This is a genomic window from Streptomyces xylophagus, assembly GCF_000716435.1.
GTDB lineage: Bacteria > Actinomycetota > Actinomycetes > Streptomycetales > Streptomycetaceae > Streptomyces > Streptomyces xylophagus.
The window spans coordinates 1-112923 of record NZ_JNWO01000024.1 but is presented as its reverse complement, the minus strand read 5'-3'; the positions used below and the strand labels follow the sequence as shown (position 1 = coordinate 112923).

At 69.3% G+C, this 112923-nt stretch carries 94 protein-coding genes and 2 pseudogenes; 59 read left to right on the top strand and 37 right to left on the bottom strand.

Going from position 1 to position 112923, the window contains the following annotated elements; genetic code table 11:
- The first annotated feature begins 78 nt into the window (after positions 1-78).
- From nrtL to OO70_RS39840, 25 genes are all read left to right on the top strand, one after another.
- On the top strand, positions 79-1293 hold the full coding sequence (nrtL, locus tag OO70_RS39960; protein ID WP_043683146.1) for an ArgS-related anticodon-binding protein NrtL: 1215 nt from the start codon (positions 79-81) through the stop codon (positions 1291-1293).
- A 102-nt stretch (positions 1294-1395) separates the two neighbouring features.
- A complete protein-coding gene (gene lysA, locus OO70_RS39955; protein WP_043683143.1) occupies positions 1396-2787 on the top strand; it encodes a diaminopimelate decarboxylase in 1392 nt (463 codons plus the stop codon).
- 153 nt (positions 2788-2940) lie between these two features.
- Positions 2941-4233, top strand: coding sequence for a homoserine dehydrogenase (locus OO70_RS39950; protein ID WP_043683140.1), 1293 nt, complete (start codon positions 2941-2943; stop codon positions 4231-4233).
- A gap of 6 nt (positions 4234-4239) precedes the next feature.
- Positions 4240-5298 carry a threonine synthase gene (thrC, locus tag OO70_RS39945; RefSeq protein WP_043683137.1) on the top strand — a complete coding sequence of 353 codons (1059 nt, stop codon included), beginning with the start codon at positions 4240-4242 and terminating at the stop codon, positions 5296-5298.
- A gap of 246 nt (positions 5299-5544) precedes the next feature.
- Positions 5545-6474: a homoserine kinase gene (gene thrB, locus OO70_RS39940; protein WP_043683134.1), complete on the top strand. Its 930-nt coding sequence runs from the start codon at positions 5545-5547 to the stop codon at positions 6472-6474.
- A gap of 411 nt (positions 6475-6885) precedes the next feature.
- Positions 6886-8913: a transcription termination factor Rho gene (gene rho / locus OO70_RS39935; RefSeq protein WP_043683132.1), complete on the top strand. Its 2028-nt coding sequence runs from the start codon at positions 6886-6888 to the stop codon at positions 8911-8913.
- Between the two features lie 150 nt (positions 8914-9063).
- Positions 9064-10920, top strand: coding sequence for a trypsin-like serine protease (locus OO70_RS39930; RefSeq protein ID WP_043683129.1), 1857 nt, complete (start codon positions 9064-9066; stop codon positions 10918-10920).
- A gap of 217 nt (positions 10921-11137) precedes the next feature.
- Complete coding sequence (locus tag OO70_RS39925) at positions 11138-12274, top strand: LCP family protein (RefSeq protein WP_043683126.1); 1137 nt, start codon at positions 11138-11140, stop codon at positions 12272-12274.
- 184 nt (positions 12275-12458) lie between these two features.
- Positions 12459-12680 (top strand): 50S ribosomal protein L31, encoded by a 222-nt coding sequence (rpmE, locus tag OO70_RS39920; protein ID WP_043683123.1) that lies wholly within the window; start codon positions 12459-12461, stop codon positions 12678-12680.
- Between the two features lie 107 nt (positions 12681-12787).
- Positions 12788-13864 carry a peptide chain release factor 1 gene (prfA, locus tag OO70_RS39915; RefSeq protein ID WP_019073184.1) on the top strand — a complete coding sequence of 359 codons (1077 nt, stop codon included), beginning with the start codon at positions 12788-12790 and terminating at the stop codon, positions 13862-13864.
- Positions 13865-13919: 55 nt separating this feature from the next.
- Positions 13920-14765, top strand: a complete 846-nt coding sequence (prmC, locus tag OO70_RS39910) for a peptide chain release factor N(5)-glutamine methyltransferase (protein ID WP_043683121.1) — start codon at positions 13920-13922, stop codon at positions 14763-14765.
- Between the two features lie 59 nt (positions 14766-14824).
- Positions 14825-15472: an L-threonylcarbamoyladenylate synthase gene (locus tag OO70_RS39905; RefSeq protein ID WP_019060715.1), complete on the top strand. Its 648-nt coding sequence runs from the start codon at positions 14825-14827 to the stop codon at positions 15470-15472.
- Positions 15469-16137: an arsenate reductase/protein-tyrosine-phosphatase family protein gene (locus OO70_RS39900; protein ID WP_043683118.1), complete on the top strand. Its 669-nt coding sequence runs from the start codon at positions 15469-15471 to the stop codon at positions 16135-16137. Before OO70_RS39905 ends, OO70_RS39900 begins: the two co-directional genes overlap by 4 nt.
- 165 nt (positions 16138-16302) lie before the next feature.
- Positions 16303-17541 carry a serine hydroxymethyltransferase gene (locus OO70_RS39895; protein WP_043683116.1) on the top strand — a complete coding sequence of 413 codons (1239 nt, stop codon included), beginning with the start codon at positions 16303-16305 and terminating at the stop codon, positions 17539-17541.
- Positions 17542-17670: 129 nt separating this feature from the next.
- Entirely contained in the window at positions 17671-18984 is a 1314-nt protein-coding gene (locus OO70_RS39890) for an MraY family glycosyltransferase (protein WP_043683114.1), read from the top strand.
- Positions 18985-19278: 294 nt separating this feature from the next.
- Positions 19279-19692, top strand: coding sequence for a hypothetical protein (locus OO70_RS39885; protein WP_043683112.1), 414 nt, complete (start codon positions 19279-19281; stop codon positions 19690-19692).
- Between the two features lie 210 nt (positions 19693-19902).
- On the top strand, positions 19903-20739 hold the full coding sequence (gene atpB / locus OO70_RS39880) for a F0F1 ATP synthase subunit A (protein WP_078651739.1): 837 nt from the start codon (positions 19903-19905) through the stop codon (positions 20737-20739).
- Between the two features lie 75 nt (positions 20740-20814).
- On the top strand, positions 20815-21051 hold the full coding sequence (locus OO70_RS39875) for an ATP synthase subunit c family protein (RefSeq protein ID WP_043683105.1): 237 nt from the start codon (positions 20815-20817) through the stop codon (positions 21049-21051).
- Positions 21052-21094: 43 nt separating this feature from the next.
- On the top strand, positions 21095-21637 hold the full coding sequence (locus OO70_RS39870; RefSeq protein ID WP_043683102.1) for a F0F1 ATP synthase subunit B: 543 nt from the start codon (positions 21095-21097) through the stop codon (positions 21635-21637).
- Positions 21634-22449 carry a F0F1 ATP synthase subunit delta gene (locus tag OO70_RS39865; RefSeq protein WP_043683098.1) on the top strand — a complete coding sequence of 272 codons (816 nt, stop codon included), beginning with the start codon at positions 21634-21636 and terminating at the stop codon, positions 22447-22449. Before OO70_RS39870 ends, OO70_RS39865 begins: the two co-directional genes overlap by 4 nt.
- Positions 22450-22579: 130 nt before the next feature.
- Positions 22580-24169 (top strand): F0F1 ATP synthase subunit alpha, encoded by a 1590-nt coding sequence (gene atpA / locus OO70_RS39860; protein WP_043683095.1) that lies wholly within the window; start codon positions 22580-22582, stop codon positions 24167-24169.
- 21 nt (positions 24170-24190) lie between these two features.
- Entirely contained in the window at positions 24191-25105 is a 915-nt protein-coding gene (locus tag OO70_RS39855; RefSeq protein WP_043683092.1) for a F0F1 ATP synthase subunit gamma, read from the top strand.
- Positions 25105-26541, top strand: coding sequence for a F0F1 ATP synthase subunit beta (gene atpD / locus OO70_RS39850; RefSeq protein ID WP_043683089.1), 1437 nt, complete (start codon positions 25105-25107; stop codon positions 26539-26541). Before OO70_RS39855 ends, atpD begins: the two co-directional genes overlap by 1 nt.
- Before the next feature lie 112 nt (positions 26542-26653).
- Entirely contained in the window at positions 26654-27028 is a 375-nt protein-coding gene (locus tag OO70_RS39845; protein WP_019060727.1) for a F0F1 ATP synthase subunit epsilon, read from the top strand.
- 138 nt (positions 27029-27166) lie between these two features.
- Entirely contained in the window at positions 27167-27613 is a 447-nt protein-coding gene (locus tag OO70_RS39840) for a DUF2550 domain-containing protein (protein ID WP_043683087.1), read from the top strand.
- A gap of 21 nt (positions 27614-27634) precedes the next feature.
- Here the strand turns inward: OO70_RS39840 and OO70_RS39835 are convergent, their stop codons facing one another.
- Positions 27635-29461 carry a glycoside hydrolase family 18 chitinase gene (locus OO70_RS39835; protein WP_043683085.1) on the bottom strand — a complete coding sequence of 609 codons (1827 nt, stop codon included), beginning with the start codon at positions 29459-29461 and terminating at the stop codon, positions 27635-27637.
- Positions 29462-29806: 345 nt separating this feature from the next.
- Between OO70_RS39835 and OO70_RS39830 the strand changes: the two genes are divergently transcribed.
- On the top strand, positions 29807-31297 hold the full coding sequence (locus OO70_RS39830) for a M4 family metallopeptidase (RefSeq protein ID WP_234337044.1): 1491 nt from the start codon (positions 29807-29809) through the stop codon (positions 31295-31297).
- Here OO70_RS39830 and OO70_RS39825 read toward each other — a convergent pair.
- A complete protein-coding gene (locus OO70_RS39825; RefSeq protein WP_043683083.1) occupies positions 31294-31866 on the bottom strand; it encodes a cob(I)yrinic acid a,c-diamide adenosyltransferase in 573 nt (190 codons plus the stop codon). The two genes, OO70_RS39830 and OO70_RS39825, sit on opposite strands and share 4 nt — an antisense overlap.
- A 194-nt stretch (positions 31867-32060) precedes the next feature.
- Between OO70_RS39825 and OO70_RS39820 the strand changes: the two genes are divergently transcribed.
- The 3 genes from OO70_RS39820 (at position 32061) to OO70_RS39810 (ending at position 36130) form a co-directional block, all read left to right on the top strand.
- Positions 32061-32909, top strand: a complete 849-nt coding sequence (locus OO70_RS39820) for a 3-hydroxyacyl-CoA dehydrogenase family protein (protein ID WP_043683080.1) — start codon at positions 32061-32063, stop codon at positions 32907-32909.
- Positions 32910-33065: 156 nt separating this feature from the next.
- A complete protein-coding gene (locus OO70_RS39815) occupies positions 33066-33389 on the top strand; it encodes an STAS domain-containing protein (RefSeq protein WP_043683078.1) in 324 nt (107 codons plus the stop codon).
- A gap of 218 nt (positions 33390-33607) precedes the next feature.
- Positions 33608-36130, top strand: coding sequence for an ATP-binding protein (locus OO70_RS39810; RefSeq protein WP_043683075.1), 2523 nt, complete (start codon positions 33608-33610; stop codon positions 36128-36130).
- Positions 36131-36228: 98 nt separating this feature from the next.
- Here the strand turns inward: OO70_RS39810 and nucS are convergent, their stop codons facing one another.
- Positions 36229-36900, bottom strand: coding sequence for an endonuclease NucS (nucS, locus tag OO70_RS39805; RefSeq protein ID WP_043683072.1), 672 nt, complete (start codon positions 36898-36900; stop codon positions 36229-36231).
- A gap of 253 nt (positions 36901-37153) precedes the next feature.
- On the opposite strand from nucS, the gene OO70_RS39800 reads away from it, so the two are divergent.
- Positions 37154-37546, top strand: coding sequence for an SCO5389 family protein (locus OO70_RS39800; RefSeq protein ID WP_043683069.1), 393 nt, complete (start codon positions 37154-37156; stop codon positions 37544-37546).
- A gap of 95 nt (positions 37547-37641) precedes the next feature.
- Here OO70_RS39800 and OO70_RS39795 read toward each other — a convergent pair whose 3' ends face one another.
- Positions 37642-38670: an LLM class flavin-dependent oxidoreductase gene (locus OO70_RS39795; RefSeq protein WP_043683066.1), complete on the bottom strand. Its 1029-nt coding sequence runs from the start codon at positions 38668-38670 to the stop codon at positions 37642-37644.
- A 221-nt stretch (positions 38671-38891) separates the two neighbouring features.
- On the opposite strand from OO70_RS39795, the gene OO70_RS39790 reads away from it, so the two are divergent.
- On the top strand, positions 38892-39224 hold the full coding sequence (locus OO70_RS39790; RefSeq protein WP_043683063.1) for a hypothetical protein: 333 nt from the start codon (positions 38892-38894) through the stop codon (positions 39222-39224).
- Between the two features lie 13 nt (positions 39225-39237).
- Here the strand turns inward: OO70_RS39790 and OO70_RS39785 are convergent, their stop codons facing one another.
- The 5 genes from OO70_RS39785 to OO70_RS39765 form a co-directional block, all read right to left on the bottom strand.
- Positions 39238-40110 (bottom strand): ABC-2 transporter permease, encoded by an 873-nt coding sequence (locus OO70_RS39785; RefSeq protein ID WP_043683061.1) that lies wholly within the window; start codon positions 40108-40110, stop codon positions 39238-39240.
- The gene (locus OO70_RS39780) at positions 40107-41414 is read right to left on the bottom strand and encodes an ABC transporter ATP-binding protein (RefSeq protein WP_043683059.1); all 1308 of its coding nucleotides are present in this window, start codon (positions 41412-41414) and stop codon (positions 40107-40109) included. The genes OO70_RS39785 and OO70_RS39780 overlap by 4 nt, the downstream gene beginning before the upstream one ends.
- 517 nt (positions 41415-41931) lie before the next feature.
- On the bottom strand, positions 41932-42702 hold the full coding sequence (locus OO70_RS39775) for an ABC transporter permease (RefSeq protein ID WP_043683057.1): 771 nt from the start codon (positions 42700-42702) through the stop codon (positions 41932-41934).
- A 1-nt stretch (position 42703) separates the two neighbouring features.
- The gene (locus OO70_RS39770) at positions 42704-43675 is read right to left on the bottom strand and encodes an ABC transporter ATP-binding protein (RefSeq protein ID WP_043683054.1); all 972 of its coding nucleotides are present in this window, start codon (positions 43673-43675) and stop codon (positions 42704-42706) included.
- Positions 43676-43684: 9 nt separating this feature from the next.
- On the bottom strand, positions 43685-45034 hold the full coding sequence (locus OO70_RS39765) for an MDR family MFS transporter (protein WP_043683051.1): 1350 nt from the start codon (positions 45032-45034) through the stop codon (positions 43685-43687).
- Between the two features lie 95 nt (positions 45035-45129).
- Between OO70_RS39765 and OO70_RS39760 the strand changes: the two genes are divergently transcribed.
- Complete coding sequence (locus OO70_RS39760) at positions 45130-45696, top strand: TetR/AcrR family transcriptional regulator (protein ID WP_043683048.1); 567 nt, start codon at positions 45130-45132, stop codon at positions 45694-45696.
- Positions 45697-45748: 52 nt separating this feature from the next.
- Here OO70_RS39760 and OO70_RS39755 read toward each other — a convergent pair whose 3' ends face one another.
- From OO70_RS39755 to mce, 3 genes are all read right to left on the bottom strand, one after another.
- Positions 45749-46684 (bottom strand): coiled-coil domain-containing protein, encoded by a 936-nt coding sequence (locus OO70_RS39755; RefSeq protein WP_043683045.1) that lies wholly within the window; start codon positions 46682-46684, stop codon positions 45749-45751.
- A gap of 227 nt (positions 46685-46911) precedes the next feature.
- Positions 46912-50760: a polarized growth protein Scy gene (gene scy, locus OO70_RS39750; protein ID WP_043683043.1), complete on the bottom strand. Its 3849-nt coding sequence runs from the start codon at positions 50758-50760 to the stop codon at positions 46912-46914.
- Positions 50761-50968: 208 nt separating this feature from the next.
- Positions 50969-51409, bottom strand: coding sequence for a methylmalonyl-CoA epimerase (gene mce, locus OO70_RS39745; protein ID WP_043683040.1), 441 nt, complete (start codon positions 51407-51409; stop codon positions 50969-50971).
- Positions 51410-51558: 149 nt separating this feature from the next.
- Here mce and OO70_RS39740 point away from each other — a divergent pair, with 149 nt between their 5' ends.
- The 3 genes from OO70_RS39740 to OO70_RS39730 all read left to right on the top strand — a co-directional run bounded on the left by OO70_RS39740 (position 51559) and on the right by OO70_RS39730 (position 55113).
- Positions 51559-52761 carry an acetyl-CoA C-acetyltransferase gene (locus OO70_RS39740; RefSeq protein ID WP_043683037.1) on the top strand — a complete coding sequence of 401 codons (1203 nt, stop codon included), beginning with the start codon at positions 51559-51561 and terminating at the stop codon, positions 52759-52761.
- 43 nt (positions 52762-52804) lie between these two features.
- Positions 52805-53761 carry a methylmalonyl Co-A mutase-associated GTPase MeaB gene (meaB, locus tag OO70_RS39735; RefSeq protein WP_043683035.1) on the top strand — a complete coding sequence of 319 codons (957 nt, stop codon included), beginning with the start codon at positions 52805-52807 and terminating at the stop codon, positions 53759-53761.
- A 119-nt stretch (positions 53762-53880) separates the two neighbouring features.
- Entirely contained in the window at positions 53881-55113 is a 1233-nt protein-coding gene (locus OO70_RS39730; protein ID WP_043683032.1) for an MFS transporter, read from the top strand.
- A 201-nt stretch (positions 55114-55314) separates the two neighbouring features.
- Here the strand turns inward: OO70_RS39730 and OO70_RS39725 are convergent, their stop codons facing one another.
- From OO70_RS39725 to OO70_RS39705, 5 genes are all read right to left on the bottom strand, one after another.
- Positions 55315-55791, bottom strand: a complete 477-nt coding sequence (locus OO70_RS39725) for a MarR family winged helix-turn-helix transcriptional regulator (RefSeq protein ID WP_043683028.1) — start codon at positions 55789-55791, stop codon at positions 55315-55317.
- Between the two features lie 92 nt (positions 55792-55883).
- Positions 55884-56684, bottom strand: coding sequence for an AIM24 family protein (locus OO70_RS39720; RefSeq protein WP_043683025.1), 801 nt, complete (start codon positions 56682-56684; stop codon positions 55884-55886).
- Positions 56681-57331: an AIM24 family protein gene (locus tag OO70_RS39715; protein ID WP_043683022.1), complete on the bottom strand. Its 651-nt coding sequence runs from the start codon at positions 57329-57331 to the stop codon at positions 56681-56683. The genes OO70_RS39720 and OO70_RS39715 overlap by 4 nt, the downstream gene beginning before the upstream one ends.
- A gap of 1 nt (position 57332) precedes the next feature.
- Entirely contained in the window at positions 57333-57965 is a 633-nt protein-coding gene (locus tag OO70_RS39710; RefSeq protein ID WP_043683019.1) for an AIM24 family protein, read from the bottom strand.
- 88 nt (positions 57966-58053) lie between these two features.
- Positions 58054-58401, bottom strand: a complete 348-nt coding sequence (locus OO70_RS39705) for a DUF6191 domain-containing protein (protein ID WP_043683015.1) — start codon at positions 58399-58401, stop codon at positions 58054-58056.
- Positions 58402-58525: 124 nt separating this feature from the next.
- Here OO70_RS39705 and OO70_RS39700 point away from each other — a divergent pair, with 124 nt between their 5' ends.
- Entirely contained in the window at positions 58526-58870 is a 345-nt protein-coding gene (locus tag OO70_RS39700) for a DUF3817 domain-containing protein (RefSeq protein ID WP_043683012.1), read from the top strand.
- A complete protein-coding gene (locus OO70_RS39695; protein ID WP_043683010.1) occupies positions 58867-59160 on the top strand; it encodes an MTH1187 family thiamine-binding protein in 294 nt (97 codons plus the stop codon). The genes OO70_RS39700 and OO70_RS39695 overlap by 4 nt, the downstream gene beginning before the upstream one ends.
- A gap of 147 nt (positions 59161-59307) precedes the next feature.
- On the opposite strand, the gene OO70_RS39690 is transcribed toward OO70_RS39695, so the two are convergent.
- The gene (locus OO70_RS39690) at positions 59308-60288 is read right to left on the bottom strand and encodes a phosphotransferase enzyme family protein (RefSeq protein ID WP_043683171.1); all 981 of its coding nucleotides are present in this window, start codon (positions 60286-60288) and stop codon (positions 59308-59310) included.
- A gap of 228 nt (positions 60289-60516) precedes the next feature.
- On the opposite strand from OO70_RS39690, the gene OO70_RS39685 reads away from it, so the two are divergent.
- Positions 60517-62310: a glycosyltransferase family 2 protein gene (locus OO70_RS39685; RefSeq protein ID WP_043683006.1), complete on the top strand. Its 1794-nt coding sequence runs from the start codon at positions 60517-60519 to the stop codon at positions 62308-62310.
- A gap of 3 nt (positions 62311-62313) precedes the next feature.
- On the top strand, positions 62314-64269 hold the full coding sequence (gene glxA, locus OO70_RS39680) for a radical copper oxidase GlxA (RefSeq protein ID WP_043683002.1): 1956 nt from the start codon (positions 62314-62316) through the stop codon (positions 64267-64269).
- 18 nt (positions 64270-64287) lie between these two features.
- On the opposite strand, the gene OO70_RS39675 is transcribed toward glxA, so the two are convergent.
- Complete coding sequence (locus OO70_RS39675; protein ID WP_043682997.1) at positions 64288-65280, bottom strand: glycoside hydrolase family 6 protein; 993 nt, start codon at positions 65278-65280, stop codon at positions 64288-64290.
- Positions 65281-65446: 166 nt separating this feature from the next.
- On the opposite strand from OO70_RS39675, the gene OO70_RS39670 reads away from it, so the two are divergent.
- The 3 genes from OO70_RS39670 (at position 65447) to OO70_RS39660 (ending at position 68123) form a co-directional block, all read left to right on the top strand.
- On the top strand, positions 65447-65956 hold the full coding sequence (locus OO70_RS39670; RefSeq protein ID WP_019073137.1) for a MarR family winged helix-turn-helix transcriptional regulator: 510 nt from the start codon (positions 65447-65449) through the stop codon (positions 65954-65956).
- Between the two features lie 43 nt (positions 65957-65999).
- The gene (locus OO70_RS39665; protein WP_043682992.1) at positions 66000-66338 is read left to right on the top strand and encodes a DUF3817 domain-containing protein; all 339 of its coding nucleotides are present in this window, start codon (positions 66000-66002) and stop codon (positions 66336-66338) included.
- A gap of 84 nt (positions 66339-66422) precedes the next feature.
- Positions 66423-68123, top strand: a complete 1701-nt coding sequence (locus OO70_RS39660; RefSeq protein ID WP_043682989.1) for an acyl-CoA mutase large subunit family protein — start codon at positions 66423-66425, stop codon at positions 68121-68123.
- On the opposite strand, the gene OO70_RS39655 is transcribed toward OO70_RS39660, so the two are convergent.
- Positions 68120-68761: a TetR/AcrR family transcriptional regulator gene (locus OO70_RS39655; protein WP_043682986.1), complete on the bottom strand. Its 642-nt coding sequence runs from the start codon at positions 68759-68761 to the stop codon at positions 68120-68122. The genes OO70_RS39660 and OO70_RS39655 overlap by 4 nt on opposite strands.
- Before the next feature lie 202 nt (positions 68762-68963).
- Between OO70_RS39655 and OO70_RS39650 the strand changes: the two genes are divergently transcribed.
- From OO70_RS39650 to OO70_RS39635, 4 genes are all read left to right on the top strand, one after another.
- Positions 68964-69941 carry a tetratricopeptide repeat protein gene (locus OO70_RS39650; protein ID WP_043682982.1) on the top strand — a complete coding sequence of 326 codons (978 nt, stop codon included), beginning with the start codon at positions 68964-68966 and terminating at the stop codon, positions 69939-69941.
- A 644-nt stretch (positions 69942-70585) separates the two neighbouring features.
- Positions 70586-71221, top strand: a complete 636-nt coding sequence (locus OO70_RS39645) for a DUF6230 family protein (RefSeq protein ID WP_043682978.1) — start codon at positions 70586-70588, stop codon at positions 71219-71221.
- Positions 71222-71338: 117 nt separating this feature from the next.
- A complete protein-coding gene (locus tag OO70_RS39640; RefSeq protein ID WP_043682974.1) occupies positions 71339-71956 on the top strand; it encodes a DUF6114 domain-containing protein in 618 nt (205 codons plus the stop codon).
- Positions 71946-73277: a hypothetical protein gene (locus OO70_RS39635; RefSeq protein ID WP_043682971.1), complete on the top strand. Its 1332-nt coding sequence runs from the start codon at positions 71946-71948 to the stop codon at positions 73275-73277. The genes OO70_RS39640 and OO70_RS39635 overlap by 11 nt, the downstream gene beginning before the upstream one ends.
- A gap of 98 nt (positions 73278-73375) precedes the next feature.
- On the opposite strand, the gene pyk is transcribed toward OO70_RS39635, so the two are convergent.
- From pyk to pta, 3 genes are all read right to left on the bottom strand, one after another.
- A complete protein-coding gene (pyk, locus tag OO70_RS39630) occupies positions 73376-74806 on the bottom strand; it encodes a pyruvate kinase (protein ID WP_043682969.1) in 1431 nt (476 codons plus the stop codon).
- Positions 74807-74879: 73 nt separating this feature from the next.
- On the bottom strand, positions 74880-76091 hold the full coding sequence (locus OO70_RS39625; protein WP_043682966.1) for an acetate kinase: 1212 nt from the start codon (positions 76089-76091) through the stop codon (positions 74880-74882).
- Complete coding sequence (gene pta, locus OO70_RS39620) at positions 76088-78199, bottom strand: phosphate acetyltransferase (protein ID WP_043682964.1); 2112 nt, start codon at positions 78197-78199, stop codon at positions 76088-76090. The genes OO70_RS39625 and pta overlap by 4 nt, the downstream gene beginning before the upstream one ends.
- Positions 78200-78386: 187 nt before the next feature.
- Between pta and OO70_RS39615 the strand changes: the two genes are divergently transcribed.
- On the top strand, positions 78387-79412 hold the full coding sequence (locus tag OO70_RS39615) for an ATP-dependent 6-phosphofructokinase (RefSeq protein ID WP_043682961.1): 1026 nt from the start codon (positions 78387-78389) through the stop codon (positions 79410-79412).
- Positions 79413-79447: 35 nt separating this feature from the next.
- Here OO70_RS39615 and OO70_RS39610 read toward each other — a convergent pair whose 3' ends face one another.
- Complete coding sequence (locus tag OO70_RS39610; RefSeq protein WP_043682958.1) at positions 79448-80077, bottom strand: hypothetical protein; 630 nt, start codon at positions 80075-80077, stop codon at positions 79448-79450.
- Positions 80078-80584: 507 nt separating this feature from the next.
- Complete coding sequence (locus OO70_RS39605) at positions 80585-81076, bottom strand: CGNR zinc finger domain-containing protein (protein WP_199827500.1); 492 nt, start codon at positions 81074-81076, stop codon at positions 80585-80587.
- 64 nt (positions 81077-81140) lie between these two features.
- Between OO70_RS39605 and OO70_RS39600 the strand changes: the two genes are divergently transcribed.
- Together OO70_RS39600 and OO70_RS39595 are read left to right on the top strand one after the other, a co-directional pair.
- Positions 81141-81833 carry a hypothetical protein gene (locus OO70_RS39600; RefSeq protein WP_043682953.1) on the top strand — a complete coding sequence of 231 codons (693 nt, stop codon included), beginning with the start codon at positions 81141-81143 and terminating at the stop codon, positions 81831-81833.
- Between the two features lie 169 nt (positions 81834-82002).
- Complete coding sequence (locus OO70_RS39595; RefSeq protein ID WP_043682949.1) at positions 82003-84150, top strand: tetratricopeptide repeat protein; 2148 nt, start codon at positions 82003-82005, stop codon at positions 84148-84150.
- Here the strand turns inward: OO70_RS39595 and OO70_RS54095 are convergent.
- Positions 84140-84238: pseudogene (locus OO70_RS54095) on the bottom strand (carbohydrate ABC transporter permease); the annotation flags it as partial. The gene OO70_RS39595 and the pseudogene OO70_RS54095 sit on opposite strands and share 11 nt — an antisense overlap.
- Before the next feature lie 197 nt (positions 84239-84435).
- Between OO70_RS54095 and OO70_RS39590 the strand changes: the two are divergent.
- Positions 84436-86562 carry a tetratricopeptide repeat protein gene (locus OO70_RS39590; protein ID WP_043682946.1) on the top strand — a complete coding sequence of 709 codons (2127 nt, stop codon included), beginning with the start codon at positions 84436-84438 and terminating at the stop codon, positions 86560-86562.
- Here the strand turns inward: OO70_RS39590 and OO70_RS39585 are convergent.
- From OO70_RS39585 to OO70_RS39565, 5 genes are all read right to left on the bottom strand, one after another.
- Positions 86552-87391: a carbohydrate ABC transporter permease gene (locus OO70_RS39585; protein ID WP_043682942.1), complete on the bottom strand. Its 840-nt coding sequence runs from the start codon at positions 87389-87391 to the stop codon at positions 86552-86554. The two genes, OO70_RS39590 and OO70_RS39585, sit on opposite strands and share 11 nt — an antisense overlap.
- A 3-nt stretch (positions 87392-87394) precedes the next feature.
- Positions 87395-88348 carry a carbohydrate ABC transporter permease gene (locus tag OO70_RS39580; protein WP_043682939.1) on the bottom strand — a complete coding sequence of 318 codons (954 nt, stop codon included), beginning with the start codon at positions 88346-88348 and terminating at the stop codon, positions 87395-87397.
- Positions 88349-88364: 16 nt separating this feature from the next.
- Entirely contained in the window at positions 88365-89741 is a 1377-nt protein-coding gene (locus OO70_RS39575; RefSeq protein WP_407702870.1) for an extracellular solute-binding protein, read from the bottom strand.
- Positions 89742-89812: 71 nt separating this feature from the next.
- Entirely contained in the window at positions 89813-91723 is a 1911-nt protein-coding gene (locus tag OO70_RS39570; RefSeq protein WP_043683165.1) for a tetratricopeptide repeat protein, read from the bottom strand.
- Positions 91724-91886: 163 nt separating this feature from the next.
- Positions 91887-92756, bottom strand: coding sequence for a 5'-methylthioadenosine/S-adenosylhomocysteine nucleosidase family protein (locus tag OO70_RS39565; RefSeq protein ID WP_407702869.1), 870 nt, complete (start codon positions 92754-92756; stop codon positions 91887-91889).
- Between the two features lie 32 nt (positions 92757-92788).
- On the opposite strand from OO70_RS39565, the gene OO70_RS39560 reads away from it, so the two are divergent.
- Positions 92789-93325, top strand: a complete 537-nt coding sequence (locus tag OO70_RS39560) for a hypothetical protein (RefSeq protein WP_043682933.1) — start codon at positions 92789-92791, stop codon at positions 93323-93325.
- A 77-nt stretch (positions 93326-93402) separates the two neighbouring features.
- Positions 93403-95796, top strand: coding sequence for a tetratricopeptide repeat protein (locus OO70_RS39555; protein WP_043682929.1), 2394 nt, complete (start codon positions 93403-93405; stop codon positions 95794-95796).
- On the opposite strand, the gene OO70_RS39550 is transcribed toward OO70_RS39555, so the two are convergent.
- The gene (locus OO70_RS39550; protein ID WP_043682926.1) at positions 95786-96466 is read right to left on the bottom strand and encodes a response regulator; all 681 of its coding nucleotides are present in this window, start codon (positions 96464-96466) and stop codon (positions 95786-95788) included. The genes OO70_RS39555 and OO70_RS39550 overlap by 11 nt on opposite strands.
- Positions 96463-98139 carry a sensor histidine kinase gene (locus tag OO70_RS39545; protein ID WP_043682923.1) on the bottom strand — a complete coding sequence of 559 codons (1677 nt, stop codon included), beginning with the start codon at positions 98137-98139 and terminating at the stop codon, positions 96463-96465. The genes OO70_RS39550 and OO70_RS39545 overlap by 4 nt, the downstream gene beginning before the upstream one ends.
- Positions 98140-98310: 171 nt before the next feature.
- On the opposite strand from OO70_RS39545, the gene OO70_RS39540 reads away from it, so the two are divergent.
- The 3 genes from OO70_RS39540 to OO70_RS39530 all read left to right on the top strand — a co-directional run bounded on the left by OO70_RS39540 (position 98311) and on the right by OO70_RS39530 (position 102259).
- Positions 98311-99732 carry a cation:dicarboxylate symporter family transporter gene (locus OO70_RS39540; protein WP_051742045.1) on the top strand — a complete coding sequence of 474 codons (1422 nt, stop codon included), beginning with the start codon at positions 98311-98313 and terminating at the stop codon, positions 99730-99732.
- A gap of 234 nt (positions 99733-99966) precedes the next feature.
- Positions 99967-100731, top strand: coding sequence for a DUF2127 domain-containing protein (locus OO70_RS39535; RefSeq protein ID WP_043683162.1), 765 nt, complete (start codon positions 99967-99969; stop codon positions 100729-100731).
- Between the two features lie 37 nt (positions 100732-100768).
- Positions 100769-102259, top strand: coding sequence for an AAA family ATPase (locus tag OO70_RS39530; protein WP_043682916.1), 1491 nt, complete (start codon positions 100769-100771; stop codon positions 102257-102259).
- Here the strand turns inward: OO70_RS39530 and OO70_RS39525 are convergent.
- The gene (locus OO70_RS39525; RefSeq protein WP_234337043.1) at positions 102193-103233 is read right to left on the bottom strand and encodes an NAD-dependent epimerase/dehydratase family protein; all 1041 of its coding nucleotides are present in this window, start codon (positions 103231-103233) and stop codon (positions 102193-102195) included. The two genes, OO70_RS39530 and OO70_RS39525, sit on opposite strands and share 67 nt — an antisense overlap.
- 111 nt (positions 103234-103344) lie before the next feature.
- Here OO70_RS39525 and OO70_RS39520 point away from each other — a divergent pair, with 111 nt between their 5' ends.
- The 4 genes from OO70_RS39520 to OO70_RS39505 all read left to right on the top strand — a co-directional run bounded on the left by OO70_RS39520 (position 103345) and on the right by OO70_RS39505 (position 106925).
- Positions 103345-103788 (top strand): Lrp/AsnC family transcriptional regulator, encoded by a 444-nt coding sequence (locus OO70_RS39520; protein WP_043682913.1) that lies wholly within the window; start codon positions 103345-103347, stop codon positions 103786-103788.
- 29 nt (positions 103789-103817) lie between these two features.
- Positions 103818-104204, top strand: a complete 387-nt coding sequence (locus tag OO70_RS39515; RefSeq protein ID WP_043682910.1) for a MerR family transcriptional regulator — start codon at positions 103818-103820, stop codon at positions 104202-104204.
- Positions 104205-104218: 14 nt separating this feature from the next.
- The gene (gene trxA, locus OO70_RS39510) at positions 104219-104533 is read left to right on the top strand and encodes a thioredoxin (protein WP_043683157.1); all 315 of its coding nucleotides are present in this window, start codon (positions 104219-104221) and stop codon (positions 104531-104533) included.
- A gap of 157 nt (positions 104534-104690) precedes the next feature.
- Entirely contained in the window at positions 104691-106925 is a 2235-nt protein-coding gene (locus tag OO70_RS39505) for a HelD family protein (RefSeq protein WP_106971843.1), read from the top strand.
- Between the two features lie 127 nt (positions 106926-107052).
- On the opposite strand, the gene glgB is transcribed toward OO70_RS39505, so the two are convergent.
- The 3 genes and pseudogenes from glgB to OO70_RS39480 all read right to left on the bottom strand — a co-directional run.
- On the bottom strand, positions 107053-109851 hold the full coding sequence (gene glgB, locus OO70_RS39500) for a 1,4-alpha-glucan branching enzyme (protein ID WP_407702871.1): 2799 nt from the start codon (positions 109849-109851) through the stop codon (positions 107053-107055).
- A 379-nt stretch (positions 109852-110230) separates the two neighbouring features.
- On the bottom strand, positions 110231-111607 hold the full coding sequence (locus tag OO70_RS39485; RefSeq protein ID WP_199827499.1) for a maltokinase N-terminal cap-like domain-containing protein: 1377 nt from the start codon (positions 111605-111607) through the stop codon (positions 110231-110233).
- 103 nt (positions 111608-111710) lie between these two features.
- Positions 111711-112923: pseudogene (locus OO70_RS39480) on the bottom strand (alpha-amylase family glycosyl hydrolase); the annotation flags it as partial.

Below are 112923 nucleotides of genomic sequence, written 5' to 3'. Positions count from 1 at the left end.
CACCCCCGCCGTCCACATCCCGGACCCCTGGCCAAACCGGCTGGCCTACCCACCCCCCTCCTCCCATACGCTTGTCCCGTGACCCCCGTCGAGCTCTCCCGTACCGTGCTGCGCGCGGTGCGCCGTGCTGTCGAGGGCGGGGAGCTGAGCGTGGTTGTGCCCGAGAAGGCGTTGGTGACCGTGCCGGGGGCCGGCGGGTGGGGGGACTACGCCACCAACATCGCCCTTCAGCTCGCCCGGCCCGCCGGGGAGACCCCCCGTCGCGTCGCCGAGCTGCTGCGGCCGCATCTCGTCGAGGCTCAGGGCGTCAGTGGTGTCGAGATCACCGGGCCCGGTTTCCTCAACATCAGCCTGGTGAGGGGGAGTGCGGCGTCCGTCCCTCTCGTCGAGGAGATCCTGCGGCGCGGACCGCGGTACGGGTTCACCGACGAGGTCGTCGGCGAGACCATCGACGAGGCCGCCGTTATCAGCCCCGGCACGCCTGGCACGCCTGGCACGCCTGGCACCCGCGACGCCCCCGACAGGGTCCCCGTACACCTCCACGCCCCCCACGACCCCCGCGCCCTCGTCGTCATGGACGTCGTCGCCCGTCTCCTGCGTTCGCAGGGCGCCCTCGTCAGCACCAGCTGCGAGGCCCGGCCCGAGCCGGAATGGGTCGCCGTTCTCGGCGTCGAGGCCGACACCTACGGCACCCCCGAGGCGCCCTCACCGGCACCGGCCCCGCTCGACGCCAACGGCCACGCCAACGCCCACGGCCACGCCAACGTCATCATCAACGTACGGCCCGTCCCCGCCCCCGACCTCGACCCCTCAGCCCTCCTTCTCCTGGGCCGTGACGCCGCCCGCTGGGCCCTCCTTCACCCCGCCGCCCATGACCGGCCCCGCCTCACCGCCGACCACCTCGTGCAGCGGGAGAGCAACCCTCTCTTCCGGGTCCGTTACGCCTACGCCCGCACCCGGGCCGTCAGCCGCAACGCCGCCGACCTCGGTTTCACCGCCGAACCCGGCGACGTAGAAGACGTGCGAGCGGACACCACCCCCCTCGGCACCCCCCTCACCGCCCACCCCCGCCTCCTCGCCCGCGCAGCAGCCCACCGCACCCCCGACCTGCTCGCCCGGCACCTGGTCGCCGTAGCCGATGCCGCCCTTCCCGTCCTCGTCACGGTGCTTCCGCTCGGGGACGAGAAACCCTCGGCCGCCCACCGTGCCCGGCTCGCGCTTGCCGAAGCTGCCGGGGCGGTGCTGGCCGGTGGCCTTTCCCTGCTCGGCATCGACGCACCCGAACACCTCTGAGCGCCAGGACCGACAAAGTCACCGCACGATCCGATCGCCACGACCGACGAAGACACCACCCACACGATCTGCGCGCCAGGAAGAGACAGAAGAGAACACGACATGAGCCGTTCCGCACACCCCGCCGGTCCCCGGCACGCCGACGTCCTGCCCGAGGGGCACTACTCCGCCCCGGCCGCCGACCTCAACGAACTCGACCCCAAGGTGTGGGCCCAGACCGTCGGCCGGGACGCGGACGGTGTCGTCACCGTCGGCGGTGTCGACGTGAAGACCCTCGCCGAACAGCACGGCACGCCCGCCTACGTCCTCGACGAGGACGACTTCCGGGAGCGGGCCCGTGCCTGGCGTACCGCCTTCGGGCACGACGCTGACGTCTTCTACGCCGGCAAGGCGTTCCTGTCCCGTGCCGTCGTGCGGTGGTTGCATGAGGAGGGGCTGAATCTTGACGTCTGCTCCGGGGGCGAGCTCGCCACCGCCCTCTCCGCCGGCATGCCCGCCGACCGCATCGCCTTCCACGGCAACAACAAGTCCGTCAGTGAGATCACCAGGGCCATCGACGCCGGCGTAGGACGTATCGTCCTCGACTCCTTCCAGGAGATCGTCCGCGTCGCCCACATCGCGCAGTCCCTCGGCAAGCGGCAGCGCGTGCAGATCCGGATCACCGTGGGCGTGGAGGCGCACACCCACGAGTTCATCGCCACCGCCCATGAGGACCAGAAGTTCGGGATTCCGCTGGCCGGGGGGCAGGCCGCCGAAGCCGTACGGCGTGCTCTTCAGCTCGACGGGCTCGAAGTCATCGGGATCCACTCGCACATCGGGTCGCAGATCTTCGACATGTCCGGCTTCGAGGTCGCCGCCCATCGCGTGGTCGGGCTGCTGAAGGACATTCGGGACGAGCATGGAGTCGAGCTGCCCGAGATTGATCTCGGGGGCGGCCTCGGTATCGCTTACACCAGCGACGACGACCCTCGCGAGCCCCACGAGATCGCCAAGGCGCTCACCGAGATCGTCACTCGCGAGTGCGACTCCGCGAAGTTGCGGACCCCGCGGATCTCCGTCGAACCCGGGCGCGCGATCGTCGGGCCCACCGCCTTCACCCTCTACGAGGTCGGCACCATCAAGCCTCTCGACGGGCTGCGGACGTATGTGTCGGTCGACGGGGGCATGTCCGACAACATCCGGACCGCGCTCTACGACGCCGAGTACAGCGTCGCTCTCGTGTCCCGGACCTCCGACGCCGAGCCCATGCTCGCGCGGGTCGTCGGCAAGCACTGCGAGAGCGGGGACATCGTGGTCAAGGACGCTTTTCTGCCGGGGGACCTGGCACCCGGTGACCTCATCGCCGTACCGGCGACGGGTGCGTACTGCCGTTCCATGGCGAGCAATTACAACCATGTGCTCCGGCCGCCGGTCGTCGCCGTGAAGGATGGCGAGTCGCGGGTCATCGTCCGCCGGGAGACGGAGGAGGACCTGCTCCGACTCGACGTCGGCTGAGTGCACGGTGGGAGGGTGGGAGGGTGGAAGATCTACGGTCTTCCACCCCCGTAGAAATGAAATCGATGTCTCACGATCCGGACCATGGATAGAAACTCCCGTCCGGTGAGTGAGACTGGTCCAACCGATGACGGTATGAGGAAACGAGGTCGGATGATGCGTACGCGTCCGCTGAAGGTGGCGCTGCTGGGCTGTGGAGTGGTCGGCTCAGAGGTGGCGCGCATCATGACGACGCACGCCGACGACCTCGCCGCCCGCATCGGCGCGCCGGTCGAGCTCGCGGGCGTGGCGGTACGGCGGCCGTCCAAGGTCCGCGAAGGCATCGACCCCGCCCTCATCACCACCGACGCCACCGCCCTCGTCAAGCGCGGGGACATCGACGTCGTCGTCGAGGTCATCGGGGGGATCGAGCCCGCCCGCTCCCTCATCACCGCCGCCTTCGAGCACGGCGCGTCCGTCGTCTCCGCGAACAAGGCGCTGCTCGCCCAGGACGGTGCCGCGCTGCACGCCGCCGCCGAGCAGCAGGGCAAGGACCTGTATTACGAGGCCGCCGTCGCCGGGGCGATTCCGCTGATCCGGCCGCTGCGCGAGTCCCTCGCCGGCGACAAGGTCAACCGGGTGCTCGGCATCGTCAACGGGACCACCAACTTCATCCTCGACAAGATGGACTCCACGGGCGCCGGGTACCAGGAAGCCCTTGATGAGGCCACCGCGCTCGGGTACGCCGAAGCCGACCCCACCGCCGACGTCGAGGGCTTCGACGCCGCCGCCAAGGCCGCCATCCTCGCCGGAATCGCCTTCCACACGCGCGTGCGTCTCGACGACGTCTACCGCGAGGGCATGACCGAGGTCACCGCCTCCGACTTCGCCTCCGCGAAGAACATGGGCTGCACCATCAAGTTGCTGGCGATCTGCGAGCGGGCCGAGGACGGCGGGTCCGTCACCGCGCGTGTGCATCCCGCCATGATTCCGCTCAGCCACCCGCTCGCCTCCGTCCGCGGCGCCTACAACGCCGTGTTCGTCGAGTCCGACGCCTCCGGGCAGCTGATGTTCTACGGCCCCGGCGCGGGCGGCGCTCCGACCGCCTCCGCCGTGATGGGCGACCTCGTCGCCGTGTGCCGCAACCGGCTCAACTCGACCACCGGGCCCGGCGAGTCGGCGTATGCCGCGCTCCCCGTGTCGGGCATGGGCGAGGTTGTCACGCGGTACCACATCAGCCTCGACGTCGCCGACAAACCGGGTGTTCTCGCACAGGTCGCCACCGTGTTCGCCGAGCACGGTGTCTCGATCGATACGGTTCGGCAGCAGGGGAAGGACGGCGAGGCCTCTCTCGTCGTCGTCACGCACCGCGCGTCCGACGCCGCCCTCACCGGGACCGTCGAGGCGTTGCGCAAGCTCGACACCGTGCGGGGTGTCGCCAGCATCATGCGGGTTGAAGGAGAGTAACCAGCAATGACCCACCAGTGGCGCGGAATCATCGAGGAGTACCGGGACCGGCTCCCGGTGTCCGACAGCACGCCGGTCGTCTCCCTCCGCGAGGGCGGCACGCCCCTCGTGCCCGCGCAGGTGCTCTCCGAGCGCACCGGCTGCGAGGTCCACCTCAAGGTGGAGGGCGCCAACCCCACCGGGTCCTTCAAGGACCGCGGTATGACCATGGCCATCACGCGGGCCAAGGAGGAGGGCGCGCAGGCCGTCATCTGCGCCTCCACCGGCAACACGTCGGCCTCCGCCGCCGCCTACGCCGTACGCGCCGGGATGGTCTGCGCCGTCCTCGTGCCGCAGGGCAAGATCGCGCTCGGCAAGATGGGCCAGGCCCTCATCCACGGCGCGAAGATCCTCCAGGTCGACGGAAACTTCGACGACTGCCTCACCCTCGCCCGCGAGCTGAGCGACAACTACCCTGTGGCGCTGGTGAATTCGGTCAACCCGGTGCGCATCGAGGGCCAGAAGACGGCCGCCTTCGAGATCGTCGACATGCTCGGCGACGCGCCCGACATCCACGTCCTGCCGGTGGGCAACGCGGGCAACATCACCGCGTACTGGAAGGGCTACAAGGAGTACGCCGCCGATGGCATCGCCGCGCAGACTCCGCGCATGTGGGGGTTCCAGGCGTCCGGGTCCGCGCCCATCGTGCGCGGAGAGATCGTCAAGGACCCCTCGACGATCGCCACCGCGATCCGCATCGGCAACCCCGCCTCCTGGCAGTACGCGCTCGCCGCGCGGGACGAGTCCGGCGGGTTCATCGACGAGGTGACGGACCGTGAGATCCTGCGCGCCTACCGGCTGTTGGCCGCGCAGGAGGGCGTTTTCGTCGAGCCCGCCTCTGCTGCTTCTGTCGCCGGTCTCCTTAAGGCGGCCGAGCAGGGCAAGGTCGACCCGGGCCAGACCATCGTCTGCACGGTGACCGGAAACGGCCTCAAGGACCCCGACTGGGCCGTCGCGGGCGCACCGCAGCCCGTCACCGTCCCGGTCGACGCGGCCACGGCGGCCGAGCGCCTCGGTCTGGCGTAAAGCCGCCTGGCGGGTATTCGCCACGGGGGGTGCACAGGGGGCTTACGACACGCATCGTGCGCCTCCTGTGCGCCCTATGTCGCCACAGAACCTTCCTTCGATAGGCTGTACCGAACCCGCCCGCCGCATATGCCTGCGCGCATGGCTCGGCACCGCGCCGTCTCCACGGCCCGAGGGTCTTCACGTACCTATCGATCTCATCGAATGTCTTCGACAATCACGCAGCTCAAGGAGAGTCATCGAGCGATGGCCGGTCCAGCCTTCCGCGCCGCCGCCGTCCGGGTGCGCGTCCCCGCCACCAGCGCCAACCTCGGCCCGGGCTTCGACGCCTTCGGCCTCTCGCTGGGGCTCTACGACGACGTCGTCGTCCGTGTCGCCGACTCCGGGCTGCTCATCGACATCGCGGGCGAGGGCAGCGAGACCCTCCCGCGCGACGAGAACCATCTCCTCGTACGGTCCCTGCGCACCGCGTTCGACCTGCTCGGCGGACAGCCGCGCGGCCTCGAGATCGTGTGCGCCAACCGCATTCCGCACGGCCGCGGTCTGGGCTCCTCCTCCGCCGCCATCTGCGCCGGCATCGTCGCCGCGCGCGCCGTGACCATAGGCGGGGACTCCCGGCTCGACGACACGGCCCTGCTGGAGCTCGCCACCGAGATCGAGGGCCACCCCGACAACGTGGCCGCCTGTCTGCTCGGCGGCTTCACGCTCTCCTGGATGGACGGCGGCGCCGCGCGGGCGATCAGGATGGACCCCGCCGATTCCATCGTTCCGGTGGTTTTCGTACCCGGGAGGCCGGTGCTCACCGAGACCGCGCGCGGCCTGCTCCCGCGCAGCGTCCCGCACGTCGACGCCGCCGCCAACGCGGGCCGCGCCGCACTGCTCGTCGAGGCCCTCACCCGGCGCCCCGAGCTGCTGCTGCCCGCCACCGAGGACCGCCTGCACCAGGAGTACCGCGCGCCAGCCATGCCGGAGAGTGCCGCACTCGTGGACCGCTTGAGGGCGGACGGAGTTCCGGCCGTCATCTCCGGCGCCGGGCCCACCGTGCTGGCACTGGTCGACGCCGACAACGCCGACAAGGTGTCCCATCTCGCCGGCGAGGGCTGGGCCGCCAACCGGCTGGATCTCGACGCACAGGGCGCGTGCGTCCTTCCGCTCGCCGCCCCGAGCGCCAATTGACTACGTACCGTCGCCGGATTTCGAGAGGGGGAATGTTTGTTGGATCCGGTAGTGTTAATCTCAAGTCTGCACCCGACCCCACCATGGCGAGGTGCTTGTTGTCCCCGTCCGGGACAGACATTCTTCCGGGAGCCTCCCAAGCCGCACTGTGTTTCGTACGACGTACGCGGGCAGTACCTCGTACGCGGGCACTGAGCGGTTCGCCGGGCACGCTCCGGAATTGGTGCGACCAAGCCACGTGACACAGACACTCGGTGCCACTGCTTTGGGAAGCGCCGTCACCAGAACACTCTTCCGCCGCTTAGGCGGACCACCGCCCCGGCACGGTTCACACAGCAAGAACCGAAGCCGGACAGCACAACCGGTCGCCGAGCCAGACAGGCCGACGTCCGCTCCAGGGAAGGACCCTTCGTGAGCGACACCACCGATCTGATGGGCGCACGTGTCGAGGAGACCGCTGCCGCGCCCGCCACGGACGCCTCCGCGCCTGCCACCGGTGCCGGCTCCCGGCGGCGCCGCGGTACCGGCCTCGACGGCATGGTGCTGGCCGAGCTGCAGCAGGTCGCATCCGGCCTCGGCATCAGGGGCACCGCGCGTATGCGCAAGAGCCAGCTGATCGAGGTCATCAAGGAGGCGCAGGCGGGCGGGGGTGCTCCGGCCAAGGCCGAGACCGCCACCGAGACCAAGCCGAAGCGCCGCGCCACCTCCAAGGCCCGTACCGGCGACGAGGCGGTCGCACCGGCCGAGCAGAAGGCCGAGAAGGTCGCCGCCGAGAAGGCCGTGGCCCAGCAGCAGATCGAGATCCCCGGCCAGCCCGCCAGCGAGGACGCGCCCGTCGAGCGTCGTCGTCGCCGTGCCACCGCCGAGGCCGGTAGCCCCGAGACGGTCACCGCCGAGGCGAAGAGCGAGCCGAAGGCCGAGACGCCCGTCGCCGCGCAGGGCGAGGCCAGGGCCGACGCCGGGGACGACGGTCGTCAGGGCCGTCGTGACCGCCGTGACCGCGACCGCGGTGGCCGTCAGGACCGCGACCGCGGCGACCGCCGCAAGCCCGAGGAGCAGCAGGGCGGCGGCCAGCAGCAGAGCGGCGGCCGTCAGGACCGCCAGCAGCAGGACCGTCAGCAGGGTGGCCAGCAGCAGAGCGGTGGCCGCCAGGACCGTCAGCAGCGCGACAACGGCCCGCAGGACGACGACGAGTTCGGCGACGGCCGGCGCGGTCGCCGCGGCCGGTACCGGGATCGCCGTGGCCGTCGCGGCCGTGACGAGTTCGGTGGTGGCGCAGCCGGCGAGCCGCAGGTCGCGGACGACGATGTCCTGATCCCCGTCGCGGGCATCCTCGACATCCTCGACAACTACGCCTTCATCCGTACGTCGGGCTACCTGCCGGGCCCGAACGACGTGTACGTCTCCCTCGCCCAGGTCCGCAAGAACGGCCTGCGCAAGGGCGACCACGTCACCGGCGCGGTCCGCCAGCCGAAGGAGGGCGAGCGTCGCGAGAAGTTCAACGCGCTCGTGCGCCTGGACTCGACCAACGGCATGGCTCCCGACTCCGGGCGCGGCCGCCCGGAGTTCAACAAGCTGACGCCGCTGTACCCGCAGGACCGGCTCCGCCTGGAGACCGACCCGGGTGTGCTGACGACCCGCATCATCGACCTCGTCGCGCCCATCGGAAAGGGCCAGCGCGGTCTGATCGTGGCCCCGCCGAAGACCGGCAAGACCATGATCATGCAGGCGATCGCCAACGCGATCACGCACAACAACCCCGAGTGCCACCTGATGGTCGTCCTGGTCGACGAGCGTCCGGAAGAGGTCACCGACATGCAGCGGTCGGTGAAGGGCGAGGTCATCTCCTCGACCTTCGACCGCCCCGCCGAGGACCACACCACGGTCGCCGAGCTCGCCATCGAGCGCGCCAAGCGGCTGGTGGAGCTGGGCCACGACGTCGTCGTACTCCTGGACTCGATCACGCGTCTCGGCCGTGCGTACAACCTCGCCGCCCCCGCCTCCGGCCGCATCCTCTCCGGTGGTGTCGACTCCACGGCGCTGTACCCGCCCAAGCGCTTCTTCGGTGCCGCGCGCAACATCGAGGACGGCGGCTCGCTGACCATCCTCGCCACCGCGCTCGTCGACACCGGCTCGCGCATGGACGAGGTCATCTTCGAGGAGTTCAAGGGCACGGGCAACGCCGAGCTCAAGCTCGACCGGAAGCTCGCCGACAAGCGCATCTTCCCCGCGGTGGACGTCGACGCGTCCGGTACCCGTAAGGAAGAGATCCTGCTCGGCAGCGACGAGTTGGCCGTCACCTGGAAGCTGCGCCGTGTGCTGCACGCGCTCGACCAGCAGCAGGCGATCGAGCTGCTGCTCGACAAAATGAAGCAGACGAAGTCGAACGCCGAGTTCCTGCTCCAGATCCAGAAGACCACTCCTGGCAACGGCGACTAAGAGAAGTCAGCGTTATCAAAGGGCCGCCCCCTGTTAAGGGGGCGGCCCTCTGTGTTGTCAGTGGCTCGCTGTACGATCGCGCCCTTCGGACTTGTTTTCGACAACCGTCCGAACTTCTGATCCCGAGGGGGGACTTGAATGGGTACGCCCATGCCTGGGGCCGGTCGGCACAGACGCCGGATACGCTTCGCTCTGCCCGTCGCCGCGGCCGGTATCGCCGCCGCCGTGACCGCCGCACTGCTGACGACGTCCGCCGGCGCGGCCACCGCGCTGCCGACGCCGACCGCGAAGCCCGCCGTCAGCACGACCTCGCTCGCCACGCTCAAGGAGCGCATCGCGGGCGCCCTCGCCGATGACGACACCGCCGGCGAGACGACCAAGAAGTCGTCCGCGAGCGCGAGCACCACCGGCACGACCGCCAGCCCGAAGATCATCGGCGGCACGACGACGACCATCAGCACCGCGCCGTACATGGCGCAGCTCTGGTACTACGACGACAAGGGCACCACCGACGAGAGCGACGACCTGGGCTTCTTCTGCGGCGGCTCGGTCATCGCGCCGACGAAGATCCTGACGGCCGGGCACTGCACCAAGGACGAGCACGGCAAGGCCTACAACTGGGCCAAGTACGGCGCGGTCGTCACCAGCGCCACCGTGCTGCCGACCAGCGACGCCGACGGCAACACCGACCTGCACGGCGGCCAGGCCACCGCGGTCCTGCGCCAGTGGACCCACCCGTCGTTCAACGTGTCGACCATCGACAACGACATCGCGGTCCTCACCCTGGCGCTCCCCGTCAAGGCGACCCCGATCCGTATGACGACGAACACCGACACGACGTCGTACACGGGCACGGCCGCCAAGACCGCCACGGTCTACGGCTGGGGCCGCACGAGCTCCAGCTCGCAGGACATCTCCGAGACGCTGAAGAAGGCCTCGCTGCCGATCCAGTCGGACGCCACCTGCGCCGGCGCCTACGGCAGCCTGTACATCAAGGGTCACAACGTCTGCGCGGGCGAGCCCGCCACCGGCAGCGACACCACCACGACGGCCATCTGCAACGGCGACTCCGGCGGCCCGCTGGTCGTCGCCGGCCGGATCGTCGGTGTCGTCTCCTGGAGCGCCGACGACGGTGACGCCACCACGGTCAACGACTGCGTCGTCGAGGGCACCTACGGCGTCTTCTCGAAGGTCAGCGCCTACGTCGGCGCCGCCTACGCGCAGGTCGACGACGGCAACCTGAGCTACACCGACAACAAGGCCGACGTCTACGCCCGCAAGTCCTCCAACAAGGTGGGCTACGAGCTGGACTCCAAGGGCACCTCGCTGGCCACCCGCGTTTCCCTGGGCGACTGGGGCGGCGTCAACCTGGTCCGCTCGGCCGACCTGAACCGCGACGGCTACCAGGACTGGATCTACCGGACCACCTCCGGCGCGGTCTACTGGGACCACTTCGTGCTCAACAGCGCGCGCGACGACGGCAGTTGGGCCAGCACGAAGATCTTCGCCAACTGGAAGACCCGCACCCGGATCCTCGCCCCCGGCGATGTCACCGGCGACTACCTGCCCGACCTGGTCTCGGTCGACAGCGCCGGCGTGCTGTGGATCTACCCGGGCAAGGGCAACGGCACCTTCAGCTCGCCCTCGCGCGTCGGCGGCGGCTGGAGCCAGTACAACGTGCTGGTCGGCAAGGGCGACTTCACCGGTGACGGCAAGGCCGACCTGCTCGCCCGCAACAAGAGCACCGGCGTCGTCTACCTGTACAAGGGCGCCGGCAAGTCCGGCTCGGGTGCCTTCGCGGCCCGCGTGAAGGTGCGCACCTGGGGCAGCTACAACGCCTTCGACTCGGTCGGCGACTTCACCGGCGACGGCAAGGCGGACCTCCTGATCCGCAACGCCAGCGGCTCGCTCTACGTCTACCCGGGCACCGGCAAGGCGACGAGCGAGATCTTCGGCACACCGAAGTCGCTCGGTACCGGTTTCCAGCAGTACGACATCTTCGGGTGAAAGACCAGGTGAGCGGGGTGTGACCCGCTGATCCGACTACACAGGGTGCCCATCGCCGTACGCGATGGGCACTCTGCGTTGTGCAACCCTTTCTCGAGTTTCCCTGTCTGACCTGGTGGAGCGACCATGGAGCGAGGATTGAGCGGTATCGGTCGCTTCGGCCAGGCCTGACCCTGAAAGCAGGGGGTAACCGACCGGAACGAGATTCGAGGAGCCCATGTCCGCCGAGAGCACGCCGGAGCCCGCCATACCGGGCAAGGACGGCAACAGCGGCCCGCGCCACCGCGCCGGAAGCCGCAAGAAGGACCGCAGTCCGCGTCACAAGGCCCTGCTGATCACGGCCTGGGTCGCGGCGGGCGTCGTGGTGCTGGGCGGCACCGGCGCCGGGTACGTGTACTTCAAGCTCAACGGCAACATCAAGAGCGTCGACATCAACCAGGTCCTCGGCACCGACCGGCCGGTCAAGGTCGACAACGGCTCGGAGAACATCCTGGTGCTGGGCTCGGACACCCGCTCCGGCACCAACAAGAAGCTGGGCGGCGGCACCGACGACGGCAGCGCCCGCTCCGACACCGCGATGATCATCCACGTCTACAAGGGCCACAAGAAGGCCAGCGTGGTGTCCATCCCGCGCGACACCCTCATCGACCGCCCCGAGTGCACCGACACCAAGGGCGTCACGCACGACGCGGCGTCCGGCGTCATGTTCAACTCCGCGTACTCCACGGGCGGCGCGGCCTGCGCGGTGAAGACCGTCGAGTCCCTCTCCGGCCTGCGCATGGACCACTACCTCGAGGTCGACTTCTCCGGCTTCGAGAAGCTCATCAACGAGCTAGGCGGCGTCCAGATCACTACGACCAAGGACATCAAGGACTCCCAGAGCCACCTGAACCTCAAGGCCGGCACCCACACGCTCAACGGCTCCCAGGCCCTCGGCCTGGTCCGCACCCGGCACGGCGTGGGCGACGGCTCCGACCTCGGCCGCATCCAGCTCCAGCAGGCCTTCATCAAGGCCCTGGTCAACCAGGTCAAGCACATCGGCGTCCTCACCAGCCCGACCAAGCTCTACGACCTCGCCAACACCGCCACCAAGGCCGTCACCACCGACTCCGACCTCGGCTCCGTGAACTCCCTCACGTCCTTCGCCAACGGCCTCAAGAGCATCAGCTCCGCGAACATGAACATGGTCACGATGCCGGTCGAGTACGACCCGGCCAACCCGAACCGGGTGATCGTGGAGAAGTCGAAGGCACAGCTGGTCTGGAACGCCTTGAAGAACGACCAGCCAATCCCCGCAGCGGCGACCAAGGGCACAGCAACAGGCGAAGCAAAGGGCGTCGTGACAGCGGGCTAGGGCGCAACCCCCCAGGGGCGAGGGGAACTGCGCGCCCAGCCCCCACGCACCCGCAGGGAATAGATCACCTGGGCCCCCCGTTTTGGGAGATGGCTCCAGTCCTGGCAGACTGGTACGTCGGCCCCGGTTCACGCCCCGCAAACCCGCGGAGCGACCCGGCGCCCTCCCGAACCTAGGAGACACCTTGAAGCGCGAGATCCACCCCGAGTACGTCGAGACCCAGGTCAGCTGCACCTGTGGCGCGTCGTTCACCACCCGCAGCACGATCACGAGCGGCAACATCCGCGCCGAGGTCTGCTCCGAGTGCCACCCGTTCTACACGGGCAAGCAGAAGATCCTCGACACCGGTGGCCGCGTGGCCCGCTTCGAGGCCCGCTTCGGCAAGGCTGCTGCCGGCTCCAAGTAGCGAGCTCCATTTCGCCGGTCCACGGCCACGCCCTTCCACAGGCGTGCCGGGACCGGCGTTTTTGGTCGCCCGCCTACCCTTTCTTCACCGCATTTCAGGAGCCCAAGATGTTCGAGGCTGTCGAGGACCTCATCGGCGAGCACGCCGACCTTGAGAAGAAGCTCGCCGACCCGTCGGTCCACGCCGACCAGGCCAACGCGCGCAAGCTGAACAAGCGCTACGCCGAGCTGACCCCGATCGTCGCCACGTACCGCTCCTGGAAGCAGACCGGCGACGACATCGAGACCGCGCGTGAACTCGGCGCCGACGACCCGGAGTTCGCGGCCGAGGTCAAGGAGCTGGAGAAGCACCGCGACGAGATCACGGAGAAGCTGCGGCTGCTGCTCGTGCCGCGTGACCCCAACGACGACAAGGACGTGATCCTCGAGGTCAAGGCGGGCGCGGGCGGCGACGAGTCGGCCCTGTTCGCCGGTGACCTGCTGCGCATGTACCTGCGGTACGCGGAGCGCGTCGGCTGGAAGACCGAGATCATCGACGCCACCGAGTCCGAGCTGGGCGGCTACAAGGACGTCCAGGTCGCCGTGAAGACCAAGGGCGGCAACGGCGCCACCGAGCCCGGGCAGGGCGTGTGGGCCCGCCTGAAGTACGAGGGCGGCGTGCACCGCGTGCAGCGCGTCCCGGCGACCGAGTCCGCGGGCCGTATCCACACCTCCGCGGCCGGTGTCCTCGTCACCCCCGAGGCGGAGGAGGTCGACGTCGAGATCAACCCGAACGACCTCCGCATCGACGTCTACCGCTCCTCCGGTCCCGGCGGCCAGTCCGTCAACACGACCGACTCCGCGGTGCGCATCACGCACATTCCCACCGGAGTCGTCGCCTCCTGCCAGAACGAGAAGAGCCAGCTGCAGAACAAGGAGCAGGCGATGCGTATCCTGCGCTCCAGGCTGCTCGCCGCGGCACAGGAGGAGGCGGAGAAGAATGCCGCCGACGCCCGCCGCAGCCAGGTCCGCACGGTCGACCGCTCCGAGAAGATCCGTACGTACAACTTCCCGGAGAACCGCATCTCCGACCACCGCGTCGGCTTCAAGGCGTACAACCTTGACCAGGTCCTGGACGGCGACCTCGACGCGATGATCCAGGCTTGCGTGGACGCGGACTCGGCCGCCAAGCTCGCGGCGGCGTAACACCACGGCACGCACGGCACGTTCGGCACGGACGAGTACGACACGGAGGACTTGCGTGAACCTGCTGCTCGCAGAGGTGGCCCAGGCCACCCAGCGGCTGGCCGACGCCGGCGTGCCCTCGCCGCGCAACGACGCGGAGGAGCTCGCCGCGTACGTGCACGGTGTGAAGCGGGGCGAGCTGCACTCCGTGAAGGACGTGGACTTCGACGCCCGCTACTGGGAGACCATCGCCCGGCGCGAGCAGCGAGAGCCGCTCCAGCACATCACCGGCCGCGCCTTCTTCCGGTACCTGGAACTCCAGGTGGGGCCAGGGGTGTTCGTGCCGCGCCCCGAGACCGAGTCGGTCGTCGGCTGGGCCATAGACGCGGTGCGCGCGATGGATGTCGTAGAGCCACTGATCGTGGACCTCTGCACCGGCTCCGGCGCCATCGCGCTCGCCCTCGCGCAGGAGGTCCCGCGTTCCCGGGTGCACGCCGTGGAGCTGTCCGAGGACGCCCTCCAGTGGACCCGCAAGAACATGGAGGGCTCCCGGGTCGACCTGCGGCAGGGCAACGCCCTGGACGCCTTCCCCGACCTCGACGGCCATGTCGACCTGGTCATCTCCAACCCGCCGTACATCCCGCTCACGGAGTGGGAGTACGTCGCTCCCGAAGCCCGGGACTACGACCCCGAACTCGCCCTGTTCTCAGGCGAGGACGGCCTCGACCTGATCCGCGGCATCGAACGCACCGCACACCGTCTCCTGCGTCCCGGCGGTGTCGTCGTCATCGAGCACGCCGACACCCAGGGCGGCCAGGTGCCGTGGATCTTCACCGAGGAACGTGGCTGGGCCGACGCGGCCGACCACCCCGATCTCAACAACCGCCCGCGCTTCGCGACCGCCCGCAGGGCGACTCCGTGATCGGCGACCACGGCTCAACAACCTCTTACGTACACGTGATTGAGCAGGAGGCCCGTTAGATGGCACGGCGATACGACACCAATGACGCGACCGACCGCACGACGGGTCTGCGCGAGGCCGCGTCCGCCGTCCGCCGGGGCGAACTCGTGGTCCTGCCGACCGACACGGTCTACGGCATCGGGGCCGACGCGTTCTCCTCGGAGGCCGTCGCCGATCTCCTGGACGCCAAGGGCCGGGGCCGCAACATGCCCACCCCCGTCCTCATCGGCTCCCCGAACACGCTGCACGGTCTCGTCACGGACTTCTCCGAGCTGGCCTGGGAACTCGTCGACGCGTTCTGGCCGGGCGCCCTCACGCTGGTCGCCAAGCACCAGCCGTCGCTGCAGTGGGACCTGGGCGACACCCGGGGCACGGTCGCCGTGCGCATGCCGCTGCACCCGGTCGCGATCGAGCTGCTGACGGAGGTCGGCCCGATGGCGGTCTCCTCGGCGAACCTCACCGGGCACCCCGCGCCGGAGGACTGTGACGCGGCCCAGCAGATGCTCGGTGACTCGGTCTCCGTGTACCTCGACGGCGGTCCGACGCCCGGCAACGTGCCGTCCTCGATCGTCGACGTCACGCGCGAGGTGCCCCTGCTGCTGCGCGCGGGCGCGATCTCGGCGGAGGAGCTGCGCAAGGTCGTACCCGACCTCGAGGTGGCGAATTGACAGCCCCTGACGCGGGGCGTGGCATAGGCAACGGGGAAGTGACGGGGACCTTCGGGCTTCCCATGGACAGCTTCCGCATCCTCCACGTCAGCACCGGCAACGTGTGCCGCTCGCCGATCACCGAGCGGCTGACCCGTCATGCCCTGGCGGACCGGCTCGGCGACCCGCTGTGGGGCGGGCTGATCGTGGAGAGCGCCGGTACCTGGGGCCATGAGGGCGCGCCCATGGAGACCAACGCGGCGACGGTCCTCACCGACTTCGGCGCGGACCCCTCCGGGTTCACCGGCCGCGAGCTGCTGGACGACCACGTGATCCGCGCCGACCTGGTGCTGACCGCCACCCGCGACCACCGCGCCCAGGTCATCTCCATGGGCCACTCGGCGGGCCTGCGCACCTTCACCCTGAAGGAGTTCACCCGCCTGGTGAAGGCGATAGACCCCGCGACCCTCCCACCCCTGGAGGACGGCATGGTGGCCCGCGCCCGCGCCCTGGTCCGCGCGGCAGCAGCCCTCCGAGGCTGGCTCCTGGCCCCCACAGCAGAAGCGGACGAGGTCTTCGACCCGTACGGCGCCCCCCTCCCGTTCTTCCGCTCGATCGGCGACGAGATAAACCAGGCGATCGATCCGGTGGTGACGGCGCTCACGGGTGTGCCTGCGCGGACTTGATCCGGCGGGAGCGGAGCCGGGTCGGGGATGGGGCTGAACCAGGCGATCGATCCGGTGGTCACCGCGCTGACAGGCGTACCCGCGGAGACCTGACAACGGCCGCGCGCCCCACCCGCCCCGGGCCTACATTGGACGTACGTCACCGTCGACGCCCCGGAGTCCACCATGTCGGTCATCCCTGTCCTCGAGGCCGATGTCCTGCGTCGGCAGGACCCCGAGCTGGCCGAGATCCTGCTCGGGGAGCTGGCGCGGCAGTCGACGACGCTGCAGCTGGTCGCCGCCGAGAACTTCACCTCGCCCGCCGTGCTGGCCGCGCTCGGCTCGCCGCTCGCCAACAAGTACGCCGAGGGATACCCCGGCGCCCGCCACCACGGCGGCTGCGAGATCGTCGACGTCGCCGAGCGCGTCGCCGTAGCACGGGCGAAGGCGCTGTTCGGTGCCGAGCACGCCAATGTGCAGGCGCACTCCGGGTCCTCGGCCGTGCTCGCCGCGTACGCCGCGCTGCTGCGGCCCGGTGACACCGTCCTCGCGCTGGGGCTGCCGTACGGCGGGCATCTCACGCACGGGTCGCCCGCGAACTTCTCGGGCCGTTGGTTCGACTTCGTCGCCTATGGCGTGGACGCGGAGACCGGACTCATCGACTACGACCAGGTGCGCGCTCTCGCCCGTACGCATCGGCCCAAGGCGATCGTGTGCGGGTCCATCGCCTATCCCCGGCACATCGACTACTCCTTCTTCCGCGAGGTCGCCGACGAGGTGGGCGCCTATCTCATCGCCGACGCGGCGCACCCCATCGGCCTCGTCGCCGGGGGAGCGGCGCCGAACCCGGTGCCGTACGCCGACGTCGTCTGCGCCACCACGCACAAGGTGCTGCGCGGGCCGCGTGGCGGGATGCTGCTGTGCGGGAGCGAGCTGGCAGAGCGGGTGGACCGGGCCGTTTTTCCGTTCACGCAGGGCGGCGCCCAGATGCACACCATCGCCGCGAAGGCCGTCGCGTTCGGCGAGGCGGCGACGCCCGCCTTCACGGCGTACGCCCATCAGGTGGTCGCCAACGCCCGGGTGCTGGCGGCGGGGCTGGCGGCGGAGGGGCTGGTCGTCACGACGGGCGGTACCGACACCCATCTCATCACCGCCGACCCGCTGCCCCTCGGCGTCGAGGGACGTGCCGCACGGGGTCAACTCGCCGCCGCCGGCATGGTGTTGGACTGCTGCGCACTCCCGCACGGAGACTCGCGCGGGCTGCGGCTGGGGACCGCCGCGGTGACCACGCAGGGCATGGGCGAGGGCGAGATGGCGGGCATCGCGGCGCTGATCGCGGGTGTGCTGCGCGGGCGGGTCGACGCCCGGCGGGCCCGTGACGAAGTGCGGGATCTTGTGGGTGGATTCCTGCCGTATCCGGGCTGAACGGGGGTACCCGTAACCGGGTGCACAGCCACACGTGCAACCATCGTCGCTACCCGGAAGTCCCCAACCATATGCGTCCCTCGCTAGGGTGTGGGGCTGTGATGGCCAGCGAGACCTGTGGGGAAGCCTGTGCGTGAATACCTGCTGACGCTCTGCGTGACGGCCGCGGTGACGTATCTGCTGACCGGGCCGGTGCGGAAGTTCGCGATCGTGGCCGGGGCGATGCCGGAGATCCGGGCCCGTGACGTGCACCGGGAACCGACTCCGCGGCTCGGCGGTATCGCCATGTTCTTCGGCCTGTGCGCCGGTCTGCTGGTCGCCGACCACCTGACCAACCTCAGCTCGGTCTTCCAGAACTCGAACGAGCCGCGCGCCCTGCTCTCCGGCGCGGCCGTGATCTGGCTGATCGGTGTGCTGGACGACAAGTTCGAGATCGACGCACTGATCAAGCTCGGCGGCCAGATGATCGCCGCCGGCGTCATGGTCATGCAGGGTCTGACGATCCTGTGGCTGCCCATCCCGAAGGTCGGCACGGTCGCGCTGACCCAGTGGCAGGGCACCCTGCTGACGGTCGCGCTCGTCGTCATCACCATCAACGCGGTCAACTTCGTGGACGGCCTCGACGGCCTCGCCGCCGGCATGGTGTGCATCGCGGCCGCCGCGTTCTTCATGTACACGTACCGCATCTGGTACTCGTACGGCATCGAGGCCGCCGCTCCGGCCACGCTCTTCTCGGCGATCCTCATGGGGATGTGCCTGGGCTTCCTGCCGCACAACATGCACCCCGCGCGCATCTTCATGGGGGACTCGGGCTCGATGCTGATCGGGCTGGTGCTGGCGGCGGGCGCGATCTCCGTCACGGGCCAGGTCGACCCGGACAACCTGTTCGGCGGGTCCGAGCGGAGCACCGTGCACTCGATGGTGCCCGTCTACATCCCGTTGCTGATGCCGCTGACCATCATCGCGGTGCCGGCCGCCGACCTGGTGCTGGCCATCGTGCGCCGCACCTGGCGCGGCCAGTCGCCGTTCGCCGCGGACCGCGGCCATCTGCACCACCGGCTCCTGGAGATCGGGCACTCGCACAGCAGGGCCGTCCTGATCATGTACTTCTGGTCGGCGCTGATCGCGTTCGGTGCGCTCGCCTACTCGGTCAACTCGGCGTCCATGTGGATCGTCATGGGCATCGTGATCCTCAGCGCGATCGGCCTGCTCCTGCTCCTGCTGCCGCGCTTCACGCCCCGCGCCCCGCGCTGGGCCGAGCACCTCGTGCCGCCGCGTTATCGCCGTCGTGGGACGGCAGTTGAGCCCGTGGTCGTGCTGGCGGAGGAGGACCGCGACCCGCGTCCCCCGATTGTCGCCGGAGTGTCAGGAGTCAACGGGGCGACCGCTGTCGGACCCCGTTCGCGCTTCCTGGACGGACGTAAAGCGGAGTCCTCGAGCTGACGCCAAGGTAAGAATCTGACTAAAGCGTTGCCATCTCGTGGGCAGACAAAGCCTCCCTATACCAGACAAGTTGGCCGCTATTTTGCACAAACGCGCAGCGTCACTCTCATGTGTGACAGCGAGCACACCTTCTAGGTAAAGACCGCATCAAATAGTTTGTGATACGGTTCACGAGAACCCGGGACAGAGCCGAAGGACCTTAGTGCGACGGTCCATTGGCGTGAGGTTCTCTCTCATCCCGGGACTACGCTCGTCCATGACGACACGCCCCCCTTAGCAAGCGGAGTTGCCGCCATGCCGTCCAATGACGCCCGGATTCTCCTTCAGGCCGCTGTGCCCACAGCTGCCGTCGGCGCGATTGCCGCCGTCGTCAGTGGTGTGGTCGCCGGCGGCAAAGGAGCTATTGGGGCAGTCGTTGCGACGCTGATCGTGATCCTCTTCATGGGAATCGGGCTCTACGTTCTGCAGCGCACTGCCAAATCGCTTCCGCACCTGTTCCAGTCGATGGGCCTCATGCTTTTCGCGGCGCAGATTCTTCTGTTGTTCATCTTCCTCGCCGCGTTCAAGCACACCACGCTGTTCAGTCCCAAGGCCTTCGCGTTCACGCTGCTCGCCGGCACCATCATCTGGACCGCCGCGCAGACCCGTGCCCACATGAAGGCCAAGATCCTCTACGTCGAGCCCGAGAAGTCGGGGCACTCGTCGTGAGAGGTAGGGCCGGGATAAGAGCACGTAAGCGACCCTGCTATCGTCCGGTGCCAACTGCGGCATCGCGGGCGCGGGCATCTGAGCTGACGCCTGCTCAATCGCGAGGCTCGATGCCCCACTGCCGCCCCCACATCCGTAACACCAGTCCAGTGCCGAACCGCGGCTGCGCGCCGCGCCGACACAACGAGGTTGCCGTACCTATGCGCCACGCTGAAGGAGCCCGCGGTGAGTGCTGACCCGACGCAGGTGCTCGCCTTCGAGACCGACTGCCACATCTTCGACGGCTGTGGCTTCCCGGCTCCCGGCCTGCACTCGTTCCTGTTCAAGCCCCTTCTGGGGGACGGCGACAGCAACGTGTACTTCAACAAGCCGATGTTGCTGGCGCTGATCGGCTCGGTCATCGTTGTCGGCTTCTTCTGGGCCGCCTTCCGCAAGCCGAAGGTCGTCCCCGGCAAGCTGCAGATGGTCGCCGAGTCCGGCTACGACTTCATCCGCCGCGGAGTCGTCTACGAGACCATCGGAAAGAAGGAGGGCGAGAAGTACGTACCGCTGGTCGTCTCGCTGTTCTTCTTCATCTGGATGATGAACCTCTGGTCGATCGTCCCGGTCGCCCAGTTCCCGGTGACGTCGATCATCGCGTACCCCATCGTCCTCGCGGCGATCGTGTACATCGTCTGGGTCTCGCTGACGTTCAAGCGGCACGGATTCGTCGGTGCCTTCAAGAACTTCAGCGGTTACGACAAGTCGCTCGGCGCGGTTCTCCCGCTGGCGATGGGCATCGAGCTGCTCTCGAACCTGATCGTCCGGCCGTTCACGCACGCGGTGCGACTGTTCGCGAACATGTTCGCGGGCCACACCCTGCTGCTGCTCTTCACGATCGCCAGCTGGTACCTGCTCAACGGCATCGGCATCGCCTACGCGGGTGTCTCGTTCGTCATGGTCATCGTGATGACGGCCTTCGAACTCTTCATCCAGGCCCTGCAGGCGTATGTCTTCGTGCTGCTGACCTGCACCTTCATCCAGGGCGCGCTCGCCGAGCACCACTGAGCTCCGCTCTCCAGAACCCCCCTTAGCGTCCGGTGGCCAACCCCCGCCGGTCCGTACAGATAAGGAAGAATCAGCATGGCTGCCACTGAGACCCTCGCCGCCGTCTCCGGCTCCCTCGGCTCGATCGGCTACGGCCTTGCCGCCATCGGTCCCGGCGTCGGCGTCGGCATCATCTTCGGTAACGGCACCCAGGCTCTGGCCCGTCAGCCCGAAGCTGCCGGCCTGATCCGCGCCAACCAGATCCTCGGCTTCGCCTTCTGTGAGGCCCTTGCCCTCATCGGCCTGGTCATGCCGTTCGTCTACGGCACCTGATCGACCGCGATCAGCGACAGCCCACTAGACGAAAGGCACTGACATGAGCCAGCTGCTCATTCTGGCGGCCGAGAAGGAGAACCCTCTCGTCCCGCCGATCCCCGAGCTTGTCATCGGCCTGATCGCCTTCGTCATCGTCTTCGGCTTCCTCGCCAAGAAGCTCCTCCCGAACATCAACAAGGTTCTGGACGAGCGGCGCGAGGCCATCGAGGGCGGTATCGAGAAGGCCGAGGCCGCCCAGACCGAGGCCCAGAGCGTGCTTGAGCAGTACAAGGCTCAGCTCGCCGAGGCCCGGCACGAGGCCGCGCGCCTGCGCCAGGAGGCGCAGGAGCAGGGCGCCACGCTCATCGCCGAGATGCGCGCGGAAGGCCAGCGGCAGCGTGAGGAAATCATCGCCGCCGGTCACACCCAGATCGACGCCGACCGCAAGGCCGCTTCGCAGGCCCTGCGCCAGGACGTGGGCAAGCTCGCCACCGACCTGGCCGGCAAGCTCGTCGGCGAGTCCCTCGAGGACCACGCCCGGCAGAGCCGCGTCATCGACCGTTTCCTCGATGAGCTCGAGGAGAAGGCCGAGGCCGCGCGATGAACGGAGCGAGCCGCGAGGCCCTGGCAGCCGCACGTGAGCGTCTCGACGCGCTGACGGACTCCACGTCCGTGAACGCGGCGCAGCTCGCCGACGAACTGGCCGCCGTCACCGCGCTGCTCGGCCGTGAGGTGTCGTTGCGTCGGGTCCTCACCGACCCGGCGCAGGACGGCGAGGCGAAGGCCCAGCTTGCCGAGCGCCTGCTCGGCGCCCAGGTCGGCGGTACCACCCTCGACCTGCTGTCCGGCATGGTGCGCTCCCGCTGGTCGCAGTCCCGCGACCTGGTGGACGCGCTGGAGGAGCTGGCGGCCACCGCCGACCTCACCGCCGCCCAGCAGTCGGGCGAGCTCGACGACGTCGAGGACGAGCTGTTCCGGTTCGGCCGGATCGTCTCCTCGAACACCGGGCTGCGTGCCGCGCTGACCAACCGCGCGGCGAGCACCACGGCCAAGAGCGAGCTGCTGAGCAGCCTGCTCGGCGGCCGGGCCAAGCCCGCCACCGAGCGGCTGGTGACGCGCCTTGTGACCGCGCCCCGGGGACGTAGCCTGGAAGCGGGACTCGAGTCCCTGTCCAAGCTCGCCGCCGAGCGCCGCAGTCGCCTGGTCGCGGTCGTCACCACGGCGGTCCCGCTGAGCGACCCGCAGAAGCAGCGCCTGGGCGCCGCCCTCGCGAAGCTCTACGGCCGTCACATGCACCTGAACATCGACGTGGACCCCGAGGTCCTCGGCGGCATCCGGGTGCAGGTCGGCGACGAGATCATCAACGGCTCCATCGCGGACCGCCTCGATGACGCCACCCGCCGCATGGCGAGCTAGCAGCACAACAACAAAGACGTAGTAAGGCGGCCCGAGTTGGGCCGTGCAGAGGATTCACCTCGTTCAGGGGGGAGTCCCCCCATCCCCCCAAGTGAAACTTCGGGCCCAACAAGGAGAGCAGGGAACCCAGATGGCGGAGCTCACGATCCGGCCGGAGGAGATCCGGGACGCGCTGGAGAACTTCGTCCAGTCGTACAAGCCGGACGCGGCCTCGCGCGAGGAGGTCGGTACGGTCACCCTTGCCGGCGACGGCATCGCGAAGGTCGAGGGCCTGCCCTCGGCCATGGCCAACGAACTGCTGAAGTTCGAGGACGGCACCCTCGGTCTCGCGCTCAACCTCGAAGAGCGCGAGATCGGTACCGTCATCCTCGGTGAGTTCAGCGGCGTCGAGGAGGGCCAGCCGGTCACCCGCACCGGAGAGGTCCTGTCCGTCGCCGTCGGCGAGGGCTACCTCGGCCGTGTCGTCGACCCGCTCGGCAACCCGATCGACGGCCTCGGCGAGATCGAGACCACCGGTCGCCGCGCGCTTGAGCTGCAGGCCCCGGGCGTCATGGTCCGCAAGTCGGTGCACGAGCCGATGGAGACCGGCTACAAGGCCGTCGACGCGATGACCCCGATCGGCCGTGGCCAGCGTCAGCTGATCATCGGTGACCGTCAGACCGGCAAGACCGCCCTGGCCGTCGACACGATCATCAACCAGCGCGACAACTGGCGCTCGGGCGACGTGAACAAGCAGGTCCGCTGCATCTACGTCGCCATCGGTCAGAAGGGCTCCACCATCGCCTCCGTGCGTGGTGCGCTCGAAGAGGCCGGCGCGCTGGAGTACACGACCATCGTCGCCGCCCCGGCGTCCGACCCGGCCGGCTTCAAGTACCTGGCGCCGTACACCGGTTCGGCCATCGGCCAGCACTGGATGTACGACGGCAAGCACGTCCTCATCATCTTCGACGACCTCTCCAAGCAGGCCGACGCCTACCGCGCAGTGTCCCTGCTGCTGCGCCGTCCGCCGGGCCGCGAGGCCTACCCGGGTGACGTCTTCTACCTGCACTCCCGTCTGCTGGAGCGCTGCGCGAAGCTCTCCGACGAGATGGGCAAGGGCTCGATGACCGGTCTCCCGATCGTCGAGACCAAGGCCAACGACGTCTCGGCGTTCATCCCGACCAACGTCATCTCCATCACCGACGGCCAGTGCTTCCTGGAGTCGGACCTCTTCAACGCCGGTCAGCGCCCCGCGCTGAACGTCGGTATCTCCGTCTCCCGAGTCGGTGGTTCCGCGCAGCACAAGGCGATGAAGCAGGTCTCCGGCCGACTGCGCCTCGACCTGGCCCAGTACCGCGAGCTGGAGGCGTTCGCCGCCTTCGGTTCCGACCTGGACGCCGCGTCGAAGGCCCAGCTGGAGCGCGGTCAGCGCCTGGTCGAGCTGCTCAAGCAGGCTCAGTACCAGCCGATGGCCACCGAGGACCAGGTCGTCTCCGTGTGGTCCGCGACCACCGGCAAGATGGACGACGTACCGGTCGAGGACATCCGCCGCTTCGAGAAGGAGCTTCTGGAGTACCTGCACCGCAAGGAGCAGGGCCTCATGACCTCCATCAAGGAGGGCGGCAAGATGTCGGACGACACTCTCACCGCCGCCGCGGACGCGATCGCCGAGTTCAAGAAGCAGTTCGAGACCTCGGACGGCAAGCTCCTCGGCGAGGACGCCCCGGCCGCGGCCAAGTGACGTAAGGAAGGGACCTGACTCATGGGAGCCCAGCTCCGGGTCTACAAGCGTCGCATCCGATCCGTCACCGCGACCAAGAAGATCACCAAGGCGATGGAGATGATCGCCGCCTCGCGCGTCGTCAAGGCGCACCGCAAGGTGCAGGCCTCGACGCCGTACGCGAAGGAACTGACGCGTGCGGTCACGGCGGTCGGCACGGGTTCGAACACCAGGCACCCGCTGACCACCGAGGCCGAGACGCCGACCCGTTCCGCTGTGCTGCTCCTCACGAGCGACCGCGGTCTGGCCGGCGCCTTCAACTCCAACGCCATCAAGGCCGCGGAGCAGCTGACCGCACGTCTCGAGGCCGAGGGCAAGGAGGTCGACACGTACATCGTCGGCCGCCGCGGTGTCGCCCACTACAACTTCCGTGAGCGCAAGATCGCGGAGCAGTGGACGGGCTTCACCGACCAGCCCGAGTACGCGGACGCGAAGAAGGTCGCGGGTCCGCTCATCGAGGCCATCGAGAAGGACACGGCGGAGGGCGGCGTGGACGAACTCCACATCGTCTACACCGAGTTCGTCTCGATGATGACGCAGACGCCGATCGACAGCCGGCTGCTGCCCCTCAGCCTCGAAGAGGTCGCGGAGGAGGCGCCCCAGGGCGAGATCCTTCCGCTGTACGACTTCGAGCCGTCGGCGGAGGACGTCCTGGACGCCCTCCTGCCGCGGTACGTCGAGAGCCGTATCTACAACGCGCTGCTCCAGTCGGCTGCCTCCAAGCACGCCGCCACCCGCCGCGCGATGAAGTCGGCGACCGACAACGCGGGAGACCTGATCACCACGCTCTCCCGTCTTGCCAACGCGGCCCGCCAGGCCGAAATCACCCAGGAAATCAGCGAGATCGTCGGTGGCTCCGCAGCCCTGGCCGACGCGACCGCGGGGAGTGACAAGTAATGACGACGACAGTTGAGACGGCCGTTGCCACGGGCCGCGTCGCCCGGGTCATCGGCCCGGTCGTCGACGTGGAGTTCCCCGTCGACGCGATGCCGGAGATCTACAACGCTCTGCACGTCGAGGTGGCCGACCCGGCCCTGGACGGCGCGAAGAAGACGCTGACCCTGGAGGTCGCCCAGCACCTGGGTGACGGCCTGGTCCGCACCATCTCGATGCAGCCCACCGACGGTCTGGTCCGCCAGGCCGCCGTCACCGACACGGGCACGGGCATCACCGTCCCGGTCGGCGACTTCACCAAGGGCAAGGTGTTCAACACCCTCGGTGAGGTGCTGAACAGCGACGAGAAGTACACGGGCGAGCGCTGGTCCATCCACCGCAAGGCCCCGCGCTTCGACGAGCTCGAGTCGAAGACCGAGATGTTCGAGACCGGCGTCAAGGTCATCGACCTGCTCACCCCGTACGTCAAGGGCGGCAAGATCGGCCTGTTCGGCGGTGCCGGTGTCGGCAAGACGGTGCTCATCCAGGAGATGATCTACCGCGTCGCCAACAACCACGACGGTGTCTCCGTGTTCGCCGGTGTCGGCGAGCGCACCCGTGAGGGCAACGACCTCATCGAGGAGATGGCCGACTCGGGCGTCATCGACAAGACGGCCCTTGTCTTCGGCCAGATGGACGAGCCCCCGGGCACCCGTCTGCGCGTGGCCCTGGCCGGTCTGACCATGGCGGAGTACTTCCGCGATGTGCAGAACCAGGACGTGCTGTTCTTCATCGACAACATCTTCCGCTTCACGCAGGCCGGTTCCGAGGTCTCGACCCTGCTCGGCCGTATGCCCTCCGCGGTGGGCTACCAGCCGAACCTGGCCGACGAGATGGGTCTCCTCCAGGAGCGCATCACCTCGACCCGCGGTCACTCGATCACCTCGATGCAGGCGATCTACGTCCCCGCGGACGACCTGACCGACCCGGCCCCGGCCACCACGTTCGCCCACCTCGACGCGACGACGGTTCTGTCCCGTCCGATCTCCGAGAAGGGCATCTACCCGGCCGTGGACCCGCTGGACTCCACGTCCCGCATCCTGGACCCCCGCTACATCGCGGCGGACCACTACAACACCGCGATGCGCGTCAAGACGGTCCTGCAGAAGTACAAGGACCTTCAGGACATCATCGCGATCCTCGGTATCGACGAGCTGGGCGAGGAGGACAAGCTCACCGTCCACCGTGCCCGTCGCGTGGAGCGCTTCCTGTCCCAGAACACCCACGTCGCCAAGCAGTTCACCGGCGTCGACGGGTCGGACGTCCCGCTGGACGAGTCGATCGTGGCCTTCAACTCGATCATCGACGGCGAGTACGACCACTTCCCGGAGCAGGCGTTCTTCCTCTGCGGTGGCATCGAGGACCTGAAGGCGAACGCGAAGGAGCTGGGCGTCTCCTGACCCCCGTGCTTCACCTGAGGGGGTGGGGCGTGTCCCACCCCCTCTTTCACGCCCACTAGAATTGAACCCAACACCCGGCACGACCGCCGGGTGGTGACCCGAGGAGCCCACCTTGGCTGCTGAGCTGCATGTCGAGCTCGTCGCCGCGGACCGCCAGGTCTGGTCCGGCGAGGCCACCCTGGTCGTCGCGCGCACCACGTCCGGCGACATCGGCGTCATGCCCGGTCACCAGCCGCTGCTCGGTGTGCTGGAGTCGGGCCCGGTGACCATCCGCACGAGCGACGGCGGGACGGTCGTCGCCGCGGTGCACGGCGGTTTCATCTCGTTCGCGGACAACAAGCTGTCGCTGCTCGCCGAGATCGCCGAGCTGTCGGACGAGATCGACGTCCAGCGCGTGGAGCGCGAGCTGGAGCAGGCGAAGGCGGCGGGCGACGAGTCCGCCGAGCGCCGCGCGGACGTCCGCCTGCGTGCGGTGGAGACGCGCTGAACCCAGCTTCGACGCGATGACGTGACTCAGCCGCGGCTGGGACCGGAGGAATCCGGCCCCAGCCGCGGCTGAGGCGAATGTGGGTGTTTTTTCCGTTCCGTTACCTGTTTTACCTAGGAGACGAGGAGGTCGGTGTCGATGGTCCTCGCTCTGACTGTGTGCGGAATTGTTGTGGCCCTGGTAGTGGTGGGGCTGTTCGTCTTCGGCCTGCGCCGCAGACTCATCCAGCGCTCCGGCGGCACCTTCGACTGTTCCCTGCGCTGGGACGTCCCGGAGAAACCCGACACCAACGGCAAGGGCTGGAGCTACGGCGTCGCCCGCTACAACAGCGACCGTATCGAGTGGTACCGCGTCTTCTCCTACGCCTACCGCCCGCGCCGCACCCTGGAACGCTCCGCGATCGAGGTCGCCGGCCGCCGTCTCCCCGAGGGCGAGGAGGAACTCGCCCTGCTCTCCGACGCGATCATCCTGACCTGCCTGCACCGGGGCACACGTCTCGAACTGGCCATGAGCGAAGACGCGCTGACCGGATTTCTCGCGTGGCTGGAAGCAGCCCCGCCCGGTCAGCGCGTCAACGTCGCCTAGTTCTTGTTGTGGGTAACTCGCTTACGCGAGCCCGTTGTTGATGGCGGTCACCAGCTCACCGTTGCTGGTGTCGCCGCTGAAGTCCCAGAAGAACGCGCCGCCCAGACCCTGGGTCTTGGCCCAGCTCATCTTTCCGGCGATCGTGCTCGGGGTGTCGTAGGACCACCAGTTGGTGCCGCAGTGGGCGTACGCCGTGCCCGCGATGGTGCCGGTGACGGGGCAGGACGTCTTGAGGACCTTGTAGTCCTCGATGCCCTGTTCGTAGGTGCCGGGCGCCGGGCCGGTGGCCGTGCCGCCCGGGGCGTCCTGGGTCACGCCGGTCCAGCCTCTGCCGTAGAAGCCGATGCCGATCAGCAGCTTGCTCGCGGCGACGCCCTTCGACTTGAACTTGGCGATCGCGTCCGCCGTGGTGAAGCCGGGCGTCGGGATGCCGGTGTAGGTGGTGAGCGGGGAGTGCGGGGCGGTGGGGCCGGTCGCGTTGAAGGCGCCGAAGAAGTCGTACGTCATCACGTTGTACCAGTCGACGTACTGGGCCGCGCCCGCGTAGTCGGCGGCGTCGATCTTGCCGCCGGAGGTGCCGTCCGCTGTGGTGGCGGCCGTGACCAGGTTGCCGGCGCCGAACTTGGCGCGCAGGGCCTGCATCAGGTTCTTGTACGCCGCCGCGCCGCTGGTGTCGCAGGAGAGACCGCAGGCGTTCGGGTACTCCCAGTCGATGTCGATGCCGTCGAACACATCGGCCCAGCGCGGGTCCTCGACCAGGCTGTAGCAGGAGTTGGCGAACGCGGTCGGGTTGGCCGCCGCCTGGGCGAAGCCGCCGGACCAGGTCCAACCGCCGAAGGACCAGAGGATCTTGATGTTCGGGTACTTGGCCTTCAGCTCGCGCAACTGGTTGAAGTTGCCGGCCAACGGCTGGTCCCAGGTGTCGGCGACACCGCTGACCGACTGGTCGGCGGTGAACGTCTTCTGGTAGTCGGCGTAGGCGTCACCGATCGCGCACTGCCCGTTCGTCACGTTGCCGAACGCGTAGTTGATGTGCGTGATCTTCGCGGCCGAGCCCGAGGTCACCAGGTTCTTGACCTGGTAGTTGCGGGTGTAGGTGCCCCACTCGGTGAGGTACCCGAGCTTGACCTTGCTGCCGGTGGTCGGGGGAGTGGTCGTACCGCCCGTGGTGTGCACGGAGACCGCACCGCTGACCGGTCCTGTCTGGTCGGCGGTGTCGCGGGCCTGCACGGTGTACGAGTAGTCGGTGCCGGCGGTGAGGCCGGTGTTCGTGTACGACGTCGTCGTCACCGTGGCGACCTTGGTGCCGTCGCGCAGGACGTCGTAGTTCTTGATGCCCTTGTCGTCGGTGGCCGCGCTCCAGGAGAGGTTCACCGAGGTGTCGGTGATGGAGGAGGCGGTGGGGGTGCCGGGCGCAGAGGGGGCCGCGTCACCGGGGACCGTGGTGCCCCCGTCACAACTGCCGCCGTTCAGCAGACAGTTGGAGGGCGAGCCGGTGCCGGCGCCGTTGAAGCCGAAGGAGACGGAGGCGCCCGCGGCGATGGTGCCGTTGTAGGACTTGTTCTTCGCGGTCCAGTGGGTGCCGGAGCTGGTGACGTCCGCGTCCCAGGCCGAGGTGACGGACGTACCGGAGGGGTAGTCCCACTCGACCGTCCACGAAGTGATCGCGCTGGTACCGGTGTTCTTGACGGTCCACTGACCGCCGAATCCGGTGCCCCAGTCGCTGGTCTTGGTGAAGGTCGCGGTCGCGGTCGACGCGGCCTGCGCGGGACCGGCCAGGCCGACGAGCGCGGCGAGCGGAAGCAGCAGGGTCGCGAACCCGGCAACTGCTCGATGTCTGAAGCGCATTGAGCGCCTCCTCCTTTGTTTTACGCCTCCGGCGCGCTGGAGCCGGTGTCGAGAGTGCGACCGTGCTCAGCCCTTCGGGCCTCCGCGCGCTCGCCCTCTCGACACCGTCGCGCGCCTTTGGCGGGGGTGTCGGGGATGACGTGGGGCGCGACTGAGCCTTCGCACCCACAGTGCCGCGAGAATAGAAAGGTCTGGACCACGGGTCAATAGGTCTGGACCACTTTGGTGTTGGTGTGCTAAACCCCCAACTCCTGCGCCGGGACGGCTGTTTGGACCCGGCGGCGGAGGAGAAATACGCCCGAAGCGCACTTGGCGGGACCCATGGGTGACCAGGACCATGCGGCCATGGACAGCACTCTGCTGGCGGCGCTGATCGGTACGGCGGGCGGCGGGCTGGCCACCGCGGGCGGGACCTGGCTGCGGAGCCGGGACCGGCTGCGGACGGCGGCGCGGCTCATCTACGCCGAGCTGACCCGGGACAGCGCGGCGGTCGCGTACTTCCGGCAGACCGGGCACTGGGTGGCACCCACCCTGTCCCGCGCGGCCTGGGACACCCAGGGCTCGGTGCTGGCCCGGCGGCGCGACGTGCGCGCGTTCGAGACCGTGCACGGCGGGTACGAGGCGCTGGAACTGCTGCCCTTCCTGGCGGACGACACCCTCTCGCCCGCCGTCCGGGACCAGTGGCTGGCCGGGGAGGCGGAGCAGATCGCGGCCGCCATCGAGGAGATCGGCACGATGGCGCAGGTGTCCCGGGAGCAGATCGTGGCCTGGACGCGGCGGCTGCGACGCCGGCAGCGGACCGAGGCGTACCCGGCCCCTCTTCCGGTGACGTCCGGGGTGGTGCCGCTGGCGCTGTTGGAACGGCTCACGCGGGAGGAGGCCCTCGCGCTGGACTTCACGGGCGGGCCGGGGGTGACCCTGCGGGACGGCAGGCTGCGGGTGCGGCGCGGTGCGGACCTGACGGTGGCCCATGTCGTCTTCGACGCGGCGGGCGGCGACATCCTCGACCGGCTGCGGCCGGCGCGGTACACCGGCCAGCCGCCGACCGGCGATCCGGCGGTGGACGAGGCCTACGACGGGATGGTCCTGGCGTCCACGTTCCTGTCGGAGGTGTTCGGGCGGGACGCCATCGACGGGGGCGGCGGACCGTTGGCCGCCGTCGTGCACTACGACGTGGCGTACAACAACGCGTTCTGGAACGGCGAACTGCTGGTGTTCGGCGACGGCGACCAGGAGCGGTTCGGGCGCTTCACCCAGTGCGTCGAGGTGGTGATGTACGAGGCGATGGCCGCGATGGCCGCGCTGCCCGAGCTGACGTGGACCTTCTACGGGCAGAGCGGGGCCCTGCACATCTCGCTGCGCGACGTCCTCGCCCAGCTCGGCAAGCAGTACCAGCTGGGGCAGAGCGCGGCCGAGGCCGACTGGCTGATGGGCGCCGGACTGGTCGTACCCTCGCTGGGCGGACAGGCCCTGCGCTCGCTCGAGGCTCCGGGCACGGCGTACGACAACGACCTGATGGGCAAGGACCCGCAGCCGGACCACATGCGCGACTACGTGGAGACCGGGACGGACAACGAGGGAGTCCACCTCAACAGCGGCATCCCCAGCCTCGCCTTCCACCGGCTCGCCGCGGTGCTCGGCGGCAAGGCCTGGGAGCGCGCGGGCCGCGTCTGGTGGGACGCGCTCACGTCCGGCGAGGCCATGGAGGCCCCGACCTTCGAGGACTGGGCCCGGCGCACCGCCCACGCCGCGGTCGCCCGCTACGGCGAGAACAGTGAGGAGCACCGCGCGGTCCTCGACGCCTGGGACTCCGTCGGCGTGCCGGTCGGCGGCTAGCGCTCGCCCCCCGGCACCCACAACACGTCCCCCACCCCCTTGTTGGCGGTCCGGGCCAGGATGAACAGCAGGTCGGAGAGGCGGTTGAGGTAAGTCGCCGTCAGTGGGTTCATCACCTCCGCGTGGACCTCCAGGGCTGCCCACGTCGAGCGCTCGGCCCGTCGTACGACCGTGCACGCCTGGTGGAGGAGGGCCGCGCCCGGTGTGCCGCCCGGGAGGATGAAGGAACGGAGCTTCTCCAACCGCTCGTTGAAGTGGTCGCAGTCCGCCTCCAGCCTGTCGATGTAGAACTGCTCGACCCGCAGGGGCGGGAACTCCGGCTTCTCGACCACCGGTGTCGAGAGATCCGCGCCCACGTCGAAGAGGTCGTTCTGGACGCGGACGAGGACCTTGACGATCTCCTCGTCCAGGCCGCCCAGTGCGATCGCCGTGCCGATCGCCGCGTTCGCCTCGTTGGCGTCGGCGTACGCCGAGATCCGGACGTCCGTCTTGGCGACCCGGCTCATGTCGCCGAGGGCGGTCGTGCCCTGGTCGCCGGTCCTGGTGTAGATGCGCGTCAGATTGACCATGTGGCCAGCGTAGTCAGGGTCGGGCGGTGCTCAACTAGGCCGTACGGGCGGTCGAATGACCCGTGCCGGTGTGATGTCCGTCAGATGAGACGTGACGCGCGTTACTTACCGGTCACACAGGCCCGGACCTTCGCTAGTGTCCGCCGAGAGGCATTCGGACACACGCTGTAAGCGTTTCAAAGGGGAGTCGCACAGTGGCACGGAAGCTTGCCGTCATCGGCGCCGGACTCATGGGTTCCGGTATCGCCCAGGTCTCCGCGCAGGCGGGCTGGGACGTCGTCCTGCGCGATGTCACCGACGAAGCCCTGAAGCGTGGCACCGACGGCATCAAGGCCTCGTACGACAAGTTCGTGAGCAAGGGCAAGTTGGAGGCGCACGACGCCGACGCGGCCCTCGGCCGGATCACCGCGACCACCGATCTGGACGCCGTCGGCGACGCGGACATCGTCGTCGAGGCCGTCTTCGAGAAGCTGGAAGTCAAGCACGAGATCTTCCGCGCGCTGGACAAGATCGCCCGGGAGGACGCCGTCCTCGCCTCCAACACCTCCGCCATCCCGATCACGAAGATCGCGGCCGTGACGGAGCGTCCGGAGCGCGTGGTGGGCGCGCACTTCTTCTCACCGGTGCCGATGATGCAGCTGTGCGAACTCGTGCGCGGCTACAAGACGAGCGACGAAACCCTCGCCACCGCGCGGGAGTTCGCCGAATCCGTCGGCAAGACCTGCATCGTCGTCAACCGTGACGTGGCCGGCTTCGTGACGACCCGTCTCATCTCGGCGCTCGTCGTCGAGGCGGCGAAGCTGTACGAGTCGGGTGTCGCCACCGCCGAGGACATCGACCTCGCCTGCAAGCTGGGCTTCGGTCACGCGATGGGCCCGCTGGCCACGGCGGACCTCACCGGCGTCGACATCCTGCTGCACGCGACCAGCAACATCTACACCGAGTCACAGGACGAGAAGTTCGCCCCGCCGGAGCTGATGCGCCGAATGGTGGACGCCGGTGACATCGGCCGCAAGAGCGGGCAGGGCTTCTACAAGCACTGAAACCGCACAGCCCCCTGCGCCATCACACGCAGGGGTGAATTCGGTATCGGTTCGCTCACAGACGGCAACTTCTCGGCACTTCACGCAGTCAGTGCTTGCATCGGCTGCATCAACCGACCACTACGGAGCACGCCACCGCACTCACGGGGAGCGCATATGTACATCAGGGGCGACCACGTCGAGCTGGTCGTCGGGGGCCGCCTCGACGTCCGCAGCGCGGCGGACGCCCGTACGGTCCTGCACTCGGCCGTCGACGACGGAGTCGGCGATCTGGTGCTGGACCTGTCCGAGCTCGATTCCTGGGACGCCACCGGCCTCGGCGTCATCATGGGAGCCCATCGACGGGCCGGCCGCTGCGGCCGCCGCCTGGTGCTGCGCGACGTACCGCCGCAGATGCAGCGCCTGCTGGTGGCCACCCGGCTGCACCGCATCCTCGCCATCGAGGGCGGGATCGGGGTGGAGTCGCTTCCCAGGGTGTGACGTCCACCGAGCACAATCCTCACGAGACTGTGACGTCTCGGACGGCGCGGTACCCCGCCCTGTCGTAGATACTGTGCGAAGGTTTAGGGTTCGGTCGCCCGCTGCATGACAACCCTTCCAGCGGGCCCGGACCAGAAGCGACAGCGCGGTGTGCACAAGGCCGGGAGGGGCCTGGGTCCTGTCGACCCGCACACGACGCTTTTGGGGGGCTTGGACCTATGGACCCGATCGACCGGGGACCCGAGGAGTACGGCCATGACGGCGACGGCACCGCGTCGCCCCAGCGCCAGCCCCGGGAACCCCTGACACCCGACTTCGGCCAGCACACACCGGCACTCGCCCGCACCGTGCAGTTGGTCACCGGTGACTTCCTGCTCACCGTCAACCCCGTTGACGGCAGCGAGATCGAGGCCTGCCCGCCCGGGCAGCGCCCCGGCCGGCCCGCGAAGCGCAGCGCCGCCGACCGCGCCGAGACCGACCGCGCGGCCAAACCGCCGGTCCCGCCCGGCCTGAACCGTCCCGAACTGCCGCTCCTGGAACGCCAGGAGGAGCGCGAGCGTCTCGTACGACTCCTCGCCCGCGGCCGTTCCGTACGGCTCACCGGCCCCTCGGGCTCGGGCCGCACCAGCCTGCTCGACCTCGTCGCCGAGGACTGCCTGGACCTCGCCCCCGACGGCGTGATCCGCCTCACCGGCTTCCACCGCACGGCGACCGACCTGCTGTACGACCTCTTCCACGCCGTCTACGACGCGCCCCTGCACCGGCCCGACCGGGAGGAACTGCTCGCGCTGACGCGGGAGATCGGCGCGGTCGTCGTCCTCGACGACATCGAGTTCGGCGCCGCCGCCCTCGACGAGCTGCTCGACGCGACGCCCGAGTGCGCCTTCCTGATCGCCGCGACCCCGGAGGTCCCGGCGCCGTCCGCGGACTCCGCGATCGAGGAGGTCTTCCTCGGCGGCCTGGGCCGGCCCGGCGCCGTGGAGGTTCTGGAGCGCGCCGTGGGCCGCGTCCTCACCGAGGAGGAGGCCAACTGGGCGGGCGACCTCTACTTCGAGTCCGAGGGCCTGCCCCTGCGCTTCGTCCAGGCCGGCGCCCTGCTCCGCCAGCGCGACGAACTGCGCGTCGGCACCAGCGCCGTCGAGGAGTTCGGCGTCTTCCAGGACGCGCCCCCGGTCGACGCCCCCTTCGACGCGTCGCTCGACGCCGACGAGGAGGACGCCGTCCCCCTGCCGTCCCTCGGGGAGGCCGCCGCGCCCGCCCCGCTGCTCGCCTCCCGGCTCAGCGCCTCGGCCCGCGCCACCCTGCGCTTCGCCGTCGCGCTCGGCGGCGAGGTGCCGCACCAGGCGCATCTGCCCGCACTCGTCGGCGACACCCACGCGGACGCCGCCCTCGGGGAACTCGCGGGCTGCGGACTGGTCTCCCCGGTCGGCTCCCGCTACCGGCTCGCCGCCGGCGTCCAGACCCAGCTGGAGGCCGCCGGATACGGCGACGACGTCGAGTCCGGCGCCCTCATCGCCGCCCTGCACTACTCCTGGTGGGCCGGACACCCCTCGGTCACACCCGAGCGCGTGTGCGCCGAGGCGGACGCCCTGCTCGCCGCCCTCTCCGCCCTGGTACCGGCGACGACACCGCCCGGCGAGGGCGAGGAGAGCGCCACCGTCGAACTGGCCCGCACCGCGGCCCCCGCGTTCGCCGCGGGACTGCACTGGAGCGCCTGGGAGCAGGCGCTGCGCTCCGGCGCCGAGGCCGCGGTACTCGCCGAGGTCGTGGGCGAACAGGCCTACTTCCACCACGAGTTGGGCGTCCTCGCGCTCTGCGAGGGCGACCTCGACCGGGCCCGTGCCGAACTGGAGACCTCCCTCGGCCTGCGCGAGGCCGCCGCCGACAAGCGCGGCACCGTCGCGGGCCGCCGTGCCCTCGCCCTGGTCGCCGACCGCTCCGGCATCACGCTCGGCCTCGTCTCCACGTCCGGCGAGGAAGTGCCGGACGCGCGCTACGAGGAGTCCGCCTCGCCGCCCGGCGGCATACCGGCGCCCTTCCCGCCGCTCCAGCCGGCCAGCGAGACGTACACCCTCGTCTCCCACCAGGCCTCGACCCCGACGCCCCACAACAAGGCCCGGGGCGGGCTGCGCGGTTACGCCCGGCGCAACCTCGTCGCGGCCGGCGCGGGCGTCCTGCTCGCCGCCGTCCTCGGCACGGTCGTCACGCTCGGCGCGACGTCCAACAACAACGCCGACAACCCGTCCGACAAGGTCGGCGTCAACCCGTCCGCCAGCCAGGGCACCGACGACGACAGCCTCGGCGCCGACCCGGCGAAGAAGGGCGACAAGACCGACACCGGCACGGCCACCAGCAGCCCGACCGACCCGGGCCCGGACGGGACGTACGGCACGTCGGACGACCCGACTCCGACGGACGGCACCGGGCAGCCTTCGGACAACCCGAGCGGGACGAGGGGCGGGACGTCACCGACACCGTCCAGGTCCACCCCTACCACCAAGCCGCCGTCGACCAACCCGACCACGACGGGGCCCACGGACGATCCGACCACGACGGGGCCCACGGACGACCCGACCACGACCGGGCCCACGGACGACCCGACCACCGCGCCGCCCACGGACACCTCCACCGCCCCGTCCACCCAGACCTCGGCAAGCGGCGAAGCCTCCTCGAGCGCCCCCGTCGACACCACCAGTTCCGCCGCGCCCGCGAGCAGCGGCGCTTCTGGTGCCGTGATCTGACACCCCGTACGACACGAAAGGGCCGGCTCCGATGATCGGAACCGGCCCTTTTCGGCGTAGTCGAAGTCAGTGCGAAGTCAGTGTCTGGCGACGGGTGTTCAGAACAGGCGCAGCTTGTCGTCCTCGATGCCGCGCAGGGCGTTGTAGTCCAGGACCGTGCAGCCGATGCCGCGGTCGGTGGCGAGGACGCGGGCCTGGGGCTTGATCTCCTGGGCGGCGAAGATGCCGCGGACCGGGGCGAGATGGGGATCGCGGTTCAACAGCTCCAGATAGCGCGTGAGTTGCTCCACGCCGTCGATCTCGCCGCGCCGCTTGATCTCGATCGCGACGGTCTGGCCCTCGCCGTCCCGGCACAGGATGTCGACCGGGCCGATGGCCGTCATGTACTCGCGGCGGATGAGTGTGTAGCCCTCGCCGAGGGTGTCGATGCGGTCGGCGAGCAGCTCCTGGAGGTGCGCTTCCACGCCGTCCTTGATCAGGCCGGGGTCCACGCCGAGTTCGTGCGAGGAGTCGTGGAGGATCTCCTCCATCGTGATGATGAGCTTCTCGCCCGCCTTGTTGATGACGGTCCAGACGCCCTCGTCGTCGCCCGAACCCTCCTTCAGCGTGCAGGGCGGCGACATCCAGTTGAGGGGCTTGTAGGCCCGGTCGTCCGCGTGGATCGAGACGCTGCCGTCCGCCTTCACCAGGATGAGACGGGGGGCGGAGGGGAGGTGGGCGGTGAGCCGGCCCGCGTAGTCCACGGAACACCGGGCAATGACGAGACGCATGGTGGGCAACGCTACTCGACGGGCGTGGGTCGACGCGATTCGCCCTGGAAGACCCGTGACGCCCCTTGTTCATTCATGGCCGATTGTGGGCCCATTGAGAGTTCCGTATGTACGCATTCTCCTGGTGCCGCCTCCTTCTGTTGCCTACCGTATAAACGGGAGGTCGCGAGACGTGTACGCAGCGTGTTCGTAATCGCGAACTCCCTTACCTGTCCGGCAACCCCCGCGAGTTGGGGGTGCGAGAGGAGAACCCATGTCGCTCGACGTCTCACCGGCCCTACTCGAAAAGGCCGAGCGAGGCGAGGTCGACGAAGCTGAATTCGTCGACTGCGTCCGGACCTCCCTGCCTTACGCATGGGAGATGATCAGCTCCCTGGTGGCTCAGCTGAAGGTCGACGGCGGTGCGTTCGCCGACAACCAGACGCCGCCGCCGGACGAGCAGGCACGCGGTCAGTTGCTGCGTGCGCTCGCGAGTGACGCGATACGCGGCGCGCTGCAGCGGCACTTCGGTGTACGGCTGGCCTTCCAGAACTGCCACCGGGTGGCAGTGTTCCCGCTGGACGTCTCGGTCGACGAGACGCTGGCCCGCTTCACCTCTGTGCGCAGTCAACTGCTGAACCAGTCCCCGGAGTTCAGGGACTGCTGACGCGGACGACGGCGCACTGCTTGCCGCTCCGTACGCGGGAGGTGCTTTTTGTACTGGGGCGGCAAGCTCCCCGCGCATCGTCCGGCGCGGATCGTTCAGCCGAGGTGGGGAAGCACCTCGGCACCGAGCCGCCGTACGTTCTCCTCGGTCGCCGCGAGGTCCCCGGACCCCTCGACGAGCAGCGCGAAGCGGGAGATGCCGGTCCGCTCCGAGGTCGCCGCGAGCCGGTCGGCGCACAGCCGCGGGGTGCCCACCGGGTGCAGTCCGCAAAGGAGTTCGGTGTACGCGAGCGGGTCGCGCATCCGGCGCTCGCGGTCGTCCACCGTCACATGGGCGTCCAGGCCCTGCTTCAACCAGCCCGGCATCGCCTTCACGAGGGCCTCCACGGCATCCGCGCGCTTGTCGGCGATCTGGCAGACGCCGGCCGACACATGGGCCGCGCCCTGGATCTCCTCCGCCGGCCGCCCGGCCGCCCGCGCCAACTGCCGCCACAGGGTGACCATCTCGGCCTTCTCCTCGTCCCCGACATGCATGCCGAGCAGCATCGGCAGGCCCCGCTCGGCCGCCAGCCGCACGCTCGCGGGAGAGGTGCAGGCGACGACGACCTCGGGGCCCGGCGCGTCCGACAGCGCCTCCGACGGCCTTGGTACGACCGGGACTTCACGGAAGGCGAAGCGCTCACCGGTGCCGGCGACCGACGGCTCGCGCAGCCAGTTCATCAGCAGATCGAGTGATTCCGGGAATCCCTGTTCGTAGGCCGCGAGGCCCGCGCCGAACACCTCCAGGTCGACCCACGGCCCGCCGCGCCCCACGCCCAGCGAGAAGCGCCCGCCGCTCGTCACGTGCAGCAGTGCCGCCTGCTCGCCGAGGGCGACCGGGTGGACGGTGGGCAGTACGCTGACCGCGGTGCCGACGCGGATGCGCTGGGTGCGGCCCAGCAGTAAGGCGGCCAGGGTGACCGCGGACGGGCATGTGCCGTAGGGCACGAAGTGGTGCTCGGCCAGCCAGACCGTGTCGAGGCCGGCTTCCTCGGCGACCTCCACGGAGCGGACCGCGCGGTGCAGGGCCTCCCCCTGGCCCTGCCCCGGGAACTGGGCCGCCAACACAAAACTTCCGACGCGCATGGCATTTCCTGCTTCCTTGGCTCCGACACGGAGCTCCCCCACCGGGCATAACCGCCCGACACGTGCCGAGGACACGGCCTGGCAAAGAGATTTGCGGATTGTCTGCAGAATGGGCGGCCCCGAGGGGGACTTGTGTGGGTTGATGCCCTTCGCATACCCCTGCGCGCGCCCCGTAGGCTGGACACAGCCCTTGCCTCCTGTATAGCCCCGTGAGGTGTTCTGTGTCCCCGCGTCGCAACCGACCCAAGGAGTCCGGTCCCTCCGGCCAGAGTGCCGACGAGGACCGCTCGGGCCGCTACGGCGGCTGGCAGTCCACGGAGCTCTGGCAGGGCGAGGAGTGGAGTGTGCGCCATGTCGCGGGGGCCAGCGCGCAGGGCAAGACGTACCGCTGCCCCGGCTGCGACCAGCAGATCCCCTCCGGTGTCCCGCATGTCGTGGCCTGGCCCGAGCACTCCGGGGTCGACGAGCGCCGGCACTGGCACAAGGCGTGCTGGAACGCGAAGGACCGCCGCACCACACGGGTGCAGCGGTCCAGGAACGCGCCGAAGTTCTAGTACGTGGTGAAGCTCACACGTCCCGCTGCTCCAGCAGCGCGACGGCGCCCGCGAAGGCGACGGCCGTCACACCGACGATGATCCACAGCGGGTCCCAGCCCGACGGGCCGGTCTCGGTGAGGGAGTTGGAGTAGAAGACGCTCAGCTGGTTCGGGATCGAGTACTCGAACAGCTTCTGGCGTACGTCCTCCAGCGACTGCGAGAACATGAACAGCGCGATGACCAGCGGGGCGAGCACAGCGCCGATCATGACGGTGATCGCGCCCGCCGAGTGCCGGATGATCGAGCCGACGATCAGCGAGAGCAGCCCGAGCAGCGCGATGTAGAGGGAGACACCGACGGTCCCCTTCAGCCACTCGGAGGCGGACGGGTCCTTGGCGCCGTTGTTCTCCAGCAGCGAGGCGTCCACGAAGGCGATGAACGTCGAGGCCACCAGTGTGACCACGAAGGCGACCGCGAAGAACACGATCGACTTCGCCGCGAGGACCCGGCCGCGGGTGGGGCAGGCGGTCATCGTCGTGCGGATCATGCCGGTGCCGTACTCGGAGGCCGTGGTCAGCACGCCGAGCGTGATGATGCACATGCAGCCGAGCAGCAGCCCGAAGAAGCCGTAGGACAGCGGGTTCTCGCCGTGCAGCTCCGAGGACGAGTTGCTGACGACGACGGCGGCGAGCAGCCCGATGCCGACGACGAGCACCACGAACACACCGAGCGTCCAGAGCGTCGAACGCACCGACTTGATCTTCGTCCACTCGGAGGCGAGCGCATGCCCGAGATGCGTGCGCACCACCGGGATCGGCGAGGTGTACCCGCCGTACGAAGGACCGGGCGCCGCCTGCCGGTTGGGCGCGGCTGCCTGCGGCATCGGGGGCTGGGGCGTACTCATCGGGCGTCCTCGGGCTTGGTCAGGTCGGCGGCGGGGGAGGCGGGTTGCGCGGCTGCAGCAGGGGCCGGGGTCGCATCTGCGGCCGGAGCCGGAGCAGCGGCCGGGGCCTGAACCGCCGGCGCACCCTGAGGCTGCTGTGTCGGCGTCTGCGGGGTCGCGGGGGCCGGAGCCCCGTACGGGCCCGGCATCGTCCCGCCGGGCGCCGCAGGGGCGGCGTACGGGTTCGGGGTGCCGTAAGGATTCGCCGGGGGCTGCCCCATCGCGAACGGCTGGCCGCCCTGTGCCGGTGACGGCGGTGCGTACCAGCCCGGCTGGCCCTGGCCAGGTACCGGCATGGGAGGTTGCGCGCCCGGCGGCAGCTGCTGCATCAGGCCGGCCTTCTGGTCGATCGTCGAGCGGTAGTCGACGGCGCCCTGCGTCATCCGCATGTACGCCTCCTCCAGCGAGGCCTGATGCGGGGACAGCTCCCACAGTCGTACGTCCGTGTCGTGCGCGATGTCGCTGATGCGCGGCAGCGCGAGACCCGTGACGCGCAGCCCGCCGTCCTGCTCGGGCAGCACGTGGCCGCCCGCCTCGGTCAGCGCGGAGGTCAGTTTCTCGCGGAGCTGGGGCTCGGTGTCCGGGGTGCGCACGCGCGCGAAGTCGGCGGAGTTCGCCGAGATGAAGTCCCGCACGCTCATGTCCGAGAGGAGCTGCCCGCGCCCGATCACGATCAGCTGGTCCGCCGTCAGCGCCATCTCGCTCATCAGGTGCGAGGAGACGAAGACGGTACGGCCCTCCGCCGCGAGCGCCTTCATCAGGTTCCGCACCCAGAGGATGCCCTCGGGGTCGAGACCGTTGACCGGCTCGTCGAACAGCAGCACCTGCGGGTCGCCGAGGAGCGCGGCGGCGATGCCGAGTCGCTGGCCCATGCCGAGGGAGAAGCCCTTGGAGCGCTTTCTCGCCACGTCCTGGAGGCCCACGACCCCGAGCACCTCGTCCACGCGCCGTGCCGGGATGCCCGAGAGCTGGGCCAGGCTCAGCAGATGGCTACGGGCGCTCCGGCCGCCGTGCACGGCCTTGGCGTCGAGCAGGGCGCCGACCTGACGGGGGGCGTTCGGCAGCTTGCGGTAGGGGAAGCCGCCGATCGTCACCTGTCCCGACGTGGGGTTGTCCAGGCCGAGGATCATGCGCATCGTCGTCGACTTGCCCGAGCCGTTGGGCCCGAGGAAACCGGTGACGGCACCGGGCCGCACCTGGAAGGAAAGGTTGTACACGGCGGTCTTGTCGCCGTAGCGCTTGGTCAGGCCGACAGCCTCGATCATGCTCCGCACCCATCGAAAGGATCAGGACAGCAGGGCACACGCCCCCGTAAGGGTTAGGAGGATATCGGGGCGCTGACGGTTCCGCTCAAGAGAAAGTAAAGCGATGGCCTTGGGTGAGGCCGTGGGGTCGCAGGTGCGGGGGTGTTTGGGTGCGGGCGGTGTGCTGCGAGGCGCCTCGACGGCGGTGCTCTCACGCGCCGTCCACCGCGCGCCCGAACGACTCCGCGGACGGCGCCCGCGCCGCCGTGCCATCGGCGACGGCCGCCGGTGCCGGCGTCTCTGCTGTTGTGTGGCCGAAGGCATCGGGCTGGGCCCCCGCACCGTTCACGGGCCCCGTCCGGGCGCCGTTGATGTCTCGCACTCGTGCGGGCCACCCCATCCCGCAGCCGGCGTCGCCCGCTGATGCCGGCGTCTCCGCCGTCGTGCGGCCGAGGCATCGGTGGCGCCGCCCAGGCACCGCGCGGGAGGCCCCGCCGGGGTGCCGTGACACCCCGTGAGCCGATCGACCGGCGGAGCCCTACGCGTCCCGCCGCTTCAGCAGGACATATGCCCCGGCCAGCGCCGCCGCCACCCACAGCGCCATGATCCCCAGTCCGCCCCACGGTCCGTACGGCGCGCTGTCGTCGACCGGGGTGACCACCTGCATGATCTTGCTGCCGGCCTGGTCGGGCAGGTACTGGCCGATCTTCTTCGTCGCGGAGACGTTGCCGAGGATGTTGGAGATGAGGAAGAAGAACGGCATCAGGATGCCCAGGGACAGCATCGGTGAGCGCAGCATCGAGGCGACGCCCATGGAGAACAGCGCGATCAGGGTCATGTAGAGCCCGCCGCCGATCACCGCGCGCAGCACACCCGGGTCACCGATCTCCGCCTTGTGGGAGCCGAGCATCGCCTGCCCGAGGAAGAAGGTGACGAAGCTGGTCACCAGCCCGACGACGAGGCACAGCCCGGTGGCCACCGCGATCTTGCTGAACAGGAAGGTGCCGCGCTGCGGGACCGCCGCCAGCGAGGTGCGGATCATGCCGGTGCTGTACTCGTTCGACACGACGAGCACCCCGAACACGATCATCGCGAGCTGCCCGAGACTCATCCCGGCGAAGCTGATGAATGTCGGGTCGAAGGACAGCTTGTCCTTCTCGCTCATGTCGTCGAACTGGTTCTTCGACAGTGCCGAGATCAGCATGCCGAGCCCGATCGTCACCACCAGGGCGAGGGACAGGGTCCATACCGTCGATGCCACGGAACGGATCTTCGTCCACTCCGACCGGATGACCTGGGTCGCCGCCATGTCAGTCCTTCTTCCAGCCGTCGCCCCAGCCCTGCTGCCGCTCGGCAGGTGCCACGGGGGATGGTGCGTCGGAATGCGCGTGGTACTCCACCGACTCCGCGGTCAACTGCATGAACGCCTCCTCCAGGGAGGCCTGTTGGGGACTCAGCTCGTGCAGCACGAGCTGATGCGACGCGGCCAGCTCCCCGATCTGCTCGGACTTGCCCCCGTCGACTTCGAGAACCCCGCTGCCGGACTCGACGACGGTGATCCCGGCCTGGTGCAGCACGTCGAGCAGCCGCTCGCGCTGCGGGGTGCGGATCCGGACGTACGACCGCGAGTTCTGCTGGATGAAGTCCGCCATGGAGGTGTCCGCGAGGAGCCGGCCCTGGCCGATGACGACGAGGTGATCGGCCGTCAGCGCCATCTCGCTCATCAGGTGCGAGGAGACGAAGACCGTACGGCCTTGCGCGGCAAGGGACTTCATGAGGTTGCGGATCCAGTGGATGCCCTCGGGGTCGAGCCCGTTGACCGGCTCGTCGAACATCAGGATCCGCGGATCTCCGAGCAGCGCGCCCGCGATACCGAGCCGCTGCCCCATGCCCAGCGAGAACCCCTTGGCCTTCTTCTTCGCCACGGTGGTGAGACCGACGGTGTCGAGCACCTCGTGCACCCGGGTCTTCGAGATGCCGTTGCTCTGCGCCAGGCACAGCAGATGGTTGAAGGCGCTGCGCCCGCCGTGCATGGCCTTGGCGTCGAGGAGGGCGCCGATGTACTTCAGCGGGTCCTTGAGCTGGTCGTAGTGCTGCCCGTCGATGCGTACGTCACCGGCGGTCGGCCGGTCGAGCCCGAGCATCATGCGCATGGTCGTCGACTTGCCGGCGCCGTTCGGGCCGAGGAAGCCCGTGACGATGCCCGGCCTCACGGCGAAGGTGAGGTTGTTCACCGCCACCTTGTCGCCGTACCGCTTGGTCAGCCCCGAGAGCTCGATCATGCGGCCACGCTAAGACGGCCGTTCGGCGGATGCCACCCGAACGGGCAAACAGAGTCCGACTACGCAGGCAACAACCGTGAACGCCGTGGCCCAGGCGAACGCGTGCGGGAAGGCCGAGCCGCCGTGCCCGTGCGCGAGGATCGTCGCCAGTACGGCGGTGCCGACGCCGCCGCCGAGCTGCTGCACGATCCGGACGGTGGTGCTCGCGTGCGGGATACGGGCGCGGTCGAGACCCTGGTACGCGCCCACCATGACCGCCATGTTGGCCGCGCTCACCCCGAGCCCGCGCACGACCAGCGCGACGGTGAGCAGCACGGCACCGGGGTGCGGGAGGACGAAGGGGAGGGTGCCGAGCGCGCACAGCAGCATGCCCGCCACCACGACCGGGCGCGGCCCGAGCCGGTCGGTCAGCGGCCCGGTGACCCGGGCCAGCAGACTGCCCACCCCCTGCGGGGCCAGCAGCAGCCCGGCCGCGATCACGCCCTCGCCGCGCACCTGTTGGTAGTAGAGGGGGAGCAGGAACATCCCGCCGAACAGGGCGAGCCCGTTCAGGAACGTCAGCAGCGAGGAGACGGCGAACGCGCGGTCCCGGAACAGCCGCAGGTCGACGAGGGGTTCACGGGCGCGCAGCGCGTGGCGGACGAACAGGGCGATGAGTACGGCGCCCACGGGGATCGCCGTCGCACGGGCCACACCGGTCTCGGAGAGGCCGTAGACGAGGGTGGCGAGGCCGGGGGAGAGGAGCAGGAGGCCGGTCAGGTCCAGGTGGTGGCCGGGGCGAGGGGTGTCTTTCGGGATGCCGCGCCAGGCGAGGGCCAGGGCCACGAGGCAGACGGGCAGGTTGACGTAGAAGATCCAGCGCCAGCTGAGGTGGCCGACGATCAGGCCGCCGAAGACCGGGCCGAGAATCGGTACGACCATGACGGGCAGGGTGATCGCCGCCATCAGGCGGCCGAGACTGCGTCCACCGGCGGCCCGCATCACCAGGGTCTGCATGACGGGCAGCAGCAGTCCGCCGCCGATGCCCTGGACGACCCGGAAGGCGATCAACGAGCCGATGTTCCAGGCGAGTCCGCACAGGAGCGATCCGGCGAGGAAGAGTGTCAGCGCGCCGAGCCAGACGTGGCGGGAGTCGAAGCGTTCGACGGCCCAGCCGGAGACCGGGACGACCGTCGCGAGGGCCAGCAGATAGGCCGTGCTCACCCATTGCAGGCTCGTCGTCGACGCGTTCAGGTCGTGGCCGAGGGAGTGCAGGGCTATGGAGACGATCGTGCTGTCGAGGAGCGGGGCGAGGGCGCCGAGGACGAGGATGCCGGCGAGTTTGCGGACGGCGGGGTCGAGGCGGGTGGTGGTCGACACGGTTCCCCCTTTGGAGACGGTGCGTCTCTTATTCGGTCCACGATAGGCTGGACCCGATAAGAGACGCAAGGTCTCCAAAGTGGAGGGTGTCAGTGATGACCGGAGAGCAGACGCGGCGGCGCGGGGCCGCGCTGGAGGCCGACATCCTGGACGCCGTATGGGAGGAGCTGGCCGAGGTCGGCTACGCCCGCCTCACCATGGAGGGCGTCGCGGCCCGCGCGAAGACCGGCAAGCAGGTCCTCTACCGGCGCTGGCCCAACCGCGCCGAACTCGTCAAGGCCGCCCTGCCCCACCGCACCGGCTTCCTCGCCGATCAGCTGCCCGACACTGGGGAGCTGCGTGCGGACGTGCTGGCCGTGCTGCGGCTGATGGTCGAGCGGCAGCGGGAGATCGGGCCCGATGTCATCCGGGGCCTGCTCGCCGAGGCGCCCGACCTGGATCCGAAGGTGTTCGGGATCATGCACGACATTCTGCTGACCCTGCTTCGGCGGGCCGTCGAGCGTGGTGAGATCCCCACCGCCGACCTTCCCCGACGGGTCGTCACCGTCCCCGCCCAGCTGCTGCGCTACGAAATGGTCATCTCCCGCGACCCGGTCGCCGACGCCCTCCTCGTCGAGATCGTCGACGACGTGTTCCTGCCGCTGGTGACCAGGCGCGGCTGAGGCCCGCACCCCCGAAGGGAATGCGGGCCTCAGCCGTACGACAATCGCTTGCTTACCGGGACTGCTGAGCCGGAACTCCACGAGAGATCGGCTCGTCCTCGACCGGCGAGCTCGCGGCGGCCACCGCGGCGCCGGTGAGCGTGGCGAGCATCTCGCGCACGTTCGTCAGCTGGGCGTTGATGCTGTCGCGACGGTTCGTCAGGGCGGCCAGCTCGCGCTCGGATTCCGAACGGATGCGGTCGGCCTTGGCGTTCGCGTCGGCCACGATGTCCTCGGCCTGGCGCTGAGCCGTCTCCACCGTCTGACGGGCGCGACGCTCGGCGTCCGTGCGCAGCTTCTCGGCCTCCAGCCGGAGCTGCTCCGCGCGGTGCTCGATCTCCGCGAGGCGCTTCTCGGCCTTCTGCTGACGGGACGCCAGGTCGCGCTCGGACTGCTCGCGCCGCTTGGCGAGGTTCGTCTCGAAGTCGGCGGCGGCCTGCGCGGCCTTGGCGCGGGTCTCCTCGAAGAGGGCGTCGGCCTCCTCGCGCTTCTGCTGCGCGTCCTTCTGGGCCTCGCCACGCAGCTGGGAGGAGTCGCTCTTGGCCTTCTCGACGATCCGGACGCCCTCGTCCTCCGCCTTGGCCTTGCGCTCCGCAGCGAACGATTCTGCGTCGTTGCGGACCTGCTGAGCAGCGGACTCCGCGAGTTCGCGGTGCTGCTCGGCCGCGCGCCGTGCCTCCTCGCGCAGGTCCTTGGCCTCTTCCTCGGCGAGGCGGAGGATCTTCTCGACCCGCGCGCCGAGCCCGGCGTACGACGGCTCTGCGTCGCTTACCTGGGCCGCGGCGTTCTGCGTTTCGAGGTGGAGTTCCTCGATGCGCTTTTCAAGAGCAGTGATACGGGCCAGAGCGCTGTCACGGTCGGAGACGAGCTTCGAGATGCGTTCGTCCACCTGAGCGCGGTCGTACCCACGCCGCACAAGCTCGAAGCCGTAGGGGGAAGTGTCGCTCATGGGGTTCCTGTCGAATGAGACCGGTGAGGTGATAGGGGGAATCCTAGGGGCCGAAGCGGTGTGTCATCGAGCGGATGCGTGTTTGATCTGGAGAATGACACCCCTTTTGAGTGGCTAACCGTCGGACCGCTTGCCAAAGATTTGCTCAAAGGCCCCAGAACACCCCGAACCTCACAGGGTCTTCCTAGCCTCAAACGGACCAGCCCCAGCCTCGAACGGACGAGCCCCTAGCCTTCAACGGACTTGCCACCCGAACGAGTTGCGCCCGCCGCGGCTCCCGCCTTGACCCCGCCGTCCTTGGCCGCCGTAGGGGCCTCGAAAGACTCCAACGCCTCCAGGACGTCTTGGACACGGGAGATTTCGGCATTGATGTCCTCGCGGCGGCGGACCAGCACGTCGAGTTCGCGCTTGCCCTCCTCGACCGTGCGGCGGGCCTCGCGGATCGCCTCCGCCTTCAGCTCCTCGGCCTCACGGATCAGCGTGGCCTTCTTCTGCTCGGCCTCCTTGAGGAGACCCTCGGCCTTCTTCACCGCGGCGATACGGACCTTGCCCGCCTCGGAGTTGGCCTCCGAGACCAGTTCCTTGGCCTTCATCTGGGCCTTGCCGAGCTGCTCCTCGGCCGCCTTGATGAGCGCGTCGCAGCGGTCGCCGGCCGACCTCATCGTCTCGGCCGACTCACGGCGGGCCCGCTCGTGCAGGTTCTCGATCTCGGTCGTGATGCGGTCGCGCAGCTCCTCCGAGCGCTCCCTTATGGCGGTGGCGTCCCGACGCGCGCCGACGAGCAGCTCGTCCGCGTCCGTACGGGCCTGCTCCACCCGGGAGTTGCCCTCGACCGTGCCCTCGGAGACCAGCCGGTCGGCTTCGTTGCGGGCCGCGCCGACCATGGAGTCGGCCTGCGCCTCGGCGTCCGCCGTCGTCTTCTGCGCCTGCTGCTGAGCCTCGCTGAGCAGCTTGTCGGCCTCGGCCGCGGTCTCCGTGATGAGGGTGTCGACCTGCTCGGCCGCCTCGGAGCGGCGCTTGTTGGCCTCCTTGCGGGCCTCGTCCAGCGTCCGCTCGGACTCCTCGCGGGCCGCCGTGGTGACCCGCTCGGCCTCCGCCTCCGTGTCCGCCTTGAGACGGTTGGACTCGATGCGGGTCCGCTCGGCGTGCAACTGCGCGGCACCGACCGTCTCGGCGGCCTCGGCGCGCAGTCGCTCCGCGTCCCCGGTCGCGTCCGAGATCAGCTTCTCGGCCTTGGCCACGGCCTCCGACCGCACCCGCTCGGCCTCGTTGATCGTCTCCGTCTGGAGCCGCTCCGCCTCCGCCGTCACCTCGGTGATGAGGGTGTCGGCCTGCGTCGCCGCGTCCGAACGGATGCGGTTGGCGTCCTCGCGGGCGTCCGCCCGGGCCCGCGCCGCGTCCTGGTCGGCCTGCGCGATCGCGTCCGACGCCTCCGTGCGCACCCGCTGGGCGTGCTCGGCGGCCTCCGAGCGCAGCCGCTCGGACTCCGCGATCGCGTCCGAAACAGTGTGCTCCGCAAGGGCCTTGGCGGCGTCCGTCTCCTCGCTCGCCCGGCGCCGGAGCCGGTTGGCGTCCTCGGTGGCCCGCTCCCGCTCGCTGTAGGCGTCGGCGCGGACCCGGTCCGCCTCCTCCTGCGCCTCGCGCCGGGTACGGTCCGCCGCGTGCTCGGCGGCCGACCTGAGCCCCTGGATCTCCTGCTGGGCCACCTCGTGCAGCCCGGCGACGGAGTCCCGTACCTGCTGGGCGTGCTGTTCGGCGCCCGACACCATCTCGGTGGCGTGCCGGTCGGCCTCCTCGACCAGCCGTACCGCCTCGGCCTGTGCCTCCTCGACGCGGTTGCGCGCCGAGGCCAGCAGCTCCTCGCTCTGCTCGCGGGCCCGCTCGCGCTCCTGCCCGGCCTCCTCACGGGCCGACCCGAGCAGCTCCTCGGCCTCACGACGACGCCGTACGGCCTCCTCCTGGGCGGCGGCCAGCGTCTCCGACGCCTCGATGGCGAGCCGCTCGGCGGCGGCCTGTGCCTCCGCGCGGACCCGGTCGGCGGTGTCCTGCGCCTCGGTCTTGAGCCGCTCGGCCTCGGCGGAGGCCTCGGACCGCAGGCGTACGGCGATGGACTCGCCCTCGGCGCGGGAGGCGGACGCGTCGGCGGCGGCCTCGTTGCGCAGCCGGTCGGCCTCCGTCTCGGCCTGCGCCTGGAGGGAGCGGATGCGGTCGGCGGCCTCGCCGCGCAGGCGTTCCGTCTCCTCGGCGGCCTCGCGGCGGATCCGCTCGGCCTCCTCGCGGGCGTCGGTCAGTGCCTGCTCGGCAGCGGCGAGCCGCTCCTCGGTCTCCGTGTGCAGCCGGGTGAGGCCCTCGGCGGCCTCCTCGCGGCGTGCCTCTATGGCCCGCTCGGTCTCGTCGCGCAGGTCGCGCGCCGCCTGTTCGGCGTCGGCCTTGATGCCCTCGGACTGCTCGATGACCTCCGAGCGGTGCCGCTCCGCCTCCTTGCGGGTGCGGTCGAGGGTCTCCTCGGCCTGCCGGCGCAGGGTGGTGGCGCGCTCGATGGCCTCGGTGCGGACCTTCTCGCTGTCCGTGGTGGCGGTCTGGCGCAGCTCGTCGGCGTCGGCGCGGGCCTTGGACAGCAGTTCCTCGGCGGTCTTGGCCGCCTCCTCGATCTGCTGGACGGCCTCGCGGCGTGCCTCGGCGCGGATGCGCTCGCCCTCGCCGACCGCGTCGGCGCGCAGCTGCTCGGCCTCGCCGCGCAGCCGGCGGGCCTCCTCCTGCAGCTCGACCGTCTTGGCGCGGTACTCCTTGGTGTCGTCCTTCGCCGTGCCCTTGAGCTGTTCGGCGATGTCGTGCGCCTGGGCGCGCAGCCGGTCGGCCTCGGCCTCCGCCTCGGAGCGGATCCGCTCGGCCTCCTCGGTGGCGGCCTTCGTGGTGTTCTTGGCGTCCTCGGACGCCTTGTCGAGGACGTCCTCGGCGGTGCGGGCGGCCTTGGCGAGCTGGGAGGCGGTCTCCTCGGCGGTGAGGCTGCGGGCGTTCTCCTCGGCCTCCGCGACGATCTTGTCGGCCTTGGCCTGGGCGTCGGCGACGATCTGCTCGGCGTCCGACTTGGTGGTCTCGGCCTCCTTGGTGGCCTCCGTGACCAGCCGGGCGACCTGCTCCTTCGCCGTCCGTGTGCGCTGCTCGTTCGCGGACTCGGCGCTGGAGAGGGCCTTGGCGGCGGCTTCCTTGGCCTCGGAGAGGACCTTCTCCGCCTCAAGTCGTGCTTCACGCAGTGAGGTTTCGGCCTCCGCCATGCGCGTCTCGGCGGCCCGGCTCAGCTCGGTGGCCTGACGGCGGGCGCTGTCCGACTCGTTGACCGTGGAGCTGCGCAGCTGCTCGGCGTGGTCGGTGGCCTCCTGGGCCTGCGAGGAGGCCGCGTTCAGCAGTCGCTCGGCGTCCGTGCGGGCGCGGCGCAGGAGTTGCTCGGCCTCCGCGCGGGCGGCCTCGGCGTCCATCTCCAGCCGCTGCCGGGCCTCGGCGGCGACCCGCTCGGCCTCGGCGCGGGCGGCGGCCAGGGCCTGCTCGGCCTCGGTCCGCGACTCCTCCACGAGACGGCGGGCCTGTGCCTCGGAGCGGGCGCGCAGGTTCTCCGCCCACGACACGTTCTCGTTGACGTGCGACTCGACGGTCTGCCGGCGTTCCGACAGTTCCTGGTCGAGCTGCTGGCGCCGGGTCACCGCCTCCTGGTGCAGCTCCGCCTGGAGGCGGGCCGCGTTCTCCGCGTGCTCCTGGAGGATGCGCTGGGTCTGCGCGCGGGCCTGGCTCAGCTCCCGCTCGGCGTCCTGCCGCAGCTGATCCGCCTGGACCTGGGCATTACGGAGCATCTGCTCGGCCTGATAGCCGATGTCACCGCCGTCGTAAGCCGGCCGGGACATGAGGGTGCGGCGCGCCTCGTGCAGCTTGGCGCGCAACACCTCGACCTGGTAGCCGAGGTCCTCGGCATGCTGGATCGCCTTTTCCCGCTCGGTCTTCAGCCGCTCCATCTCGGCCTCGAACCGAGAGAGGTGGTCGACGTCAGCCGCCGGCTCTCGCTCCTGGCGTTCGTAGCCCCGCACTGCGCGGTCCCATCCGTCCCCTGGTCGCGGTTTACTCCAACGAGCTCCGTCCGTCCGCCGAACGGGGCTCCCGGGGAATGGTGTCAGATCAACGGCCGAGCACGGGCTGCTGCCCCGACGCTCGCCCCCGAAACCGGACCCCGGCATGCGGTCACTCCGGACTTCGGGAGCGACCGACCCCAACCCTACCGGCCCATATGTACGAGGGTCAGTGCTCAGGTGACTCAACAGGCGCCGAAGTGACCAGTTCTGTCAGTACGCCATGGCAATCCTTTGGATGCAGGAACGTGATCCGTGACCCCATGGAGCCGCGCCGGGGCTCGTCGTACAGAACGCGTACGCCCTTCCCCCGGATGTCCTCGGAGTCCGTGTCGACGTCCGCCGTACCGAAGGCGATGTGGTGGACCCCCTCCCCGTTCTTCGCCAGCCACTTTCCTACAGCGGAGTCCTCGCGGGTCGGTTCCAGGAGCTGGAGGTAGGAGGCGCCGCCGTCGTCCGTGTTGTTGATCTTCAACATGGCCTCGCGTACGCCCTGCTCCTCGTTGACCTCGGAGTGGAACACCTCGAAGCCGTACGTGGCCCGGTAGAACTCGACTGTCGTGTCGAGGTCGAAGCAGGCGATCCCGATGTGGTCGATTCGCGTCAGCATGTATGTAGTGCAGCGCTACCGGGATGGTTACGCAACGTGCGCGCGATCACACCGACGGCCCGATGACGGGGTGGTCTACCGCTCAGTACATTTCAAGTAAACCCTCGTTCACTCCTCAGCTGAAACACGCTGGAAGGGGATCGCACCTCATGTCTGGAACGAACAGCACGACCTCGGTGATCGTCGCGGGCGCCCGGACGCCCATGGGACGGTTGCTGGGCTCCCTGAAGTCCTTCTCCGGAGCCGACCTCGGCGGCTTCGCGATCAAGGCCGCCCTCGACCGTGCGGGTATCGGTGGCGACCAGGTGCAGTACGTGATCATGGGCCAGGTGCTCCAGGCCGGGGCAGGGCAGATCCCGGCACGCCAGGCCGCCGTCAAGGCGGGCATCCCCATGAGCGTCCCGGCGCTCACCATCAACAAGGTCTGTCTCTCGGGCCTCGACGCCATCGCGCTCGCCGACCAGCTCATCCGTGCAGGTGAGTTCGACGTGATCGTCGCGGGCGGCCAGGAGTCCATGACCAACGCCCCCCACCTGCTCCCCAAGTCCCGCGAGGGATACAAGTACGGCGCGATCGAGATGCTCGACGCCATGGCCTACGACGGCCTCACCGACGCCTTCGAGAACATCGCGATGGGCGAGTCCACGGAGAAGCACAACACGCGGCTCGGTATTCAGCGCCCCGAGCAGGACGAGGTGGCTGCCCTCTCCCACCAGCGGGCCGCGGCCGCGCAGCAGAACGGCGTCTTCGAGGCCGAGATCACCCCCATCGAGATCCCGCAGCGCAAGGGCGACGCCGTCGTCTTCAGCAAGGACGAGGGCATCCGCGCGGAGACCACGGTCGAGTCGCTCGGCAAGCTGCGCCCCGCGTTCACCCGGGACGGCACCATCACCGCCGGCACCTCCTCGCAGATCTCGGACGGTGCGGCGGCCGTGGTCGTGATGAGCAAGACCAAGGCGCAGGAGCTGGGCCTTGAGTGGATCGCGGAGATCGGCGCCCACGGGAACGTGGCGGGCCCGGACAACTCCCTCCAGTCCCAGCCCTCCAACGCGATCCTGCACGCCCTGAAGAAGGAGGGCCTGGAGGTCGAGAGCCTCGACCTGATCGAGATCAACGAGGCCTTCGCCGCCGTCGCGGTCCAGTCAATGAAGGACCTCGGGGTGTCCACGGAAAAGGTGAACGTCAACGGCGGGGCCATCGCCCTGGGCCACCCCATCGGCATGTCCGGCGCCCGGCTGGTGCTGCACCTGGCGCTGGAGCTCAAGCGGCGCGGCGGCGGGGTCGGCGCGGCGGCGCTGTGCGGTGGCGGCGGTCAGGGTGACGCGCTGATCGTGCGGGTACCCAAGGCCTGAGCAGCAGTACTTTCTCGCACGTCGGCAAGGGAACGGAGCTGTCATGGAGGACGTCGCCTCGCTGGTGGCCCAGGCCAGGGAAGGCCGGCCGCGGGCCGTGGCCCGGCTGATCTCCCTGGTGGAGGGGGCGTCCCCCCAGCTCAGGGAGGTCATGGCGACGCTCGCACCGCTGACCGGCGGGGCGTACGTCGTGGGCCTCACCGGATCGCCGGGCGTGGGCAAGTCGACCTCGACGTCCGCGCTGGTCACGGCGTACCGCAAGCAGGGCAGGAGGGTCGGCGTCCTGGCCGTCGACCCGTCCTCGCCGTTCTCGGGCGGCGCCCTGCTCGGTGACCGCGTGCGCATGTCGGACCACTCCTCCGACCCCGGCGTCTACATCCGCTCGATGGCCACCCGCGGCCACCTCGGCGGCCTCGCCTGGTCCGCCCCGCAGGCGATCCGCGTCCTCGACGCGGCGGGCTGCGACGTGATCCTGGTGGAGACGGTCGGGGTCGGCCAGTCGGAGGTGGAGATCGCCTCCCAGGCGGACACGAGCGTGGTGCTGCTGGCCCCGGGGATGGGCGACGGCATCCAGGCGGCGAAGGCCGGAATCCTGGAGATCGGCGACGTGTACGTCGTCAACAAGGCCGACCGGGACGGCGCCGACGCGACCGCCCGCGAGCTGAACCACATGCTCGGCCTCGGCGAGTCCCGCGGCCCCGGCGACTGGCGCCCCCCGATCGTCAAGACGGTCGCCTCCCGCTCCGAGGGCATCGACGAGGTCGTGGAGGCCCTGGAGAAGCACCGGGCGTGGATGGAGGAGCACGGCGTCCTCGCGGAGCGCCGCGCGGCCCGTGCGGCCCGTGAGGTCGAGACGATCGCGGTCACCGCCCTGCGGGCCCGCATCGGCGACCTGCACGGCGACCGCCGCCTCAGCGCTCTCGTGGAGCGGATCGTAGCGGGGGAGTTGGACCCGTACCGCGCGGCCGACGAACTGATCGCGGGCATCACGGAGAGGTAAGTCGCTGGTCAACGTCCGTCTGGCGCTGCTACGTTGACCCACATGTTCCTCCTCATGGCATAGGGCACGCCGAACACACCGGCGTCCCTTTCCCATGCCTCCAGTTGAGGAACATTCGCATGTCCGCGCCTTCTTCCACGCCGACTTCGGCGTGCCCTTCGTATGCCGCCGTACTCCAAGTCCCGTACGCGCGCCGCACGTTCATCGCCGCCCTCGCCGGACGGCTCTCCTACGGCACGGTCTCGCCGGCCGTGCTGCTCGCGGTCGTCCGCTCCACCGGCTCGTACGCCGCGGCCGGCACGGTCATGGCCGTCTTCGGCACCGCGACCGTCCTCCTGCTGCCCCTGCGCGCGGCCCTGGTCGACCGCCACGGCCCGCGCCGCGCCCTGCTCCCCATGGCCCTCCTCTACGGCGGCCTCCTGTGCGTTCTCGCGGCGGTGACCTGGCGCCCCGGAACACCCGAGGTGGTGCTCGGTGCGGTGGCCGCGCTGACCGGCATGTGCGCGCCCCCACTTGGACCCACGATGCGCTCCGTGTGGGCCGAACTCGTCGACGACCGTGGGCTGTTGCAGCGCGCGTACAGCCTCGACGGTGTCGCCGAGGAACTCCTGTACGTCGTCGGCCCGTTGCTGGTCGGCGCGCTGATGGGCTTTGCTCCGCCGGCTGCGGGGGTGCTGCTCAGCGCGGGGTTGATCGGGGCGGGGACGTTCGCCTTCGTGATGTCGCCGGCGCTGGCCGGTGTGCGGGTTCCCTCCGGGGGTCGGCCGGGGTTGAGGCTCGCCAGGGTTCGTGGGCTGCTTGGTCCGGTCGTCGTGGCCGCGGGGATGGGGCTCGCGTTGAGTGCCGTCTATCTGTTGGTGATGGCGTTCGTGGAGCAGCGGGGGTACGGCGATGGGGTCGTGCCGTGGGTGTTGGCCGCGGTGTCTGCGGGCAGTGCGGTGGGGGGTTTGTTGAACGGGGCGGTCAACTGGCGTGCGGGTGCGCGGGTTCGGCTGGCGTTGGCCGCGCTGGGGCTTGGGGTGGCGTTGGCCGCGGCGGGGTTTGCCTCGGGGGTGTGGTCACTCACCGTGGCGGTGGGGTGTGCGGGGTTCTTTGTCGCGCCGGCGTTGACGACCGCGTATCTGCTTGCCGATGAGGTGGCTTTGCCGGGGGCGCGGACGCAGGCGGGGGCGTGGGTCAACATGGCGGTGAATGCGGGGAGTTCGGGTGGGTCGGTGGCTGTGGGGTTGTTGATCGGGCGGCTGCCGTTGGGGGCTTGTTTTGTGGTCGCCGGGGTGGTGGCGGGGGGTGCGGGGGTTGTGTCTTGGCTGCCGGTTCGTTGTGGCTGGTCGCGCAGTTCCCCGCGCCCCTAGAAGCGGGGCGTTGTCGTGCGCCGGGTTTCAGCGGCACCGCGCTCACGACGAGGTCGCACAATCCAGCCCGTCCATCCGGCGCCCTTCCAACGCAGGCCACCACTATTCAGCCGGTCCGGCGTTTGAGGACGAGGCCCCTTCAGGGCCGAAGCGGGGGTCTGGGGGCGGCAGCCCCCAGAACAGCCCCGCCTCAACGGACGATCAGGGACGACCCCGTTGTCCCCGCAGGTGTTCCGCGATCGGCTTCAGGGTTTTGCTGAGGTCCGACAGGCCCTCGGGGGTGGCGAGGTCGATGAAGTGGCGGCGTACGGATGCCACATGGTGGGGGGCGACCTTCTGCATCGTTTCCAGACCGTGCTCGGTGAGTACCGCGTACAGTCCCCGGCGGTCCGACTCGCAGTTCTCGCGGCGTACCAGGTCCGCGTTCTCCATGCGGGTGATCTGGTGCGAGAGGCGGCTCTTGGACTGGAGGGTGGCGGCCGCGAGGTCGCTCATCCGCAGCCGGACGTCCTCCGCCTCCGAGAGATTGACCAGGATCTCGTAGTCGTTCATCGTCAGGCCGAACGGCTGCAGATCCTTCTCGAGTTGGTACGTCAGCAGCCTGTTGACCTCCAGGTGGGTGCGCCAGGCGCACTGCTCCTCTTCGGTCAGCCAGCGCGTGGCCGTCTCGGTCTCCATGAATGAAGTCTACCTAAAATGTTGAAAGGCGAACTAGTGAGGGTGGCGTGACGGCGCGCACACGTTCGACGTCACACTCCGCAGACTACCGTTCACAGCCCGAAGCGACGCTGGAGATCTCCCAGCTGTCCGGGAAGGCGCGGTGCGCCCGCTTGCTGTGAGGGGCCTGTGGGAACGCCACCCCCGCCCGGTACCCCGGGCTCGTGCGGGACAACCCCTGTGGCCTGCTCGGCCATGAGGGTCTCGGACGACTGGAGCAGTACCGTGCCCGCCCCTACGAACTCGAACTGGTGCTCCTCCCCGGAGGCCCCGCCGATGCCCGTCATCGCACGTAGACCGCCCAGCAGACCGGTCATGTAACCGTGGTCGTAGTGATGACACGGCGAGGGGCAGTCGGCCCAGCCGACGAGCGCCTGCGGGTCCACCCGGATCGGGGGTTCCATGAAGACCACCGGGCCGTTCGAGGCGGCCACGAACTTGCCCGTGCCGATCAGTGTCAGAAAACCGGGAACGATCGACTGCTTGAGAGCGAGACTTGGCTGAAAAGCGAGCAAGTTGCCCGAGCGAATGGTCAGGTTGCCGTCTTCGAGGTCGTACGAGTTGACGTCGAAGGCCCGGTCGGCGAGCAGCATCTTGCCCGAGCCCTCCGCCACGACCCAGTCGCTCGCGTGCAGAGGCGAATGAAAGGACGTACGGACAAGTCGGTCGAGTCGCCCGTGCCCGACGCCGTTGAACTCCATCGAGCCGTAGTAGGCGATCATCTTCCCCTTCTGCAGGAACCACTGGCTCCCCTTGAGCTCCACGCAGAAGGTGTACTTGTTGACGTTGTCGTCGACCGGGAGGGTCATCGGGTCGTAGACCGTGGGGCCGCCCGCACCCGGGTAGGTGGTCACAGTTTTTCCTCCGAGGCCTGAACGAACACCGCGCCGCTGCCGCTCAGCTCCAGCTGGAACGCCTCGCCGGAGCCCCGGCCCACCATGTCGCGCCAACCGAGCGCCGCGGACAGCTTGTTGCGTACGTCGCCGTGGTGGGCGACGTAGGCCTGCGGGTCGACATGGACGGGTCTGCCGGGGGTGATCGGGATCTCGAAGACACCGCCGTGGGCCATCACGGCGACCGCGCCCCGCCCCTGGAGCGTGGTCGTGAACAGACCCTGGCCGGTGACCTGACCGCGGACCATGCCCATGACGCCGCCCTGCGAGCCCATGAACATCGTGCCCTGCTGGAGGGTGCCCTCGAAGGCGAGCAGGCGGTCGGCCTCCACGTAGAGGGTGTCGCCGGTGAGCTCGATGATCTGGATGTGGTGGCCGCCGTGACCGAACATCACGGTGCCGCTGCCCTCGACGGACATCAGGGGAGTGGCCTCGTTCGCCACCCGGCGCCCGAGCATCGACATGACGCCGCCCTGGCCGCCCTGGATGTTGGGGGTGAAGGAGACCTCGCCCTTGTAGGCGAGCATCGCGCCGCGCTGGCTGTACAACCGCTGGCCCGGCATCACGGTGGCCTGGATCATCTTCGAGTTGATCTCGGTGAACGCCATGTCACACGTCCCCCGCGATCGTGTTCCGCTCGCTGGGCTGGACGTAGACGAGCCCGTCCCCCTCGAAGCGGATCTGGAAGGCCTCGCCGCCGCCCTCCCCGAAGAGCGTGCGGAAGGTCACACCGGACTGGAAGGACTGGTTCAGGTTCCCCTGGTGCGCGATGTACGCGCCGGGGTCGACGGTCAGCGGGTACTGCCGGCTCACCCGGAGCACCACCGCCGGACCGTCCGACATGATCGCCGCCTGGCCGTGCCCCTCGACGGTCGTCGTGAACAGTCCGTTGCCCTGCGAGGCGCCGCGCAGTCCCGTGAACGTCGTGCCCGTCCTGAGCCCCGCGTCGGTCGCGAGCAGATTGCTCGACTCCACGTACAGCTTGTCCCCCTGGAGACTCACGAGGTTGATCTCGGAGGCCCGGTCCGCGAACCAGCAGGTCCCCTGCCCCCTCACCTCCATCACCGTCATCTGCTCACCGGTGAGCCGCCGGGTCACCATCCCCCGGATGCCCTCACCGCCGCCGGTCATCTTCTTGAAGGCCATCTGCCCGTCGTACGCGACCATCGAGCCGTTCTTCGCCTTCACGGCGTCCCCGGTCATGTCGACGGCGAGCACCTTGCTGCCCTGGAGTCGAAACATCGCCACGGTGCGAAGGTAACCGCAGGGGTGCGGTCGCCGACAGGGCCTGTGGGTGGAGAACGACCCTGACCTGCCCCCTAGGGCAGAGCTAGGGCGTGTCGCGGGGCCTGTCGTGGAGCGTGCCGTGGGGCGTGTTCAGCCGTATGACCGCCGTGCCCGCGCGCAGGTCGACGGTGGACCAGGGCGGGTCCCCGTCCTCCTCGTCGTCCCGCATCACCAGCGCGCTCTGCCGTTCCTTCAGCTCGGTCTGCTTCCCCGGCGACAGGGTCGCGTGCAGCTGCTCGAACCCGGTCGCGGATATCTGCCCCTGCCGGCCCGCGTTCCGCCAGGGGAGCACCCCCGCCCGCCCGGCCTTCAGAAGCAGCTGGTCGACGAACGCGAACACCGTCAGCAGGACGACCAGACCGGGCAGGGTCATGAAGAAAACGAACTGCACGGGCACTCCCGGGGGCGTCGGCGGCGGACCCCCAGTCTTGGCTCGCTCAGCCGTTTGCCACAATGGGTGAACGTTTGTGCTCGCGTTCACAAACTGTGGACGTCTCCCTCACCGAAGGTGACCTGTGGACATCAAGACCGCCACCGCCATCCGCCGCCTCCGCCTGGTATCGGCCCCCGAGGCCGTGTCCTTCCTCCTGCTGCTCGTCTGCTCGGTGCTGAAGCGGACCACGGACTTCAACGCGGTGCCCGTGATGGGCATGGTCCACGGTGTCCTCTTCATCCTCTACGTGCTCTTCTGGGCCGACGCCTGGAACCGCACCAGGTGGGGCGCGAAGACGGCGGCCTTCTACTTCGTCCTCTCCGTCCTGCCCACCGGCGGCTTCTTCGCCGAGCGCAAGCTCAAGCGCGAGGCCGAGAACGCGGTCATCGCCTCCCGCGCCCGCCAGGAAGGAATCGTGAACGCATGATCGTCGCCTTCTCCGTGACACCGCTGGGCGTCGGCGAGGACGTGGGCGAGTACGTCGCCGACGCCGTCCGCGTGGTCCGCGAGTCGGGCCTCCCCAACCGCACCGACGCGATGTTCACGTCCATCGAGGGCGACTGGGACGAGGTCATGGACGTCGTCAAGCGCGCGGTCGCCGCAGTCGAGGCACGCGCCCCGCGCGTCTCCCTCGTCCTCAAGGCAGACATCCGCCCCGGGGTGACGGACGGCCTCACGTCCAAGGTGGAGACGGTCGAGCGACACCTGGCGGAGTAGCGCGAGCGCCGTCGAGCCGGGGCCCGGGAGGAGCCGGCGAAGCCGGAGGGATCAGAGGAGCCGGGGCTCGATGCCCCGCTCCGCGGACCAGGGTCGGCATGCTCGTCAGGTCGACCAGCCCGACAGCTCCCGTCACCCCCAACTCGCTCACCCCACCCGCCCCACCGCCGCGCTCAACTCCGACACCACCGCCAGCTCCGGCACCCACCCCAGGGACGCGACGACCTGCCCGCTCGCGAACTCCCGCTGTTCTGCGGTCACTTTCGGGTCGATCGCGCACTCGGCCTGTACGTACACATAGTTCAGGGCGGTCGCGAAGAGCATCGAGAACGACTGCGGACCCTGTACGACGGCAGGACCCCCGGCACCCCGATAGGCGCGTGCCACCCGCACGCCCGCCTCGACGTCCCCCTTGTTCCCGCCCGACCACACGAACAGGGCGCGGGCCAACTCCCGTTCCGCCGAAGCGGATCCGGCGTTGTCCCAGTCGAGGAGGACGGGGCCGTCCGGGCCGACCAATACGTTCTGGGGCTGCAGATCGAGGTGGGACGTCACCAGGTCGCCGGGGTCGGACGGGGTCACCCAGCGCGCCAACTCCCTTGCGGAGGTGTCGATGAAGCGGCCGAGGGTGTCCGCCCACGGCAACCTCGCCCGCCGGACCTCCGCGTGCAGCGCCGCCCACTCGCCGTCCTCCGGGCACCGCTCGTACCAGTCGCTCGGCGGCTCACCTGCTCCCGCTCCCGCCCGGTGCAGCAGTGCCATGGTCCGCCCGAACCAGTCGAGGACGTCGGGGTCGGAGGCGTCGGCAGGGGTGCCGTCGATCCAGTCGTAGAGCTTGACGTGGGACTCGCCGGAAGGCCGCGGGACGTGGGAGACGTATGCCCCCTGCCGGTCGGGCAGCAGGCGCGGTGACGCGATGCCCAGCCGCTCGGCGGCCTCCCGTAACGCGGCCTCCCGACGGATCTGTTCCTCGTCGCAGCCGAAGAGGAGTTCCTTGACCGCCCAGGAGGAACCGTTGCCGGACAGCCTCCAGATCTGGCCCAGCGCGCCCCGGGTGACAGGCGTCATCGTCCACGGTCCGGTGCCGAGCGCGTAGGTCTCGGCGATGAGATCGGCGGTGTCGTGCATGCGGATGCCTTTCGGAGCGCCGGAGATCACCAACGGCGGCATTCTCGCCGAGGCGCTCCTCGGCCGGGGTTCGGCCGCCGGGGGCAACTCCCCACCCACCTGGACGCACCCAGTTCGACACGCCCCCATATCTCCACTTGTGTGTGGGTATCGGCCCGGTCGATCTTCGGATCCCAACGGTCCCTCGGTCCCCGGGCGTCGATCACTCCTCAATCATTGGAGGGCGCTGTGCGGCCGGAGGGCTACGACTACGACACCTACAGCCGACTGGCCGGACCGCTCACGGAGCCGTCCGGTGCGTCGTACCAGGTGCAGTACAACTCGCTCCTGTCGCGCGAGCCCCACCGAATACGCGCCATCCTCCTGATGAGCCTCGCCCCGGTGCTCACCGCCGCCCTGCTCGTCTATCTCGTGTGGCCCACCCACTGGGTGGAGCGCGAGGGCGGTCAGGAGTGGATGGTCGGGCTCGACGTCACGATGCTGATAGCCATCGGCCTCATCGAGCTGTTCATGGTCGTCAACGTCGCCTCCGTCGCCCACGCCACGCTGGTCGCCCGCGACCCCATCCCGGTCGTCCCCGAAGCCGGCACCCGCGTCGCCTTCCTCACGACGTACGTCCCGGGCAAGGAACCTCTGTCCATGGTTCGCGCCACCCTTGAAGGCGCGGTCAACGTCACCCACACCGGGCCGGGCAGCGTCCTTGATGTATGGCTCCTCGACGAAGGCGATGACGAGCAAGCCAAGGCGCTCTGCGCCGAGTTGGGCGTACGGCACTTCACCCGGCACGGTGTCCCGGAGTGGAACCGGCCCAAGGGTGTCCACAAGGCCCGTACGAAGCACGGGAATTACAACGCCTGGATCGCGATGCACGGCGGTGACTACGACTTCTTCGCCTCCGTCGACACCGACCACGTGCCGCTCCCCAACTTCCTCGAGCGGATGATGGGTTACTTCCGCGACCCGGACGTCGCCTTCGTCGTGGGACCGCAGGTGTACGGGAACTACCACAACCCCGTCACCAAGGCCGCCGAGTCGCAGCAGTTCCTCTTCCACGCGCTGATCCAGCGCGCCGGCAACCGCTACCGCGCCCCCATGTTCGTCGGCACCAACAACGTCGTACGGATCGCGGCCGTCAAGCAGATCGGCGGCCTGTACGACTCCATCACCGAGGACATGGCCACCGGCTTCGAACTCCACCGGCACCGCAACCCGGTGACCCGGACGCACTGGCGGTCCGTCTACACCCCGGACGTGCTCGCCGTGGGGGAGGGGCCGGCCTCCTGGACCGACTTCTTCACGCAGCAGATGCGGTGGTCGCGCGGCACGTACGAGACGCTGATCAAGCAGTACTGGAAGGCGCCGTTCACGATGCCTCCGGGGCGGCTGTTCTCGTACACGCTGATGCTCGTCTACTACCCGATGACGGCCGTCAACTGGCTGCTGGGCATCATGAGTTGCTTCCTGTTCCTGTGGTTCGGGGCCTCCGGTACGCAGGTCGCCGCGTCGGTGTGGCTGATGCTCTACAGCGATGCCGCGGCCCTTCAGATCGGGCTCTATCTGTGGAATCGGCGGCACAACGTCTCCCCGCATGAGCCCGAAGGGTCGGGTGGTCTCGCGGGCATGGCGATGTCGGCGCTCTCCGCGCCCATCTATCTGAAGTCCTTCGGTGAGGCGCTCATCCGGCGGCCCAGCCGGTTCGTCGTCACCCCCAAGGGCGGTGACGCCAGCCCGGACCGGGTGATGACCTTCCGCATTCATCTCTTCTGGGCGATCCTCCTGGGCACCTCGCTGGCCGCCTCGGTGATCCTCGACCACACCCACGCGGCCATGCGCACCTGGGCGGTCCTCGCCATGGTCATCTCCCTTGCGCCGCTGGGCGTTTGGGTCGGCTCGCTGCTCAAGGAGCGCCGGGAGCGGCGGTCGTTGCTCGGCGGCGCGCGCACCCTCGACACCGCCGAGCCCGCGCTCGCCACCACCGGGGCCGGTCCGTCCGTCTCCGGCACCACGACAGGGGGCAACTAGACCATGGCCTTCCAGCCTTCCCAGAGAACCAGGAAGACCGTCCTCGGCATCGGCGGCATCGCGGTCCTGGCCGGTCTCAACGCCCCGGCCGCCTTCGAGTTCGCGAGCGAGCAGTACCACGACTACAAGATCACGCGGCCCGAGTACATGGCCAAGTACGGCTCCTGGGACCAGATCGACATCCCGAAGGAGTACCGCACCAACGCCATCCACGCCTCGCTCCTGCACACCGGCAAGGTGCTGATCGTCGCCGGGTCGGGCAACGAGCAGAAGAAGTTCAACGCCGGGTCCTTCGACACCGTGCTGTGGGACCCGAAGGCCAACACCTTCAAGAAGATCCCGACCCCGGTCGACTTCTTCTGCGGCGGACACAGCCAACTCCCCAGCGGCAACCTGCTGGTGGCCGGTGGCACCGCCCGCTACGAACTCCTCGACGGCGAGGTCAAGCGGGCCGGCGGCGGTATGCGGGTCAAGAACGAGAACCCCAACAAGCCGATGTTCCTCAAGAAGGGCACCGTCTTCCGCTCCCCGGCCGGCGTCGACTACGTCACCAAGTTCGACGTCACCGTCCCCAAGGCCAAGCGCGATTTCAAGGTGACGTACAACGCCCGCGGGGTGATGCAGCCCTGGCAGACCAAGGTCACCGCGAGCGAGGTCCGCGTCTTCGTCGAGGCCACCGAGGCGGGCCCGATGTCGGTCACCGAGAAGCAGGCGCAGTACGACGTCGTCGGCCTCAAGGGCATCGACGCGAACAACACGTACGGCCTCTCCGAGAAGATCACCCTGGACAAGCAGGACTACCAAGGCATCCGCGCCGCCTACGAGTTCGACCCGAAGGCCGAGCGGTACATCGCCGTCGACCCGATGGACAAGGCGCGTTGGTACCCGACCCTCGTCGGCCTCGACGACGGCCGCGTGCTCGCCGTCTCCGGCCTCGACGACGTCGGTGTCATCGACCAGGGCGACAACGAGATCTACGACCCGAAGACCAAGAAGTGGACCCCGGGCCCCAAGCGTTACTTCCCCACCTACCCGGCCCTGTTCCTCACCAAGGGCGGCAAGCTCTTCTACCCGGCCTCCAACGCCGGTTACGGACCCGCCAACAAGGGCCGCGAGCCCGGACTTTGGGACCTGAAGACCAACAAGTTCACCACGGTCGCCGGCCTGCGGGACCCGGAAGAGACGGAGACCTCCTCCTCCCTCCTTCTCCCGCCCGCCCAGGACCAGAAGGTGATGATTCTCGGCGGCGGAGGCGTCGGCGAGTCCAAGAAGTCGACCCCGCGCACGGCAGTCGTCGACCTCAAGCAGGACAGCCCGGTCTTCAAGGACGGCCCCAACCTCCCCCAGGGCACGCGGTACTTGAACAGCGTGATCATGCCCGACGACTCGGTGTTCACCACCAATGGCTCCTCCGACTACCGCGGCCGCAGCGCCAGCAACATCTTCAAGGCGCAGTTCTACGACCCGAAGGGCAACGCCTTCCGCGAGGCGGCGGCACCCATGGTCGGCCGCAACTACCACTCCGAGGCACTGCTGTTGCCCGACGGCCGGGTTGTCACGTTCGGCTCCGACCCGCTCTTCGACGACCAGGCCAACACCAAACTGGGCCACTTCGAGCAGCGCATGGAGATCTTCACCCCGCCCGCGCTGCACAAGAACGGCGGCAACAGGCCCGTACTGCAGGACGGTCCGGAGACCCTCGACCGCCACCACCGCGCGACCTTCCGCACCGACCACCCCGACCGCGTCGTCAAGGCCCGCCTGATGCGCCCGAGTTCGGTCACCCACACGACGGACGTCGAGCAGCGCTCGATCGAGCTCGGCCTCGTCAAGGACGGCAAGTCGGTGACGGTGGACGTACCGAACGACCGGGCCCTGGTGCCGCCCGGCTGGTACATGCTCTTCGTGACGGACGCACAGGGCACGCCGTCGGAGGCCAAGTGGATCCAGGTGCAGTGAAGTTGGCCAACTGCTGCTCTACGCCTTGGAGTTGCGCGCCAGCTCCAAGGCGTACTCCGGCCACCACTGCCCGGCGTCCGGACCGCCCTCGCACGTTCCGTCCGAGGCCCCGGGCCGCTTGATCCACAGATAGGCGTCCAGGGCCTGCTCGCCGGTGTCGGTGGTCGGCCGTGTGCCCAGGCCCCGGCCCGGCGGATTGCACCAGGCGCCGGGCAGCGGTCCGTTGCCGTTGCGGCTGGTGTCGACGACGAAGTGCTTGCCGCCGAGGTCCCGCGACAGATGGACGCCGTACTTCTTCGTCACGGCGTCCGTCTGGAAGTTGGAGACGTTGAGGGAGAACCCGTCGGCCTCCTCGACCCCGGCCCGCTTCAACGGTTCGACGAGCTTCCAAGGGTCCTGGATCCAGGCCGGGTTGCCCGCGTCGAGATACACCTTCGTACCGGACTGCTGCTTCAGCCGGACGACCGCCTCGCTCAGCAACTGCTCCCGCTCGCCCTGGTACTCGCCGGGCGTGCACCCGTCCACCATGTGCGCGACGGCATCGGGCTCCAGCACGACCAGCGCCTCGGAGTCCCCCAGCGCCTCGGCGAACTTCCCGATCCACGCCCGGTAGGCGTCCGCGTCCGCCGCCCCGCCCGCCGAGTGCTGACCGCAGTCCCGGTGCGGGATGTCGTACGCCACGAAGAGCGCCGTCCGACCCTCCTGGCGCGCGGACGCGGTCGCCGCCCTGATCACCGGGCCGGGGTCGAGCTCTCCGGCCGGCCACAGCGCGGTCGGCTCGTCGGCGATCCGCTTGAGCAGCGTGGCGTCCTGCGTGCGCCCCTCCCGCTCCCACATCTGGATCTGCTCGGCCGCCGGGCTCGCCGGGTCGACCCAGAAGGACGTGGCACGTGCCGGGTCCTTGGACCGGGCACCGGCGACGGAGGCCTCGTCGACGTCGGACGCGGACGAACAGCCCGCCGCGAGCCCGAGCAGCGCGAGCGCCGCGAAGGTGTGGGTCAGCCGGGACATGCTGCTCCCTTGCGCGAGGGGACATTCAGTGACAATCAGTAAGTAATCCTGACACAAGGGAGTCGGCCCGCCCTGGCGCGACACCGGGCGCACGGGTACGGCACCGCAGGACCGAAAGGCGAGACGGGGCTGACCACGATGTGACCGGCCGGTAAGGTCTGGTGCCGTGCCGAAGCCCCTCAGTCTCCCTTTCGACCCCATCGCCCGTGCCGACGAACACTGGAAACAGCGCTGGGGAAACGTGCCGTCCATGGCCGCCATCACCTCGATCATGCGGGCACAGCAGATCCTGCTCGCCGAGGTCGACGCGGTCGTGAAGCCGTACGGACTGACCTTCGCGCGGTACGAGGCGCTGGTGCTGCTCACCTTCTCCAAGGCGGGCGAACTGCCGATGTCCAAGATCGGCGAGCGGCTCATGGTGCATCCCACGTCCGTCACGAACACCGTCGACCGGCTGGTCAGATCCGGTCTCGTCGACAAGCGCCCCAACCCCAACGACGGCCGCGGCACCCTCGCCTCCATCACCGACAAGGGCCGCGAGGTCTGCGACGCGGCGACCCGAGACCTCATGGAGATGGACTTCGGGCTGAGCGCCTACGACGCCGAGGAGTGCGCGGAGATCTTCGCGATGCTGCGCCCGCTCAGGGTCGCCGCGGCGGACTTCGACGAGGACTGACCCGGGGAAAGATCGCCCGGAACCGGTCGTTACGCTCGTCCTCATGAAAAAGAGCGTGCTGACCCGCTACCGCGTCATGGCCTACGTCACGGGTGTCCTGCTGGTCCTGCTGTGCCTCAGCATGATCGCCAAGTACCTGCTCAAGATCGACGGCGCCGGCAGCTTCACCGAGGTCGTCGCCATCGCGCACGGCTGGCTGTACGTCGTCTACCTGCTCTTCGCGTTCGACCTGGGTTCCAAGGCGAAGTGGCCGGTCGGCAAGCAGCTCTGGGTGCTCCTGGCCGGGACCATCCCGACGGCCGCCTTCTTCGTGGAGCGGAAGATCAGCCACGAGCTGGAGTCCAAGGTCGCCGAGCCCACTCCGGTCGCCGCGAAGGCGTAAGCCGCACCGCTCTCACCGCCGTACGGGTCGCGTGCGGCGGTCAGCCATCGACATTTACTAGGACGTCCTAGTAAATTCGAAGGTATGGACGCTGACGCCATCGCAGAGGGCCGCCGACGCTGGCAGGCCCGGTTCGACGCCGCACGCACGCGTGAGGCCGATTTCACCACGCTCTCCGGAGACCCGGTCGAGCCGGTGTACGGGCCTCGCCCCGGGGACAGGTACGACGGCTTCGAGCGGATCGGGTGGCCCGGCGAGTACCCCTACACGCGCGGGTTGTACGCCACGGGCTACCGAGGGCGGACGTGGACCATCCGGCAGTTCGCCGGGTTCGGCAACGCCGAGCAGACCAACGAGCGCTACAAGAAGATCCTCGCCAATGGGGGCGGGGGTCTGTCCGTGGCTTTCGACATGCCCACCCTCATGGGGCGGGACTCCGACGACCCCCGCTCGCTCGGCGAGGTCGGCCACTGCGGGGTCGCCATCGACTCCGCCGCCGACATGGAGGTCCTCTTCAAGGGCATCCCGCTCGGTGACGTCACGACGTCGATGACCATCAGCGGGCCCGCCGTGCCCGTCTTCTGCATGTATCTCGTCGCCGCCGAGCGGCAGGGGATCGACCCCGCCGTCCTCAACGGCACGCTCCAGACGGACATCTTCAAGGAGTACATCGCCCAGAAGGAGTGGCTCTTCCAGCCCGAGCCGCACCTGCGCCTCATCGGCGACCTCATGGAGTACTGCGCGACGGGCATCCCCGCCTACAAGCCGCTGTCCGTCTCCGGCTACCACATCCGCGAGGCCGGCTCCACGGCCGCGCAGGAGCTGGCGTACACGCTGGCCGACGGCTTCGGGTACGTCGAACTCGGCCTGTCCCGCGGTCTCGACGTGGACGTCTTCGCGCCCGGTCTGTCCTTCTTCTTCGACGCGCACGTCGACTTCTTCGAGGAGATCGCCAAGTTCCGCGCGGCGCGCCGCATTTGGGCCCGCTGGATGCGGGACGTCTACGGCGCGAAGTCCGAGAAGGCCCAGTGGCTGCGCTTCCACACCCAGACCGCCGGCGTCTCGCTGACCGCGCAGCAGCCGTACAACAACGTCGTCCGTACGGCAGTCGAGGCGCTCGCCGCAGTCCTCGGCGGGACCAACTCGCTGCACACCAACGCCCTGGACGAGACCCTCGCGCTGCCGAGTGAGCAGGCCGCGGAGATCGCGCTGCGGACGCAGCAGGTGCTGATGGAGGAGACCGGGGTCGCCAACGTGGCGGATCCGCTGGGCGGTTCGTGGTACGTCGAGCAGCTCACCGACCGGATCGAGGCGGACGCCGAGAAGATCTTCGAGCAGATCAGGGAGCGGGGGCTGCGCGCCCACCCCGACGGGCAGCACCCGATCGGGCCGATCACCTCCGGCATCCTGCGCGGGATCGAGGACGGCTGGTTCACCGGCGAGATCGCCGAGGCCGCCTTCCAGTACCAGCGGTCCGTGGAGAAGGGCGACAAGCGGGTCGTGGGTGTGAACGTTCACCACGGGTCCGTCACCGGGGACCTGGAGATCCTGCGGGTCAGCCACGAGGTGGAGCGGGACCAGATCCGGGAGTTGGGCACGCGGAAGAGCGGGCGCGACGAGACGGCCGTAGTGGCGGCCCTGGACGCGATGCTCGCGGCCGCGCGGGACGGGTCGAACATGATCGGGCCGATGCTGGACGCGGCGCGGGCGGAGGCGACACTGGGGGAGATCTGCGGGGTGCTGCGGGACGAGTGGGGGGTCTACACCGAGCCCGCCGGATTTTAGGCGGGGGGCGACTGCGCGGCGCTGAGTGAGGTCAGGCCGAGGAGCAGGACCTGGGTGAAGCTGCGGACCCAGTCCTCGTCGGCGGGTTCCGCGCTCACCAGGGTGCGGTGCACCACCGCGCCCGCCACCACGTCGAAGATCAGGTCGGCCGTGCGCGCGGCTTCCTCCGGGTCCGTCTCCGGGGGCAGTTCGCCGCGTGCCTGGGCGCGCGCCCTGCCCTCCACGACCAGGCACTTCTGCCGGTCGACGATCGACTCGCGGATACGGTCCCGCAGGGCGTCGTCGCGGACGGACTCGGCGACCACCGCCATCAGTCCGCTCTTGGCCTCCGGGCGGGCCAGGATCGCCGCGAACTGGAGGACCACGCCCTCGATGTCGGCGGCCAGGGTGCCCCGGTCGGGGAGGTGGAGTTCGTCGAAGAGTTCGGCGACCGCGTCGACGACGAGTTCGTTCTTGCCGGCCCAGCGGCGGTAGAGGGTCGTTTTCGCCACCCCCGCGCGCGTGGCCACGTCCCCCAACGTGAGCTTGGACCAGCCGAGTTCGACCAGGGCCTCCCGGGTGGCCGCGAGGATCGCGGTGTCCGCGGCGGTGCTGCGGGGGCGTCCTGCGACGCGGGGGACGGGAGTGCGGCTCTGCATCCCCTGACCATAACCGTCGGTTCCTGTGGTGCAGTGAGGGAGATCACCGGGTATCGGTATCCGCGAGGCACCCGGCACCATTACGCTACGACTCGTAGCGAAACCACGGGCGCGGGGTGGGGACCCGGCGCCGAACAGCGAGAAGCAGACCGGCTTTCACAACGCTTTTCATTCACACGCGCGGACGGGGGAGGATAGACGTATGCAGCCACGGAACATGTCCATGAGCGGAGTCGTCGACCTCGCCGCGGTGAAGGCGGCCCAGGAGGCCAAGGCCAAGGCGGAGCAGGCGCGCGCCGAAACCGCCAGGCAGGGCGGCGGGGGAGCCGTCTCGCCGGCCGATCTTGTGATCGACGTAGATGAGGCGGGGTTCGAGAGCGAGGTCCTGCAGCGGTCCACCGAGGTCCCGGTCGTCATCGACTTCTGGGCCGAGTGGTGCGAGCCGTGCAAGCAGCTGAGCCCGCTCCTGGAGCGGCTCGCGCTTGATTACAACGGGCGCTTCGTCCTTGCCAAGATCGACGTCGACGCCAATCAGATGCTGATGCAGCAGTTCGGGGTGCAGGGCATCCCGGCCGTCTTCGCGGTGGTCGCCGGCCAGGCGCTCCCGCTCTTCCAGGGGGCCGCGGGCGAGCAGCAGATCCGCCAGACCCTCGACCAGTTGATCCAGGTCGCCGAGGAGCGCTTCGGTCTCACCGGTCTCGAGGTCGACCCCGACGCCGCGCCGGGCGACCGGCCCGAGGTCGTCGCCGAGATGCCGGCGGGACCGTACGACGGGCTGCTCGAAGCTGCCGTGCAGGCCCTGGACGCGGGGGACTTCGGCGGGGCCGTGCAGGCGTACAAGAACGTGCTGAGCGACGACCCGGCCAACACGGAAGCCAAACTGGGGCTCGCCCAGGCCGAGTTGCTGCAGCGCGTCTCGACGCTCGACCCGCAGCAGGTGCGCACCGAGGCGGCCGAGAAGCCGGGTGACGTGCCGGCGCAGATCGCCGCCGCCGACCTGGACCTGGTGGGCGGACATGTCGAGGACGCGTTCAGCCGGCTGATCGACACCGTGCGGCGCACGGTGGGTGACGACCGGGATGCCGTACGGCTGCGGCTGCTGGAGCTGTTCGAGGTCGTCGGGGCCGATGACCCGAGGGTGACGGCGGCCCGGCGCGCGTTGGCGCGGGCGCTGTTCTGAGCGGGGTCCGGGGCCGGTTCTGACCAGTCGGTAAACCTCGGGACCTGTGTTGTCGGAGTGAAAGATTTGCCGACGGAGTGTCACTGCGGCCGCGCTTTACCAAATCTTGGTAATCGCGGCCGCTGTTACTTGGAGTAAGTCAGAGGCGTTGATCTGTCGGATTCCGTCCAAAGATCAAGCGTTTTGTCCTGGCCCACGATGACACCCAGCGTCGTCGACCGATACCGGCGGGTCGTTGTTCGGTTATCCGGCCGTTACTACCCAGTAACGAAGCCCCTTGTGCGGGCGGCGAGAATGCACCACGATCGGCGACGCTCGGTCCATTTCCGTACCCCGACAGCCGGTCGGGTCGACGGAGTTTCCTGGGTCCCCACCGAGTAGAGCCGGAGACAGTGGAGTCGGCTCTTGGGCAGGGGGGTCTTCGCCTGTGGCGGAGCCTGTCCAGCAAGGTTGTGCGTGATGTGCGTCAGGCGCGACCAGTGGTTGTCGCTCGGGGGTGATCGCCGGTGTTCGGTGCGCGGTTCGCGCCTCCGAGACGGGCGCTCCCCTTCCCGAGGACGTAGCACTTCTCCCATCCCTGCCCGGCTGAGCCGCCAACTGGGGGCAGTCAGGGCCAGGAGATGTACGTCCGAGAAGGAGGAAATATGGAGTCCCAGGTGCGTGGCGGGACCAGATGGAAGCGCTTCGCTGTGGTCATGGTGCCCAGCGTCGCCGCTACGGCGTGTATAGGTGTGGCCCTCGCGCAGGGTGCTCTCGCCGCGTCGTTCAGTGTTTCGGGTCAGTCGTTCAAGGTGTCGGCCGACCAGCTCGACGGCACGGGCTTCACGCAGTACGGAGCGCTTGACTCGGGTTACAACCTCGACGGCAGCAAGTCGCTTCACCCCGTCGCGGTCTCGGCGTTCAAGTCCGCGTCGATCACCAACATGTGCCAGTCGGTGGTCACCCCGAACATCCCGCTGCTCGGGTCCGTCAGCCTTGTGCTGAAGGCGGGCGGCAGCGGTACGCCGGTCCAGGCCGAGAACCTGTACATCGACGTCGAGGACCTCAGCGCCGACGCTGTGTTCCACAACATCGACATCGGTGTGGCGGCCGGAAACGCGACCAAGGGTCCGGGCATGAAGGGCGGCAGCGAGGCTGCCAACCCGTACGGATTCGCGCAGCAGGCCGAGTCGGCCACGCTGACCAACGTGAAGCAGACGGCGTGGGCCACCACTGCCGGAACCTTCAAGCTCAGCGGGCTGCAGATGTCGGTCAAGGCCGGCACCCACGAGTGCTACTAGGCACTTGACGGCGGGCGGGGGAGCCGGTGGCGCCCCCGCCCGTCCACCTTCCACCAGCGCCTTCATGCGAGGTGCACCTCTCCACCACAGCAACGCCGTACCAGGGAGCTGTTTTCCATGAGCGCCGAGACTCCTGCCGCACCCGGCCAGTTCGCCCGCCGGAGGCTGCAGTTCCGTGCCTGGCGTGGCACGAGGCCGTTCTGGGCCGGTCTGTTCGTCATGCTCGGCGGACTCCCGATCGCCTACTTCCCGTACGCACATCTCCAGGTGGGTCATCTGACGCTGGCGATGGCCACCACCGCGGGCGCCGGGTCCCTGATCATCGGCGTGCTGCTTGTCGTCCTGGGCTTCAGCCTCTGGTTCCAGAAGCACGTGCGCACCTTCGCGGGTGTCGCGGCGATTCTGCTGGCGCTGGTGTCCATCCCCGTGTCCAACCTCGGCGGCTTCCTGATCGGCTTCCTCCTCGCCATGGTCGGCGGGGCGCTGGCCGTGTCGTGGGCGCCGGGCGCACCGCCGGAGCCGCAGGCGGTACAGGAGGACACACAGGGAGAGGGCGGCGCACCCGCCGGGGCCGCTCCGTACGAGGCGGCTCCTCACGAGTCCGCGGCGTACTACGAAGCCGCGCCTCATGAGTCCGCGCCGAACGTGCCGGCCGACGAGGCGGGCGAGCCGAACGATCTGTCAGGAACGAGCCCGGTGAGCAACGGGGCGAACGGGAGGCACAGTGCCGGCTGACGAGGTGACCCACGGGACTGATGTGGACGAGTCCCGTGTGAGAACCGGGCCGCGGCATGCGGCACCCAAGAAGCCGCTGTTCACCAGGCTCCACATGCCCGCCGGCAAGGCGATAGCCACGGTGGCGATGCCGACCGCCGTGATCATGGGGTTCGGTTTCACGTCCTCGCTCGCCCTCGCCGACAACGGTGCGACGACCTCGCCGTCGTCGAAGAGCCTGACGGCCGACGAGTACAAGGACTGCGTCGCGGCCCTCGCCGAATCGACGTCGAGCGCCTCGGCCACGCCGTCCGCGTCGGCGTCCGCGAGCGAGTCCGCCGACTCGTCCAAGGACGACGCGACACCGTCGGCCACGGCGACGGAATCCAGCTCGACGGACTCGGGCAAGACCTCTTCGTCGGATTCAGGTTCCGACGACACGGCCACGCCCACGCCGTCCGCCTCGGCGAGCAAGTCGACGGACACGAGCGGTTCGTCGAGCAGCACCGCCACCGCGACGCCCTCGGCGTCCGAGAGTTCATCGAGCGGCGGCAGCCTGCTGGACACCATCGGCGACGCCATCACCGGCATCCTCACCGGCGGTTCGTCGAGCTCCGACTCCACGGCGAGCGCCACCCCGACGCCGACCGCGTCCGCGTCTGCCTCGGCGACCGCCGGTGACGACTCCTCCAGCGGGTCCGACACCGCCACGGACACGACCAAGAAGGCCACCGACACGGTCAGCAAGACCGTGAAGGACACGACGGACACCGCGACGAAGGCGGCCGAGGACACCACCAAGGCGGCCGAGGACACGGCCACCGCCACGGCCACCGCGAGCCCGTCCGCGAGCGCGAGCACCGACACCTCGGACTGCCCGGTCGCCACGGACGACCTGAGCGGCGTCGACAACAAGGTCCTGCTGCCCGACGACCCCTGGTACCTGAACGCCAGTTCGCTGCTGCTCAAGGGCGCGGACTACCAGGGCATCGTCGAGGTGAAGACCGCCAACGGCACGGTCAAGAAGGTGCTGAAGTACGTCATCTCCGGCGGGACCGACATCGGCGACCTGCACCAGACGGTCGACGACAAGCAGTCCGGCAAGACGTACCACGTGCAGGCGGCCAAGGGCTCGACGTCCACGATCCGCGACGGCGACACGGTGATGTACACGGAGTCCATCTCGGGCAACCTGTTCGGACTGATCCCGATCACGTTCACCCCGGACAACCCGCCGCCGCTGAACATCCCGCTGATCTACTTCACCAACGTGAAGGTGGTCCAGGCCGGCCAGTTCGGCGGCACGCTGACCGTCCCCGGGCTGCACAGCTACCAGAACTGAGCGCCCGCACAAGCCCGTTCGGGAGCCGCGCACAAACTGAGGGCGCCCCCTTTCCCAGGGGGCGCCCTCAGCGCCGTACAAGAGCCTTCAGCGGTACGTCAGTTGCCCTCGCCGCCGCCGAGGTGGTGGACGCGGAGCATGTTGGTGGTGCCCGCGACGCCGGGGGGCGAGCCGGCGGTGATGATGACGGTCTCGCCCGGGTTGAAGCGGTTGATCTTGGCGATCTCGCCGTCGACCATGTCGACCATCTCGTCCGTGCTGTTGACGAACGGCACCACGTGCGACTCCACGCCCCAGCTGAGCGTGAGCTGGTTGCGGGTGCCCTCGTCGGTGGTGAAGGCGACGATCGGCTGCGCGGCGCGGTAGCGGGACAGCCGGCGGGCGGTGTCACCGGACTGCGTGAACGCCACCAGGGCCCGGCCGCCGAGGAAGTCGGCGATCTCGCACGCGGCACGCGCGATCGAACCACCCTGCGTACGCGGCTTCTTGCCCGGCACGAGCGGCTGCAGGCCCTTGCTGAGCAGCTCCTCCTCGGCCGCCTGGACGATCTTCGACATCGTCTGCACGGTCTCGATCGGGTAGGCGCCCACCGAGGACTCGGCGGACAGCATGACCGCGTCCGCACCGTCCAGGATCGCGTTGGCCACGTCGGAGGCCTCGGCGCGCGTGGGGCGGGAGTTGGTGATCATCGACTCCATCATCTGGGTCGCCACGATCACCGGCTTGGCGTTCCGCCGGCACAGCTCCACCAGGCGCTTCTGCACCATCGGGACCTTCTCCAGCGGGTACTCCACGGCGAGGTCGCCGCGGGCCACCATCACCGCGTCGAAGGCCGTGACCACGGCCTCCATGTTCGCGACCGCCTGCGGCTTCTCCACCTTGGCGATGACGGGGACCCGGCGGCCCTCCTCGTCCATCACCTTGTGGACGTCGTACACGTCGCTCGCGTCGCGCACGAAGGACAGGGCGACCATGTCGCAGCCCATCCGCAGCGCGAAGCGCAGGTCCTCGACGTCCTTCTCGGACAGCGCCGGCACGTTCACGGCCGCGCCGGGCAGGTTGATGCCCTTGTGGTCGGAGATGACGCCGCCCTCGATGACGATCGTCTTCACCCGCGGGCCCTCGACGCTCAGGACCTTCAGCTCGACGTTGCCGTCGTTGATCAGGATCTGGTCACCGCGGGAGACGTCACCGGGCAGGCCCTTGTACGTCGTCCCGCAGATGGTCTTGTCGCCCGGGACGTCCTCGGTGGTGATGGTGAACTCGTCACCGCGCACCAGCTCGACGGGACCCTCGGCGAAGGTCTCCAGGCGGATCTTCGGGCCCTGCAGGTCGGCGAGGACGCCGATGGCACGGCCGGTCTCCTTGGCCGCGGCACGGACGCGGTCGTACCGCCCCTGGTGCTCGGCGTGGGTGCCATGGCTGAAATTGAAGCGGGCCACATTCATGCCGGCCTCGATCAGCGACACGAGTTGTTCGTGGGAGTCGACCGCGGGGCCGAGAGTACAGACGATTTTCGAACGGCGCATGGGACGATCCTATCGGTTTGTTTCGCTACGGAATATTCCGTCTGGCGGAAGATACAAATGGGCGGGCATGCGCTCAGGCGTTGTAATTTCCGACCAGTGCATAGGTCTGTGTGGCGATCTCCAATTCCTCGTCCGTCGGCACCACCGCGACCGCGACCCGCCCGGACGCGGGCGAGATCAGCCGCGGCTCGTCACTCCGTACGGCGTTCAGCGCGCCGTCCACCTCGAGCCCCAGCAGCTCCAGGCCCGCGACGGCAGCCTCCCGTACGGCGCTCGCGTTCTCCCCGACTCCCGCCGTGAAGGCGACCGCGTCCACCCGGCCGAGTACCGCGCAGTAGGCACCGATGTACTTCTTCAAACGGTGAATGTAGATGTCGAAGGCCAGTTCCGCCTGTTCGTCACCCTCGTCGATCCGGCGCCGGATCTCGCGCATGTCGTTGTCCCCGCACAACCCGATCAGACCGCTCTTCTTGTTGAGAAGAGTGTCGATCTCATCGGTGGACATTTCGCCAACACGCATCAAATGGAAGATGACAGCCGGATCCAGGTCTCCCGACCGCGTCCCCATCACCAGCCCCTCCAACGGCGTCAGCCCCATGGACGTGTCCACACACCGGCCACCTCGTACGGCGGAGGCGGACGCCCCGTTCCCGAGATGCAGCACGATCACGTTGACGTCCTCGGGCGCCTTGCCGAGCAGCTTCGCCGTCGCCCGCGACACATACGCGTGCGAGGTCCCGTGGAACCCGTACCGCCGGATCCGGTACGCGTCGGCGGTCGCCACGTCGATCGCGTACCGCGCGGCCGACTCCGGCATCGTCGTGTGGAACGCGGTGTCGAACACGGCCACCTGCGGCAGGTCGGGCCGCAGCGCCATCGCGGTCCGGATCCCGACGAGGTTCGCCGGATTGTGCAACGGCGCGACGGGGATCAGCCGCTCGATCTCGGCGAGCACGGCGTCGTCGATGACGGTGGGCGCGGTGAAGGTCTGCCCACCGTGCACGACCCGATGCCCGATCGCGGCCAACTCGGGCGAATCCAGGCCGAGTCCGTCCTTCGTCAATTCTTCCGCTACGGCCTTCAGGGCGGCCTCGTGATCGAGGATCGGGCCGGTGAACTCCCGTACGGCGCCGGTCGTGACGCAGGTGTGCTTGAGCCGGGAGGTCTCCTCGCCGATGCGCTCGACGAGCCCCAGGGCCAGCCGTTCGTCGCCGCGCATGTCGAGCAGCTGGTACTTCACCGACGATGAGCCGGAGTTGAGAACGAGGACGCGGGTGGGACTCACTGGGCGGTTGCCTTCTCGATCGGGTTCTGGGCCTGGTTCTTGGGGTTCTGCGCCTGGATCGCCGTGATCGCGACCGTGTTGACGATGTCCGAGACGAGGGCGCCCCGGGAGAGGTCGTTGACCGGCTTGCGCAGTCCCTGCAGTACCGGCCCGACCGCGATCGCGCCGGCCGAACGCTGCACGGCCTTGTAGGTGTTGTTGCCGGTGTTGAGGTCCGGGAAGATCAACACGCTTGCCTGACCGGCGACTTCGGACTCGGGCAACTTGGTGGCGGCGACGGTGGGTTCGACGGCGGCGTCGTACTGGATGGGCCCCTCGATCCGCAGATCGGCCCGCCGCAGCCGGACCAGTTCGGTCGCCTCGCGCACCTTGTCGACGTCGATGCCCGAGCCGGACGTACCGGTGGAGTACGAGAGCATCGCGATGCGCGCCGCGACGCCGAACTGCTCGGCGGTGGCGGCCGATTGGATGGCGATGTCGGCCAACTGCTCGGCGTTCGGGTCGGGGTTGACGGCGCAGTCGCCGTAGACGAGGACCTTGTCGGCGAGGCACATGAAGAAGACGGACGAGACGATGTCGGCGTCCGGCTTGGTCTTGATGATCTCGAAGGCGGGGCGGATGGTGGCGGCCGTGGAGTGCACGGCGCCCGAGACCATGCCGTCGGCGAGGCCCTCCTGCACCATCAGGGTGCCGAAGTAGTTCACGTCGGCGACGACGTCGTAGGCCAGCTCGACGGTCACGCCCTTGTGGGCGCGCAGCTCGGCGTACTTCTCGGCGAAGCGGTCGCGCAGTCCGGAGATGTGCGGGTCGATCAGCTGGGCGGCGCTGAGGTCGATGCCGAGGTCGGCGGCCCGCTTGCGGATCTGGTCCTCGGGGCCGAGCAGGGTCAGCTCGCAGACGCCCCGGCGCAGCAGCACCTCGGCGGCGTGCAGGACGCGCGGCTCGGTGCCCTCGGGGAGGACGATCCGGCGCTTGTCGGAGCGGGCCCGCTCCAGGAGCGTGTGCTCGAACATCATCGGGGTGAGGCGGTTGCTGCTGGGCGCCGAGACCCGCCTGAGCAGGTCGCTCGTGTCGACGTACCGCTCGAAGAGGCCGAGCGCGGTCTCCGCCTTGCGCGGGGTGGCCGCGTTCAACTTCCCCTCCAGGGAGAAGAGTTCGGCGGCGGTGGGGAAGGAGGTCCCGGCCACCGAGACCACCGGGGTGCCCGGCGCGAGGCGGGCGGCGAGGGTGAGGATCGTGTCGGTCGGCACCTCGTTCAGGGTGAGCAGCACGCCGGCTATCGGCGGGGTGCCGGCGCTGTGCGCGGCGAGCGCGCCGATGACGAGGTCGGCGCGGTCGCCCGGGGTGACGACGAGACAGCCGGGGGTCAGCGCGTTCAGGAAGTTGGGCAGCATCGCCCCGCCGAACACGAAGTCCAGCGCGTCCCGGGCGAGCCCCGACTCGTCCCCGAGCAGCACCCGGCCGCCGAGGGCGTGGGTGATCTGCGCGACGGTCGGCGCGGAGAGCGCGGGCTCGTCCGGTACGACGTAACAGGGCACCGGCAGCCGGGTGGTGAGTCGTTGGGCGATCTCCTCCCGGTCCTCGGGGGCGACCCGGTTGGTGACCATGGCGAGGACGTCGCAGCCGAGGCCGTCGTACGCGCGATACGCGTTCCGGGTCTCCGCGAGCACCGACTCGGCGGTCTGCTTGCGTCCGCCGACGACGGGGATCACGGACGCGCCGAACTCGTTCGCGAGGCGGGCGTTGAGGGCCAGCTCGTCCGGGAACTGGGTGTCCGCGAAGTCGGTCCCGAGGACCAGGACGACGTCGTAGTCGCGGGCGACGAGATGGAACCGGTCGACAAGAGTCGACACCAGCTCATCCGTCCCCTGCTCGGCCTGGAGGGCGGAGGCCTCGTGGTAGTCCATGCCGTAGACGGTCGCCGGGTCCTGGGACAGCCGATAGCGCGCACGCAGCAGCTCGAAGAGGCGGTCGGGACCGTCGTGGACGAGGGGACGGAACACCCCCACCCGGTCGACCTGCCGGGTCAGGAGTTCCATGACCCCCAGCTCGACGACCTGACGGCCGTCGCCGCGGTCGATCCCGGTCACGTACACGCTGCGGGTCACGCGTGCTACCTCGCTTCGTTTCGGTGGTCATAAAAATCGCCCACCGGGGTGAGCAGAACCCTCTTGACAATACCTCTGGGGGTGGTTAAGGCGCCCGCCGGTCCGACGGGAGCGGCACCGCCCTGGGGGACGTGAAACAATCGGAGCCGGCTCACCGGTCTCAACAGCGAGCAGGAGACACAGCACGATGCGCATCGGAGTTCTCACCGCAGGCGGCGACTGCCCCGGCCTGAACGCCGTGATCCGATCGGTCGTGCACCGAGCGGTCGACAACTACGGCGACGAGGTCATCGGCTTCGAGGACGGCTACGCGGGACTGCTCGACGGTCACTACCGCACCCTCGACCTCGACGCGGTCAGCGGCATCCTCGCCCGCGGCGGCACGATCCTGGGCTCCTCGCGACTGGAGCGGGACCGGCTGCGGCAGGCGTGCGAGGACGCGCTGGACATCGCGCGGGACTTCGGGATCGACGCGCTGATCCCGATCGGCGGCGAGGGCACGCTGACGGCGGCACGCATGCTGTCGGACGCCGGCCTGCCGGTGGTCGGGGTCCCCAAGACGATCGACAACGACATCTCGTCCACGGACCGCACCTTCGGCTTCGACACGGCGGTTGGGGTCGCGACGGAGGCGATGGACCGCCTCAAGACCACGGCGGAGTCCCACCAACGGGTGATGGTCGTCGAGGTCATGGGCCGGCACGCGGGCTGGATCGCGCTGGAGTCCGGCATGGCGGCGGGCGCGCACGGCATCTGCCTGCCGGAACGCCCCTTCGACCCGGCTGACTTGGTGAAGATGGTCGAGGAACGCTTCGCCCGCGGCAAGAAGTTCGCCGTCGTGTGCGTGGCGGAGGGCGCGCATCCCGCCGAGGGTTCCATGGACTACGGCAAGGGCGAGATCGACCAGTTCGGCCACGAGCGCTTCCAGGGCATCGGCACGGCGCTGGCCTACGAGTTGGAGCGCCGCCTCGGCAAGGAGGCCAAGCCGGTCATCCTCGGCCACATCCAGCGGGGTGGCGTACCCACCGCGTACGACCGGGTGTTGGCGACGCGGTTCGGCTGGCACGCGGTGGAGGCGGCACACCGGGGGGAGTTCGGGCGGATGACGGCGCTGCGGGGGACGGACGTGGTGATGGTGCCGTTGGCGGAGGCGGTCACCGAGTTGAAGACGGTGCCGAAGGACCGGATGGACGAGGCGGAGTCGGTCTTCTAGCCGGTTCTGGTACGTGATTTGTCAGTGCTGCGTGCTCAGTAGGTGCTCTTCTCGACCATGGACCAGAAGCGGTTGATGATCTGGTCGAGGAAGTCACGGCCGGCCTCGTTCGCGTCGACGGCCGAGTTGCCGCCGCCCCAGCTGAGCGTGGCGACCATCTGCGCCTGGTAGTCCTCGTGCAACTCCTGGAGGGCGTCCTCCAGGAGACGCCGGTCCAGCGGCACCATTTTGCCGATCGGCCGGACGTATCCCTGCCAGCGTGTGGTCATGGCGCTGCGCAGCAGTTCCGCGAGCTTGCTGTCGCGTCCGGTGACGCTGACGAAGTCGGGCAGCGAGAGGTCGAGGAGATCGGCGAGCGCGGAGGACTGACGCTCGGTGCCGCGCCACTCGTCGTGCTCCTCCATCCGCAGATACGCGAGGAGTTCGAGCCCGACGGCACGGGCGACGTCCTCCGGCGCGAGGCCATGCGCGAGGCGGTGCTCACGCAGCGTGCGTGGCTTGCCGATGAGTTCACCCGCCGAACACCACAACACGCCCGCGAGTGCCGTGAGTTCGGGGCTGGAGGGCGCGGTGAGCCCACGCTCCCAGGCGATGACCAGGTCAGGCGTCACATAAGACAGCCCGTAAGAGGCACGCATTCCGTACGCGACATGTTCGGGACCCATGTTGAGAGCGGTACGGAGCCGGCGGGCGGCGGGGGCGTTGAACGGCGGCGTGGGCGGCGTGGACTGGCTGGGTTGAACTGGGGGTCGGCGCACGGGCCACAAGCTAGGGGCGCCGGGGTGCGGTGACTACGGTCTGTTCGGCCAGGATTACGGATTGTAGGAACGTACGGATTCGGTCGAGCGGCGGAGATCGATTGCGGTCGGGGTGGGGGTGGGCGGTGACGCTGAGTGGCGGTTCGGGGGTGGTGGGTGGCGTCGAAGGAGCGGTGAATATGCCGATCTACCTTGCCATTCGTCGGAGCGGCGGGTTCCGAGGACTGTTCGATCGGCGTCGGGTGTGTGGGCGGGGGTCGAAGGGGAGTGCGTTTGTGGTGGGGGTGGTGGTCGGGTGTGTGGGGAAGTGGGGGGTGGCGCAAAGTCGCCGGTGGCCGGTCGCCGTTTGCAGGGCTCGCCGGTTGTTGTCTCCGTGCGCGCGGTGAACGGGGGTCCCACGAACGGACCTTGCTGCTACGACTTCTTCGCCGCCCGGGCCCGATGTGCCGCGACCGTCGTCCGGCTGGCGCAGGCGTTGGAGCAGAAGCGGCGGGTTCGGTTGCGTGACTGGTCCACGAAGTAGTTTTCGCATCCGATCGCGGCGCAGCGCCCGAGTGTCACCGCCGGATCGCCGGCCACGACCAGGGCGAGCTGGGCGGCGATCAGTTGGCCGGCCCAGCGCTGGGCCGGGGTGCCGTTGCGGCTGAAGTGGATGTGCCAGCCGCCGAGGTCGTCGTGGTCGGACAGGTGCATCTCCGGCGGATAGTCGCGGAGAAGGCGGTGCACGGCTTCGGGGACCGCGCCGTCGACCGACTGTGCCAGGGCCGTGCGTACGAGGTTCGGCAGGTCGCCGTAGTCGCCCTCCGGGGGTGGCGTGACCTCGTGCTCCGTGAAGAACTCCGCTACCAGTTCGCCGTGTTGGTCGAGTGTCCCGGTGTTGGCCAACTCGACGGCCAACCGCGTCACGTTCCCAATGTAGTCACCGTATTGCACTTGACCGCCTACATCGCCGCTTCCTAATGTAGGTGCCATGATAACTGATGACGCCTACATGGCTCGCAGTCTGCATCTGCTCGGGGAATGGGACGCCGCGCTCGCCGCCCTGGACCCGGACACCGACCCCGAACTGCGCGCGGAGATCGCCGTGGACCGCTGGTTCTTCCGGATCGAAGGGCATGACGAGGCCGAGAAGGCGGTCGCGGCGCTCGATCCCGCGTCGCCGACCCGGCACCTGCTCACGGGCCGACTGGCCTACAGTCGCCTGCTGTTCCGGCGCGACCCCCGCCCCGACGACCGCGCCGCGGCCGAGGCCGGCTACCGCGCGGCGGTCGAGAGCGGCGACGAGCGCGGTGATGAGAAGACGCGCGCCTGGGCCGAGTACCACTGGGCGGTCCTGCTGGACAACATCGACGAGGACGCGACCGGCGCCGTCCCGCGCTACGAGAGGGCCCTGGAGGTCGCGACGGCGTCCGGCGACGGCCTCTTCGAGTCCTACATCATCCGGCACCTCGCACCGCACAAGGAGCCCGCCGAGCGGCTGGCGATGCTGCGCCGCTCACTCCACCTGCGCGCCGCGCTCGGCGCCCGGCCCCAGACAATCGCCTCGCAGGCCCTCCTCGCCGACAACCTCGCCGAGGACGACCCCGAACGGGCGGAACTCATGCGGGTGTTCCGCCCCGGTGCGGAGGAACTGCGCATCGGCTGGCTGCTGTCGGAGGTCTGAGCCGTGGGCTGATTCGTGAGCTGATCCATGGGCTGGTGCGCCGAGCGGCCCGCGAGCCATGTCCGCGTCTTCCGTCCCTGCGCAGACCTTGTGTGGGGTGCGTGCGGCGGGCTTACCGTTGTACCGGGTCACGTGTGGCGGTCGGTGGCGCGGGGGACGGAACGGCGCGATGGTGAGTGCGTACGGCGGGGATCATCTCGACTTCAGGGGCGGGGAGTTCACGGGCCCGTTCACGGCGAAGGCGGAGTACCGGGAGCACGCGCCGGCGCCCAGCGCGCTGGACGCCCTTCCCGCGCGGGCCGTCGGGTTCGCCGGGCGGGGTGGTGAACTGCGGGAGTTGTCGCGGGCGTTGGACCCATCCGAGTCCGAGTCCGAGTTCGGGGGTGGGTCGGAGGCGGTGGTCGTCGCGGCCGTGTCCGGGCTCGGTGGGATCGGGAAGACCGCGCTGGCGGTGCAGGCCGGGCACGAGGCGTGCGGGCGGGGAAGGTTCCCGGGCGGGGTGCTCTTCGTGGACCTGCACGGCTATGACGAGGAACCGGTCACCGCAGGTCAGGCGTTGGAGGCACTGCTGCGGGCGCTGGGTACCGAGCCGGAACACATTCCGGCGGGGCTGGACGCGCGCGCCGCGCTCTACCGCTCGGCCCTCGCCGTCCGGGGCCGCGAACGGGGTGCCGTACTGATCCTCGCCGACAACGCGTCCTCGCCCGCTCAGGTACGGCCGTTGCTGCCCGGCGGTGGCGCGGGGCACCGGCTGCTGGTCACCTCCCGCGACCGACTGCCCCAACTGGGCGCCCGGTTACTGGCGTTAGACGAACTGACGCCGGAGGAGTCGTACGACCTCCTCGACCGCGCCCTGCGCATCGCCCACCCCGGCGACAGCCGCGTCACGGACGACCCGGAGGAGGCCGGACGACTCGCCGTCCGCTGCGGATACCTGCCGCTCGCCCTCCAGATCGTCGCCGCGCTGCTGGTCGTAGACCGGGACAAGCCTGTTGCCGAACTCACCGCCGAACTCGGCGCCTCCCGCGACCTGTTGGGCCACCTCGACGACGGCGAGCGCAGTGTGCGCGCGGCCTTCGACCTGTCGTACCGCCGCCTGTCGGCACAACAGGCGCAGCTGATACGGCTGTTGGCGTTGGCGCCGGGGCCGGAGGTGACCAGTGATGTGGTCGCCGTCCTGACCGGGGACGGGGACGAGGGCGAGGCGGATGCTTCGGCGGCTCGGACGTTGGAGGCACTGGCTCGTGCCCATCTGGTGCAGCGGGGCAGTGGGCGCCGGCGCTGGCGGATGCACGACCTGGTGCGGGCGTACGGGGTGAGTGTCGGTGCCGCGCATCCGGAACTGGTCGAGGAAGGGCAGCGGGCCAGGGAGCGGGTGCTCGGGTTCTACGGTCGCAGGGCGCGGGCGGCGCAGGAGAGTCTGATGTGGCGGCCGGGCGGTCCGGAGGTGGTGACAGGCGGGGAGCGGGCGGCTGTACTGGCGTGGTTCGACCGTGAGCGAGAAGGGCTGCTGGCCGCTGTCCAGTGGGTGCAGGAGCCGAGGTTCGCGGAACCGGCCGCCTCGTTGGCCGACCAGCTGCGGGAGTATCTCCAGGCCCGGAGGTACTTCGACGACTGGATCACCATGGCACGTACGGTTCAGCGGGCGGCTCGGCGGTCGGGGAATCGTCGGGACGAAGCCCGCGCATGGAACAGCCTTGGCTCTGCCGTGCGTCAGATGGGCAGAGGGGAGGAGTCCATTGAGGCCCACACTCGGGCCCGTGACCTCTTCAGGTCGAGCGAGGACTCCCACCAGGAGGCCATGGCGGCCAATGGCTTGGGCATCGCCCTTACAGAGGCCGGGCGGCTGGAGGAAGCGATTCAAGTCCACACGCGCAACCTCGATCTCTTCAGGGCCCTCGGTGACCGCTGGGGCGAGGGAGTTGCGTGGACCAACTTTGGAGGTGCTCTCCACGACGCCGGTCGAACCGAGGAGGCGATCGAGGCCCACACGCACGCCTGTGATCTGCTTCGGGAGGTCGGGGATCGGCTCACGGAAGCAGCCGCTGGGACCAACCTCGCCAGCGCCCTGCGCCAGAACGGGCGGTGGGACGAGGCGATCGAGATATTCCAGCGGACCCTGGCAGTCCATCGAGAGTTCGAGGACTGGTACGGGGAGGGGAACGCTCTCCACGACCTGGCCCGCGCGCATGAGGATGCCCATCGGCTTGTCGAAGCACGAGAGCACTGGCTGCGAGCGGAAGCCGCCTTCACCCGGGCCAACGCTCCCAACGAGGCTGCTGAGGCCCGCGCCGCCGCCGCGTCCCTCACCCCTTGATCGCCCCACCCAGCGCGAACCCTCCTCCCAACCGCCGGGAGATCAACACGTAGAGCAGGAACACCGGCGTCGAGTAGACGACAGGGCCACGTGCCAGGCGGTGCCGGGGAGTTGGCCGGTCTCGGCGCGCGTGCCCGGTGGGGTGTACCCGCTTCTTGATGGGCGGTGTGTAGGGCACCTCTTCACGGTACTGCCAAGTCGCCTGGCCAGAGCGGGTGTTGGGCGGGGACCGCGGGCGTACCGTGTTGGCACGCGATTCGGGGGCAGCGGCACGGGGACGGCACGATGGGTGAGCGGTACGAGCAGTACGGCGGGGATCACCAGGATTTCCGGGGCGGGGAGTTCAACGGGTCCTTCACCGCGAAGAAGGTGGAGTTCCACCAGCATGGGCCGGCGCCCACCGCGCTGGATGCCCTGCCTCCGAAGGTGGCCGGGTTCACCGGTCGTGGTGACCAACTCGGGGAGCTGCTCGGTGCGTTCGACCCGGCTGGGAGCGACGGAGCGCCGGGAGCCGTGCTGGTCGCCGCGGTGTCCGGGCTCGGGGGGATCGGCAAGACCGCGCTTGCGGTGGAGGCGGCGCATGAGGCCTACGACAAGGGGTGGTTCCCGGGTGGGGTGCTCTTCGTCAACTTGCATGGGTACGACGATGATCGCGTTACGGCGGAACAGGCGTTGGAGACTCTGCTGAGGGGGCTTGGGACGCCTCCGGAGCACATTCCGAACGGGGTTGATGCGCGGGCCGCGTTGTATCGCTCGGTGCTCGCGGCGCGGGAGCGGGAGCTGGGGACGGTGCTGGTCCTGGCCGACAACGCATCCTCGGCGGAACAGGTGAGTCCATTGCGTCCCGGGGGTGTGCGGCACCGGCTGCTTGCCACTTCGCGGAGCAAGTTGCCCCAACTGGGGGCGCGGCTGCTGCCGTTGGGGGAGTTGAGTCCGGAGGAGGCGTACGACCTTCTGGACCGGGCGTTGCGGATCGCCACTCCGGGTGATGCGCGGGTGGTGGATGAGAGTGAGGCGGCTGCCGAACTCGCCATGCTCTGCGGGCATCTGCCTCTGGCTCTTCAGATCGCCGGGGCCTTGCTCGTCCTCGACAGGGACAAGCCCGTGGCCGAACTCGTGGCGGAACTTGCCGAGTCCGGTGATCGACTCCTGCACCTCGACGACGGTGAGCGCAGCGTGCGGGCCGCCTTTGACTTGTCATACCGGCGTCTGCCAGCTGAACAGGCCCGGTTGCTACGGCTGTTGGCTCTGGCTCCGGGGCCCGAGGTGACGGACGATGTCGTCGCCGTGCTGGACGGGGCGGACGCTGCGCCGGTGCGTGTGCTCGATGCGTTGTCCCGGGCCCACCTTGTTGAGCGGGGGAGCGGGCGTGGGCGGTGGCGGTTGCATGACTTGGTGCGGGCGTTCGGGGTGGGTGTGGTCAAGGGGGATGTGGGGTTGCAGGAGGAGGGGGAGGCCGCTCGGGAGCGGGTGTTGGCGTTCTACTTCCGGTGGGCGGATGCGGCAGATGACCGGTTGCAGTGGCTGCCGGGGATGCCGGAGCCGGAGCGGTTTGTGGATCGGGCGGGGGCGTTGGCATGGCTGGATTCGGAGCGTGCTGGGTTGGTGGCGGTGGTGCAGTGGGCGCGGGAGGAGCGGTACGCCAACACGGCGATGCAGTTGTCCCAGTTCCTGGGGGAGTATTTGTACTGGCGGCGTTCTTTCGACGACTGGATCACGGTCTGCCGTGTCGCGTGGGAGGCCGCCCACCGCGCCGGTAACCGGGTGCGGGAGGCCATCGCGTGGGACAGCTTCGGCATCGCTCTGCAGGAGACGGGCCGGGCGGAGGAGGCGATCGACGCGCACACCCGCGCCCGCGACCTGTACCAGGCTGTCGGGGACCGCCCCCACGAGGCCAACGCGTGGAACAACCTCGGTGGCGCCCTGCGGGAGGTGGGCCGGGCGGAGGAGGCGATCGACGCACACACCCGCGCCCGCGACCTGTTTCAGGCTGTCGGGGACCGCTCCCGCGAGGCCAGAGCTTGGGACAGCCTCGGCTCCGCTCTGGGGGAGGCGGGCCGTGCGGGGGAGGCGGTCGGCGCCCATATTCGCGCCCGCGACCTGTTTCAGGCCGTCGGGGACCGCCGGGGTGAGGCCATCGCGTGGAATAACCTCGGTGCCACCCTGCGCGACACGGGCCATGTGGAGGAGGCGGTTGAGGCGTACGAGAAGGCTTTGGAGGGCTACCGGGCGTTCGAGGACTGGTACGGGGCGGGCCAGACCCTCTCCAACTTGGCTTTCGGCCACCGGTATGCCGCCCACGCCGCCGAAGCTCGCACCCACTACCTCCAATCCGCCGACGCCTACACCCGCGCCAATGCCCCCACCGAAGCAACCGAAGCCCGCACCTGGGCCGAAGAGATCACCCCTTAACCGCCCCACCCAAAGCAAACCCCCCACCCAACCGCCTCGCCACCAGCACATACAACAAAATCACCGGCGTCGAATAAACAACCGAGAACGCTGCCAGCTGCCCATACGCCACCATCCCCCGATTCCCGAAGAACTCATTGATGCTCACGCTCGCCGGCATCTGGTCCGGCGTAAGCAGCAGCATGAACGGGACGAAGAAGTTCCCCCACATCATCACGAACGAGAAGACGGTCACCACCGCGACCCCCGGCCCCATCAGCGGAAGAACGATCCGCACGAGTGACTGAAGCGACGACGCCCCGTCGGTCCACGCCGCCTCCTCCAACTCCTTCGGCACTCCGTCCATGAAGTTCTTCATCAGCCAAATAGCAAACGGCAGTTGAGACGCGGCGAAGAAGAAGATCGTGCCCTGCATGGTGTCGATGAGATTCACCTGCACGAACAACGCGTACACCGGCACCATGATCGCCGTGATCGGAAGGCTCGTCGCGAAGAGGATCGTCAGGAGGAAGGGGCGGTTCAGGCGGGATCGGAAGCGGGACAGCGGATACGCCGCCAGCGCCGAGCACACCACCGTCAGCAGCGTCCCGAAGCCGCACAGGATCAGGCTGTTGAGCAGGGGCGTGAAGGTGATGTCCGAGTTCAGGATCGCGTGGAAGTTGTCCAGGGTCAGGCCGTCGGGGGCCTTCACCTTGAGGTCCGCATGGGGGTCGAGGGACGACAGGACCACCCAGAGCAGCGGCAGCGCGAACGTCGCCGCGACCACCAACAGCCCCGCATCCGCCGCCAGGCGTCGGCTCTTGCGGCGGGAGGAGAGGGTGAGTGCCATGGGTCAGACCTCCGTTCGCAGCAGGCGCATGTAGATCACCGAGAAGAGCGAGCCGACCAGGAGCAGGAGCAGCGCGACCGCCGTGGCGTAGCCGATCATGCTGTTCTGGAAGGCCTGTTCGTACATGTAGAGGGGGAGGGTCTGGCTCTTGTTTCCCGGGCCGCCTCTCGTCATCACCCAGATCAGGCCGAAGACGGACAGGGTCTGCAGGGTGTTGAGCATCAGGTTCGTGCCGATCGAGCGGCGGATCATCGGCAGCGTGATGTGCCACATACGGCGCCAGCCGCTCGCACCGTCGACCTCCGCCGCTTCCGTGATCTCCTTGGGGATTTCGTTCAGGGCCGCTGAGTACACCAGCATCGAGAACGCCGTTCCCCGCCACACGTTCGCGAACGACACCGCCAGGATCGGAAGCGTGAACAGCCAGTTCTGGGAGGGGAGATGGAGCCAGTCCAGGATGGCGTTCAGGGTGCCCTCGCGGCGGAAGAAGGCGTAGAGGAGGAAGCCGGCCACCACCTCCGGCAGTACCCATGCCGTGATCACGATGCCGCCCGTGAGCGTGCGTACCGGTTTTGACGCGCGTTGCATCAGCGCGGCCAGAGCCAGGCCGATCGTGTTCTGACCGATCAGGGACGACAGGACCGTGAACACCAGTGTCAGCCATACGGCGTTCAGGAACTCCGAGTCCTTGAAGGCCGTGCGGAAATTGGCGAAGCCGACGAAGGAGGAGTGGGCCTGGCCGGTGAGCTGGAGGTCGGTGAAGGCGATGTAGGCGCAGTACGCGATCGGGCCGGCCAGGAAGAGGAGCAGGAGGATCAGAGCGGGGGAGAGGGGGAGGAGGCGCGTGAGGGTTCGGGTGAACAGACGTTTCTGGGTGGAGAGTTGGGGTGCCGGGGCCGTCGGGCCCGGGGGGACTTTCCTCACTCCCGGGCCAGTGTGCTGCGGTGCTGTGGTCATCGGCGGTCGCCGCCGCTCATTTCTCGGTGACCTGGTTGTCCGTGGCCGACTTGAGTTCGTCGTCGTACGAACTCGCCGCCTTGTCCACCGACATGTCGCCGGTCGTCACGCCCTCCATCGCCTCCTGGATGGCGGTGGACACCTTCGGGTACGCGGGGTAGGCGGGGCGGTAGTGCGTGCTCGCCACCAGGTCCGTGAAGAACTTGATGCCGGGCTGGGCGGTCGTGTAGGCGGGGTCGGCGGCGACGTCTTTCCGCACCGAGATACCGGAGTTGGCGATGTACCACTTCTCCGCGTTCGCCTTCGTCTGCATCGTCTTGATGAAGTCGAAGGCGAGGTCGGGGTTGCCGGCCTTGGAGGGGATCGCCCAGGTCCAGCCGCCGGACATGCTCACCTTGCCGGGGGCCTGACCCTGCTGAGTCGGCATGTACGCGAGCCCCAACTCCTGTGACCACTGCGGCCATTCATGACCGCTGCCCTTCAACCAGGCCTGCGGCAGCCACGATCCATCGAGCGCGATGCCGAGCTTGCCCTTGGGGAGGAGTTCACCTGCCACGTACGTCTGGATGTTGGGGTCGAGGGCGTCGGACACGTCCGGGCCGAGCTTCTCCTTGTAGACCGTGTGGACGAAGGAGAGTGCGTCCTTGAAACCCTGGCTGCCGGCGATCCACTTCTTCGACGACTTGTCGTAAAGGGGGTCCGTGGAGCCGTCGTTGGTGCCGTAGAGCAGCATCTCGAAGCCCTGCATCGTCGCGGCCTCGCCGGCCGGTTTGCCGGTGTAGACGTTGAGGGGGGTGACGTTCGGGACCTTCTGTTTGATCGTGCGGGCCGCGGCGAGGACGTCGTCCCACGTCTTCGGCTGCCAATTCGCGGGCAGGCCCGCCTTCTTGAAGATCCCCTTGTCGAACCAGAGGCCGCGGGTGTCCGTGCCGTCGGGGACGCCGTACGTCTTGCCGTCCTCGGCCTTGGCGGCGGACTTCGCCGTGTCGATGAACTGGTTCCAGTCCGGCCACTTGTCGAGGTAAGCGTCGAGGGGCTTGAGATACCCGGACGTGATGTCGCTGTTGATGAGGAATGTGTCCTCGTAGACCAGGTCCGGGGCCGTCTTCGGGGAGCGGAGCATCTGCTGGAGCTTGGTGTAGTACTCCGAGTCCGGGGCCTTGATCGGGACGAGCTCGACCTTCTTGCCGGGGTACTGCTTCTCGAACTGCTTCTTCATGTCGGCGAGGTAGGTGTCCATCACCTTGATGGAGTTGTCCGTCGACTGCTTGAAGGAGATCTTGACGGTGTCGGGGCTGCTGCCGGAGCCACTGCCGCAGGCGGTGAGGGTGGTTGCGGCGAGGGCTAGGGCTGAGATGGCTGCGAGCGTGACGGCGGCGGGGCGCACGGGCACGACCTCCTACGGCTCACTTCTTCGTGGCCTGGGCGGATGGCTGCCCGGTGAAGGTAAGTGGAGTGGTCTAGTCAGGTCAATGCGTCTGCGCGGGATTGGGCGAGAGCGGCTTTGTCAGGGGCGTTGGCTCGGGTGTAGGCGGCGGCGGACTTGAGGTAGGTGGTGCGGGCCTCGGCCGGGCGGCGGGCGGTCTTGTGGGCCAAGGCCAGGTTGTAGAGGGCCAACCCCTCGTTGTACCAGTCCTCCAGTTGCCCGCAGAGGTCGAGCGAGTTGCCGTACGCCTCGATGGCCTCCTCGATCCGCCCCACCGCCAGCAGGGCATTGCCGAGGTTGTTCCACGCCATGGCCGTGCCACGGTTGTCCCCGGTCTCCTGGTGCAGGTCGCCGGCGCGAGCATGAGCATGGATGGCCTCTTCCGTCCGGCCGGCCTCTCGCAGGGACACGCCGTAGTTGTCCCATGCCCTGGCTTCGCCGAGGCGGTCGCCGGTGGCCTGGTACAGGTCGCGGGCCCAGGTGTACGCGTCGATTGCCTCCTCCGAATTGTCCGCCTCGCGCAGGGCGTTGCCCAGGTTGATCCATGCCCCGGCCTCGCGATGGCGGTCTCCGGTGGCCCGGTACAGGTCGCGGGCGTGACTGTGCGCCTCGATCACTACCGTCGCCCGGCCCGCCTCCCTCAGTGCGAGGCCGAGTGTGTCCCACGCTATGGCCTCGCTCAACTCGTCCCCGGCCCGATGGGCGGCTTCTTGAGCGGTTCCCGCCACAGAGATCCAGTCGTCGAAGTACCGCCGCCAGTCGAGGTATTCGGCCAGGCACAGAGCCAGTTCCACCGCAGTGTCCGCGAACCGTTCCTCCCGTGCCCACCCCACCACCGCCACCAGAGCGGCCCGCTCCGCGTCCATCCATGCCAACGCCTGCCCGCGGTCGCCGAACCGCTCCGGCTCTGCTCTTCCCGGCAGCCAGCGCAACCTGTCATCGGCGGCATCCGCCCACCGGTGGTAGAACCTCATCATCCGCTCCCGCGCAGCGCCCCCCTCCTCGCTCAACTCCGCGTCCGCCGCCACGACCCGCGCCCCGAACGCCCGCACCAGATCATGCACCCGCCACCGCATCGCGGAAGCCCGCCCGTCCACGGTCCGCACCGGCGTGACGAGACACGCGGCGGCCAGGTCGTCCAGCAGAGACAGCACAGTCTCCACGGGGAGGTCGGCCAGTGCCGTGATCGCCTCCGTACCGGTCTCCGCCCCTGGAGCCAGGCACAGCAGACGCAGCAACCGGGCCCGGTCGGAGGCCAGTCGGCGGTACGACGTCTCCAGTACGGGACGCAGGACGAGCGACCGGCCGTCGACGTCCGAGCCGGGGCTGCCGTGGTCGAGAACCGCGGCCGCGTCTCCAGCCTGCCGGATCTCGGCCACCAGAGAGGCGATGTCCCGATGACGCCGGCGACGCAGCATGCCCGCGGCGATTTGCAGGGCCAGCGGCAAGTGACCGCAGAGTTCGGTCAGTTCACGCAGTGCGTGAGGTTCTCGCGCAGGCCGCTCGTCGCGTTCGTCGGTGAAGTGCAACGCGCGCTCCAGCAGCGCCGTGGCATCCGCTGGGGCAAGCGCTTCGAGGTCGATGAGCCGTACCGGGAGCGCGTCCGGCCGGTCCCTGGACGTGATGACCACCCGGTGAAGATCCGTTCCCGGCAGCAACGGCACGTACTGTGACGGGGCCGACGCGTTGTCGAGGATCAGCAGCATCCGCTCCTGCCGCTCGGCGAGAAGTGCGCGGTATGTGTCGTACTGCCGCTCCGTCGTCGGGGGCAGGTCCTGGCCCTGCAATCCCAGCGCGTCCAGGAGGGCCAGCACAGCCTGATCAGCAGTAACCGGATCGTCGTCATATCCCCGAAGGTCCACGAACAAGGTGCCACCGGGAAACCAACCCTGTGCCCGCGCCCGATGCGCCGCCTCCACTGCCAGCGCGGTCTTGCCGATGCCGCCCATGCCGGTGACGGCGAAGATGAGGAGCGGGAGGGTGGACGTGTCGTCCGTGGCGGGGGCCAAGTGGGGGAGCAGGCGGTCCAGTTCGGCCGAGCGCCCGGTGAAACCGAGCGGCCGTGGCGGCAGTGTCGCGCTCGCGCGAGGAACGGGCCCGTGAGTCGTACCCCTACCCTCGCCCGTCCACCCTCTTGCCGACGACCGGCCCGTGAAAGGTCCCGCCCCGGAAGTCGATGTGGTCTCCGCCGTACGTCGCTCCGTAGCCCCCTCGGTCGCCACCCCGATGGGGCTCCTCCTCGGAGCTGTCGGAACCCTCGCGCGGACGGTGCTTGCGGAGTAGCGCGACCGTCACCAACGCCGCCTGCTTGGCTGCCCGTTGCTGTGAACCCGAGGCGTCGGCGTTGCGCTTGTCGCCGTCGGCGCGGTCGCTGATGCCCCGGATGACCAGGGCGTTCAACTGGCCGCTCAGATGGGCCGCTTGGAGTGCCCCGAAGCCCTCCATCTCGATCGCGCCGGCGTCGTTGTAGTTGCTGCGGATGAACCGGGCGATCTCCGACTCGGCGTCCGCCAGGACCACATCGCCCGTCGCGATCGGCATGAAGTGTGCCCGTACGTCGGCCATGTCCCGTACCGCGGAACGGGCCGCCTGTTCGAGCGCGTGCGAACCCGGCAGGGCCTTAGGCCGGACCAGGAACCCCTGGGGTTCCTGCTTCCCGCCGTAGATCTCGTACACCTGCGTTCCTACGACAACGTCGCCGATCTCGACGTCGTCCTTCAGGCTGCCGGCGACACCGACGAACAACACGGCTTGTGGATGCAGCCAGTTGATGAGCTGGGTGGTGAGAGCAGCGGCCCGGTCGGCGCCTACGCCCAGCTCACTGATGGCGACTTGCCATGCGGTGTCGGCGAGTTGGCCTTGTTCGACTCGGGTTCCGTCGGTGTGGACGAGTTCCTGCCGGTCCTCGACGTACGCGCGGACAGCGGCGTATTCGAGAGGGAGTGCGGTCAGGACGAGGACGATGGGATGCGGCTCCGGCACACTCATAAGGTACTGCGGGGGAAGGGAATCGAGTGCCGGAACACGACGTAACGGTAGGGCAGCTGCTGCTCGCCGAGTACCAGAGCATCAAGGACGAGCAGAAGGCGCGGATCGGGTTCCGGGACAACCTGCTCTACGTCACGTTGGGCGTCGTGGCCGCCGTCATCGCCGCCGCCGCGCAGGCCAAGCAGGCGTCGATGCTGCTGGCGTTGCCGCCGGTGTGTGTCGTGCTCGGGTGGACCTATCTCATGAACGACCAGAAGATCTCGGCGATCGGTTCGTACGTGCGTGACGATCTGGGACCGCAGCTCGCCGCGCTTGCCCAACCGGGCGGCGGGTTCCAGGCGTTTGGGTGGGAGACCGCGCATCGGGGGGACAGGCGGCGAGGTTCGCGGAAGGCCGTTCAGATAGTGGTGGACCTGACGGCGTTCTGTGCGGTGCCACTGGCCGCGCTCGTCGTGTTCTGGGTGGACGGGCAGAGCGGGCTGCTCGTCGCCATCTCGCTGCTGGAGACGCTCGCCGTGGCGGGGCTGGCCTGGCAGGTCGTCTGGTATGCGAAGGCTACGTGAACTCCCGCCTGACGCCCTACCGTTGATGTATGGGTGGCGGGTCGCAAGGACCTGGTAGGGAACGGTGGGACTGGCAGATGGAAGCGCTGCTGGCGGCTCTGGCCGAGGGTGCGGGTGGGGACGGCGGACGCCGGGCGGTTGTGGAACTCGCTCGGGTGGTGGGGCTGGAGGCCGGGGCGTCCGCTCGGAAGATCGCCGAGGCGGCGAAGGATCCGGCGTGGCGGGATGCGGTGCGGGAGTGGGGCGAGGCCTTGGCCGGCCTGCTCGCCGCCGATCCGCAGGGTGCCGGTCTCGTCGCGCGGGCCATGGAGCGGTTTGAGCCAGGCAGGGAGACGTCCTCCTGGTACGACGGCGACCACACCGACTTCCGAGGCGGGGTCTTTCTGCGCGAGGTGGTGGGCGTACAGATCGTGATTCAGCAGGGTGGGGCTGCCGTACCCGAGGCGCTGGCCGGGCTGCCTCCGCGGCCGGGTGGATTCACCGGCCGGGAGGAGGAGACGGCGGCGTTGTTGGGGGCGTTGGACCCGGACCGGGCAGCGGAGTCGGATTCGCCGGCGGTTCTTGTCGCCGCAGTGTCGGGGCTCGGCGGGATCGGCAAGACCGCGCTCGCTGTCGAAACGGCGCATCTCGCCTGCGAGCGGGGTTGGTTCCCGGGCGGGGTGCTCTTCATCGACCTGCATGGGTACGACGAGGAGCCTGTCACCTCTGACCGGGCGCTCCAGGCACTGCTGCGCGCGCTCGGCACTCAGCCTGAGCACATCCCCGGTACGGCGGACGAGCGCGTGGCGCTGTACCGCTCGATGTTGGCGGGACGTGCGCGGGAGTGCGGTGCGGTGCTTGTCCTGGCCGACAACGCGTCGTCGCCGGATCAGGTACGGCCCTTGCTCCCGGGGGATGCCCGACACCATGTCCTGGTCACGTCCAGGGACCGGCTGCCTCAACTGGGAGCGCGGCTCGTTCCGTTGGCGCAGCTTACGCGGGAGGAAGCGTGCGAACTTCTTGACCGTGCCCTGCGGATTGCTGACCCGCATGACACGCGGGTCGTCGCCGACCTTGACGCTGCCGAGCAACTTGCGGCCCTCTGCGGGCATTTGCCGCTCGCCCTGCAGATCGCGGCTGCCCTGCTGGCGGAGGACCCGGGTATGCCGGTTGCCGAACTTGTGGTGGAGCTGACCGAGTCCCGCAATCGCCTCGACCACCTGGACGACGGCGAGCGCAATGTCCGTGCCGCCTTCGACCTCTCGTACCGCCGGCTGCCGCCGGAACAGGCTCGGCTGCTGCGCCTTCTTGCCCTGACGCCGGGACCTGAGGTGAGCGACGAGGTCGTCGCTGCAGTGGTCGGTGCGGAGGCACCTCCGGTGCGGGACCTGAAGGCCTTGGCCCGTGCACACCTTGTTGAGCGGGGCAGCGGGCGTGGATGGTGGCGGGTGCATGACCTGGTGCGCGCGTTCGGGGCGGCTGTGGTGGCGCGGGATGCTGGGTCGCAGAAGGAGGGCGAGGGAGCGAGGGAGCGGGTACTGGAGTTCTACTGCCAGTGGGCGGGTGAGGCTGATGACCGGTTGCGGTGGCTGCCGGGAAACCCGGAGCCGGAGCGATTCGCGGATCCTGGGCAGGCGTTGACGTGGTTGGACAGAGAGCGGGCCGGGCTGGTGGCGGCGGTGGGGTGGGTGCGGGAGGAGCGGTTCGCGGAGACCGCGGTGCTGCTGGCCCTGCATCTGGCGGAGTACCTGCACTGGCGGCGGTATGTCGACGACCTGATCGGCATCTCAGAGGCCGCGCGGGAGGCTGCCCACCGTACCGGGAACCGGCGGAGTGAGGCCATGGCGTGGGGCAACCTCGGGATGGCCCTGCTGGATGCGGGCCAGGCGGAGGAGGCGATCGAGGCGCACATGGGCGTCCGCGACCTGTTCCGGGCCGCCGGAGAACTCAAGGGTGAGGCCGCAGCGTGGGGCAGCCTCGGCAACGCCCTGCTGGCGGCGGAGCGGGTGAAGGAGGCGATTGAGGCGTACAGCCGGTGCCGGGACCTGTTTCGGGACTCGGAAGACCCGATCGGTGAGGGAATGGCGTGGGGCAGCCTGGGCAACGCCCTGAGCAGGGAGGGTCGGGTGGGGAAGGCGATCGAGGCCCACAACCGGGCCCGGGACGTGTTCCGGGCCGCTGGAGACCGTCGCGGCGAGGGCATGGCCTGGAACAACCTGGGCAATGTCCTGCGGAAGGCGGGTCTGGTGGATGAGGCGGTTGAGGCGTATGGAAAAGACCTGGAGATCTGCCGGGAGTTCGAGGACTGGTTCGGTGTGGGGGTGACTCTCAACAACCTGGCTCTGGCCCATGAGACTGCTCACGACCCCGTCCAGGCGTGTACCGCCTACCTTCTGGCCGCAGATGCCTTCACTCGTGTCCACGCCAGGGACCATGCCGCCGAAGCCCGCACCCGTGCCGCAGCCCTCGACGACCCCCCACTCACCCCTTGACCCACCGATACTGCAACTCAGGCCGCCCCACAGTCCCGTACTGCGGACTCCGCGCAGCCCTCCCCGCCTCCACCAGATGCTCCAGATACCGCCGAGCCGTGATCCGGGAAATTCCCACCGCCTCAGCCACCCCTGCCGCGGTAAGCCCGTCCCCGCAGTCCCGTAGAGCGACAGTCACCTTCTCCAACGTCGGCGCACTCAGCCCCTTCGGCAGCGCCGCGGGCGACGGCGCGCGCAAGGCGGCCAGCGCCCGGTCGACCTCGTCCTGGCCGCTCGCCTCGCCGGCCGCCGCGCGGAACTCGGCGTACCGCACCAGCCGGTCCCGCAGCGTGGCGAAGGTGAACGGCTTCAGGACGTATTGGACGACCCCCAGCGACACGCCCTCCCGCACCACGGCCAGATCCCGCGCCGACGTCACCGCGATGACGTCCGCGTGATACCCGGCCGCCCGCAACGACCGCGCGAGTTGCAGCCCGTGCGCGTCCGGCAGGTGCAGATCCAGCAACAGCAGATCCACCTGCGTGCGCTCCAGCGCCCGCCGCGCCTCCGCCCCCGTGTGCGCCTTGCCCACCGCCACGAACCCCGGCACCCGGCCCACGTACATCACGTGCGCGTCGGCGGCGACGGGATCGTCCTCCACGATGAGGACGCGGATCGGGTCGGCGGTCATGCGTCATCGCCAGTGGAAACGGCCGCACCAGTTACACCAGCCGCACCGGAGTCCTTGCCCCACAAAGGCAACCGCACCTCGAACACCGCCCCGCCCCCCTCCGCCTCAGCCACCGTCAACGTCCCCTCATGCCGGTTCACCGCCTGCCGGACCAACGCCAGCCCCAGCCCTCGCCCGCCCGGCCCCGCCGGCTTCGTCGAGAAGCCCCGCTGGAACACCGCCTCCGCGTGGGCCGGATCCACCCCCGCCCCCGTATCCGCCACCCGCAGCACCAACGCGGAGCCACTCGCCCCCGCGCCGCCCGCCGTGCGCGCCGTCACCGTGACCCGCGCCCGCAGGCTGCCCTGCGCCGCGTCCACCGCGTTGTCGATCAGGTTCCCGAGGATGGTCACCAAGTCCCGCGCGGGCAAGGAATCCGGCAGCAGGCCGTCGTCCAGGCCGCTGTCCTCGGACACCACCAACTCGACGCCCCGCTCGTTCGATTGGGCCGTCTTGCCCAGCAACAGGGCCGCCAGTACGGGCTCGTTGACCGCCGAGACGACCTGGTCGGTCAGGGTCTGGGCCAGCTCCAGTTCGGCCGTCGCGAAGTCCACCGCCTCCTCCGCCCGCCCCAGCTCGATCAGGGAGACGACCGTGTGGAGGCGGTTCGCCGCCTCGTGCGCCTGCGAGCGCAGCGCCTGCGTGAAGCCCCGCTCCGAGTCCAACTCGCCCATCAGAGACTGGAGTTCGGTGACGTCTCGCAACGTCACCACCGTTCCTCGGCGTTCGCCGCCCGACACCGGGGACGTGTTCACCACCAGCACTCGTGACGCCGTCAGATGTACCTCGTCCACCCGTTCCTCCGACGACAGCAGCGCCCCCGTCAGTGGTGCTGGCAGGCCTAGGTCGGCCACCGAGCGGCCCACCACGTCACCCGTCACTCCCAGCAGCTCGCGTCCGCCGTCGTTCATGAGTGCCACCCGGTACTGTCCGTCGAGCATCAGCAGCCCTTCCCGCACCGCGTGCAGCGCGGCCTGGTGGTAGTCGTGCATGTGGCTCAGCTCGGTCGCGTTCATGTTGTGGGTGTGGCGGCGGAGGCGGGCGTTGATGACATACGTCCCTACGGCACCCAGTGCCAGGGCGCCGGCCGCGACGCCGATCAGGGCCGTCACCTGGTCCTGCACCCGCTGGGTGATCGCCTCGACCCGGATGCCGGCGCTGACCAGGCCGATGATCCGGGTGTGCCCGGTGTCGTAGACGGGGGTGACCGCGCGGACGGACGCGCCGAGCGTACCGGTGTAGGTCTCGGTGAAGGACTCGCCCCTGAGGGCGGGCTCGATGTGGCCGAGGAACTTCTTGCCGATCTGGTTCCTGTCCGGGTGGGTCCAGCGGATGCCCTTCGGGTTCATGATCGTGACGAAGTCGACCTGGGTGTCCCGCTGGACGCGCAGGGAGTACGTCTCCAGGTGCGCGGTGGGGTCGGACGTACCGATCGCCGCGACCACCGACGGGGAGTCAGCGACCGAGCGGGCCACCGCCGTGGCCTGGCGGCCGGCCGCGTCCTCGGCCTGGCTGCGGTCGCTGACGTAGGTGAACAGCGCGTACCCGGCGACGACGACCGCTATCAGCACGGCCTGCATGCCGAAGAGCTGACCGGCGAGGCTGCGGGGGCGGGGGACGTGCGGGAAGCGCATGCCGTCAGTGTGCCTCTCAGACATGGCGTGAACTAAATGAACGGAAGGGTGACCGGCCTCACAAGCCGGGAGATAGTCACCGCAACCCCCTGGGAGCCCCATCTCCGGGATCTTCCCGGACGTGAGCCGCACTCGCAGCCCGGGTTCCGCCGGTCGTGAGCCGCACGCCGGATGATGCCGACGACGTCGTCAAGGAGGGCAGCCGTGGCCAGCACGCCCGCATCTGCCGCACCCGCAGCACCCGCCGCGAAGCGGGACCGCACCCACTACCTCTACATCGCGGTGATCATCGCGGTCGCCCTCGGTATCGCCGTCGGGTTCATCGCGCCGGACTTCGCCAAGGAGCTGAAGCCGCTCGGTACGGGCTTCGTCTCGCTGATCAAGATGATGATCTCGCCGATCATCTTCTGCACGATCGTGCTGGGCGTCGGCTCCGTACGGAAGGCCGCGCAGGTCGGCAAGGTCGGCGGACTCGCGCTCGGCTACTTCATCACGATGTCCTTCGTGGCGCTGGCCATCGGCCTGGTCGTCGGCAACATCATCCACCCGGGCAGCGGGATGCACCTGACCGAGGCCGTGAAGGGCGTCGGACACGAGCAGGCCAAGTCGGCCGCCGAGGGCCCGGTCGACTTCCTGCTCGGGATCATCCCGACCACCTTCGTGTCGTCCTTCACCGAGGGCCAGGTCCTCCAGACGCTGCTGATCGCGCTGCTCACCGGCTTCGCGCTGCAGGCCATGGGCCGGACCGGCGAGCCGGTGCTGCGCGGTGTCGAGTACATCCAGAAGCTGGTCTTCCGCATCCTCGGCATGATCATGTGGGCGGCGCCCGTCGGTGCCTTCGGCGCGATGGCCGCGGTGATCGGCGAGACCGGCATGGACGCGCTCAAGGCGCTCGGCACGATCATGCTCGGCTTCTACGTCACCTGTTTCCTGTTCATCGTGGTCGTGCTCGGCACGCTGACCAAGCTGGTCGCCAAGGTCAGCCTCTTCCAGCTGCTGAAGTACCTCGGCCGGGAGTTCCTGCTGATCGTCTCCACCTCCTCGTCCGAGTCCGCGCTGCCGCGGCTCATCGCGAAGATGGAGCACCTGGGTGTCAGCCGCCCGGTCGTCGGCATCACCGTGCCGACCGGTTACTCCTTCAACCTCGACGGCACGATGATCTACCTGACCATGGCCTCGCTGTTCATCGCCGACGCCATGGACCAGCCGATGAACATCGGCCAGCAGATCGGTCTGCTGCTCTTCATGATGGTCGCCTCCAAGGGCGCGGCCGGTGTCTCCGGCTCCGGTATCGCCGTACTGGCCAGTGGTCTGCAGTCGCACAAGCCCGCCCTGGTCGACGGCGTCGGCCTGATCATCGGCATCGACCGCTTCATGAGCGAGGCCCGCGCCGTCACCAACTTCGCCGGCAACGCCGTCGCCACGCTGCTCATCGGCACCTGGACCGGCGAGGTCGACAAGGAGCGGGTGAACCGGGTCCTCGCGGGTGAACTGCCCTTCGACGAGAAGACGTTGCTCGACGAGAAGGACGGCGACGAGCACCTCGACGGCGTGCCCGAGCAGGGCGGCGAGAAGGAACTCGCCAAGGCCTGAGCGCCCCCCCCCGAAGCGGGGCGGCCGGACCCACCTGAACAAGGTCCGGACGCCCCACGGACTCCGGGCGGCTGGGTGTCCCCCCGTCGCTCAGCCGCCCGGTCCACCTCGCGTCACCCGTCGGTCCGGCCCCTTGAGGCCGGCCGTCACGCGGATGCACTAGCGTGCCGTGCCGTGCCGGAATCCTCCGGCACGGCACGTTCGCGTTCGGTGGGAGTCACGGGGGCCATGGGCATGAAGATCGACTGGGACCGGCGGCACTGCGCACGGCACGGGCATGTGACCTACGCGCCCGACGAGACGGCGCTGCGGGAACGGCTGCGCGTCGAGACCAAGTTCGGTACGGCCTGGCGCTGTCTGCGCTGCGGCGACTTCGTGCTGGGCGATCCGCACGGTTCCGGACCCGCCGAGCACGCCCCGCTGGTACCGCGCGGGAAGGTGCTGCGGGATCTGTTCATCCTGCGGTTCCTGGCGATCGAGCGGGCCGTGCGCGGGGTGTTCATCGTGCTGGTCGCCGCCGCCGTGTGGAAGTTCAGCAACAGCCAGGACTCGGTGCGCAAGCTCTTCGACGACTACCTCAACGTCTTCCGGCCCGTCTTCAAGCACTTCCACTACGACCTCGACCACTCGCCGATCGTCGGCTCCATCCAGAAGACCTTCGGCTACAAGCACTCCACGCTGGTCCTGGTCGCCGTACTGCTGCTGGCGTACGCGCTGATCGAACTCGTCGAGGCCGGCGGCCTCTGGTACGCCAAGCGCTGGGCGGAGTATCTGACGGTGGTCGCCACCGCCGCGTTCCTGCCGCTGGAGATCTACGAACTCACCGAACACATCAGCTGGTTGAAGATCGCCACCCTCGTCCTCAACATCCTCGCCGTCCTCTACATCGCCCTCGCCAAGCGGCTGTTCGGCCTGCGCGGCGGGCGGAAGGCCTTCGACGAGGAACGCGAGAGCGCGTCCCTGCTGGAAGTGGAGACGTCCGCGGGCGTCATGGTCTGACACCCTGGTCCGACACATCGGGACTATGGAGGCGGACATGGATGAACCGGGCGGATTGGAGATCGTCAGCTCGGCGGAGTACGAGCGCAGGTTCGGCGCGGGACGTGAGCCCTCGCCCCTGTCGATGGAGCAGATCGGCATCCTGTTCCAGGAGTTCCTCACCGCGGTCGCCCGGCCCAGGTCCAAGGACCAGGACCCCGCTCGCAACCTCACCGGACGCCTCCGCGAACACCTCGGCACCGCCCCCGGCGACCGGCCCGTCGTCAAGGCCGCGTATCCGCCGTACGACCTCCCGAACGTGCATCTCGCGCTGGAGAGTTGGTTCGCCGGGGAAGGGCGTTCGTACGAACTGATCGGCATGCGCGGTGCGCAGAACCGGAGCGATCTCACCCTCGGCGACATCCTCGAAGCCGCCGACCGCCACGACCGGTTCACGATCGGCGCCGTCGACTACGCGCAGCTGCCGGTCTCGCCCGACGCCGAACTCGCCTGTGTCTCCTGCGGGTTCTACCTCGGCGCGGAGGGCGAGGACCGGTTCGCGGTGCTGCTGCGCGGCCCGGCCGACGAGTACGGGCGCGACAAGGTCGAGCTCGAAGTCCTCGCGCGGGACAAGGAGTTCGCGGACCGCCTGCTCGCCGAGATCGATGTCCTGGTCCGCGAGCACAACATCTTCCGCGGCCAGGTGCTCTCCTTCGAGGGCTCCGAGTTCGGCCACGGCCTCGGCCCGTTCCGCTTCCACCGCCGCCCCACTCTCACCCGCGACGACATCGTCCTCCCCGAGGGCCTCCTGGAACGCGTCGAACGCCAGGTCGTCGGCGTGGCCCGCCGCCGCGAACAACTCCGCGCCGCCGGCCAGCACTTGCGCCGCGGCCTCCTCCTCTACGGCCCGCCCGGCACCGGCAAGACCCACACGATCCGCTATCTCCTCTCCCACCTCCCGCAGTTCACGGTCGTCGTCCTCTCCGGCACGAGCATCGACGCCATCGGCCCCGCCTGTGCCCTGGCCCGGATGCTCCAGCCCGCGCTCGTCGTCCTGGAGGACTGCGACCTGATCGCCGAGGCCCGCGACCACGGCAGCGGCGAACAGCCCCTGCTCTTCCAGGTCCTCAACGAGATGGACGGCCTCGGCGACGACGCCGACGTGGCCTTCCTCCTCACCACCAACCGCGCCGACCTCCTCGAACCGGCCCTGATCCAGCGCCCCGGCCGCGTCGACCTCGCCGTGGAGATCCCCCTCCCGGACGCCGAGGGGCGCGGCCGTCTCCTGGATCTCTACGGCGCCGGGCTCGACCTTGGTGAGGAGGTCGCAGAGGAGGTGGTGTCACGGACGGAGGGGACGACGGCGTCCTTCACGAAGGAGCTGGTGCGGCGGGCTGTGCTGATCTCTGCCGAGAGGGAAGCGGTACGTACGGAACCCGGCGATCTTCGTGCGGCTCTTGATGAACTGCTGTCCGACCGGGATCAGTTGACGCGTCGGTTGTTGGGGGTTCGGGTGGGTGAGGGGGAGTTGGATAGCGAGGACCGTTGAGTTTTGGTGGAGCGGTCGTTCTTTGGCCGCGGGTCGGTGGGGGCTGGTCGCGCAGTTCCCCGCGCCCCTATCGGGGCCCGCTGTCCCGCCGCCTGCGGCAGCCATCGTCGTACGTCCCCGAAGGGGTAACCGAGCTTCTCCGCGCGGGAGTTGTCCATGCCATAGCCGCGCGTGAAGGAGAACGGGGAGGTCTCGCCCAACTCCACCGTGCGGAGGACCGTTCTGCCGGACGGGATGTGCGCGGCGATCGCCTCGCACAACTCCTCGGTGGTCAGCATGCCGTGGGAGGCCGCGTTGACCGGGCCGGTGAAGTTCTGGCCGACCGTCCAGAAGAGGAAGTCGGCGATCTCGTCCACGTGGATGTACGTCGCCGGGTGGTTATTGGCCGGTACGGCGATGGGCTCGCCCGCGCGGATACGGTCGGCGTAGTGCTGGAGGCGGCCGGTGAAGTCGTCGGCGCCGCCCAGGACATGGGCCACGCGGACCGCCACGTACGGCAACTCCGGTTCGGGCGCAGCGAAGACCGCCTCCGCCTGGCGCTTGCCCTCGCCATAGTGCGCGTCGAGGAACTCCGGCTCGTCCCAGGGGAGTTCGAGGTCGACGCGCACGCTGAGCGGATCGACGGCCGCCTCGCTCACCAGTGTTGGCGAGTCCTCGTACTCGTACACCTCGACGGTCGACGTCATCACATAGCGGCCGGTGCGGCCGGCGAAGACGCGGCGGGCGATCGCCGCCTGGCGCGGGGTGTAGCAGACCTGGTCGACGACGACGTCGAAGGTGCGCGGGCCGAGAGCGGCGCGCAGCGCGTCCTCGTCGTCGCGGTCGGCGATCAGGTGCACCACCCCGGCGGGCGGCGCCGACGAACCGCGGTTGAGGACCGTGACCCGGTCCCCGGCGGCCAGCAGCCGTGCGATCAGCCGCTTGCCGAAGTAGCGGTTGCCGCCGATGACCAGTACGTCCCGTGCCTTTTCCATGTCCATAATTCTTCGGGCGTATCCGCAGGATCTGAAGGGGGAGACATGGGAGTTCGGGCCGCAGCACCGAAAGAACCACGGCATCCACGAGCCGTCGCCGACGAAACACCGGTGGCCTTCGACGCACTGGACCGGCAGATCCTCCACCTCCTCCAGACCGACGGCCGGATCAAGCTCAGCGAGCTCGGGCGACAGGTCCGGCTGAGCCCGGCGGCGGTCACCGAGCGGGTCCGTCGGCTGGAGACCGCGGGCGTGATCAGCGGCTACGGCGCCCATGTCGTCCCCGGCCGGCTCGGCTACGGCATCCAGGCGTTCATCCGGGTCGACCCGCACGGCGGCTACACCCTGAAGCACCCCCGGACCCTGGAGCTGATCGAGCGGCCCGAGATCACCGAGGTGCACCATGTCGTCGGCGAGGACTGCTGGATCCTCAAGGTCGCCGTCAGGGACACCGTCCACCTGGAGGAGGTCCTCGAAGCGGTCTCCGCGCTCGGCCGGACCACGACGTCCATCGTGCTGACCTCGCCGGTGGAGCGGAAACCGCTGTTGCCCTGACGCCGACGTCAAGGATTACCGTCGTAGACATGCGAATCGGCGAGCTGGCCGCGCGGGCCGGGACCACGACGCGGGCGTTGCGGTACTACGAGTCACGGGGGCTGCTGCCCGCGCGGCGGGGCGGCAACGGGTACCGGACGTACGACGAGGGCGATCTGAAGCTGCTGCGGCAGATCAGGACGTTGCAGGACTTCGGGTTCGACCTGGAGGAGACGCGGCCCTTCGTGGAGTGTCTGCGGGCCGGGCACCCGGAGGGCGACTCGTGCCCGGCGTCGCTCGCGGTCTACCGGCGGAAGCTGGCCGAACTGGATTCCCTGATCGGGGAGTTGCAGGCGGTGCGGGCGGAGATCGGGGTGCGGCTGGCGACGGTCGAGGAGCCACCACCGTTGTGCGAACTGGGAGGGAACGAGCTGTGATCGATGTGACGCAGGTGATGGACGTGACCGACGAGAATTTCGCGGCGGAGGTTATCGGAGCGGAGTTGCCGGTGCTGGTCGAGTTCACGGCGGACTGGTGTCCTCCGTGCCGACAGATGGGGCCGGTGCTGCGTGCCCTTGCCGCCGAGGAGGCGGATCGGCTGAAAGTGGTGCAGTTGAACGTGGACCAGAATCCGGAGACCACGAACGCCTACAAGGTCCTCTCGATGCCCACGTTCATGGTCTTCCGGGGCGGTGAGCCGGTGAAGGCCATGGTGGGGGCCCGGCCCAAGCGCCGGCTGCTGGAGGAGCTCTCCGACGTGCTGTGAGCCCGCCCGATACGCAAAGAAATCCCCCGAGCAATTGCGCTCGGGGGATTTCTTTGCGTATATTCAATGGTTCGCGACTTCACGGGAATTGAGTCGCAAAGAGGCTCAGTGAGCACAGTATATATGTCCGGGAGTGGAATTGTCAAACAGCGATGAAATTCACGGTGAGCAGGAATTCATCGACGGTCTGTACGCACGCGTGGACGTGCTGCGCGGTGCCACCGAGGACTCCGTCACGGACGCGCTCGGGCAGAGCAACACGCCCCGGCAGGCGCGGCTGGAGCGGGACATCCTGGTCGCCGAGCGCTCGGCGCTGCTCGCCGCGCTGAACGCCGTGGACGGCTCGCTCTGCTTCGGCCGCATCGACCTGGCCTCCGGCGTCAGCCACCACATCGGCCGCATCGGCATCCGCTCCGACGACGCCGACCTCACGCCGATCCTGATCGACTGGCGCGCCGGCGTCGCCCGCCCCTTCTACCTGGCCACCGGCCACACCCCGATGGGGCTGCGCCGCCGCCGGCACCTCACCACCGACGGCCGTCAGGTCACCGCCCTGCACGACGAGATCCTCGACCTCGGCGATGTCACCCGCACCGGCCACGAGGACCCGAGCGGTGACGCCGTCCTGCTCGCGGCGCTCAACTCCGCGCGCACCGGCCGGATGAACGACATCGTGCAGACCATCCAGGCCGAACAGGACGAGATCATCCGGGCGCCCCACCGCGGAGTTCTCGTCGTCGAGGGCGGCCCCGGCACCGGCAAGACCGCCGTCGCGCTGCACCGGGCGGCGTACCTCCTGTACGAACACCGGGAGTTGCTCGCCAAGCGCGCCGTCCTCATCGTCGGCCCGAACCCCGCGTTCCTCGGCTACATCGGCGAGGTGCTGCCCTCCCTCGGCGAGACCGGCGTACTCCTCGCGACCGTCGGCGAGTTGTTCCCCGGGGTGAAGGCGACGGCCACCGACAGCCGGGCGGCGGCCGCTGTGAAGGGCCGCGCCGACATGGCCGACGTCCTCGCCGCCGTCGTACGCGACTGGCAGTCCCTGCCCGACCCCGTGATCGCGATCGAGCACGACCGCGAGATCCTCATGCTCGACGACGGCCTGGTACGGATGGCCCGCGACCGCACCCGCGAGGCCCGGCTCCCGCACAACGAGGCCCGCGAGCACTTCGAGGGCCACATCCTCAACACGCTCACGGAGATGGTCGCCGAACGCATCGGGACTGATCCGTTCGACGGCAGCAATTTGTTGGACCCGAGCGACATCACCCAGATCCGCGACGAACTCGCCGAGAACCCCGAAGTCTGGGCCGCCATCGACCAGTTGTGGCCGCGCCTGACCCCGCAGTACCTCGTCGCGGACTTCCTCGCCGACCCCGTGGGCTACGTCTCCGACGACGACGCGGACGCCATCCGCCGGCCGGTGACGCGCGAGTGGACCGTGTCGGACGTACCGCTGCTGGACGAGGCCGCGGAGCTCCTGGGGCGGGACGACCGGGTGCGGCGGGCCCGGGCCGAGCGTGAGCGGGAGGAGCAAGTGTCCTTCGCGCAGGGGGTGTTGGACGTGTCCTTCGCCTCCCGGACGTACGAGTTTGAGGACAAGGAGGAGGACGACCCCGAGGGGTCCGAGGTGCTGTCCGCGCACGACATCATCGACGCGGAGCGCTTCGCGGAGCGGCATGAGGAGGAGGATCACCGGAGTGCGGCCGAGCGCGCGGCGGCTGACCGGACCTGGGCGTTCGGGCACATCATCGTCGACGAGGCGCAGGAACTCTCGCCCATGGCCTGGCGGTTGCTGATGCGGCGGAGTCCTACGCGGTCGATGACGCTGGTCGGTGACCCGGCGCAGACCGCCGAGCCGGCGGGCGTCGGTTCCTGGGCGGAGATCCTCGCCCCCTATGTCGAGGACCGCTTCGACCACACCCGCCTCGGCGTCAACTACCGCACCCCTGCCGAGATCATGGACCTCGCGGCGGCTGTTGTCCGCGCCGAGAAGCCCGACTTCGAACCGCCGAGTTCGGTGCGGGCCACTGGCGTGCGGCCTTGGGTGCGGGCGACTGATGATCTGCCGGGTGCGGTGGCCAAGGCCGTGGGTGAACTTGCCCCTGCGGAGGGGCGGTTGGCTGTTATTGCGCCGCGTGACCTGCATCGTCGGTTGGCCGCGCGGCTGGATGGCGTGACGGCCGGTGCCGAGCCTGATCTGACGCAGAGCGTTGTTCTTCTCACCCCGCGGCAGGCCAAGGGGTTGGAGTTCGACTCAGTGTTGGTCGTCGAGCCGGGGCGGTACGGGACGAGTGATTTGTACGTGGCGTTGACTCGGGCGACTCAGCGGTTGGGGGTGCTGTACACGGGGGTGTTGCCGGTGAGCTTGGCCGGAGCGGGGGCGTTGTGATGCTGGGCGGTGTTGGTGTGGGCGGTGCTGGGGGCTGCGCCCCCAGACCCCCGCTTCGGCCCTGAAGGGGCCTCGTCCTCAAACGCCGGACGGGCTGACAGTGTCCGGTGTTGTGAAGTCGCGGCTGCTACGCCGGGCGCAGCCAGACCGTCGCCAAGGGCGGCAACGTCAGTTGGATGCTCGCCGGGCGGCCGTGCCACGGTTGGGGTTCGGGCTTGATGGGGTCGGGGTTGGTGACGTCGCTGCCGCCGTAGACCGCGGTGTCGGTGTTGAGGGTCTCATGCCAGGCGGGGATGTCGTCGGGGGTGCCGAGGCGGTAGTCGTGGCGGACCACGGGGGAGAAGTTGCTGACGGCGAGGAGGGGGGAGCCGTCGGTGTCGTAGCGGAGGAAGGCGAAGACGTTGTCCTCGGCGGCGTCGCCGGTGATCCACTGGAAGCCGGCGGGGGAGGTGTCGAGCTGCCAGAGGGCGGGGGTGTGGCGGTACACCGTGTTGAGGTCGCGGACGAGGTCGCGTACGCCCCGGTGGTCCGCCTCCGCGCCGTACGCCGGGTCCAGGAGCCACCAGTCCGGGCCGTGGGTTTCCGACCACTCCGCGCCCTGGGCGAACTCCTGGCCCATGAAGAGGAGTTGCTTGCCGGGGTGAGCCCACATGAAGGCGAGGTAGGCGCGGAGGTTGGCGCGTTGTTGCCACCAGTCGCCGGGCATCTTCGACACCAATGAGCGCTTGCCGTGGACTACTTCGTCGTGGGAGATCGGGAGGACGTAGTTCTCGCTGTAGGCGTAGACCATGGAGAACGTCATCTCGCCGTGGTGGTGCTTGCGGTGGACGGGCTCGTGCGACATGTAGTCGAGCGAGTCGTGCATCCAGCCCATGTTCCACTTCAACCCGAAGCCCAGGCCGCCGAATCCGCCGGGGCCGATGTGGTGCGTGGCACGTGTGACGCCGTCCCAGGCGGTGGACTCCTCGGCGATGGTCACGACACCGGGCACCCTGCGGTACACGGTCGCGTTCATCTCCTGGAGGAAGGCGACGGCGTCGAGGTTCTCCCGGCCGCCGTGCTCGTTCGGGGTCCACTGGCCCGGCTCGCGTGAGTAGTCGAGGTAGAGCATCGAGGCGACCGCGTCGACGCGCAGGCCGTCGATGTGGAACTCCTGGCACCAGTAGACGGCGTTCGCCACAAGGAAGTTGCGGACCTCGCGGCGGCCGAAGTCGAACTCCAGGGTGCCCCAGTCGGGGTGCGCGGCGCGGAGCGGGTCCGCGTGCTCGTACAGGGGGCGGCCGTCGAACTCGGCCAACGCCCAGTCGTCGCGCGGGAAGTGGGCCGGCACCCAGTCCATGAGGACGCCGATACCGGCCTGGTGCAGGGCGTCTACCAGGAACTTGAAGTCGTCAGGGGTGCCGAGGCGGGAGGTCGGCGCGTAGAAGCCGGTGACCTGGTAGCCCCACGAGCCGCCGAAGGGGTGCTCGGCGACCGGCATCATCTCGACGTGCGTGAAGCCCAGGTCCTTGACGTAGGCGGGGAGTTGTTCGGCCAGCTGACGGTACGTCAATCCCGGGCGCCAGGAGGCGAGGTGGATCTCGTAGACCGAGAACGCCGCTTCATGGGCCGGGACTTCGGCGCGCTGGGCGATCCATTCCGCGTCGCCCCACTCGTAGTGCGAGGCCGTCACGATCGACGAGGTGGCGGGCGGGACCTCGGTGTGGCGGGCCATCGGGTCGGCGCGCATCGTCTTCGAACCGTCGGGCCGGGTGATCTCGAACTTGTACAGCTCGCCCTCGCCGACACCCGGTACGAACAGTTCCCAGACACCGGTGGCGCCGAGCGAGCGCAGCGGGGCGCCCGTCCCGTCCCAGAAGTTGAAGGTACCGGCGAGGCGGACACCCTGGGCGTCCGGCGCCCACACGGTGAACCGGGTACCGGCGACCCCCTGATGCGTCATCGTCCGCGCCCCGAGCGCCTGCCACAACTCCTCGTGCCGGCCCTCACCGATCAGATACAGGTCCAGATCACCGAGCGCGGGCAGGAAGCGATACGGGTCCTCGACCTCCTGCACGGTGCCGTCGTAGGCCACGTCGAGCCGGTACTCCGGCACGCCCTGCAGGGGGAGCAGCCCCGAGAAGAACCCGTCCCCGTCGTCGTGCAACTCCGCCCTCAACTGCCCGGCCACGACGGTCACTCCGAGCGCGAACGGCCGCAACACCCGGAACGCGACCCCGCCGGGGACCGGATGGGCGCCGAGCACGGAGTGCGGGGCGTGATGGGTGCCGTGGAGGAGACGGTCGCGGTCGGTGGCGTCCAGGGCGGGGGAGACGGCGATGTCCGGGGGCGTGGGTGTGGGTGGTGCCGGTGCGGTGGGCGGGGTGGGCGAGGTGGGCGCCTTCGGGGCGTCGGACGAGGTCGGCGGTATGGGCGGGTTCGGTGGCGTGGGCGACTCCGGGGCGTCGGCCGAGGCCGGCAGCGTGGCCGGAGCCGGAGCCGGAGCCGGAGCCGGAGCCGGAGCCGCAGCCGGTGCGGTGGGCGGGGTTGCGGGCGTGGCCAGCTCCGGGGCGTCGGTCGGAGTCGGGTCCGGGGCCGGTGCGGTGGGCGGCGACAGTGGCGTGGCCGACTCCGGGGCGATGACCGGCTCCGGGGCGATGACCGGTTCGGGGGTGGGGACTGGTTCGGGGGTGGAGGGCTTGCTCTCCGGTGCGGGAGCGGCTGCCCCCGCGTCCGTGCCCGCACCCGCACCCGCACCCGCGTCCGTGCCCGTGCCCGCGTCCGTGCCCGCACCCGTGCCCGCACCCGTGCCCGTGCCCGCGTCCGCGTCCGTGCCCGCGTCCGCGTCCGTGCCCGTGCCCGCGTCCGCGTCCGTGCCCGCGTCCGTGCCCGTGTCCGTGCCCGCACCCGTGCCTGTGTCCGCGTCCGTGCCCGTATCCGTGCCCATGTCGACCGTCACCGTCTTCCGCCTGCCCTGTTCCTCGGCCGCGGACGTCTTCTTGGCCGCGTTCTTCTTCGCGGCACTCTTCTTCGCGGCGGCCTTCTTCGTCACGGATTTCCTCACAGTGCCCGTCCCTGCCGCGACCTTCTCTGCCGCAACTTTCTTGTTCTTGGTCTTCTTCTTGGCTTTGGCCTTGGCTTTTTTCGTTGTCGGCTTCTCAGCCGTCGCCCCCGTGTCCCCGGCCTTCTTCGCAGCGCGGCCCTCCTTCTCTTTGGGGGCCTTCGGCTGCCGGCCGGTCTTGCTCTTTTCCTCGGCCGTCTTCTCTTTGGACGGGGGGCGCGGGGTCACGGGCGGAGCCTCCTGGGCGAGGTGCGGGTGGGGTGGGTCAGGCCGTGGGGTTGGCCAGGCGGCGTACCGCGGACAGGGGGACCGGGAGCCAGTCGGGGCGGTGGCGGGCCTCGTAGAGGACTTCGTAGATCGCCTTGTCCGTTTCGTACGCGCGGAGGAGGACGGGGTCCGTGCGCGGGTCCACGCCGGTGATCTCCGCGTACCCGGAGCAGTACGCAGCCCGGCACGTCCGCGCCCAGCCCGGTGCCGGCGGGGTCGCCGAGTGGGCCGCGTAGTCGAAGGAACGGAGCATCCCCGCGATGTCCCGTACCGGAGGCTGGGGCATACGGCGTTCCGCGAGGGGCCTGGAGGGTTCGCCCTCGAAGTCGATCAGCGACCACTCCCCGGAGGGCGAGTGCAGACACTGGCCGAGGTGCAGGTCGCCGTGGATGCGCTGGGCGGTCCAGGTGTGGCCCTCGGCCGCGAGGTCGGCCAGTGCCGAGAACGCCGAGTGCAGGCCGGGGGCGTAGGGACGCAGGGCCGGTACCGCTTGGGCCGCCGCGTCGAGGCGGTCGGTCATGCCCGCCACCAGGTGTTGCAGTTGGACGTGGCCCAGGGTCATGGTCGGCAGTGCTCGCGCCAGCGCCACGTGGACCTCCGCCGTCGCCCGGCCCAGCGCCCGCGCCTCCGCGCCGAAGTCCTCGCCCTTGGCCAGCTCGCGCAGGGCCAGTTCCCAGCCGTCGGTCGCGCCCTGCACGAAGGGCTGGAGCACACCGAGGACGTACGGTTCGTCGGCGAACTCCGCTCGCAGCCACGCCGTCGGCGCGGGCACCCGGGGGCAGCCCTCCAGGGCGAGGGCCAGCGGGAGTTCCAGGTCGGGGTTGGTGCCGGGCACTATGCGGCGCAGCAGCTTCAGGATGAACGTATCGCCGTAGACGACGGACGAGTTGGACTGCTCGGAGGTCATCAGGCGCGGTGCCAGACCGGTCCCGATGTCCAGGCCGCCCGGGGCCCGTTCGAAGCGCAGCCCGCCGATGCGGGCCCGGGTGCGCAGGGCCTCCAGGAGCACCTCGGCGGGCCGGGGGTCGTGCAGGGCCTCGTACACCGTGTGTCCGGCGAGCGGGCCCTCCTCCACATGTCCGATCAGCGCGGGCGCGAGCCGGGGCGGCAGCGCCTCGCGCACGCCTATGAGGAGCTGGTAGCAGTCGCCGGGAGCGGGTGACTGATGGGCGCGGACCAGCAGGTGGTAGAGGCCCAGCGGACCGTCCACCGGAAGCAGCTCCGTCGCCGCCACCAGCGAGAAACCGGTGACGGGACGCCCTTTGCCCGCGAACCACCGTTGCCTCGGCAGCCACTCCCGCAGGAGGGGGTCGAGCGACGCGAGGAGGCCCGGACCGGGGCTGGTCCGGCCGGAAATTGTGACAGTCTCCGCCATAGGTGTCACATTCCTTTCCCCGGGGGGTGGTCGGGGTGTCACTGTTGCGTGCCCCGGGCGGGGCGAGGGAAACCGAAACCGCCCCGCCCCGCAGGGCCGAGCGCTAGGCGGCTTCCTTCCGGAGCCGGAACCAGTAGAAGCCGTGCCCCGCCAGCGTCAGCAAGTACGGCAGCTCTCCTACGGCCGGAAAGCGCACCCCGCCGAACAGTTCGAGGAGGGCGACGACATCGACGCCTCGACGTTGGTGACCTGGTAGCCGTAGACGGGGTCCATGATGGTCGGCAGCGACAGCCGGCCGGGGTCACAGGACGAAAAACCTGCGTTGCGATCCGGTGTCCACTGCATCGGCGTGCGGACGGCGTCGCGGTCGCCGAGCCAGATGTTGTCGCCCATGCCGATCTCGTCGCCGTAGTAGAGGATCGGCGAACCGGGGAGGGACAGGAGCAGGGCCGTGAACAGCTCGATCTGGTTGCGGTCGTTGTCCAGGAGGGGCGGGGAAGTGGAATGCCATGTGGCATTCGTCGCCGCCGCTCTGGTAGTCGCCGAAGTAGTCGACGACGTCCTCGGGCCACTGGTTCGCCTCGGCCAGCACCACCGTGTCGGGGTACTGCGCGTCGATCTCCTTCCGCACCCGCCGCAGGAACTCATGGGTTGCCGGAAGGTTTTCGCAGTTGGTGCCCTCGGCCGCGAACAGGTACGGGACCGCGTCGAGACGGAAGCCGTCGATGCCCAGGTCCAGCCAGAACTTCAGCGCCGAGATGATCTCTTCCTGCACGGCCGGGTTCTCGTAGTTGAGGTCCGGTTGGTGGGAGAAGAAGCGGTGCCAGTAGTACTGCTTGCGGACGGGGTCGAAGGTCCAGTTGGAGGCTTCGGTGTCGACGAAGATGATGCGGGCGTCGGGGTACTGCTTGTCGTCGTCGGCCCACATGTAGTAGTCGCCGTACGGCCCGTCGGGGTCTTTTCTGGATTCCTGGAACCACGGGTGCTGGTCGCTGGTGTGGTTCATGACGAAGTCGATGATGACGCGCATGCCCCGCTGGTGGGCGGAGTCGACGAACTCGACGAAGTCCGCGAGATCCCCGAATTCGGGGAGGACGGCGGTGTAGTCGGAGACGTCGTAACCGCCGTCGCGGAGGGGGGATTTGAAGAAGGGGGGCAGCCAGAGGCAGTCGACGCCGAGCCACTGGAGGTAGTCGAGTTTGGCGGTGATGCCCTTCAGGTCACCGATGCCGTCGCCGTTGCTGTCCTGGAAGGAGCGGACCAGGACCTCGTAGAAGACGGCGCGTTTGAACCACTCGGGGTCCCGGTCCTTGGCG

Coding starts and splice junctions, on each gene's coding strand:
- lysA (WP_043683143.1), top strand. CDS start 1,396: ATGAGCCGTTCCGCACACCCCGCCGGTCCCCGGCACGCCGACGTCCTG.
- OO70_RS39950 (WP_043683140.1), top strand. CDS start 2,941: ATGATGCGTACGCGTCCGCTGAAGGTGGCGCTGCTGGGCTGTGGAGTG.
- thrC (WP_043683137.1), top strand. CDS start 4,240: ATGACCCACCAGTGGCGCGGAATCATCGAGGAGTACCGGGACCGGCTC.
- thrB (WP_043683134.1), top strand. CDS start 5,545: ATGGCCGGTCCAGCCTTCCGCGCCGCCGCCGTCCGGGTGCGCGTCCCC.
- OO70_RS39930 (WP_043683129.1), top strand. CDS start 9,064: ATGCCTGGGGCCGGTCGGCACAGACGCCGGATACGCTTCGCTCTGCCC.
- OO70_RS39925 (WP_043683126.1), top strand. CDS start 11,138: ATGTCCGCCGAGAGCACGCCGGAGCCCGCCATACCGGGCAAGGACGGC.
- prfA (WP_019073184.1), top strand. CDS start 12,788: ATGTTCGAGGCTGTCGAGGACCTCATCGGCGAGCACGCCGACCTTGAG.
- OO70_RS39905 (WP_019060715.1), top strand. CDS start 14,825: ATGGCACGGCGATACGACACCAATGACGCGACCGACCGCACGACGGGT.
- OO70_RS39895 (WP_043683116.1), top strand. CDS start 16,303: ATGTCGGTCATCCCTGTCCTCGAGGCCGATGTCCTGCGTCGGCAGGAC.
- OO70_RS39885 (WP_043683112.1), top strand. CDS start 19,279: ATGCCGTCCAATGACGCCCGGATTCTCCTTCAGGCCGCTGTGCCCACA.
- OO70_RS39875 (WP_043683105.1), top strand. CDS start 20,815: ATGGCTGCCACTGAGACCCTCGCCGCCGTCTCCGGCTCCCTCGGCTCG.
- OO70_RS39870 (WP_043683102.1), top strand. CDS start 21,095: ATGAGCCAGCTGCTCATTCTGGCGGCCGAGAAGGAGAACCCTCTCGTC.
- OO70_RS39865 (WP_043683098.1), top strand. CDS start 21,634: ATGAACGGAGCGAGCCGCGAGGCCCTGGCAGCCGCACGTGAGCGTCTC.
- atpA (WP_043683095.1), top strand. CDS start 22,580: ATGGCGGAGCTCACGATCCGGCCGGAGGAGATCCGGGACGCGCTGGAG.
- OO70_RS39855 (WP_043683092.1), top strand. CDS start 24,191: ATGGGAGCCCAGCTCCGGGTCTACAAGCGTCGCATCCGATCCGTCACC.
- atpD (WP_043683089.1), top strand. CDS start 25,105: ATGACGACGACAGTTGAGACGGCCGTTGCCACGGGCCGCGTCGCCCGG.
- OO70_RS39840 (WP_043683087.1), top strand. CDS start 27,167: ATGGTCCTCGCTCTGACTGTGTGCGGAATTGTTGTGGCCCTGGTAGTG.
- OO70_RS39835 (WP_043683085.1), bottom strand. CDS start 29,461: ATGCGCTTCAGACATCGAGCAGTTGCCGGGTTCGCGACCCTGCTGCTT.
- OO70_RS39830 (WP_234337044.1), top strand. CDS start 29,807: ATGGACAGCACTCTGCTGGCGGCGCTGATCGGTACGGCGGGCGGCGGG.
- OO70_RS39825 (WP_043683083.1), bottom strand. CDS start 31,866: ATGGTCAATCTGACGCGCATCTACACCAGGACCGGCGACCAGGGCACG.
- OO70_RS39815 (WP_043683078.1), top strand. CDS start 33,066: ATGTACATCAGGGGCGACCACGTCGAGCTGGTCGTCGGGGGCCGCCTC.
- OO70_RS39810 (WP_043683075.1), top strand. CDS start 33,608: ATGGACCCGATCGACCGGGGACCCGAGGAGTACGGCCATGACGGCGAC.
- nucS (WP_043683072.1), bottom strand. CDS start 36,900: ATGCGTCTCGTCATTGCCCGGTGTTCCGTGGACTACGCGGGCCGGCTC.
- OO70_RS39800 (WP_043683069.1), top strand. CDS start 37,154: ATGTCGCTCGACGTCTCACCGGCCCTACTCGAAAAGGCCGAGCGAGGC.
- OO70_RS39795 (WP_043683066.1), bottom strand. CDS start 38,670: ATGCGCGTCGGAAGTTTTGTGTTGGCGGCCCAGTTCCCGGGGCAGGGC.
- OO70_RS39785 (WP_043683061.1), bottom strand. CDS start 40,110: ATGAGTACGCCCCAGCCCCCGATGCCGCAGGCAGCCGCGCCCAACCGG.
- OO70_RS39780 (WP_043683059.1), bottom strand. CDS start 41,414: ATGATCGAGGCTGTCGGCCTGACCAAGCGCTACGGCGACAAGACCGCC.
- OO70_RS39775 (WP_043683057.1), bottom strand. CDS start 42,702: ATGGCGGCGACCCAGGTCATCCGGTCGGAGTGGACGAAGATCCGTTCC.
- OO70_RS39770 (WP_043683054.1), bottom strand. CDS start 43,675: ATGATCGAGCTCTCGGGGCTGACCAAGCGGTACGGCGACAAGGTGGCG.
- OO70_RS39760 (WP_043683048.1), top strand. CDS start 45,130: ATGACCGGAGAGCAGACGCGGCGGCGCGGGGCCGCGCTGGAGGCCGAC.
- OO70_RS39755 (WP_043683045.1), bottom strand. CDS start 46,684: ATGAGCGACACTTCCCCCTACGGCTTCGAGCTTGTGCGGCGTGGGTAC.
- mce (WP_043683040.1), bottom strand. CDS start 51,409: ATGCTGACGCGAATCGACCACATCGGGATCGCCTGCTTCGACCTCGAC.
- OO70_RS39740 (WP_043683037.1), top strand. CDS start 51,559: ATGTCTGGAACGAACAGCACGACCTCGGTGATCGTCGCGGGCGCCCGG.
- meaB (WP_043683035.1), top strand. CDS start 52,805: ATGGAGGACGTCGCCTCGCTGGTGGCCCAGGCCAGGGAAGGCCGGCCG.
- OO70_RS39730 (WP_043683032.1), top strand. CDS start 53,881: ATGTCCGCGCCTTCTTCCACGCCGACTTCGGCGTGCCCTTCGTATGCC.
- OO70_RS39725 (WP_043683028.1), bottom strand. CDS start 55,791: ATGGAGACCGAGACGGCCACGCGCTGGCTGACCGAAGAGGAGCAGTGC.
- OO70_RS39715 (WP_043683022.1), bottom strand. CDS start 57,331: ATGGCGTTCACCGAGATCAACTCGAAGATGATCCAGGCCACCGTGATG.
- OO70_RS39710 (WP_043683019.1), bottom strand. CDS start 57,965: ATGTTTCGACTCCAGGGCAGCAAGGTGCTCGCCGTCGACATGACCGGG.
- OO70_RS39695 (WP_043683010.1), top strand. CDS start 58,867: ATGATCGTCGCCTTCTCCGTGACACCGCTGGGCGTCGGCGAGGACGTG.
- OO70_RS39690 (WP_043683171.1), bottom strand. CDS start 60,288: ATGCACGACACCGCCGATCTCATCGCCGAGACCTACGCGCTCGGCACC.
- glxA (WP_043683002.1), top strand. CDS start 62,314: ATGGCCTTCCAGCCTTCCCAGAGAACCAGGAAGACCGTCCTCGGCATC.
- OO70_RS39675 (WP_043682997.1), bottom strand. CDS start 65,280: ATGTCCCGGCTGACCCACACCTTCGCGGCGCTCGCGCTGCTCGGGCTC.
- OO70_RS39665 (WP_043682992.1), top strand. CDS start 66,000: ATGAAAAAGAGCGTGCTGACCCGCTACCGCGTCATGGCCTACGTCACG.
- OO70_RS39660 (WP_043682989.1), top strand. CDS start 66,423: ATGGACGCTGACGCCATCGCAGAGGGCCGCCGACGCTGGCAGGCCCGG.
- OO70_RS39655 (WP_043682986.1), bottom strand. CDS start 68,761: ATGCAGAGCCGCACTCCCGTCCCCCGCGTCGCAGGACGCCCCCGCAGC.
- OO70_RS39650 (WP_043682982.1), top strand. CDS start 68,964: ATGCAGCCACGGAACATGTCCATGAGCGGAGTCGTCGACCTCGCCGCG.
- OO70_RS39645 (WP_043682978.1), top strand. CDS start 70,586: ATGGAGTCCCAGGTGCGTGGCGGGACCAGATGGAAGCGCTTCGCTGTG.
- OO70_RS39640 (WP_043682974.1), top strand. CDS start 71,339: ATGAGCGCCGAGACTCCTGCCGCACCCGGCCAGTTCGCCCGCCGGAGG.
- pyk (WP_043682969.1), bottom strand. CDS start 74,806: ATGCGCCGTTCGAAAATCGTCTGTACTCTCGGCCCCGCGGTCGACTCC.
- OO70_RS39615 (WP_043682961.1), top strand. CDS start 78,387: ATGCGCATCGGAGTTCTCACCGCAGGCGGCGACTGCCCCGGCCTGAAC.
- OO70_RS39610 (WP_043682958.1), bottom strand. CDS start 80,077: ATGGGTCCCGAACATGTCGCGTACGGAATGCGTGCCTCTTACGGGCTG.
- OO70_RS39600 (WP_043682953.1), top strand. CDS start 81,141: ATGATAACTGATGACGCCTACATGGCTCGCAGTCTGCATCTGCTCGGG.
- OO70_RS39595 (WP_043682949.1), top strand. CDS start 82,003: ATGGTGAGTGCGTACGGCGGGGATCATCTCGACTTCAGGGGCGGGGAG.
- OO70_RS39590 (WP_043682946.1), top strand. CDS start 84,436: ATGGGTGAGCGGTACGAGCAGTACGGCGGGGATCACCAGGATTTCCGG.
- OO70_RS39585 (WP_043682942.1), bottom strand. CDS start 87,391: ATGGCACTCACCCTCTCCTCCCGCCGCAAGAGCCGACGCCTGGCGGCG.
- OO70_RS39580 (WP_043682939.1), bottom strand. CDS start 88,348: ATGACCACAGCACCGCAGCACACTGGCCCGGGAGTGAGGAAAGTCCCC.
- OO70_RS39570 (WP_043683165.1), bottom strand. CDS start 91,723: ATGGGCGGCATCGGCAAGACCGCGCTGGCAGTGGAGGCGGCGCATCGG.
- OO70_RS39555 (WP_043682929.1), top strand. CDS start 93,403: ATGGAAGCGCTGCTGGCGGCTCTGGCCGAGGGTGCGGGTGGGGACGGC.
- OO70_RS39550 (WP_043682926.1), bottom strand. CDS start 96,466: ATGACCGCCGACCCGATCCGCGTCCTCATCGTGGAGGACGATCCCGTC.
- OO70_RS39545 (WP_043682923.1), bottom strand. CDS start 98,139: ATGCGCTTCCCGCACGTCCCCCGCCCCCGCAGCCTCGCCGGTCAGCTC.
- OO70_RS39540 (WP_051742045.1), top strand. CDS start 98,311: ATGATGCCGACGACGTCGTCAAGGAGGGCAGCCGTGGCCAGCACGCCC.
- OO70_RS39535 (WP_043683162.1), top strand. CDS start 99,967: ATGAAGATCGACTGGGACCGGCGGCACTGCGCACGGCACGGGCATGTG.
- OO70_RS39530 (WP_043682916.1), top strand. CDS start 100,769: ATGGATGAACCGGGCGGATTGGAGATCGTCAGCTCGGCGGAGTACGAG.
- OO70_RS39525 (WP_234337043.1), bottom strand. CDS start 103,233: ATGGAAAAGGCACGGGACGTACTGGTCATCGGCGGCAACCGCTACTTC.
- OO70_RS39515 (WP_043682910.1), top strand. CDS start 103,818: ATGCGAATCGGCGAGCTGGCCGCGCGGGCCGGGACCACGACGCGGGCG.
- glgB (WP_407702871.1), bottom strand. CDS start 109,851: ATGGGCACGGATACGGGCACGGACGCGGACACAGGCACGGGTGCGGGC.
- OO70_RS39485 (WP_199827499.1), bottom strand. CDS start 111,607: ATGGCGGAGACTGTCACAATTTCCGGCCGGACCAGCCCCGGTCCGGGC.